Origin of the sequence: Escherichia sp. E10V10, from assembly GCF_004211985.1 — a bacterium.
In the GTDB taxonomy this organism is placed as follows: Bacteria; Pseudomonadota; Gammaproteobacteria; order Enterobacterales; family Enterobacteriaceae; genus Escherichia.
Genome location: NZ_RHJO01000001.1, coordinates 172,541 through 280,972, shown reverse-complemented (window position 1 = coordinate 280,972; position 108,432 = coordinate 172,541). Strand labels below are relative to the sequence as shown.

The following is a 108,432-nucleotide window of genomic DNA, read 5'->3' as shown; positions in this document are numbered from 1 at the left end:
GCAGCGTAAACGCCTTATCCGACCTACAAATTCCATTATTTCAATGGATTACGATAATGTAGGCCAGATAAGACGCATCAGCGTCGCATCTGGCATTTGCACCGATTGCCGGATGCGACGTAAACGCCTTATCCGGTCTACGATTCCCGCGCTTTCCTGACCCTCTCGGCATACATCGTCAGCGTCTGTTTGATGACATCCAACGTCACTGGCTTAGACAGACAGCTATCCATACCGGACTCCAGACACCGCTGTTTCTCTTCAGCCAACGCATTGGCCGTTACCCCTATTACCGGCAACGTCAGTCCCAACTGGCGGATACGTTGCGTTAACCGGTAACCATCCATATTCGGCATGTTGACATCACTTAGCACTATATCAATGTGATTCTTACTAAGGACATTAAGTGCATCAACACCATCATTCGCCGTCTTACACTGATAGCCCAACGATCCAAGCTGATCGGCCAACAGACGACGGTTAATTGGATGATCGTCTACGACCAGAATCATCATATCGTCGTTATTGCTGACCACTTTGTCGGTCGACGGCAGAGAGTTAGCAGGATCGTCGCTCTCCATTTCTATCAGATAGATGCGCGCCAGCAATGCCGGTAGCTCGTGCGGGGCTGCCACACTGTGTACCCATTCACCAGGCGCTTTCTCCAGAGGGATACCGATATGGCGACGACAGAAAGTCACAACCGCCCTGCCCTGCCATTTTTTACTCATCACATCATCGGTGATCAACACATCTTCGGGAGTCGGTTCCTGCCCTTCGTATGTTGCAACGACTATGCCGCTACGCTGCAAACTGGTTTCAAGGAACTGGCAGAGCGACGCATTGCGGACCGCCAACCAGCAGCGTTTACCCGTTAATCCTTCGACACCTTTTTTCTGCGGATACTGCGCGCCATACAGTGGAATACGCACCGCAAACTGGCTGCCCATTCCCGGTTCAGAATCCACTGAGATGTCACCGTCCATCATGCTGATCAATTTTTCACAAATCGCCAGCCCCAGACCAGTCCCCTGGAAGTTACGCTGTACGCCCGTCCCTACCTGGAAGAATGGATCAAATAACCGCACAACTTCTTTAGCTGGAATGCCCACCCCGGTATCGCGTACGCGAATAGAAAGATAATCACCATCAACGCGAACATGCAGAACAATGCAGCCGGTATCGGTAAATTTAATAGCATTACTCAACAGGTTGGAGATCACCTGCTGTAAGCGCATTGGGTCGCCATTGAGCGCCATCGGTACATCTGGCTCAATAAAACAGTACAAACCAAGTTGCTTGCGTACCACCAGCGGCAAATAGTTGGCGGTGATGTGGTTCATGACTTCGCGCGGTGAAAACTCGCGTGGTTCGATTTTCAACTGTTCCGATTCAATCTTCGAGAAATCGAGAATGTCGCTAATAATCTTCAATAACAGGCTGGAAGAGTTATTCATTGCCGTCACCAGACGGTCAACACCTTTTGGTAACTCTTTGGTTTGTAATAGATCCAGGTTGCCGATAATGCCATACAGCGGCGTTCGCAGTTCGTGGCTGACGGTTGCAAGGAACATCGATTTTGACTGGCTCGCCTGTTCTGCTGCCTGTGCCATTTCTTGCAGCGACTCTTCCATCTTCACACGTGAAGACACATCGACCAGTACGCAAATTGCCACGTTTTCATTACGATAGCGCGAATGAACAAAGCTGATTTGCAGGTTGGTATTGTTACTGGTAAGGACATCGACAAAATTGACCTGCTGGCCACAAATAATTTGCGTCAGCCGTTGACGATCCTCATGCGTAAGCATGTTGAGATAGGTATGCGCCAGTTCGTTACTCAAAATATTAACGCCATCGACAGTTCGCAAAATGCAGATCCCCACAGGCGCAGAGGCGACTATCTTGCGGTTAAACTGCTCATGCTCTTCCAGTCGCTGGGCGTCACTTTCTGCCGGAATAAAAATACGTCGCTCATACATCCGTGCGAGGGTAAACAATGCAGCACCCGCAATCACGTTCAGCAAAATCGCGTTAAGTATCAACATGCGAATACGTTCCAGCACCTGATCAACAGGCACGGAATAGACAATACTTAACGAAGACGGCGGTAGATTTTTTTTCAGCACCAGCTCACGGAAACCTGGCGTATAGCCAAACCAGGATCGCTCCTGCATCCAACGCGGTTCGGCTTTAATCTTACTTTCCGGTCCGGTCAGCGAAATCAGGGTATGGCCATTTTCATCAAGAATGGTGACGCCCATCGGCAACGTCCCCGGCAGGAAGAAGTTCTCCATCCGAATTGTCTGTTCTACGCCTAAAAGCGCTTGCAAACGGTTTGCCAGATAAACCGGCGTCAGCGCGTAGAAATATCCCACCCCAGGACGCGGCCCTTCACTGATCCAGAAAAGGTTACTGCCACTGTCATCCTGTGGCGCGTTACGATATTTGTTAATGCGTTCATGCAAGGCTTTCAGAGCGGTGTCACGTTCGACGGGCATATCACGCAGGCCAAAGTTAGCCATACAGAGGTTATCGCTGCCGATTAAAAACACACGGTTGAGATCGTAAGCCGCAGAGAAGTTATCGCGCCAGTAGCGCATAAACCACGCCAGTGACTCCAGGGAGCCTCGCCAGGTGTTGCTCATTGCGGAACAATCGGAATCAGCAAACAACGGTTCGAAAACCGGCACATCCGCTTGCGTTTCACGCCCACGCGGAGAAAGCACGCCGTTTTCCACGGATAAGCGATTTTCAGCAATGTACTTCAGCTCTTTCATGACATCAGAGGTGCGCTGAATAAACCGCTGGGCCTGATCGGAGCTCAGATTAAATTCCTGACGAATCTCAGATTCTCGTTGATGTAAAGCGTTGACGATGTAAAACACTGATGAAAAAGCAATCAATAGCCAGATCAATAACGCCAGCGCTCTGAACATGTAGCGCGAGACTTTCAGGGTTGTGCGAAAAGAAGCAAGGTATTTCAAAGGGGCGAAGCTCCGCCTCAGGTGACCGATGGAGTGTGGTTAAGGTAGCGGTAAAAGCGTGTCACCGCAATGTTCTCTCTTCTCTGGAATATGATACACCGCCGAGAAATCATTACCTTAACCCCTGATAATCGTCGTTTGCCTGAAAAACAACCTGGATACCCAGCATGCACTCTCTGAAGTGGTTGTACCCACGTCGTCTGCGCAACCAGCTCATTATGATGGCAATCCTGATGGTCATCATTCCGACGCTATCTATTGGTTATATCGTAGAAACTGAGGGTCGGTCAGCGGTCTTATCTGAAAAAGAGAAAAAATTAGCGGCGGTTGTGCAGTTGCTGAACGCCGCACTGGAAGAACGCTTTGCGCTTTACCAACATCTGCCTCGTGAGGCACGCATCCGGGCGCTGAATCATGAGTTGGCTCCTATTACCGAACGTATTACCCAAGCTTTTCCCGGTGTCGGGGCTGGCTATTACCACAAAGAACTGGACGCAATTATCACTTATGCCCCATCGGCACTCTATCAAAGCAATGTAGGTATTAGTATCACCTCGGATCATCCCGGCAATATCGTCATGCAAACCAACACGCCACAACTCTTTTCCGGCAGGCAAGTCCGCGGCGATATTATGAATTCCATGATCCCAATAGAACGCCAGGGCATCGTGCTTGGTTATATCTGGGCGAATGAATTAACGGAGGATATTCGTCGTCAGGCATGGAAAATGGACGTGCGGATAATCATTGTCCTTTCTGCCGGTCTGCTGATTAGCCTGCTGTTGATCGTGCTTTTTTCTCGCCGTTTAAGCGCCAACATCGATATCATCACTGCGGGTCTGTCGACGCTGGCGCAGAATAATCCGACGCAATTGCCACCGCTACCTGGCGAACTAGGGCAAATCAGCCGTTGTGTGAATAACCTTGCCGACGCGCTTCGTGAATCGAAAACACTCAATGACCTGATTATTGAAAATGCCGCCGATGCAGTGATTGCCATTGACCGACAAGGCGATGTGATCACCATGAATCCTGCAGCGGAAGCCATCACCGGATACAAACGTCAGGAACTGGTAGGCCAGCCTTACGCCACCCTCTTTGCCAACACCCATTTTTATAGTCCGGTTCTTGATACGCTGGCGCATGGTATCGAACATATGGCGCTGGAAATCAGCTATCCCGGACGCGACCGAACCATTGAAATCAGCGCCACCACCAGCCGAATCCATGACGGACATGGAGACATGATTGGCGCTTTAGTGATTTTCTCCGATCTGACGGCACGTAAAGAAAGCCAACGGCGACTGGCGCAGACAGAAAGACTCGCCACCCTTGGGGAACTGATGGCAGGCGTTGCGCATGAAGTACGCAATCCTCTCACCGCCATCAGGGGTTACGTGCAAATCATTCGCCAGCAGACACCTCAGCCAGAACATCAGGAATATCTGTCAATTGTGCTGAATGAGATTGATTCCATTAATAAAGTTATTCAGCAGCTTTTGGATTTTTCCCGCCCACGTAAAAGCCAGTGGCAACAAGTGTATCTCAATGCCCTGATCGAAGAGACGCTGATTCTTGCCCAAACCTCCGGCGTACAGGCACGGATCGACTTTATTACAGAGCTTGATCCTTCACTCACTGCGATCGTGGCAGATCGAGAACTACTCAAGCAGGTAATCCTGAATATGTTGATCAATGCCGTGCAAGCTATCACCGCACGGGGTGAAATCCGCATTCGCACATGGATGTATACGGCCAACCAGCAGGCGATCACGATTGAAGACAACGGCTGCGGCATCGAGCTGTCTCTACAGAGAAAAATCTTTGATCCCTTCTTTACCACTAAAGCGTCCGGCACAGGACTTGGCCTTGCCTTAAGCCAACGAATTATTAATGCGCACCAAGGCGATATTCGCGTCGCCAGCCTGCCCGGCTGCGGTGCCACATTCACCCTTATCTTACCGATTGATCCGCAGGAAAATTTGCCCTTATGAATGCTGTTTACCGAATCCTGATTGTTGACGACGAAGAGAATGTGCGTCGCATGCTATCCACCGCTTTTTCTTTGCAGGGGTATGACACTCATTGCGCCTGTAACGGCAATGAAGCATTGCCACTGTTCACCCGTGTGCAACCGGACGTGGTGCTGATGGATATCCGTATGCCGGAAATGGATGGTATCAGTGCGTTAAAAGCGATGCGTGGTCATAATCCACGCACGCCCATTGTCCTGATGACCGCATATGCCGAAGTCGAAACGGCAGTAGAAGCCTTACGCAGTGGTGCATTTGATTACGTCATCAAACCGTTTGATCTGGATGAGCTGAACCTGGTCGTGCAGCGCGCATTGCAGTTGCAGTCAATGAAAAAAGAGATTCGCCAGCTACATCAAGCGCTAAGTGCCAGTTGGCAGTGGGGCCATATATTAACCAGTAGCCCGGTCATGAAGGCGATCTGCAAAGACACGGCAAAAATTGCCCTCTCGCAGGCCAGCGTGTTAGTCAGTGGCGAAAGCGGTACTGGTAAGGAGCTGATTGCCCGGGCGATCCATTACAACTCCCGCCGCGCCAATGGGCCATTTATTAAAATTAACTGTGCCGCGCTACCAGAATCCCTGCTGGAAAGCGAACTTTTTGGTCATGAAAAAGGCGCATTTACCGGTGCACTGACCCTGCGCCAGGGACTGTTTGAGCGTGCCGACAGCGGCACATTATTCCTTGATGAAATTGGTGAAATGCCGTTGGTATTGCAGGCTAAATTGTTGCGCATTTTGCAGGAGAGGGAATTTGAACGCATAGGCGGCCATCAAACCATCAAAGTCGATATTCGCATCATTGCCGCTACCAATCGCAACCTGGACGCGATGGTAAAAGAAGGAACTTTCCGTGAAGATCTCTTTTATCGACTCAACGTGATTCATTTAATGTTGCCGCCACTTCGCGAGAGACGAGAAGACATTTCCCTCTTAGCCAATCATTTTTTGCAAAAATTCAGTAGCGAAAACCAACGCGATATTATCGAAATCGACCCCAGCGCAATGTCATTGCTTACCGCCTGGTCGTGGCCTGGCAATATCCGTGAGCTTTCTAACGTCATTGAACGCGCCGTGGTAATGAACTCGGGGCCGGTGATTTTTGCAGAAGATCTACCACCACAATTTCGCCAGCCTGTCTGTATGAATCACGATGTGAAAAGCACGCCACCGGGCGAGCGCAATCTCAAAGAAGAAATTAAGCGCGAAGAGAAACGGATTATTATTGAAGTGCTGGAGCAACAAGAAGGAAACCGTACTCGCACCGCGCTGATGCTCGGTATCAGTCGCCGTGCCTTAATGTACAAACTGCAAGAATACGGCATTGATCCAGCCGGTGCGTAAGACAAAAACTGCTATGCAGAAATTTGCACAGTGCGCAAAATCCTGCATAGCAGTGCAATATCCCCTCACCACCACCCTCCTTTTTATTTCAATATTTTCAATCTATTAGAAATTATTTCGCATAATTTCATTCTGGCACTCCCCTTGCTATGCCTTCTGTGTACCCACAACGGTGTATTCAAGAGGGATAAAAAATGAAAACAAAATTGATGAGCATAGAGGACGCCGCCAGCTTCTTTCGTGATGGCATGACCATTATGGTTGGCGGTTTTATGGGAATTGGCACGCCTCCCCGCCTCGTTGAGGCATTACTGGAATCCGGTGTCAGGGATCTGACCTTAATCGCCAATGACACGGCATTTATTGATACTGGTACTGGCCCGCTGATTGTCAACGGTCGGGTCAGCAAAGTCATCGCTTCACATATTGGCACTAACCCGGAAACCGGACGGCGCATGATTTCTGGCGAAATGGAGGTCGTTCTCGTACCGCAAGGTACATTGATTGAGCAAATTCGCTGTGGCGGTGCCGGACTTGGTGGTTTTCTCACCCCAACCGGTGTCGGCACCGTCGTCGAAGAAGGCAAACAAACGCTCACCCTCGATGGCAAAACCTGGTTGCTTGAACGTCCATTGCGGGCAGACCTGGCGTTGATCCGCGCCCACCGTTGCGACGCACTCGGAAACCTCACCTACCAACTCAGCGCCCGCAACTTTAACCCCCTGATTGCTCTCGCAGCAGACATCACGCTGGTGGAACCCGACGAACTGGTCGACACCGGCGAATTGCAACCTGACCACATTATCACCCCCGGCGCTGTTATCGACCACATCATCATTCCACAGGAGAGCAAATAATGGACGCGAAACAACGTATTGCGCGCCGCGTGGCGCAGGAACTTTGTGATGGTGACATCGTTAACTTAGGGATCGGTTTACCCACAATGGTCGCCAATTATTTACCGGAGGGTATTCATATCACTCTGCAATCGGAAAACGGCTTCCTCGGTTTAGGCCCGGTCACGACAGCACATCCCGATCTGGTGAACGCAGGCGGACAGCCGTGTGGCGTTTTACCCGGCGCGGCGATGTTCGACAGCGCGATGTCATTTGCGCTGATTCGTGGTGGTCATATTGATGCCTGTGTACTCGGTGGCTTACAGGTCGATGAACAAGGCAATCTCGCCAACTGGGTCGTGCCAGGAAAAATGGTGCCTGGTATGGGTGGTGCGATGGATCTGGTGACCGGGTCGCGCAAAGTGATCATTGCCATGGAACATTGCGCCAAAGATGGTTCAGCAAAAATTTTACGTCAATGCACCATGCCGCTAACCGCGCTTCACGCAGTTCATATGCTGGTGACAGAACTGGCGGTGTTCCGCTTTATCGATGGCAAGATGTGGCTCACTGAAATTGCCGAAGGTTGTGATTTAGAAACTGTGCGTGCCAAAACTGAAGCGCAGTTCGCCGTCGCTGATGATCTTTTGCTCCCACAGGGGGCGCTATGATCGGTCGCATCTCGCGTTTTATGACGCGCTTTGTCAGTCGCTGGCTTCCCGATCCCCTGATCTTCGCCATGCTACTGACATTAATCACCTTTGCCGTAGCTCTCTGGTTAACGCCACAAACCCCTCTCAGCATGGTGAAACTATGGGGTGACGGCTTCTGGAATCTGCTGGCATTCGGGATGCAGATGGCGCTCATCATCGTGACCGGACATGCACTCGCCAGTTCTGGTCCGGTGAAAAGTTTGTTACGTACTGCGGCGTCAGCAGCCAAAACGCCTACCCAAGGGGTCATGTTAGTCACCTTTTTTGGTTCCGTCGCCTGCGTAATCAACTGGGGATTCGGTCTGGTGGTTGGCGCAATGTTTGCTCGCGAAGTTGCACGTCGGGTACCAGGCTCCGACTATCCGTTGTTGATCGCTTGCGCGTATATCGGCTTTCTCACCTGGGGCGGTGGTTTTTCCGGCTCAATGCCGCTACTGGCAGCAACACCGGGGAATCCCGTTGAGCACGTCGCAGGGTTAATTCCGGTCAGCGATACCCTGTTTACTGGCTACAACATCTTTATCACCCTGGCCCTGATTGTGGTGATGCCGTTTATCACCCGCATGATGACGCCTAAGCCTTCCGACGTGGTGAGTATCGATCCGAAGCTGTTGTTGGAAGAAGCGGATTTCCAGAAGAAGCTCCCTGCAGACGCCCCACCTTCAGAGAAACTGGAAGAAAGTCGCATCCTGGCGTTGATTATTGGTGCTCTGGGCATTGCTTATCTGGTGCTGTACTTCTCCGAGAAGGGATTCAACATCACCATCAACACCGTCAACCTGATGTTTATGATTGCCGGTCTGTTGTTGCATAAAACGCCAATGGCCTATATGCGGGCGGTAAGTGCGGCTGCGCGCAGTACCGCCGGGATTCTGGTGCAATTCCCCTTCTATGCCGGGATCCAGTTAATGATGGAACACTCCGGCCTCGGTGGCCTGATCACCGAATTTTTCATCAATGTCGCCAACAAAGATACCTTCCCGCTGATGACCTTTTTTAGCTCTGCGCTAATTAACTTCGCCGTGCCTTCTGGCGGTGGACACTGGGTTATTCAGGGGCCATTCGTCCTTCCTGCCGCGCAGGCGCTAGGGGCCGATCTGGGTAAATCAGTAATGGCGATAGCTTACGGTGAACAGTGGATGAACATGGCACAACCGTTCTGGGCGCTACCTGCACTGGCAATAGCCGGACTCGGTGTCCGCGACATCATGGGCTATTGCATCACTGCCCTGCTCTTCTCCGGCGTCATTTTCGTTATTGGTTTAACGCTGTTCTGACGGCAACTTTATAAAAGGAAGAAAAATGAAAAATTGTGTCATCGTCAGTGCGGTACGTACTGCCATCGGTAGCTTTAACGGTTCACTCGCCTCCACCAGCGCCATCGACCTGGGGGCAACGGTGATCCAGGCCGCTATAGAACGCGCAAAAATCGATTCACAACACGTTGATGAAGTGATTATGGGTAACGTGTTGCAAGCCGGGCTGGGGCAAAATCCGGCACGTCAGGCGCTGCTAAAAAGCGGACTAGCTGAAACGGTGTGCGGATTCACGGTCAACAAAGTGTGCGGTTCAGGTCTGAAAAGCGTGGCGCTTGCTGCACAGGCGATTCAGGCAGGTCAGGCACAGAGCATTGTGGCGGGGGGTATGGAAAATATGAGTTTAGCGCCCTACTTACTCGATGCAAAAGCACGCTCTGGTTATCGTCTGGGAAACGGGCAGGTTTATGACGTAATCCTGCGCGATGGCCTGATGTGCGCCACCCATGGTTATCATATGGGGATTACCGCCGAAAACGTGGCTAAAGAGTACGGAATTACCCGTGAAATGCAGGATGAACTGGCGCTACATTCACAGCGTAAAGCTGCAGCCGCAATTGAGTCCGGTGCTTTTACAGCCGAAATCGTCCCGGTTAATGTTGTCACCCGGAAGAAAACCCTCGTCTTCAGTCAAGACGAATTCCCGAAAGTGGATTCTACGGCTGAAGCGTTAGGCGCATTGCGCCCGGCCTTCGATAAAGCAGGAACAGTCACCGCCGGGAACGCGTCTGGTATTAACGACGGTGCTGCCGCTCTGGTGATTATGGAAGAATCTGCGGCGCTGGCAGCAGGCCTTACCCCCCTGGCTCGCATTAAAAGTTATGCCAGCGGTGGCGTGCCCCCCGCATTGATGGGTATGGGGCCAGTACCTGCCACGCAAAAAGCGTTACAACTGGCGGGGCTACAACTGGCAGACATTGATCTCATCGAAGCTAATGAAGCATTTGCCGCGCAGTTCCTTGCCGTTGGGAAAACCCTGGGCTTTGATCCTGAGAAAGTGAATGTCAACGGCGGGGCCATCGCGCTGGGGCATCCTATCGGTGCCAGTGGTGCTCGTATTCTGGTCACACTATTACATGCAATGCAGGCACGCGATAAAACGCTGGGGCTGGCAACACTGTGCATTGGTGGCGGCCAGGGAATTGCCATGGTGATTGAACGGTTGAATTAACGAACAAAAACGCCCGATAGCGAAAGTTATCGGGCGTTTTCTTGAACATCGACAGCGAAGGTAACCCCATTACTCACCAGTCAAAACTTTTCACCAGCGTTAGTTCACCTGCATTACGCATCGGTACAATAAATGTTTCCTGTTTCTCATTGACCGATCCTTCATCGGTAATCAGTGTCAGTTGGGCGGTCGTCAATTCCGTTTCACTGCGTCCGCCAAAGTAGTTGATATACACCTGATAGCACCCGTGAACTGGCGCTGGCATGGCGAAAATCTCGGGTCCGTACCCCGTCGTGACATCCATATCCAGTGCACCACTGTTTTTCAGCACCGTGTTACCGTACCAGGCATGTTCACCATCAGGCGTAACGACATGAAGATCGAGGTCAGTATTGTCCGTATCCCACGAGAGAACCAGCCGTAAACGCGCGCGAATTGCTCCAGCGCCCGGCGTTGAGTAAAACTGCATTTTTTGTCGGCTTTGCCCATCGGGGCTGATGACCTGCACGCTGTTACTGCCTTCCGTGAAAATATAAGGGCGTGCAAATGAACCATCGGATTCAATTCTCTGCGGCATACTGGCACCGTTGACCACCAGTCGCCCCTGCTGGACTTTACCCGCCGCAGCATAATTTTTTATTTTGCCGCGGATTTGCGCAGAGATATTTTGATCATCAGCCATGTTGACAGATGACGCGGGGTAATTGATCGACTGTGAAAAACTGGCATCTTCGCCATCTGCCGGATGCCAGCCAGAGAGCGGTGCATCAATCTCGACTTCCTGCACACCTTCACTGTGAGCGACAGGCGAAAGCGCCACCAGTAACAACGGAAGAAAAATCTTTCGCATAGCATTAGTCCATTAATAATTGTCGGGTCAGCGTTTCGATATAGTTCTCATCAAGCCCGGTGGGATAACCATCAAAGGCCAGGTGAAGATACTCATGGGTTAAATCAAGACGATCCTGAAGCGTAAAGAAGTTACGAATAAACAGCCGTTTCTGCTGCCGATCGGTAAAGGGGAATCCCGAGGCTAAACGGCAAACCGCAAACACATCTGGTTCGTTGTAGCCCGTCTCGCCTTGTAACACGCGTCGCCACTGGGGCATTTTTTTCGCCAGCCAGGCTTTCGCTTTTGGCAAAATCTGGCAAGTGGAGCGTGGAGCTCCCCAGCGACTAAGGCTGTTATCGGGATAAGCAAACGCCAGTATCTGGTCGTAACGCTCTCCCTGCCCTGCCTGGGCCGTGGCTTTACGCCAGGACAACGTGCCTTCGGCAGCACGGCTGCCGTGATAATGAACCGGATCGCCCGCATAGATGAGATCCTGCGTCCAGGCGGTCATCGTTCGCGCCCCCGTGGTAGCTGGCGAAGCAGAAACACGCTGCGTGGCGCTGCTGTCCGGGATGGTCAGGCAATCGCCTTCCCGATCGGCATTTTGCTGTAAAAACGTGCGAATCGCCACGGTCATGGCTTTCGCTGCTTCAGGAGGCGTGCTTTTCGCTTCGCGATCCAGAACTCTGGCAACATACTCTTCACGATCGAGATGCGACTGTAATTTCAGTTTGCCCTTCTCCGTAAGTAACGTCGTCTCACCACGGCTAACAAACGTAATGTGGTTACCATTGGCGAACGTCACACGATAACGCCCATTGAGCACACCAGGTTTTACTGCCGTCGTGCTCTTTTCCTCAGTGACTTTTTTCAACGGATAGCGAGCAAACAGATCCACCAGTACACATTGCCCGCTGGCAACTTGCGTCGGCACAGGCAAAACCTGATTAAGTACCGTCGCATAACGGGTTAGTACCGTTTTGCTGGTGCCGCCACCTGCAACCCACAGCGGCGTGCCATCAGTTAACCATCCGGCAAAACCACCCTGGCGGATTTCCTGTTTATCATCGGCAAACCAGCTCCAGGTTTTCACCCGTACCCGGCTACCGAGCATGGATGCGACTCCGATTTTCGCCTCGTCCAGCACCACATCCAGTAAGACTTCCTGAGCTTTGTTTTGCGCGGGTAACGTCGCTAATGAATCAAGCAGCGATGTAACGGTTACCGACGTTTCTGGTTTCAGCGTAGAAAGAGATGCTAACCACGCCGGAGCCTGACGCGGTTGCCAGTATTGCCCCCATACATCTGCACTAATGTGCAACCGCTGCGGTGCAAAATAGAGTCCACAGGAGCGTACCAGCGCGGTATCGCGCGTTATGCTCTCCCCCGCCTGGCAACAATAAACCTCTTCCGGGGAGTTTCCGCGACACTGGTAGGGCTGCTCCGGTTGATGGGTATCCTCCAGCCAGGCGTAAACATACAGTTTCCACAAACTCCCTAACGGCGTGGTGAGCGTGTCAGGTAACGTCGAGACATTTGTCACGCCTGCCGACGATAACTGATACAGTTGGTCATGCTGCGCGCCCCGCAGCGCCAGTTGTAACGGCGTCTCCTGTGCAAACGTCGGCAGGGTAACCAGCGTTAATAGCCAAACGATTCTGCGCCAGTTCACTTATTTCACCTGCATCCCGGTCCATTCTCTCCCTGCCGCAACACTTTGCTGCGCAGGTGCATAGGAACGCACATAGCGAGCAGGCGGCAGAACGAATTGCCCTTTTTGTGAGAAGCGCAGCAGATGGCGGAAAGTGACCGTTCCCGTCAGCTCTTTCACCGGCACCATATAGGCCAGTTCGCCCATTTCATTACGCGCTTTTTCCAGCGATTGCCCCTGCTGTTTCGCGGCGTTGGGTTTATTGACCAAAATGCCCCACGTTGTCCGTTCAACATCGGCTCCCGGCGGCAGTGGGACTTCTACCTGACCGTAGCGCAGAGATGCATTCTGCTCGTTAGTAAGGGTGATTTCATCGAGATACAGCGCATCGCTGTTAATCTCATTGCTGGTCACCGGCTGCAACGTAAAACTCATGTCTTCATCACCGGGGATAAGCCGATACAACTGGCGTTCAACGGTCACCGGAATATTACTTTGTTGAGCCGTTTTTGCCGGTTCACGCCAGCGGACCTGCACGTTTTGCGGCGGTAATTCGTCACCCAAAGAGAGAATTTCCGGCACGCCCTGCCCCACCCAACGCCAGTATTCGCCCCCTCCGGTTAACTTATGTTTGGCCCATGCGCCCGCAGGCGCAGGCAACACAACTGGAGGCATCGTCGCCATATATTTCGCCAGCCAGTTCATGGCCAGCGCGCGCTCAATAGTGGATTGCTCAGCGGTCAAACCACTTAAAATAGCGGCTGCCTGGGTGGTGTCGCCACCGCTATTGAGCAGCACAACCGTGTGCGCCAGCGGCTGATTGCTGTTTGCCGCTTTATCCCACGCATATTGCTGAACCTGTGGCATCACAGTGGACTTCAACTGCGCTTTTTTCAGCAACGTCATGGTTAAGACGTTTGCCACCGCATCTGCCAGCGGAGATTCCGGTGTATCGAGGATCAAACTGTCATTGATATCGCTGGTGTCTTCCTCAGAGAAATCTTCTGTTTTAGTTCCGCGCCGGGCGATAACTTCATCCAACCCTTTCAACAACGTTTTGCACGGCAGATTCATCTCCTGCGCCCACGCCAGCACCAGCGCCCGATGCAATAACGGCATGTTATCCGCCTGCTCCGCGTAGCTGTCGAGCATATGTTGCCAGTATTCCGGTTGTTGCGTTACGCCGAGCGCCTGGCTGGCCTGCCAGTCGGCGTACCATGCCCATGCCGTGAGGAATGCATCGCCATTGCCATCTTCACCCCACCAGGTAAAGCGCGCTCCTGGCCCCGCCAGTTGCATCAGCCGCAGACGGTTATCCTGAATCATCTGACGAATGTCTTTAGCGGCGGCACTTTGATGATCGGCAAGCGAACGCCAGGCAAGACTGAGCGGGATCAGACGGCTACCGGTGTTGATCACGCCCCCCCAGGGTTCCTCTATTAACGCATCAAGATTGTTGCGGAAAATCTCCTGCGGCGTTTCGCTACTTTGCAGCCGGATATTGCTCGCCTGCTCGGGCAACATCAGCGCGTTATCGCCACCGCCGAGCATGACGTTTTTCTGCTGTTCAACGGGCCAGCTGTTATCAACAAAAGACAGTTTTGTGCTAATGCTGTCCTGCACTTGCCCATTTTGTTGCAGTTCTGCGCTTAACAAGCCAGATTGCTGAATGTTCTGCGCCAGCGAAATATAGTTCGCCCCCTTATGCAGTGTCAGCGTCTGGCGCATCTCGTCGCCCGCAAATTTACTCACCAGCTCTACCGGTTCGTTATCCTGCTGACTGAAGATAAACAGCCCTGCCGCTGGTTTGTCGCCAAGGCGATAGACCGTTGGCATACTCCACTTCATGTAGAGATTTTTTTCCGAACGCAGATAAGCACGCCCCTGCCCGACCAGTCCGTCGCCGTTCATCCCTCGAGCGGTAATGCGCCAGCGCGTTAACGAATCCGGCATCAGGAATGTAAAGTACGCTTTGCCTTGTTTATCCGTGGTTAGCGACGGTATCCATGCCGCGGTATCCACCTCTTCACGCCGTGGACGTTCAAGCATTTTTACTCGCCGCTCGCTGCGGTTAGTCGCGCCAGGCGCAACCGGCTCGCTGGAGAGCGCCTGGTCGTAGCTGATAAATGACAGACTGGAACTGGTGCGTACATTGTTACGCCCCAGCGGATAGAAAAATTTGCCGATATTCGGCGCGATTTCCGGTTGCAGCGCGTAGATCATTTCATCGACCACACCAACCGTTAGCTGCGCAGAAACAGGTTTACCTTTCAGCGACGAGGTTAATTCGACATTGACCAGTTCACCTGGCTGGTAATGGGTTTTGTCCGTTTTCACCCGGATATCCAGCTGAGGAACGGCAACTTTGATCCCGGCGTTCTGAAAACTGTACTGACCATTACGGGTATACAGCACCGAAAAAGTGATGTTAGGCGCAAAGGTATTGCTCACCGGAACGCGGGCTTCATACTGGGTATCGTTTAAGCGTTGTAGCGTCAGCCAGTTTGCCGGATGCGATAGCAGCGACTGCTGTTCCACGCGATCGCGTTCCAGCGTCAATAACGCTTCATCAATTGGCTCCGGGAAGGTAATCAGCATCTTCGCGGTTTCGCCTGGCTGGTACAGCGTTTTATCCGCCACGATATCTACCGTACCAGTATGCGCCGTGCTGCCCTTACCGCTGACGGCATGGCTTAACCCGGCGAGAATTAAGCCGTCTTTATCGCGCAATGTCAGATTGTAGTTGCCAGGTTTTTCGAAATTAACGGTGAAGGATTTACCGCCTGACGGTAGCTCTCCGCTATGGCTCGTGCGGTCTTCGAGACGCAACCATTCATACGTAACAGGAACCTGTTTTGAAGATTCCAGCGCGGTATAACGGAACACAACCGACTCGCCGCTATTACTGTATTGTGCGGCGGTGCTTAGAGAGTAATGCGCCAGGCCGCGTTCAATGAGGATCTCTTTGGTTGTGGTAACACGATATGCCGCGCCGTCGCTGGCAGAGACAGTCAGTAAATAGCGGCTCGGTTTATCTGCTGCGGGAAGATTTAACGCCACATGACCGCTGGCGTCTGAAACTGTTTCACTGCCTTCAAGCGACACAGGGAAGCGCCCGGCATAACGCAAATCGTTACCGACCATCGAAAGTTGTTGAGCGCGCAAACTTAACTGCACGCGGGCATTTTTTACCGGCTCGCCATCCGGGTAGAGCAGTTGCAGTTTGCCGCTGACCGCTTCGCCAGTTTTGAACTCTTTTCTGTCGAGAGCTAAACCAATTTCGAAATGTGGTTTGATGTAGTTTGCCACGCGAAAACTGCTGCTATAGACCTGCTTGCGGTAAGCCAGGCGTAACTCATAACCTCCGGCAACGGCATTTTCTGGCAAGCGGAAACTCCCCTGCCCGCCATTGCGCGCATCAAGCGTGACATCGACGGTTTGCAACAGGCTACCGTTGGCGTCCAGCACTGAAAGCTTCGCCGGTGCGCTGACGATAGGGGATGAATGCAGCGGGTCGTGGAACTCGCGGCCCATCACTTTGACATCAACACGGTCGCCTGCGCGGTATAGAGGGCGATCGGTAAAGATATACAAGCGGGTATTGTAGATTTCGCTTTCGTAGAAGAAGTTCTCGGAGACAAAAACGCCGCCTTCAGCATCTTTACCCAGAATGTATGAACGTTCAGGCGATATATGTTGTAACTGCAAGGTGCCGCTGTCATTGGTGACGCCTCGGGTCATCACGCCAAGACCGTCAGTCCACAGGATTTCTGATCCAGGCTTCGCTTCCCCCTGCTTTTTGCCAGCGGTCCACACCAGAAGCTCGTTACCCGACACTTTACTCAACGCCACGGTATTGGAGACAAACACCACCGTTGTTGCCCGATAACCACCCACCATCGCTTCGACGAGATACAGCCCCGGCTCTTGTTTGCCGAGAGGAATATAAATGTTGCCAGGCTGCGGCGAGATGAAGTTACTGGATGCGCCTTCCAGTTTTACCCCTTGCTGCGGCTCAACCGGTTTTGCCTGCCATAGTGGATAACGGAACTGTTCCACCAGTGGATATTTCTTCAGCGGTGAAAACTGGCTGTTTTGTACATAACGGGAAGGTTTGATGATGGCATTGCCGAGCTGCAATTCCGGTAATGCCTGGGTCACATTCTGCCGTGACTGATAAGAGAAAGAACGCTGCATGACACGGCGAGATTTGCCGTACCAGTTATCCCACAGCCAGGTTAGCGTATTGTTCAGACCGTCACCCAGATACTGCGGTTGTACTACAATGCGGTGCAGGTTTTTCTGCTGACGCAGAAATGCCATCGGATCAGGAATACGATACAGGCGAACATCCACGCCGCCGTACTCTTCCATCTGATAACGTTGATAATCGCGCCCCGGCGCTTCCAGCCGCACTTTCGCCTCTTCGCTGCTGCTAAAACTGCTGTCAGCGAGCAAAAAGAACGTTCCCCCGGCTGGCGGCGCATAGTTGCTGGAAGGAAGCGAATCGTCAGCATTAACAAGCCCCGCCCCCACAAGAGACAGGCACAGGCAGGCCGCTATTGCGCCAGAAAATTTAAACGATAAATGCCAATGAAATTGGGATTGGAATCGTTGGGTATCCATCGGGTGTCCTTCCATGTCATAAGTTGTTGCAGACTGACTGCGCGCATTCCGTTGTCAGTTTTCGTGGCGCTTCCGGTGTGGTAGATGACGTAACGCCCCATCCAGACCATTAAGTGCTGGGCATCGCCCTGATCGAAAAAAATCATATCGCCAGGCAGTGCCTGGTTTATGTCCTGGCCAATAAACTGGCTGTTGTACTGAATCAAATTAATCGCGGTCACATAGGGTCCGGTTTTCCCGTTCCCCTGGTTCCAGTTTTGTGCCAGTTGTCGTTGCTCAGGTGTTAGCGTCATTTCTGGCGGTAGATACTGGTTTGACAGACCGTTACTTTTTAGCCATTTGCTATCGTGAACTTTCAGCGACTCGTTCGCTGCAAAGCGCACCAGGCCTGCGCAATCCTGCTGATACCAACGTGGACTTGGCCCCTGGCGTAGCTGTTCCTGCGCAATGCGCACAAACCAGGCACGAAATAGTCCCGATTGTTCGACATTCAGCATTTCGCTATGAGCAACAAAACAACACAGCCAGCAAATCAGTGCCAGCAGTCCACGCCTCATAATGGCTGCCAGTTGATTGGTAACCATTGCCAGGCGGCGCCCGGTTTCATCTGGTCCAGCTTCATGACATAACGAGGCTGTTGCGATAAAGCGTCCAGTTTCGGCATTAATAAAGTTTGTGCGGCGTTATAAAAAACCGGTTCGAGATTCTTCGGCAGACTAGTCAGCGTTTCGTTACGCAGCAGTTTCGCCATTCCTTGTGGATTGATATAGAGCGGAACGACACCATCAGTGGGTATCACATCCACCATTGCCGGGCGGGTTTTATTCAGTGTTTGCAGCGCGTTATTAACCAGCGTGTCATCGAGGGAGAAAAGCAGCGTTTTGTTTTGCATCGCCAGCGACACGCGGAAAAAATAATCCGACATTAATTGATCTGGTTGCGCCGCCTGCGCTTTCGGATACTGACCGTATCGGGAACTCACTTCGCGACGCCAGATTTGCGCTTCGCCCTGCTGAGTTTGAGTTACCGGTAATACGCCTTCTGGCGCTTTGCTTTCACGAGCACCAATATTTTGGGTAAACAGTTTCCCTGGCAATGGCGCCTGTTCGTCAGTGCCATCAAACTGACCAACAAACAGCGGGGTTTGCAGTTTTGAATCCTCATACCAGCACAGCCCGGCGGCACCATCTAATGCCCCATTCAACTTGTCGTTTTCCTGAGCGATTTGTGAGAGCATCTCTTCAGCAATACCGTGCGAGTAAGGCACTGCCACGCAGAAGCTTGCCCCGGCAGGCATACTGCTCCATACCGGCGTAAAATCGAAACTGGCATCCACGCTAGCGGATTCATCATTTAACGCCAGAAAGCTATGCCAGCCGTCGTTGCTCATTTCGAAGCGTACGCCAGCAAAAGAAGGCATTAATCGCTGGTAGCCAAAACCCAGCAAATTTGCACTGACCACGATGCGCTGGCGTACTGGCGTTTTTTCGGCAGCACGCTCTTCCAGACCGAAGCTGGCTTGCCAACGTTTTTTACCGCTCAACAAATCACTTGCGATCGCCGTGGCTTCGGTATCCTGCTGGTCATCTTTAAACAACATATCCGTGCTGGAAAACACCAGCATGTTGTCCTGATATGTCGCGAACATCAGGGCGTTATTGCCGTTATAGCGCAACTGATAAACAGGGATGGTTTCACTATTTAGCTTAATACTACTGATATCCGTCTTGCTTAATTGGCTGTCGCTGGTAGCAGCAAACAGCAATGGCTCCAGCAACTTGCTCAAGCCACTACGCTGGATAAGCACCATATAATGTGAAAGATGGCCTTGTTTATCGTGCCACAGTGCCGCCTGCGCGGGCTGGTCTAAGAGCGACGAAAAGAGCTTATCTTTCAGCGTGAGATCGTGTTCATAGACAATGCGGCGAATACTGCCTTCAATGCCCAGACGATCGGCATGATTCTGATAATAGAAAACGAAATCTTCACTCAGGACATCGTGGAGAAAAGGAATAGTAAGGAGATCTTTGGGAAGCTGGCTTAGAGAGTCGCTATCGAGAAAGAGGTCAGGCTCATTGAGATCGATTTGCAAATTATTGTGCACTACCAGCGGCGACAACGTTTTTTCTGGACCGCTGCCAGTGTATTGCAATGCCCAGACGCCCGCGGAAAGGAGCGCAACAACACTGACACCTACAAGACCATAAAACTGCCAGCCTTTCGCCTTTTTTTCACCGCTCATTGCCACATTCCTTGTGTATAACCGTCATTTTTGACGAACGGACTCGCCCTTTAGCGCGCCCTAATACGACAAAAGCCCAGACTTTGCAGCCTGGACTTTTCATTTCGAAGAAGGGATGTTTACTCCCTTCTGTCATGAAGCGATGAAATTATTCTTCTTCCGGTTCGTCGTCAACGTCCACTTCCGGAGCGATTTCATCGTCCCCTTCCGCGGCACTGCCGTCGATGGTATCCAGATCTTCTTCGTCAACCGGTTCAGCAACACGCTGCAGACCCACTACGTTTTCATCTTCCGCTGTACGGATGAGGATCACGCCCTGGGTGTTACGGCCCACGATGCTGATTTCCGAAACGCGAGTACGTACCAGCGTACCAGCATCGGTGATCATCATGATCTGGTCGCAGTCATCTACCTGCACCGCGCCAACCACTAAACCGTTACGTTCGGTAACCTTGATGGAGATAACCCCTTTCGTCGCACGCGACTTAGTTGGGTATTCCGCCACCGCGGTACGTTTACCGTAACCGTTCTGCGTTGCGGTGAGGATTGCGCCATCGCCACGCGGCACGATTAGAGAGACGACTTTATCGCCTTCGCCTAAACGAATACCGCGAACACCGGTAGTGTTGCAGCCCATCGCACGGACAGAAGACTCTTTAAAGCGCACCACTTTACCTTCGGCGGAGAACAGCATTACTTCATCTTCGCCACTGGTCAGGTCAACGCCGATCAGCTCATCGCCTTCAACCAGTTTGATCGCCACTTTACCGGCGGTACGCAGACGGTTGAACTCGGTGAGGACGGTTTTCTTCACAGTACCGTTAGCGGTCGCCATGAAGACTTTCACGCCTTCTTCAAACTCGGTCACCGGCAGGATCGCGGTGATACGTTCGTCCTGCTCCAGCGGCAGCAGGTTGACGATCGGACGACCGCGCGCGCCACGAGAGGCTTCCGGCAACTGGTAAACTTTCATCGAATAGACGCGACCGCGGCTGGAGAAGCACAGGATATGGTCGTGGGTGTTCGCCACCAGCAGTCGGTCGATAAAGTCTTCTTCTTTAATACGTGCGGCAGATTTACCTTTCCCGCCACGACGCTGCGCTTCGTATTCAGAAAGCGGCTGATACTTCACGTAGCCCTGGTGAGAGAGCGTGACGACGACATCTTCCTGGGTGATCAGATCTTCCAGGTTGATGTCTGCGCTGTTGGCGGTGATTTCAGTACGACGTTTGTCACCGAACTGTTCACGAACCAGCTCCAGCTCTTCGCGGATCACTTCCATCAGACGATCGGCGCTGCCAAGAATACGCAGCAGTTCCGCGATCTGATCCAGCAGCTCTTTGTATTCGTCGAGCAGTTTTTCGTGCTCAAGGCCAGTCAGTTTCTGCAAACGCAGATCCAGAATCGCCTGGGCTTGCTGTTCGGTCAGATAGTACAGACCATCGCGCACGCCGAACTCTGGCTCCAGCCATTCCGGACGCGCAGCATCGTCGCCAGCACGTTCCAGCATCGCGGCAACGTTGCCCAGCTGCCACGGATTAGCAACCAGCGCGGTTTTCGCTTCTGCAGGGGTAGGCGCATGACGGATCAGTTCGATGATCGGGTCGATGTTTGCCAGCGCCACGGCCAATGCTTCAAGGATATGCGCACGGTCGCGAGCTTTACGCAGTTCGAAAATGGTACGACGGGTCACCACTTCGCGGCGGTGACGAACAAACGCCGCGATGATGTCTTTCAGGTTCATGATCTTCGGCTGACCATGGTGCAATGCCACCATGTTGATACCGAAAGAAACCTGCAACTGGGTCTGGGAGTAGAGGTTGTTGAGCACCACTTCACCGACCGCATCGCGTTTCACTTCAATCACGATGCGCATGCCGTCTTTGTCAGACTCGTCACGCAGCGCGCTGATGCCTTCCACGCGTTTTTCTTTTACCAGTTCCGCAATCTTCTCGATCAGGCGCGCTTTGTTCACCTGATACGGAATTTCGTGGACGATAATGGTTTCACGCCCGGTTTTGGCGTCAACTTCCACTTCTGCGCGAGCGCGGATATACACCTTGCCGCGACCGGTACGGTAAGCTTCTTCAATACCGCGGCGACCGTTAATGATTGCCGCCGTCGGGAAGTCCGGACCCGGGATGTGTTCCATCAGCCCTTCAATGCTGATGTCTTCATCATCGATATACGCCAGACAACCATTGATGACTTCCGTCAGGTTGTGCGGCGGGATGTTGGTTGCCATACCTACGGCGATACCGGAAGAACCGTTCACCAGCAGGTTAGGAATTTTGGTCGGCATGACGTCAGGAATTTTTTCCGTGCCGTCATAGTTATCAACGAAATCGACCGTCTCTTTTTCGAGATCGGCCATCAGTTCATGGGCAATTTTCGCCAGACGGATTTCCGTATAACGCATTGCCGCCGCAGAGTCGCCGTCGATAGAACCGAAGTTACCCTGACCGTCTACCAGCATATAACGCAGCGAGAATGGCTGCGCCATGCGGACGATCGTGTCATAGACCGCCGAGTCACCATGGGGATGGTATTTACCGATTACGTCACCAACGACACGGGCAGATTTTTTATAGGCTTTGTTCCAGTCATTGCCTAGTACGTTCATGGCGTAAAGTACGCGACGGTGTACCGGCTTCAGGCCATCTCGGACATCTGGCAGCGCACGGCCAACAATGACCGACATCGCATAATCCAGATAGGAGCTCTTCAGCTCTTCCTCAATGTTGACCGGTGTAATTTCTCTCGCAAGGTCGCTCATCTAACCGCTATCCCTCTACTGTATCCCGGATTCAAAGGTCGCAAATTATAACACAGCCGCGCAGATTGAGGTAAACCAATACGCTTTATTCACATCCAATGCCTGATATACTCGATTGCCTTGCCAATTACGGAGTAGAAGTGCCAATGAATGCCGAAAAATCGCCGGTAAACCATAACGTAGACCACGAAGAGATCGCTAAATTTGAAGCCGTCGCCTCCCGCTGGTGGGATCTGGAAGGCGAGTTCAAACCACTGCACCGCATTAACCCGCTGCGTCTGGGCTATATTGCCGAGCGTGCTGGCGGTTTATTTGGCAAAAAGGTGCTCGATGTCGGTTGTGGCGGAGGTATTCTGGCCGAGAGTATGGCGCGAGAAGGTGCGACGGTGACTGGTCTGGATATGGGCTTTGAGCCATTGCAGGTGGCAAAGCTGCACGCGCTGGAAAGCGGTATTCAGGTAGAGTACGTACAGGAAACCGTTGAAGAACACGCGGCAAAACATGCCGGGCAGTATGATGTGGTGACCTGCATGGAGATGCTGGAACACGTTCCCGATCCGCAGTCAGTGGTCAGAGCCTGTGCACAACTGGTAAAACCGGGTGGCGATGTCTTTTTCTCCACGCTTAATCGTAATGGCAAGTCGTGGCTAATGGCGGTGGTCGGCGCTGAATATATTTTGCGCATGGTGCCTAAAGGCACGCACGACGTGAAGAAGTTTATTAAACCGGCAGAATTGCTGGGCTGGGTGGATCAAACCAGTCTAAAAGAGCGCCATATGATCGGGCTGCATTATAACCCGATCACTAATACTTTTAAGCTCGGCCCCGGCGTGGATGTGAACTATATGCTGCACACGCAGAATAAGTAAGGTTGTTGTTTGGATTCATCCGGCAACCGCGCCAATGCCTGATGCGACGCTTGCCGCGTCTTATCAGGCCTACAAATACCCCCCATCGGCCGGATAAGGCGTTGACGCCGCATCCGGCAACCGCGCCAATGCCTGATGCGACGCTTGCCGCGTCTTATCAGGCCTACAAATGCTCCCCGTCGGCCGGATAAGGCGTTTACGCCGCATCCGGCAACCGCGCCAATGCCTGATGCGACGCTTGTCGCGTCTTCTCAGGCCTACAAATGCTCCCGTCGGCCGGATAAGGCGTTTACGCCGCATCCGGCAACCGCGCCAATGCCTGATGCGACGCTTGTCGCGTCTTATCAGGCCTACAAATGCTCCCCGTCGGCCGGATAAGGCGTTGACGCCGCATCCGGCAACGATGTCGGGCGGACAGCGATTACCATTTCACCGTCATCGACAAAAACCCTGCCGTCTGGGCAAAATCATCGCTTCCTTTCTGCCACGCCACGCTGCCACGCAGGGAAACTCGCTGACTGATATTGCCCGTTACTCCCACTTTTATTTCACCCCGTTGCTTCACCGCATCGTCACTGATTTGGCTACCATCTTCTTCAATTTCCGTCGAATGGGGATCGTGATAATAATTCAGATCTAATGTTGGCGTGATATGAAGCGCAGTATGCCATTCGCTGTGTAATCCCAGCCGCGTCTGAATATCATCACCCTGCGATTGTGACACCCGCGCATGGTTAGCGGCGGTAAAATCATCCTGCTGCACGCCCTGATAAATCACCTGCGCCTGCGGTTCAATCACCACACCACGCCCCGGTAACCACTGATACCCCGCTTCCAGCGAAGCAACGATCCCTGATGAGTGGTAATGGTCCGCGCCGTCGTTTTGTTCGCTAACATCATTCGTAAACCACGCGTATTGCAGCCAGCTATCCAGCCAGGCCCCCTGCTTCTGATTACCGTGCTGAAACCAGCTTGAGGTCAGCCCAACAGCATAACCGTGGTTCTGGTTATCGGCGCGAGTTCCGGTCATATTCGAGCGGCTGTCCCCCTGGTTATCGCTGTAGCCACCGACAATCCCAAGCATCCACTCGCCATCATCGCCCCTGCGCCCCCTAATCAGGTCACCGCTAAGCTGCACCGTAGAAGTGTCTTCATGCTGAGCCAGTTGCCCTGCCGCCGTGTAATGATAACGTCCGCCGGTAACACGTAAATTCAGCGTTTGACCATCGCCACCAGCGTGATCGTGTCGCTCCATCACAAATGCCTGATTTGCCGCCCGCAAGTTATTAAAATATCCACCAACTTTGGCATTCAACACCGGCTGGTAAGCAGGCGTAGGTTCCGGGTCGGGTGTTGGGTCGGGCTCAGGCGAGGGATCGGGAGTCGGATCCGGATCGGGTGGTGGCGTCGGAGTGACTTTTTGCGAACGCAGATACCAGTCATTATCATCTTCCACCAACGTATAGTCGTAAGCACCCATATTGACGTAGCCGCTGCCCGCCAGATTAAACTGCGCATTGTTCTGGAATTGCGTAGGATCAGCAGCGAAATCAACCACTTCGATCCCCGTAGATGTCGGCTGGCCAATGCCAGTAATCGGGTTAATCACTACCGTGGTATTGCCGGATGTATTGCCATTAAGCACCAGCAGATCGCTTATGGAGTCATCGCCATCTAATTCACTGTCGAGAAGTAGCGTTCCACCACCGCTGTAATTGCCATTCACCGTCAGTGTGTCACCAGCAATGCCATTTTGCAGACTGACCGCACCGGAAGTATTCGTTAGATCACCATTGACCGTCACGTCTGAAAGATAAGTCAGGCTGTCGGTTTCCAGGTTGGTATTAAGCTCACCTGTCAACATCACGCCATCGGTGGCATTCACCAACGTCCCATCGCCATTAAACAGCGAGGCATCCAGTGCGGCGGAAGTATCCTGCCCGGTCAGGCGCAAAACCGTACCATCGCTGATGTTGATAGTGCCGCTGGAAGTAGCATCAATAGACTGAATATCCTGATCCGCGCCAGTCTCGAACGTAGCCCCGTCACCGACCCACAGTGACGAAGCATAAGGAAAGATATCCGCAACATCGCCTTTCAGGGTGCCGTCTTCTACTCTCACCGCCGACTGCGTCGTACCGCTGGTAGTCAGCTCCAGCGTGCCAGCCCCCGTTTTAGTCAATGTGCTACCCACATCCTGATGCTGCCCGCTGCTGTCAGCCATCAGTGCGCCCCACTGCGTGTCTACACCCGCATCCACCATCACTTCACCATCGGCGCGCATTTCGATATCACGTCCGTGGCCTGCCGCATCTGAACGCGTGTCAACGTCGGAGGTAATCTCCATCGTGCTATCTTGTTGATTATCAGTAAAGATAACCTGACGGTTATAGTGGGTATCACCAAGCTGAGAGTTGTCGCTCACCACCAGCGTACCGGAAGCGATTTGTGTTGTGCCGAGGTATTGATTGTCATTTGCCAGGCTGACCTGCCCGTCACCTGCATCCACCACCACATAAACACCATTATTCCCGTCATCGCCAATATGCAGATCATCGCCACCGTAAAGATCGACAACATCCTGCTGACCAATCACCGTACCGCCGCTGCCACTGATTTCCAGACCATCGTTCTCTGACGTACCGCTTTGCCAGGTAGTGAAATCGGAGAGATCCAATACGCCGCCGTTTAACACGATGGACTGCGGATCGTCCTGCATATCCGCAAGGTCCGTGGCGTTACCCGAAAGCGAGAGGATTGCGCCATCTTCCACCACAATATCGCCGGTCAGTGCCATCGACTGCGCACCCGCCAGCACATAGTTGCCGTTTTCAGCAATCGTGAGTTGCCCGGCACCTTCAATGGTTCCGCTAAAACCGCCTGCATTAACGGTAACATTACCGCCAGCATCAATATTTAAGGTGCCATTCTGAAACCCCGTCAGGGAGTGAACAAAAGTCTGCTGTGTAGCGCCAACGTTCAATTCCGCCTGGTCATCCCGATGGCTGATACTGCCGACCATCAGGCCATAGCAATTTTGCGAATTACTCTGGCAACGGTCATCGCCGACATTCATCAGCGAATTGCTACGCCCCAGCGTCACTTCACCGTTTTCGATCCGCATCTCGCCGGTAAAATTATTATTATCCGCATTGAGCACCAGTTCGCCCGCGCCGGTTTTACTGATACTCCCGGTTCCGGCAATGGAATCGATCGCACCATCGTTACTTACGTTACCGATAACCAGAGTTTTATTGGCAGCGATATCAAACCTTACCTGGCTTGAATCGACGAACATAAAGCCGCCCGCCGCTGGAGAAGGAGCATTGCTATAACCTGCTGCGCTGTTGTTCTCATCCACTAACACGCCGCCGTTCTGGCTGTAGCTGTCATCAACAGAAATATCAATAAGATAGGGAGCCGTCGCGCTATTGGTATAAATCGCCCCGCCATAACCTTCGGCAGTATTATTTGTAAAGGCAGTGTTATTTATTATCGTATAACCTGAAGGGTGTGTAATATCGCTATTATTATCGGTGACATCGATTGCACCACCATCACCATCACTGTAACTTGTTGATGTGTATGCCTGGTTATTATCAAAAATATCATCACTTAAATAGACGTCATTATTGATAGTATAAATTGCACCACCTTTGCCGTCATTGGCAATGTTTTTGCTGAACACGGTATTAGCAACACTTATATCTACTGCACCAGGGTCATTGGTCCCAGAAGAGTAGATAGCGCCACCATATCCTCCGGCCACGTTACCCACAAAAATAACATTATCAAGATTCAGCGTTGAGTTTTCTTTGGCAAATATTGCCCCACCATTATTATATTCGCCATTTACGGTATTATTCGCAAACAAGGTCATACCGCTTTCATTTTCTGGCGATAGTAAAAGTCCTGCCCCCTGTTGTAAAAATACTGCCCCTCCGCTGGCGTTATTTGTCATATCCGAAAAAACCAGCCATTGTCCATCAGCGACGATCCAGTCTTGTGTAATGCCTGAAAGGCTTTGTCTGCTGGCCTGGCAACTGCTGGTTACGTAGCTTCCCTGACATGATTCAAAAGCCTGCGACGAGGCATTTGCGGCTGTTAATGACCCCGCCATTATGGCAGGGATCCCCCATATCATCCCTTTAGCAGAAAAAAGAATCCATTTTTTACTTTGCATGACCTGGTTACCACTTAAATAACATCGGTCTATTAAAAAACAGGTTCTGCCTTTAAATAAAAATTAATTGTAAATCGAAAATAAATTAACCTTATGATATGGCAGTTAATGATAATAAATAGATCTGAAAATTTTCTTAAACTCACATTAATTCTTTATTTAACAATACTTAAATGACATTAATTTTATTAAATAATTTATCAACCATAAGAAAAATCAACATTGAGAGTAATTATTTAACATTAACTGAATAAAAAAACACCGTTACCAACCTTACAGCAGGTTACAAATGCTCATATTGTGAACAATGAAAATAAATGATTGCTCCAGATGCTGTTGTGGCAAAATCAATTTTTGTTGAATTGAATTAAGCGCAACAAATAACCTGGATCAATAATTATCTTAAATTGAACGTTCAAGAAATCACCGAACGGTTATTTTTAACAAATTTTTCTCTTCCCATTGACTTTCCCGGACACCTTGTCTGACCTAAGGTACGCGGAAGTCGCTTTTTCCTTCCTGAGTTATCCACAAAGTTATGCACTTGCAAGAGGGCCGTTTTCACACTATCTTGCAGTGAATCCCAAACATACCCCCTATATATAGTGTTCGTTGCAGCTTTCCTTACTACAGGTAGTTGCCGTGAAACTATTGCGGAAAGAATTCCAAAAACAGGTACGACATACATGAATCAGAATCTGCTGGTGACAAAGCGCGACGGTAGCACAGAGCGCATCAATCTCGACAAAATCCATCGCGTTCTGGACTGGGCGGCAGAAGGACTGCATAACGTTTCGATCTCCCAGGTCGAGCTGCGCTCCCATATTCAGTTTTATGACGGAATCAAGACCTCCGACATCCACGAAACTATTATCAAGGCTGCCGCTGACCTGATCTCCCGTGATGCACCGGACTATCAGTATCTCGCCGCGCGCCTGGCAATTTTCCACCTGCGTAAAAAAGCCTACGGCCAGTTTGAGCCGCCTGCGCTGTACGACCACGTGGTGAAAATGGTCGAGATGGGCAAATACGATAATCATCTGCTGGAAGACTACACGGAAGAAGAGTTCAAGCAGATGGACACGTTTATCGTTCACGACCGTGATATGACCTTCTCTTATGCTGCCGTTAAGCAGCTGGAAGGCAAATATCTGGTACAGAACCGCGTGACCGGCGAAATCTACGAGAGCGCACAGTTCCTCTATATTCTGGTTGCTGCGTGCCTGTTCTCGAACTACCCGCGCGAAACGCGTCTGGAATACGTGAAGCGTTTTTACGACGCGGTTTCCACATTTAAAATTTCGCTGCCAACGCCAATCATGTCAGGCGTGCGTACTCCGACTCGCCAGTTCAGCTCCTGCGTGCTGATCGAGTGCGGCGACAGCCTGGATTCCATTAACGCGACCTCCAGCGCGATTGTGAAATACGTTTCCCAGCGTGCGGGGATCGGCATCAACGCCGGGCGTATTCGTGCACTGGGTAGCCCGATTCGTGGCGGTGAAGCGTTCCATACCGGCTGCATCCCGTTCTACAAACATTTCCAGACGGCGGTAAAATCCTGCTCCCAGGGCGGCGTGCGCGGCGGTGCGGCAACGCTGTTCTACCCGATGTGGCATCTGGAAGTGGAAAGTCTGCTGGTGCTGAAAAACAACCGTGGTGTAGAAGGCAACCGCGTGCGTCATATGGACTACGGGGTACAAATCAACAAACTGATGTATACCCGCCTGCTGAAAGGTGAAGATATCACCCTGTTCAGCCCGTCCGACGTACCGGGGCTGTACGACGCGTTCTTCGCCGATCAGGAAGAGTTTGAACGCCTGTACACCAAATATGAGAAAGACGACAGCATCCGCAAGCAGCGTGTGAAAGCCGTTGAGCTGTTCTCACTGATGATGCAGGAACGTGCGTCTACTGGTCGTATCTATATTCAGAACGTTGACCACTGCAACACCCACAGCCCGTTTGATCCGGCTATTGCGCCAGTGCGCCAGTCTAACCTGTGCCTGGAAATCGCTCTGCCGACCAAACCGCTGAATGACGTTAACGACGAAAACGGTGAAATCGCGCTGTGTACGCTTTCTGCTTTCAACCTGGGGGCAATTAACAGCCTGGATGAACTGGAAGAGTTGGCCGTTCTGGCGGTACGCGCACTTGACGCGCTGCTGGATTATCAGGATTACCCGATCCCGGCAGCCAAACGCGGGGCGATGGGTCGTCGTACGCTGGGTATTGGTGTGATCAACTTCGCTTACTATCTGGCGAAGCACGGTAAACGCTACTCCGACGGCAGCGCCAACAACCTGACGCATAAAACCTTCGAAGCGATTCAGTATTATCTGCTGAAAGCCTCTAACGAGCTGGCGAAAGAGCAAGGCGCGTGCCCGTGGTTTAACGAAACCACTTACGCGAAAGGGATCCTGCCGATCGATACCTATAAGAAAGATCTGGATGCCATCGCTAATGAGCCGCTGCATTACGACTGGGAAGCACTGCGTGAGTCAATCAAAACGCACGGTCTGCGCAACTCCACACTTTCTGCCCTGATGCCGTCCGAGACGTCTTCACAGATCTCTAACGCCACTAACGGTATTGAACCGCCCCGCGGTTACGTTAGCATCAAAGCATCGAAAGACGGTATTTTGCGCCAGGTCGTTCCAGACTACGAACACCTGCACGATGCCTATGAACTGCTGTGGGAAATGCCGGGTAACGATGGTTATCTGCAACTGGTTGGTATCATGCAGAAATTTATCGATCAGTCGATCTCTGCGAATACTAACTACGATCCGTCACGCTTCCCGTCAGGAAAAGTGCCGATGCAGCAGTTGTTGAAAGACCTGCTCACCGCCTACAAATTCGGGGTCAAAACGCTGTATTATCAGAACACCCGTGACGGCGCAGAAGACGCGCAGGACGATCTGGTGCCGTCAATCCAGGACGATGGCTGCGAAAGCGGCGCATGTAAGATCTGATATTGAGATGCCGGATGTGGCGTAAAATGTCTTATCCGGCCTACGTCTCGAATTTTGTAGGCCTGATAAAACGCGCCAGCGTCGCATCAGGCTCTGGATGCCGGATGCGGCGTAAAATGCCTTATCCGGCATTAAACTCCCAACAGGACATATTCATGGCATATACCACATTTTCACAGACGAAGAATGATCAGCTCAAAGAACCGATGTTCTTTGGTCAGCCGGTCAACGTGGCCCGCTACGATCAGCAAAAATATGAAATCTTCGAAAAGCTGATCGAAAAGCAGCTCTCTTTCTTCTGGCGTCCGGAAGAAGTTGACGTTTCTCGCGACCGTATTGATTACCAGGCACTACCTGAACACGAAAAACACATCTTTATCAGCAACCTGAAATACCAGACGTTGCTGGATTCCATTCAGGGTCGTAGTCCGAACGTGGCTCTGCTGCCGCTGATCTCGATCCCGGAACTGGAGACCTGGGTAGAAACGTGGGCATTTTCAGAAACGATTCACTCTCGTTCTTATACCCATATCATTCGTAATATCGTTAACGATCCGTCTGTTGTATTCGACGATATCGTCACCAACGAGCAGATCCAGAAACGCGCGGAAGGCATTTCCCGCTATTACGATGAACTGATCGAGATGACCAGCTACTGGCATTTGCTGGGCGAAGGCACCCACACCGTCAACGGTAAAACCGTGACCGTTAGCCTGCGCGAGCTGAAGAAAAAACTTTATCTCTGCCTGATGAGCGTTAACGCGCTGGAAGCCATTCGTTTCTACGTCAGCTTTGCTTGTTCCTTTGCCTTTGCAGAACGCGAACTGATGGAAGGTAACGCCAAGATTATTCGCCTGATTGCCCGTGACGAAGCCCTGCACCTGACTGGCACTCAACATATGCTGAATCTACTGCGCAGCGGCGCGGATGATCCGGAAATGGCGGAAATAGCCGAAGAGTGTAAGCAAGAGTGCTATGAGCTGTTTGTTCAGGCGGCACAGCAGGAGAAAGACTGGGCGGATTATCTGTTCCGTGACGGTTCGATGATTGGTCTGAATAAAGACATTCTCTGCCAGTACGTCGAGTACATCACCAACATCCGCATGCAAGCTGTCGGTTTGGATCTGCCATTCCAGACGCGCTCCAACCCGATCCCGTGGATCAACACCTGGCTAGTGTCGGATAACGTGCAGGTTGCCCCACAGGAAGTTGAGGTGAGTTCTTATCTGGTCGGTCAAATTGACTCGGAAGTGGACACCGACGATTTGAGTAACTTCCAGCTCTGATGACCCGCGTTACCTTGCGCATCACTGGCACACAACTGCTGTGCCAGGATGAACACCCTTCCCTTCTGGCGGCGCTGGAATCCCATAATGTGGCAGTTGAGTACCAGTGCCGCGAAGGCTATTGCGGCTCCTGTCGCACACGCCTGGTTGCAGGTCAGGTTGACTGGATTGCCGAACCGTTAGCCTTTATTCAGCCAGGGGAGATTTTGCCCTGTTGTTGCCGGGCAAAAGGCGATATCGAAATCGAGTTGTGATCTGGCACTAGTGCCAGATGCGACGCTGATGCGTCTTATCTGGCCTACAACGATTACATAGTGTAGTAATACGCTTTCACCTGTTCCCAGTCGGCTTTGGGGATCGGCTCCAGATATTTTTCCAACTGGCGGAAGTCATGATTAATCGCTTTATCGCGACGCAAGCGACGGCGGCTTTTCTCCAGATCAAGAAATCCAGCTTCTGCTTTACCTTCCGTTTTCACATAGATATGGCGAACATAACAGCAACCATGCTGCCGATTAACGCTATGCATTTTCTTAAACGCCAGCGCTACCGCTTTTAGCATCCCTTCGCGAACATCATCAGCAAAAGGCGTAATTGCATGTTGCGCATACCAGTCAGCAATGCTGACAAACCCCGCCATATCTTCTGTCACCAGCAACGCACGCCATTCGCCATCAATTTTCACCGCTTCTCCAAAAACGATTTTCGGCACAGTCACGCCAGCGCGTTCCAGATCTTTTATCACCTCAATCTCCCGCACAATCGTCGGGCGCCCAAAGGGATAGCGCAGCGAATGAAAGAGATGCTGAGTCATTCGCTTCACATAAAGCTTTTTACCATCGCGCTCTACACACTGCACACCACTCATACCATTGCGTCGATAATTTGGTTCTTCGACCCAGTCTCCTGTGGTTGCCCACCAACGTTCAAATTGTTCGTCTTCCGTTCCTGAGATCATTACTTACCATCCGTCACTATGTGCACATTAATTATCAGGATGGAAATATAAAGTGTTGCCTTAAGAAATCCTTAAGATTTTTGTGTACAAAAATGGACTTGTTACAGAAGCAAAGCGGCATTCCGGGCAGACCGGAATGCCGAAGGTGGGATTATTTCTGTTGTTGCAGGAAGGTAACCGCTTTATCCGGGAAGTCAGTGAACAAACCATTCACTCCGGCTTTGTTATACAAAATGTCATAAAGCTGATTCACATTCGTTGTGTAGGCCGGTAGCTTGTCGGCCCGCACGGTATAAGGATGCACCACCAGCTTATTCTGCTGTGCATCTTTTACCATTCCGGTAAGCTTGATATTACCCGGCTGCGATGTCTCATCAATCACCATATGGTAATCCGGGCCAATACCATCAGCGTATTCCGCCACCTGTTTCATGGCACCTGGCTTAAACATCCAGTCGTAACTGTAATTAACCCAGGTTCCGTCCGGTTGTTTCTGCTGAGTTTCGTTCCAGTCGGTATAGGCAATCAGCTGTACCAGGTTGAGGTCCATACCCATTTTAGGTTCCAGCTCATTCTTAATACGCTTCAGTTCATCAGCATCAAAGCATTGCAGATAAACTTTATCATCCTTACCGGTGTAGCCATATTTCTTCAGCACTTCCAGGGTTTTTGCCGCAATATCCTTCCCTTCCTGATGATGGAACCACGGCGCTTTAATCTCTGGATAGATACCAATATTTTTCCCGGTCGAATGGTTTAGCCCCTGAACAAATTCAATTTCCTCTTCGAAAGTGTGCACCCGGAAGTCAGATTTACCCATCGGGAAACGTCCGGGGAAAGTCTGCACTTTTTTACCATTTTCAATATCGAAGCCTTCAGTGAATTTTAAAGACTTAATTTCATCCAGTGTAAAATCTATCGCGTAGTAACGGCCATCTTTACGCGCCCTGTCCGGGAAACGATCGGCGACATCGGTTACCCGGTCAAGATAGTGGTCATGCAGAACGACCAGATGGTCGTCCTTCGTCATCACCAAATCCTGTTCAAGATAATCGGCCCCCTGCGCATACGCCATCGCCTTTGCAGGCAGCGTATGCTCCGGCAAATAACCACTGGCACCGCGATGGGCAATCACTATTTTCTCACTGTTATCCGCCGCCATTGCACTGCTTCCCATGATCATTCCACTCATCATGATAGCCATGCTAAGGTTTTTCAGCGTCAATTTCATGCCATTAGCCTCCGTTGCGTTTTTGCTGTAATTCCTGATGGCGACGTTTTTCGCCAATCATCACGACAATTAACAAGATAACCGCCAGGATGCTGCCGCCAATCATCACCATGAAGCCGCCATCCCAGCCAAAGTAGTCAACGGTGTAGCCGACAATCGCGCTTGCCGCTACGGAGCCACCAAGGTAACCAAACAGTCCGGTAAAGCCCGCCGCCGTACCTGCCGCTTTCTTCGGCGCCAGTTCCAGCGCGTGCAGACCAATCAGCATGACTGGGCCGTAGATCAGGAAGCCGATAACAATCATACAAATCATATCGACGGTTGGGTTGCCTGCCGGGTTCATCCAGTAAACGATGGTGGCGATGGTCACCAGTGTCATAAAGAAGACGCCGGTTGCCCCACGGTTACCGCGGAAGACTTTGTCCGACATCCAGCCGCACAGCAGGGTGCCCGGAATACCCGCATACTCATAGAAGAAGTAGGCCCAGGAGGATTTATCCAGCGCGAAGTGTTTCACCTCTTTCAGGTAAGTCGGTGACCAGTCGAGGATACCGTAGCGCAGCAGATAGACGAACACGTTGGCGATGGCGATGTACCACAGCAGTTTGTTCGGCAGCACGTACTGCATGAAGATCTGTTTCGCGGTCAGTTCCTGTTCCGCTTTTTCGTTATAGTCGTCCGGGTAATCATTTTTGTACTCTTCGATCGGCGGCAGGCCACATGATTGCGGGGTATCGCGCATCATCGCAAAGGCGAACAGAGCCACCAGAATGGCACAGAAAGCCGGCATATAAAGCGCCGCGTGCCAGTCATTGAACCAGGCCATCCCCAGCAGGAACAACAGCGGCGGAATACCACCACCGACGTTATGCGCACAGTTCCACACCGACACAATGCCGCCACGTTCTTTCTGCGACCACCAGTGCACCATAGTACGACCGCACGGCGGCCATCCCATCCCCTGGAACCAACCGCAGAGGAACAGCAGCACAAACATCACCGCAATGCTCGATGTCGCCCACGGAACAAAGCCCATAAAAAGCATAACTGCCGCAGCAAGAATCAGACCTGCTGGCAGGAAAACGCGCGGATTCGAGCGGTCCGACACCGACCCCATGATGAATTTCGAAAATCCGTAGGCAATTGAGATCCCTGAAAGGGCAAAACCTAAATCACCACGTGAGAACCCCTGCTCCACCAGGTAGGGCATCGCGAGAGCAAAGTTCTTACGAACCAAATAGTAAGCGGCATAACCAAAGAATATCCCCAGGAAAATTTGCCAGCGCAATCGACGGTAAGTCGGGTCGATCTCCGCAGCAGGTAAGCGCGCCTTGTGTGGCGCTGGTTTAAAAATACTCAACATTTATAGCCTCCGTGGCCGTGGTCTTATTTATGATTAACAGCCTGATTCAATGGAAGAACCTGCCGTTTCTTGAGTTGCCGCGATGTTAATTAATCATTCATTCCATGAATGTGAATTACCGCACACATTATTAAATAAGATTTACAAAATGTTCAAAATGACGCATGAAATCACGTTTCACTTTCGAATTATGAGCGATTATGCGCGAAATCAAACAATGCATGTTTTTTCTGTGGCTAAATGAGACAAAACGAACTTTTGAGGGATAACAATGAAAACTCGCGATTCGCAAACAAGTGACGTGATTATCATTGGCGGCGGCGCAACGGGAGCCGGGATTGCCCGCGACTGTGCCCTGCGCGGGCTGAAAGTGATTTTGGTTGAACGCCACGACATCGCAACGGGAGCCACCGGGCGTAACCACGGTCTGCTGCACAGCGGCGCACGCTACGCGGTTACCGATGCGGAATCGGCCCGCGAATGTATTAGTGAAAACCAGATTTTAAAACGCATTGCGCGTCACTGTGTCGAACCAACCAACGGCCTGTTTATCACCCTGCCGGAAGATGATCTCTCCTTCCAGGCGACTTTTATTCGTGCTTGCGAAGAGGCTGGAATCAGTGCTGAAGCCATTGATCCGCAGCAAGCACGCATTATCGAACCTGCCGTTAACCCGGCACTGATTGGCGCGGTGAAAGTTCCGGATGGCACCGTTGACCCATTCCGGCTGACCGCAGCGAACATGCTCGATGCAAAAGAACATGGTGCCGTTATCCTTACCGCTCATGAAGTCACGGGACTAATTCGTGAAGGCGCGACAGTGTGCGGTGTTCGTGTACGTAATCATCTCACCGGCGAAACTCAGGCACTTCATGCGCCTGTCGTAGTTAATGCCGCCGGGATCTGGGGGCAACATATTGCCGAATATGCCGATCTGCGCATTCGCATGTTCCCAGCGAAAGGATCGCTGCTGATCATGGACCACCGCATTAATCAGCATGTGATCAACCGCTGCCGTAAACCTTCCGACGCCGATATTCTGGTGCCTGGCGATACCATTTCGCTGATTGGCACCACCTCTTTACGCATTAATTACGATGAGATAGACGACAACCGAGTGACGGCAGAAGAAGTGGATATTCTGCTGCGTGAAGGGGAAAAACTGGCCCCCGTTATGGCGAAAACGCGCATTTTGCGGGCCTACTCTGGCGTGCGCCCGTTGGTTGCCAGCGATGACGACCCAAGCGGCCGTAACGTCAGTCGTGGCATCGTGCTGCTCGACCATGCCGAACGCGATGGCCTGGACGGATTTATCACCATCACCGGCGGCAAACTGATGACCTATCGTCTGATGGCGGAATGGGCTACGGATGCCGTCTGCCGCAAGCTGGGCAACACGCGCCCCTGTACGACCGCCGATCTGGCACTTCCTGGTTCACAGGAGCCCGCTGAAGTCACCTTGCGTAAAGTCATCTCCCTGCCTGCCCCGCTGCGCGGTTCTGCGGTTTATCGTCATGGCGATCGCACACCCGCCTGGTTAAGTGAAGGCCGTTTGCACCGCAGCCTGGTTTGTGAGTGTGAAGCCGTTACCGCTGGCGAAGTTCAGTACGCAGTAGAAAATTTAAACGTCAACAGCCTGCTGGATTTACGTCGCCGCACCCGTGTGGGGATGGGGACTTGCCAGGGCGAGCTCTGCGCCTGCCGGGCAGCTGGATTGTTGCAACGCTTTAACGTCACCACCTCCGCGCAATCTATCGAACAACTTTCCACCTTCCTTAACGAACGCTGGAAAGGCGTGCAGCCCATTGCATGGGGAGACGCATTGCGCGAAAGCGAATTTACCCGCTGGGTTTATCAGGGACTGTGTGGTCTGGAGAAGGAGCAGAAAGATGCGATTTGATACTGTCATTATGGGCGGCGGTCTTGCCGGATTACTCTGCGGCCTGCAATTGCAAAAACACGGTCTGCGCTGTGCCATTGTCACCCGTGGACAGAGCGCTCTGCATTTCTCATCCGGTTCGCTGGACTTACTGAGCCACCTGCCAGACGGTCAGCCGGTGGCAGACATTCATGCAAGGCTGGAGTCTTTGTGCCATCAGGCACCTGCCCACCCTTACAGTCTTCTCGGCCCACAACGCGTACTGGATCTCGCTTGTCAGGCGCAGGCATTAATTGCGGAAAGTGGCGCGCAATTGCAGGGCAGCGTGGAACTGGCCCATCAGCGCGTTACCCCGCTCGGCACTTTGCGTTCGACCTGGTTAAGTTCGCCAGAAGTTCCCGTCTGGCCGCTACCCGCGAAGAAGATATGTGTAGTGGGGATAAGCGGGCTGATGGATTTCCAGGCGCATCTTGCGGCGGCTTCGTTGCGCGAACTGGATCTTTCGGTTGAAACTGCTGAAATTGAACTGCCGGAACTGGATGTGCTACGCAATAACGCCACCGAGTTTCGCGCGGTGAATATCGCCCGTTTCCTTGATAACGAAGAAAACTGGCCGCTGTTAATTGATGCGCTAATCCCTGTCGCCAATACCTGTGAAATGATCCTGATGCCCGCCTGCTTCGGCCTGGCCGATGACAAACTGTGGCGTTGGCTGAATGAAAAACTACCTTGTTCACTTATGCTTTTGCCAACGCTGCCGCCTTCCGTGCTGGGTATTCGTCTGCAAAACCAGTTACAGCGCCAGTTTGTGCGCCAGGGCGGCGTGTGGATGCCGGGCGATGAAGTGAAAAAAGTGACCTGCAAAAATGGCGTGGTGAGCGAAATCTGGACCCGCAATCACGCCGATATCCCGCTGCGTCCGCGTTTTGCTGTTCTTGCGAGCGGCAGTTTCTTTAGCGGCGGGCTGGTGGCAGAACGCGACGGCATTCGTGAGCCGATTCTCGGCCTTGATGTACTGCAAACCGCCACGCGGGGTGAGTGGTATAGAAGTGACTTTTTTGCTGCGCAACCGTGGCAACAGTTCGGCGTGACCACTGACGAGGCGCTACGCCCGTCACAGGCTGGTCAAACAGTAGAGAACCTGTTTGCCATCGGTTCGGTGCTGGGCGGATTTGATCCCATCGCCCAGGGATGCGGCGGCGGCGTTTGTGCCGTCAGTGCTTTACATGCCGCTCAACAGATTGCCCAACGCGCAGGAGGCCAATAATGAACGATACCAGCTTCGAAAATTGCATTAAGTGCACCGTCTGCACCACCGCCTGCCCGGTGAGCCGGGTGAATCCGGGCTATCCAGGGCCAAAACAAGCCGGGCCGGATGGCGAGCGTCTGCGTCTGAAAGATGGCGCACTGTATGACGAGGCGCTGAAATATTGCATCAACTGCAAACGTTGTGAAGTCGCCTGCCCGTCCGATGTGAAGATTGGCGATATTATCCAGCGCGCGCGGGCGAAATATGACACCACGCGCCCGTCGCTGCGTAATTTTGTGTTGAGTCATACCGACCTGATGGGTAGCGTTTCCACGCCGTTCGCACCAATCGTCAACACCGCTACCTCGCTGAAACCAGTGCGGCAGCTGCTTGATGCGGCGTTAAAAATCGATCATCGCCGCACGCTGCCAAAATACTCCTTCGGCACGTTCCGTCGCTGGTATCGCAGCGTGGCGGCTCAGCAAGCGCAGTATAAAGACCAGGTCGCTTTCTTTCACGGCTGCTTCGTTAACTACAACCATCCGCAGTTAGGTAAAGATTTAATTAAAGTGCTCAACGCAATGGGTACCGGTGTACAACTGCTCAGCAAAGAAAAATGCTGCGGCGTACCGCTGATCGCCAACGGTTTTACCGATAAAGCACGCAAACAGGCAATTACGAATGTAGAGTCGATCCGCGAAGCTGTGGGAGTAAAAGGCATTCCGGTGATTGCCACCTCCTCAACCTGTACATTTGCCCTGCGCGACGAATACCCGGAAGTGCTGAATGTCGACAACAAAGGCTTGCGCGATCATATCGAACTGGCGACCCGCTGGCTGTGGCGCAAGCTGGACGAAGGAAAAGCGTTACCGCTGAAAACGCTGCCGCTAAAAGTGGTTTATCACACGCCGTGCCATATGGAAAAAATGGGCTGGACGCTCTACACCCTGGAACTGTTGCGTAAGATCCCAGGGCTTGAGCTGACAGTGCTGGATTCCCAGTGCTGCGGTATTGCGGGTACTTACGGTTTCAAAAAAGAGAACTACCCCACCTCACAAGCCATCGGCGCACCACTGTTCCGCCAGATAGAAGAGAGCGGCGCGGATCTGGTCGTTACCGACTGCGAAACCTGCAAATGGCAGATAGAGATGTCCACAAGTCTTCGCTGCGAACATCCGATTACGCTGCTGGCCCAGGCGCTGGCTTAAACTCCTTTCTGATGCCCGGTAAGCATGTGGTTACCGGGCATTTTTGCGTACACGATTCCGTGCCCAATGTATGCGTTGCAACGCAGTGAAAATTCCTCTGAAAACGTCTCGCAAAGGCTGAAACTGGCAGATGTCAAAGGCCTGGGATAACCGTAATGTCGCGTCATCATAAATATCAGGTGACGGACAACCATGACCGAATCAACAACCTCCTCCCCGCATGATGCGGTATTTAAAACCTTTATGTTCACACCCGAAACCGCACGGGATTTTCTCGAAATACATTTACCAGAACCACTGCGCAAGCTTTGCAACCTGCAAACCTTACGCCTGGAACCCACTAGTTTTATTGAAAAAAGTTTACGCGCTTACTACTCGGATGTTTTGTGGTCCGTGGAAACCAGCGACGGTGACGGCTATATCTACTGCGTGATTGAACATCAAAGCTCTGCAGAAAAGAATATGGCTTTTCGGCTAATGCGCTATGCCACTGCCGCCATGCAGCGTCACCTGGACAAAGGCTATGACAGAGTCCCGCTGGTGGTGCCGTTGCTGTTTTATCATGGCGAAACCTCGCCCTACCCGTACTCACTCAACTGGCTGGATGAGTTTGACGATCCGCAACTTGCCCGGCAGTTGTACACCGAAGCTTTTCCGTTGGTGGATATCACCATCGTGCCTGACGATGAGATCATGCAACATCGGCGTATAGCTCTGCTGGAACTGATTCAAAAGCATATTCGCGACCGCGATTTAATCGGTATGGTCGACAGGATCACCACGCTTTTGGTTAGGGGCTTCACTAATGACAGCCAGGTGCAAACGCTGTTTAATTATCTACTGCAATGCGGCGATACCTCCCGTTTCACCCGCTTTATTGAGGAAATTGCCGAACGTTCACCACTACAAAAGGAGAGATTAATGACTATTGCTGAACGGCTGCGGCAGGAAGGACACCAGATTGGCTGGCAGGAGGGTAAATTAGAAGGTTTGCAGGAAGGCATGCATGAACAAGCCATTAAAATTGCCTTGCGAATGCTGGAACAGGGCATCGATCGTGACCTGGTACTCGCAACTACCCAGCTAAACGAAGCCGATCTGACAGCGAAAAACCACTAACTAACATACCGGCCCACAGGTAATCCCTATGGGCCTTTGATATCAATAACTACCTTTTATGCGTGGCCCATTTTTGCCTGATTTAAATATCGCCAGTCGTTGATCCAGGGCATCGCTATAGAGCATCGTGTCAACGCCAACAGCGACAAAGTTCGCTCCCCACGCCAGGCATTGCTGCGCCATATCAGGAGCCACAGCCAGAAAACCAGCCGCTTTACCCGCAGCGCGGATCCGGCGAATGCTTGCTTCAATAATACGCTGTACTTCCGGGTGGCCGGCGTTATCCGGATACCCCAACGACGCTGAGAGATCCGCAGGCCCAATAAATACGCCATCAATTCCCTCGACTTCGAGGATTTCGTCCAGGTTATCCAGTGCCGTTTTACTTTCCACCTGCACCAACAGACAAAGCGAGTCGTTGACTTGCGCCATGTAGTTCTCAATGCGTCCCCAGCGCGCAGCACGAGCCACGCTGGCCCCGACACCACGCTCACCGTAGGGTGGATATCGGGTAGCAGACACCACCTGACGTGCCTGTTCGGCAGTATCGACCATCGGGATCAGTAGGGTTTGAGCGCCAATATCCAGTACTTGTTTAATCAGCGACTTACTCCCCTCCACCGGGCGGATCACGGGTTGGCTGGCATAGGGCGCTATCGCCTGTAACTGGTGATAAAGATCCTGAATGGTATTTGGCGCGTGCTCTCCGTCAATCAGCAACCAGTCATAACCGGAAGTAGCGGCGATTTCTGCCATATAGGCAGTCGTTGAGCTTAACCATAGACCAATTTGCACTTCACCTTTGCGTAAGCGTTCTTTGAAGGGATTGGTTAATAATGCGTTCATCATATTCCTTAACCTATTAGTGATGTGCCACGTTAGTCTGCACAACTGAGCGACTTACACGTAGAGTGAAAATAATCAGCGAGCCGACGACCGCCACCGCAGCCAGCGTCAGCAATCCTGCCGCATCGCTGGCAAACAAGGTTTCTGCTCTTACGCGCAGGATCGGGGCGATAAATCCGCCCACTGCGCCAAACAGGTTAACAAAACCAATCCCCGCCGCCAGCGCCGTACCAGAAAGCAGTTGTGTCGGCATAGTCCAGAACACCGGCTGCACGGCAATAAACCCTATTGCTGCAACACATAGCGCAACGATTGCCAGTACTGGCGAAAGTAGCCCGGAAAGGCCAATACCAATGCCCGCGGCCAGCAATGTCAGCGCCGCGACATTGCGCCGTTCGCCGGTTTTATCGGAATAGCGCGGAATAAGCCAGGTCCCAAACAATGCCGCAACCCACGGAATAGCGGTGACCACAGAGGCCGTAAAGCCCACTTTTGTCCCCAGCAATGCAGCAACCTGGGTCGGCAGGAAGAAAATTAATCCGTAAACCGCCACCTGAATGGTCAGGTAGATAATCGCCAGTTGCCAGACTCGCCCATTACGCAGTGCATCGCTCAGTCGAGAAGTCACTTTCTGTTGCTCTTCACTAGCCAGTTGATTGATAAGCAACGTTTTTTCTTCTTTACTCAGAAATCGTGCCTGCTCCGGTGTGTCATCAAGCCAAAAGAATGTGAATACCCCAGCGCCGACTGCCAACAATCCTTCAATCACAAACATCCAGAACCAGCCGGGATGCCCCATAAATCCATGCATCTCCAGCAGCGCGCCGGAAAGCGGTGATCCCAGCGTTAATGCCAGCGGTGCGCCCATATAGAACAGCCCCATAATGCTGGCGCGATTACGCTGCGGAAACCATTGCGAGGTGAGATAAATCATACCGGGGAAGAATCCGGCTTCCGCTGCGCCAAGCAGAGTGCGAACGATCAGAAATTTCGCTTCAGTATCGGCCCATGCCATTGCCGCCGAAAGAAATCCCCATAGTAGTGTCGTCGTACCAATCCAAGTTCTGGCCCCCAGTTTGCGCATCAACAGATTCGCCGGTACACCTAGAAACGCGTAAACCACAAAGAAAATACCCGCCCCCAGCGCATAAGCTTCATTACTCAGCCCGGTATCAATCTGGTAGGTCTGTTTGGCAAAACCAATATTCGAACGATCGAGAAACGCCAGCACATACAGTGCCAACATAAACGGGGTCAAACGCGCGCGGTTTTTCTTCACCACGGCGTCAAGCAAAGCGGTGCTCATAAGAAGCTCCTTAGAACATGTGAGCGTTGCCGTTATCACGGCAACGCCCTGAGTGATTAGTGGCTGTAAGGGCGTTTCAGATTGCAGTCACGATTGAGTTCGACGCCGAAACCAGGTTTATCAAGTACTGATTTGTGAATACGACCATTCACCGGAACCGGCTCATTGAGCAGAATGGGGTCAAACTGCGGACGCATCGTTGAACAATCCGGACTGGTCATCAGGAATTCGCTAAATGGGGTATTAGTGAAGGTGATTACCGCATGGTGGGAGTAAACAGACGAACCGTGCGGCACCACTAGCTGTCCGCGTGATTTGGCAATTGCGGCAATTTCCACCAGCGTGGTTAAGCCACCACACCAGCCCACATCCGGCTGCATGATGTCGATACCGGTTTCTGAAAGCGTACGAAAAGATTGCAGTGTGCCGTGGTGCTCACCACTGGTGACCATCATTCCCGCTGGCGCGTTGCGTTTTAGTTCGCGATAACCTTCATACTGTTGTGGCGGCAGGCACTCTTCGATCCATTTCAGGTTATAGGGAGCACAAGCGTGGGCTAGTTTGGTGGCATAGTTCACGTCCTGGCTCATCCAGCAGTCGAGCATTAACCAGAAATCTTCACCACATTTCTTACGCATATCCGCGACCATAGCGGCATCTTTGCGGATCCCCGCATCGCCATCATGTGGCCCCCAGTGCGTCGGCATTTTGCCACCGATAAATCCCATCTCTTTTGCCAGATCCGGACGTGCGCCAGTGGCGTAGAACTGGATTTCATCACGGACTGCGCCACCTAACAGTTTGTAAACCGGAAGCCCAACCACTTTGCCGAACAGGTCCCACAGTGCCAGATCGACACAGGAAATCGTGTTCATCACCAGGCCACCAGAACCGGAGTAATACAGAGTGGCATTGAGCATTTGATCGTGAATCAGTTTGATATCACTGACACATTTGCCCTCGATAAAACGGTTAAGGTGTTTTTCGACAATAAAACACCCCATTTCACCGGCAGTTGAAACGGCGAAACCGATCTGGCCGTTTTCTGCTTCAACTTCGACAATCAACGTGCCAAGAACGTTAATGCCAAATGACTGGCGCGACTGTTCATAATCGCGGTATTTACTCATCGGGGTAGCAATATGATCGTCTATCCAGTGATTCGCCCCCTGGTCGTGATAATCACCTCCGCCAGCGCCTTTTTCTGCTGTCGCACCGCCAGTAAACCAGGCGCGAACCTGTTTGATTTTTGGTAGGGTCATGATGTTCTCCATTGTTATGAGGCCTGTAAGTCAAAGGGACTTTTCCATCCCAACAGACGTGAAATATCCCTGGCGCAGGCAATGGCTTTGCCCGCCAGATAGTCACGGTATTCTTCGTTGATTTGTAAGCGAGTACCGACCACCGAGATCGCGGCGGTAAGTTCGTTATTGGCGTTAAACACCGGAGCGGCGACGCAACGAACATCGGCGTAATCTTCGCAGTTGTCATAGCTCCAGCCCTGACGGCGAATACGCGCCAGTTCCTCGTGGAGCAGTTGTGGATGAGTCATTGTGGTAGGTGTCGCCTTTTCCCAGACCAGTCCTTCGATAATGCTTTGCTGGACAGCGGCTGGTTGCCAGGCAAGAAGGCATTTCCCGATGCCGGAACGATAAAGCGAAAGGCTTTTCCCTTCATGGGAACGCACACTGATGGTGGCTGAAGACTCCACTTTCAGAATGTAATAAGCACTACCGTTATCGATGATCCCAAGGTGGCATAACAGCCCAGTGGTATCCATCAGTTGCGTCAGGCGTGGTCGCGCCAGCTCCCTGAGATCCATCTTGCTTAACGCATGAGCGGAAAGCTCCACCAGCTTGGTCCACAAACAAAAATTTTCCTGGTGATCAAGGCTAAGAAAACGCTGGCGTTTAAGTTCGTTAAGCAACAGATAGGCCGTACTTTTCGGGATCCCCAATGTGTCAATGATCGTTGCAGCACTACAAGGTCCAATGCGGGCAATCAGATTGAGAATATCAATAGCCCGTGTCAGGGCGGGTACTTTGCTTGATTCCAACATACTGGACTCCAGTCTTAGATACTGGAATCAGTCTCGTCGCTCAGGGTGAGTAAAATTGTGAAGCGCATCAAATCCCGTTTCTCGTCCAGCGGACTGGAGAAATTACGCACAAATTTGTGAATCAGCGCACGGATTTTTTCTTATTGAGTACAACAGGTTGGACAAATTTGCGGGAGGGGAATGTGCCGGTGCAGTAAACCGGCACAGAATGACTGATCAGACGGATAAGGTCATGGACTCAACAACCTCAATCCAGCCGTGCTCGCTGGCAATGTCCTGACTGTTCAGCCAACGGCGCAGCATATTCAACGCCATCATTGCACACACTTCCTGACAAATAGCCAGACTGTAGCGCGTAGTGCTGAAATGTACGCGCAGAGCATAAGTGCCGTCCGGCGTGGCTAGCGCAAAGTTGAGATATTCGTTCTCGAACCCCGAAACAGCCAGTGCCAGCCCGGCAAAATGGTTGGCCCGCCGCTCTGTGATCCAGTGCGCGGTTTGTGCCAGAGTCTCTTCCTGTGAAGGAACCACTTCACACGCCAGCAATGGCGCACCTGCGCGAGAAAGTTGCAAAGCCAATAAACCACCGGTGAATTGCTCGCTCAACGTCAGGCTGAACTGGCGGTTTTGCAATTCGCGACTGATCTGCGCGGGCAGTCCTTCGGTGCCTTCGAAAATCACGCTCTGTCCGGCAACACGTTTAACGTCCAGCCACAGTTTTTCCATCGCCTGTTGCTCGCTTGCCGGTCCGGTCAGCTTCAGTTCAATTATCGGCATCGAGGAGCGATAGCCCATTGTTACGCCCGGCGGCAGTTGTAGAGTGTCCAGGCTTTGTGCCAGATCGCTTTCCGAACGACCAAAGGTAGTCAAACGCAGACAAACCGGCGGCTGCGGTAAAGAAAAACGCTCGCGCAGGCGCGGCAGGATTTCGTGCTCGACCATCACCTTAAATTCTGACGGTACGCCGGGAGTAAAGAACATCAGGCAACGATTAAGCTGCACGGCAAAACCACAGGCGGTGCCTACCGGGTTATTGATAAATTCAGCACTGGCAGGCAGCTCCGCTTGTTTACGGTTGCTCGGTGCCATTACTCGTCCACGTTCGTGGAAATAGCGTTCCATCTCTTTGAGCCAGGCCTCATGCAGCACCAGGCCTTCACCTTTTGCTGTTGCAGCGGCGAGTGCGCTTAAATCATCACTGGTCGGTCCCAGCCCGCCGTTAACGATCAGCACATCGGCGTGCTGACTGCGCTCACGAAGAATGGTGACTAAATCTTCAAGGTTATCGCCTACCGTATTACGGCGAGATAGCGGCAAGCCCTGATGAAAGAAAAAGTCGGCCAGCCAGGCTGCATTCGTGTCAACGATTTGCCCGTGTAACACCTCATCCCCGGTGGATAGCATTTCCACTTTTAACATGGTTATCTCCTGCTTTTGTTATCGAATCACTATAACGCAAAGGGAGATAAGGCGTAGTAAGAAACTGAATGGCGCGACAGAACGCCGCGCCGGAAGGTATCAGAAGCTGGCGTTAACCCCGACATAAGGGCCGTCGGCCACGGCATTATCGCGATTGCCGTCTTTCCCCGACAGGTTCAGATAACGGTAGCCTGCCTCAATACTGACTGGACGCATAATGGTATAACGCGCGCCAGCATTCGCTTCTTCATAACTTTGAATACCGCTGGAGAGCGAATCCGGAGAGTAATAATACTCGCCAAACAGACGGAAGCTGTCGCCAATTTGCCACTGCAAACCACCACCGACTGCTGCCGCGTAACCTTCATCGCCGTAATTCGGGTTGGTATAAACACCTTTCCCACCTACAGTTGCCATTAACGGCCCCAGAGGAAGATTCAGGCCCAACCCCACGCCCGCGACATCACCGTCGTCGTCGTTATGTGTCCAGTTACCGCTTAACGCCAGTCCCGTAGACTCGGTCCCGAAACCGACGCCAATATTGGTGTATTCCTTACCTGCCTGGCCGCTGATGCTTATCGCATTTGCCGATGCAGAAACCAACAGCATTCCAGCCAGAACTGGTAGCGCAAATTTTTTCATTTTTACCTTTTTCCGCAAGAAGATAATCAACATTCCCCAAAGCTGCGGGATTGTACTGCCTGACGCAGAGGATTCAATGCGTGAAAAAAGCGATCTGCTAACTTATTGTAACTAAATACGTCTTTAATAATTTAACGCCGAAAAAATAAACATGATTTACGTTATAAACCAAAATAATAATCAGCGCAGTTATCATCGCAAAAGAGACTAATGTCACTTTCGCATATTTCTGAGTTGCCGTATTCTCTTGGTTTATTTTCGATTATAAGGAACATCCCTGTGCGACAACGGACTATTGTTTGCCCTTTGATTCAAAATGATGGTGCTTATCTGCTATGCAAAATGGCTGACGATCGCGGCGTTTTCCCGGGTCAATGGGCGCTTTCGGGTGGTGGCGTGGAACCTGGCGAACGTATTGAAGAAGCATTACGCCGTGAAATCAGAGAAGAGTTAGGCGAGCAACTGATTCTTACTGACATCACGCCGTGGACTTTCAGCGATGACATTCGCACTAAGACGTATGCAGATGGTCGTAAGGAAGAGATTTATATGATTTACCTGATCTTTGACTGCGTTTCTGCCAACCGTGAAGTGAAAATAAACGAAGAGTTTCAGGAATACGCGTGGGTAAAACCAGAAGATCTGGCGCAATACGATTTAAATGTCGCTACCCAGAAAACATTACGTTTGAAGGGTCTTCTGTGATAGTGATGACAGCCATTACTGGCTGTCAGATTCAAAGATCAGTGATTGACAAATTCCCCATCCAGTAAAACTTTACCGTTTTCCACATGCATCACCAGTCCATCCAGATAATCTGGTTTAAATGTCACGTTACGTTTATCTTTCGCGATATACGTCAGACAGTGGTTGTGGGTGAAGATAACAATATTTTTATCAGGCGCTTTACTTTGTAAGTCTTTAATTGCGCTATAAATCTCATTACCACATTGTAACAGTCGTTTATCTACCGTCAGTTTTTTGCCCGCAGAAAACCAGGTTGCCGACTGAATAGTCCGAACGGTATTACTGGAATAAAGATCGAAATCAGGGATATCTGCGCTGAAGGCTTTGCCCAGTTCACGCGCATCCTGAGAGCCATTTACCGTAATACCTGTTTTGTCTGACAAGCATTGATTGGAAGAACGATCGCAGCGCTCTCCATGGCGAAACAGAACCACCACCGGGTGTTGTTGCGACAATCTGGCCAACGTTTTGTTGTCGATTCGTGGTAACCCATTGCTACTCCAGGCAGCATGACTACCCAACCCGGCAATTACAGCAAGCACCAGTAAAATGAAGATATATTTTTTAGACTTCATCGAAGTCCGACAAAAAGCTAACACCTAAGCTCCACCTATAGACACGCGTAGCCAGCTAAATGACCGTGAAAACAAATAATATTTTCACCGGCAAATAGGGGCTGGGGATAGTATTAAAACATTACGATGCACGCAAAATGCCTTAAATCTTGTCAAATGAAAAGCCCGAATAAGCTAAAAAAACGAAAAAAAATAATATGTAAGTACTATATTAGTTCCTTAAGGTTAAATTAATATTCTACCCTTAGAATTTCACTCCAAATGGCAAAATACATATAACGCTCCCTATAACAAATATTAGTGAATAGATGGGAAAAGTATTCAATGGCCGAAGGAATAATAATGTCAGATTTTTTGCCCTTTTCACGTCCGGCAATGGGTGTGGAAGAACTCACTGCGGTTAAAGATGTTCTCGAATCTGGATGGATCACCACAGGTCCGAAGAATCAGGCGCTTGAACAAGCCTTTTGCCAGTTGACGGGAAACCAACATGCCATCGCGATCAGTTCAGCCACAGCCGGAATGCATATCACGCTGATGGCGCTGGAGATAGGTGCTGGCGATGAAGTGATCACGCCTTCTCTGACCTGGGTATCAACTCTTAATATGATTTCTTTGTTGGGCGCTACGCCGGTAATGGTAGATGTCGATCGCGATATGCTGATGGTCACGCCTGAAGCGATCGAAGCAGCCATTACGCCGCGTACCAAAGCCATCATTCCAGTGCATTATGCCGGTGCGCCAGCAGATATTGACGCCATTCGCGCCATTGGCGAACGTTACGGTATCGCGGTTATTGAAGATGCCGCCCATGCCGTCGGTACGTATTACAAAGGCCGACATATTGGTGCGAAAGGTACTGCTATTTTTTCGTTTCACGCCATCAAAAATATTACCTGTGCAGAAGGCGGCCTGATTGTTACTGATGATGAAAACCTCGCCCGCCAGCTACGTATGCTGAAATTTCATGGTCTGGGCGTCGATGCATATGACAGACAAACCTGGGGCCGCGCGCCACAGGCAGAAGTATTAACGCCGGGCTACAAGTACAATCTGACCGATATTAACGCCGCGATTGCCCTGACACAGTTAGCCAAATTAGAGCATCTCAACACCCGTCGTCGCGAAATTGCCCTGCAATATCAGCAAGCACTGGCAGCTCTCCCGTTCCAGCCTTTAAGCCTTCCCGCATGGCCGCACATTCACGCCTGGCATCTGTTTATTATTCGTGTCGATGAACAACGTTGTGGTATCAGTCGCGATGCGTTGATGGAAGCGTTAAAAGAAAGAGGCATTGGCACCGGGTTACATTTCCGCGCTGCTCACACGCAAAAATATTATCGCGAGCGTTTTCCCACGCTGTCGTTACCGAATACCGAATGGAACAGCGAACGCATCTGTTCGTTGCCGCTTTTTCCAGATATGACCACCGCCGATGCCGACCGCGTCATCGCTGCCCTTCAGCAACTCGCAGGACAATAAGCCATGTTTGAAATCCACCCTGTTAAGAAAGTCTCGGTGGTTATTCCCGTCTATAACGAGCAGGAAAGCTTACCGGAATTAATCAGGCGCACCACCGCAGCCTGTGAATCGCTGGGGAAAGAGTATGAGATCCTGCTGATTGATGACGGCAGTAGCGATAATTCCGCACAAATGCTCGTCGATGCCTCACAAGCAGAGGGCAGCCACATCGTGTCTATTTTACTTAATCGTAATTACGGACAGCATTCGGCGATCATGGCAGGTTTCAGCCACGTTACCGGCGACTTAATTATTACCCTCGATGCAGATCTCCAGAATCCGCCAGAGGAGATCCCCCGTCTGGTAGAAAAAGCCGATGAAGGTTACGACGTGGTGGGTACTGTACGCCAGAATCGCCAGGATACTTGGTTTCGTAAAACCGCTTCGAAGATGATTAACCGACTTATTCAGCGCACCACCGGCAAAGCGATGGGCGACTATGGCTGTATGTTACGCGCCTATCGCCGTCATATTATCGATGCCATGTTGCACTGCCATGAACGCAGCACCTTTATCCCGATTCTGGCGAATATCTTCGCTCGCCGCGCCATTGAAATTCCGGTGCATCATGCCGAGCGTGAGTATGGCGAATCTAAATACAGCTTTATGCGCCTGATTAATTTGATGTACGACCTGGTGACCTGCCTTACGACCACACCGCTACGTATGCTGAGTCTTCTCGGCAGCGTGATTGCGATTGGGGGTTTCAGCATTGCGGTACTGCTGGTGATTTTACGCCTGACCTTCGGACCACAATGGGCCGCGGAAGGCGTCTTTATGCTATTTGCCGTGCTGTTTACTTTTATTGGCGCTCAGTTTATCGGCATGGGATTGCTCGGTGAATATATTGGCAGGATCTACACCGATGTCCGCGCCCGCCCCCGCTATTTTGTTCAGCAAGTTATCCGTCCATCCAGCAAGGAAAATGAATAATGAAAACCGTCGTTTTTGCCTACCACGATATGGGATGCCTCGGTATTGAAGCCCTGCTGGCTGCCGGTTACGAAATTAGCGCCATTTTTACCCATACTGATAATCCTGGCGAAAAAGCCTTTTATGGTTCGGTGGCCCGCCTGGCGGCGGAAAAAGGCATTCCGGTTTACGCGCCGGATAACATTAATCATCCGCTGTGGGTGGAACGCATTGCCCAACTGTCACCAGAGGTAATTTTCTCTTTTTATTATCGCCATCTCATTAGCGATGAGATTTTACAGCTCGCTCCCGCAGGTGCATTTAATCTGCATGGTTCGCTGTTACCAAAATATCGTGGTCGCGCGCCGCTGAACTGGGTGCTGGTGAACGGTGAAACGGAAACGGGCGTTACATTGCACCGAATGGTTAAACGTGCCGATGCCGGGGCCATTGTTGCCCAACTGCGCGTTGCCATTGCGCCAGATGATATCGCCATTACGCTGCATCATAAATTGTGCCATGCCGCGCGTCAGTTGCTGGAACAGACGTTACCCGCCATTAAACACGGTAAGATTCTGGAAATAGCCCAACGCGAGAACGAAGCCACCTGTTTTGGTCGCAGAACGCCGGATGACAGCTTCCTCGAGTGGCACAAACCGGCAGCCGTATTGCATAACATGGTCCGCGCCGTCGCCGATCCGTGGCCGGGTGCCTTCAGCTATGTTGGTAATCAAAAATTTACCGTCTGGTCGTCACGCGTACATCCTCATACGTCCGCAGCGCAGCCGGGAAGCGTGATTTCTGTTGCGCCGTTGCTGATTGCCTGTGACGATGGCGCGCTGGAAATCGTCACCGGACAAGCGGGCGACGGCATTACTATGCAGGGCTCACAATTAGCCCAGACGCTGGGGCTGGTGCAAGGTTCACGCTTGAATAGCCAGCCTGCCTGCGCCGCCCGACGCCGTACCCGGGTGTTAATCCTCGGGGTAAATGGTTTTATCGGTAACCATTTGACAGAACGCCTGCTGCGCGAAGATCACTATGAAGTTTACGGTCTGGATATTGGCAGCGACGCGATAAGCCGTTTTCTGAATCATCCGCATTTTCATTTTGTTGAAGGCGATATCAGCATTCATTCCGAATGGATTGAGTATCACGTCAAAAAATGTGATGTCGTGTTGCCGCTGGTGGCGATAGCCACGCCGATTGAATATACCCGCAACCCGCTGCGCGTATTTGAACTCGATTTTGAAGAGAATCTGCGCATTATCCGTTATTGCGTGAAGTACCGTAAGCGAATCATCTTCCCGTCGACTTCAGAAGTTTATGGGATGTGTAGCGATAAATACTTCGATGAAGACCATTCTAATTTGATCGTCGGCCCGGTGAATAAACCACGCTGGATTTATTCAGTATCAAAACAATTACTTGATCGGGTGATCTGGGCGTATGGCGAAAAAGAGGGGTTGCAGTTCACCCTCTTCCGCCCGTTTAATTGGATGGGACCACGACTGGATAATCTTAATGCAGCGCGAATTGGTAGCTCACGCGCTATTACGCAACTCATTCTCAATCTGGTGGAAGGTTCACCGATTAAGCTGATTGATGGCGGAAAACAAAAACGCTGCTTTACTGATATTCGCGATGGAATCGAAGCGTTATACCGCATTATCGAAAATGCGGGAAATCGCTGCGACGGCGAAATTATCAACATTGGCAATCCTGATAACGAAGCGAGTATTGAAGAGCTCGGCGAGATGCTGCTGGCGAGCTTCGAAAAACATCCGCTGCGCCATCACTTCCCACCGTTTGCGGGCTTTCGCGTGGTAGAAAGTAGCAGCTACTACGGCAAAGGATATCAGGACGTAGAACATCGTAAACCGAGCATCCGCAATGCCCGCCGTTGCCTCGGCTGGGAACCGAAAATTGATATGCAGGAAACCATCGATGAGACGCTGGATTTCTTCCTGCGCACTGTCGATCTTACGGATAAGTCATCATGACCAAAGTAGGTTTACGTATTGATGTCGATACTTTTCGTGGCACCCGCGAAGGGGTGCCACGTCTGCTGGAAACCTTAAGTAAGTATAATATTCAGGCCAGCATTTTTTTCAGCGTCGGCCCGGACAATATGGGCCGCCATCTCTGGCGACTGGTGAAGCCACAGTTTTTGTGGAAGATGCTGCGCTCAAACGCGGCATCGCTTTATGGCTGGGATATTTTACTGGCAGGTACGGCATGGCCAGGAAAAGAGATTGGTCATGCCAATGCCGATATCATTCGTGAAGCGGCTAAATACCACGAAGTCGGCCTGCACGCCTGGGATCACCACGCCTGGCAAGCCCATAGCGGCAACTGGGATCGGCAAACGATGGTCGACGATATTGCACGCGGCCTTCGCACCCTGGAAGAGATTATCGGCCAACCGATAACCTGCTCCGCTGCCGCTGGCTGGCGTGCCGACCAACAGGTGATCGAAGCAAAAGAAGCGTTCCATTTGCGCTACAACAGCGATTGTCGTGGGGCCATGCCGTTTCGTCCCTTGCTCGAATCAGGAGAACCTGGCACTGCACAAATTCCAGTGACATTACCTACCTGGGATGAAGTGATTGGCCGGGATGTGAAAGCGCAAGATTTTAACGGCTGGCTACTCAACCGCATCCTGCGAGATAAAGGGACGCCGGTTTATACCATCCATGCTGAAGTTGAAGGTTGTGCTTATCATCCTGATTTTGTTGATCTCCTGAAGCGTGCCGCCCGTGAAGGCATTACGTTTTGTCCATTAGGCGAGCTGCTGCCGGAGACGTTGCCGCTCGGACATGTGGTGCGTGGAAGAATCGCTGGACGTGAAGGCTGGCTGGGTTGCCAACAAGTTGCGGGAACTCGTCCATGAAATCCATTCGCTATTACGCAGTATTCTTTGCGTTTATTACCGTCTATTATCTCTTGCCGATTAATTATCGCCTGCTCTGGCAACCTGATGAAACGCGTTATGCGGAAATCAGTCGGGAAATGCTGGCTTCCGGCGACTGGATTGTGCCCCATCTGTTAGGGCTACGTTATTTCGAAAAACCCATTGCCGGATACTGGATTAACAGCATTGGGCAATGGTTATTTGGCGCGAATAACTTTGGTGTTCGGGCAGGCGTTATCTTTGCGACCCTGTTAACCGCCGCGCTGGTGACCTGGTTTACTCTGCGCTTATGGCGCGATAAACGTCTGGCATTACTCGCCGCTGTGATTTATCTCTCGCTGCTTATTGTCTACGCCATCGGCACTTACGCCGTGCTCGATCCGTTTATTGCATTCTGGCTGGTGGCGGGAATGTGTAGCTTCTGGTTGGCAATGGATGCGCAAACGTGGAAAGGCAAAAGCGCGGGATTTTTACTGCTGGGAATCACCTGCGGTATGGGGGTAATGATCAAAGGTTTTCTCGCCCTCGCCGTGCCGGTATTAAGCGTGCTGCCATGGGTGGCGACGCAAAAACGCTGGAAAGATTTCTTTATTTACGGCTGGCTGGCAATCATCAGTTGTGTACTGACGGTTCTCCCCTGGGGGTTAGCAATAGCGCAACGGGAGCCTGACTTCTGGCATTATTTTTTCTGGGTTGAGCATATTCAACGCTTTGCGATGGATGATGCCCAACATAAAGCCCCGTTCTGGTACTACTTGCCTGTCATCATTGCCGGTAGCCTGCCATGGCTGGGATTACTCCCCGGCGCACTGTGTGCTGGCTGGAAAAACCGCAATCATTCCGCAACCGTCTATTTGTTGAGCTGGACGGTGATGCCACTGCTGTTTTTCTCCATCGCCAAAGGTAAATTACCCACCTATATTCTCTCCTGCTTTGCACCTTTAGCGATGTTGATGGAGTATTACGCGTTGCAGGCAGCAAAAAATAATCCTCTGGCGTTGCGAATTAATGGCTGGATTAACATCGCATTTGGCGTTACTGGCATTATTGCCACGTTTGTTGTCTCTCCCTGGGGACCAATGAGTACGCCAGTCTGGCAAACTTTCGAAATCTATAAAGTCTTTTGCGCATGGTCGATTTTTTCGCTATGGGCATTTTTCGGCTGGTACACATTAACGAACATTGAAAAAAACTGGCCTTTTGCGGCACTTTGCCCGTTGGGGCTGGCATTGCTCGTGGGAATTGCGATTCCTGACAGAATTATGGAAGGCAAACATCCGCAATTTTTTGTCGAGATGACGCAAGAATCACTTCAGCCGAGCCGCTATATTCTTACTGATAGCGTCGGCGTTGCCGCAGGTCTGGCATGGAGTCTGCAACGCAATGACATCATCATGTATCGTCAGACGGGTGAGTTGAAATATGGCCTTAACTACCCGGATGCGAAAGGCAGGTTTGTCAGCGGTGATGATTTCGCCAACTGGCTTAATAAGCATCGTCAGGAGGGGATTATTACTCTCGTACTTTCGGTTGACCACGATGAAGACATTAACAGTCTCCCCATTCCACCTGCAGACGCCACCGATCATCAGGGACGTCTGGTGCTCTTTCAGTATCGGCCTAAATGATCTGGCTGATATTAGTCTTTGCTAGCCTGCTTAGCGTAGCCGGGCAGCTCTGCCAGAAACAGGCAACTCGCTTTGTGGCGGTAAGTAAACGGCGCAAACATATTGCACTGTGGCTGGCGCTGGCATTGGTGTGTCTGGGGCTGGCAATGCTGCTCTGGCTGCTGGTATTACAGAACGTGCCGGTAGGCATTGCCTATCCAATGTTGAGCCTGAATTTTGTCTGGGTGACGCTGGCAGCAGTAAAACTGTGGCATGAACCCGTGTCTTTTCGTCACTGGTGTGGGGTGGCATTCATTATTGGTGGCATTGTTATTCTCGGGAGCACGGTGTAATGGGCCTGATGTGGGGATTATTCAGCGTCATTATTGCTTCTGCTGCGCAATTAAGCCTCGGTTTTGCAGCAAGTCATCTACCGCCGATGACGCAGTTGTGGGATTTTATCGCTGCGCTTTTGGCTTTTGGCCTGGATGTCCGGATGCTGGTGATCGGGCTACTGGGTTATCTGCTTTCCGTTTTTTGTTGGTACAAAACACTTCATCAACTCACACTCAGCAAAGCCTATACTTTGCTGAGTGTGAGTTATGTACTGGTATGGATTGCATCAATAGTACTTCCCGGCTGGGAAGGGACTTTTTCTGTGAAGGCACTGCTTGGAGTGGCCTGTATTATGGGTGGATTAACGCTGATTTTCCTGCCAGTTCGAAATAAAAATCACTGACGACTTCTGGCCATTTTGCGTACATTCTCCCACTCTTCGCCACTGTAGCTTCGGGCATCAATAACTTTAATTGTGCGTTGTGTATCCCGGTTAATACAGTACATAGCATCCTGTAGCGGTGAGAGTAAATCACCTGGCTGAACAATGACATCATTGCACACTTCGGCAATCATTTTGAGAGCACCACTGGTATCACTAAGGACCAATACATGACGATTTTTCGCCACGCCGCAACACGTCTTTTTTACTAACCACTCCATTGTACCTCCCTGTCAGATAAGAATTTTCACATTAATTTACAGATTAACAGATAAACTCATTATCAATGGCAATGGAATGGTAAAAATGAGAAGTGAAACGGATGGTTAATTATTGCAGGCGTTGCACCCACTCTTTTAGCGCCTGACGTGAAATCTTAATGCCTCCGTTTTTCAATTCAGGCGGCAGCGTTAGCCAACGCACCGGTTGTTGAAAACGGGCCAGCTTATCTTTCACCCATTCGCCAAGATCAACGCTTTGCTGGTCATACTCCACCACCGCTACCGGACGATGACCAAACTCCTTGTCGGCAACGGGAACGATAAACACCTGCAAAACCGCAGGATGTGCGGCAATCACACGTTCGACTTCTTCTGGCTGAATGCCTTCGCCACCACTGAAGAACAGATTGTCTAAACGTCCGACAATGGTCAGCTTGCCATTATGCATCTCACCGCGATCGCGCGTGGCGTACCAGCCTTCGTCATTCACCAGCGGCACCAGTTGCCCGTTACGCCAGTAGCCTTCTGCCATACTGGCAGCCCGCAGCCACACTTCATCGTTAACGATTTTCACTTCCCGACCGGGCAGCGGCGAGCCGACGTCAGCCAGGCCGTCCGCTTCTTTCGCGCAAACCGTGGAAGCGAACTCCGTCAGACCATAGCCACAAAAGCAACGAATCCCCTGTTCGCGCGCCTGTTCCGTCAACTCGACCGGGATCGCCGCGCCGCCGAGTAACACCGCTTTCAGGGAAACGGAACTGCGGTTAACCAGCAAACGCCAGAGCTGTGTTGGCACCAGTGAAGCGTGAGTACAGCCTGCCAGCATTTGCTCCAATGGCTGTTTATCACGTACCGTCATCCGCGCACCAGCGTATAACCAGCGCCACATAATTCCCTGACCAGAGACGTGAAACAACGGCAAAGAGAGCAGCCAGTCATCATGCTCGCCAAACTGAATCAGCGATAACACCCCTTCGGCACTGGCAAGATGGGCCTGATAAGTATGAACTGCGGCTTTCGGCAAGCCAGTGGAGCCAGAGGTTAACGTCATTGAGCACAGACGCGTCGGCTGCCACGCAGCGGCATGTGCGCCTTCAACCAGCTGAATATGCAGCGACGTTAACGCCGGAAACGTGTTTTCCCCTTCCGGCACCAGCGCAAATTGCAGAGTGAGATTTGGCAGCAATTCTTCAAGCAACGGTTGCGGCAGTTGTGGATTCACGGGCAACACCCGCGCTCCGCATTGCAGTAACGCCAGCCAGGCTAGCAGCGTTTGCGGCGTATTCCACGCCCGCAACATTACGCCGCTGCCCGCAACCACCCCCTGCGCAGCAAAACCGGAGGCTAATTCATCGACGCGAGCACAAAGCTCGCACCAGTTGAGTGGCTCGTCATTAAGACGTAAGGCAATGGCTTCTCCCCGCACCTGCCGCCAGTGACGCCACGGCCAGTCAGAGAAGATCATAACAGCCGCTCCAGTGCATCAACTTCCACTAATGGCAGCGGGCTACCCGGCCAGCGACGAACCTGCTGCGCCTGCATCAGATCCAGCGTATCCAGCCCCGGAATGGTGTCTGGCGTTAACCAGGCAGCAATCCGCGCCAGTTGCGTTAAGCCTAAGCTCGACTCGATGGAAGAACTGATCACTGCCGTCAGCCCCAGCGCGTGCGCCGCCTGCACCTGCTCGCGGACTTTCTCCAGGCTGCCCGTGAGCGTGGGTTTGATCACCACCGCACGCACGCCCTCTTCCGCCACAAAGGCAAAATCCGGCTCGCGCACGCTTTCATCCCAGGCAATGGCAATGCCGGTTTCACGGGCAAACGCACGCGAATCATCGCGGGTTTTGCACGGCTCTTCGAGAAACGCGATGCGGTGGCGATAATCCGGGTTAACGTATTTGGCAAACTGCTGGCCTTTCAGCGGCGTCCAGGCGCGGTTTGCGTCAAGACGCAAATGCAGATCCGGAACTGCCTCCAGCAAAAGATTGACCACCATGCCGTCGCGCACGGCTTCGTACAATCCCACTTTGACCTTCGCCACTTTCTCGCCAGGCATATCGGCAAGTTTGAGGATCAGATCGTCCGGATCGCCATTACACAACGGTGCAGCACGGTAATTTGCTGCCTGCGGGAGCGTATCTGCCAGTTCAGCCAGCGCGCAGCTCACGCCAAAGGCGACGGAAGGCATCTGCGGTAGCTCGCAATCACCTGCCAGCCAGTCATTTACCCAGGCAAGCAGCACACTTTGCGCCTCTTCCCAGGTTTCCTGACTGAAGCCCGGCAGTGGGGAGATCTCCCCCCACCCTTCGCGCTCGCCCTCACGCAGGCAAACGTATAGCCCGTCGCGGGTTTTTAACCGCCTGTCGCGCAGAACCACCCCCGCGTCCATGGGGATCTGCCAGCGGTATACCTGCGCGCTACGCATTACGGATTCCGTTTAAATTTGCTGAAATCAGGCTGACGTTTCTGGTTGAAAGCGTTGCGACCTTCCTGACCTTCTTCCGTCATGTAGAACAGCATGGTGGCGTTACCCGCCAGTTCCTGCAGACCTGCCTGACCGTCACAGTCGGCGTTCAGTGCAGCTTTCAGGCAACGCAGCGCCATCGGGCTGTTTTGCAGCATTTCGCGGCACCAGCGGACGGTCTCTTTTTCCAGATCGGCCAGCGGCACCACGGTGTTCACGAGGCCCATATCCAGCGCCTGTTTTGCATCGTACTGACGGCACAGGAACCAGATTTCACGCGCTTTTTTCTGCCCGACGATGCGAGCCATATAGGAAGCTCCCCAGCCGCCGTCGAAGGAACCGACTTTCGGGCCAGTCTGACCGAAGATGGCATTATCTGCCGCGATAGTCAGGTCGCACATCATGTGCAGAACATGACCGCCGCCGATGGAGTAGCCAGCCACCATCGCGACAACCGGTTTCGGACAGGTACGGATCTGACGCTGGAAGTCCAGCACGTTGAGGTGATGTACGCCGGAATCATCTTTATAGCCGCCGTAGTCGCCACGTACTTTCTGGTCACCGCCGGAGCAGAACGCTTTATCGCCCGCGCCAGTCAGAATGATCACGCCGATGTTGTCGTCATAACGGGCATCCGCCAGCGCCTGGATCATCTCTTTTACCGTCAGAGGACGGAAGGCATTGCGCACCTGCGGACGATTAATGGTGATTTTTGCGATACCGTCGGTGGATTTTTCATAACGAATGTCCTCGAAACCTTCGGAGCAGTCGTGCCATTCAACCGGTGCGTAAAGCATTGCTTCATCAGGATAAATCATATTGTGTCCTTTAGTCAGAAACGCAAGATCTGCGCCAGACTTGCGATTACGCCAGCGGGATTTTCCCGATGCGCGTTATGTCCGGCGCGAGGAATGACATGGCATTCGGCAGCCAGTTCCGCCGCCAGGGCGCGGAATTTGCTGTCACGTTCACCACATAAATAATAAAACGCAAATGTGCGGGCGCTAAGGTTAGCACGTAAATCGGGCTGGACGGCGAGAGAAGTCGCTTCCAGCATGGCGGCAAGGGTTGCGCCATTATTGTTGCTGCGCAGCGCAACCAGTTCCTGGCGTTGTTCGTCATTGAGCGAGGCAAAAACAGGCTGTTGATACCAGTCGGCAAAGACCGCAGTTAACGGTTCTGTGCGCAAACGCTGCGCCCATTGGCGATCGGAAAGCTGACGTTCCGTGCGTTGTTCAGCACTTTGCAGCCCAGGATGCCCACCTTCGACAATCACACCACAAAGCCCCGGCATCCCCTGACAAGCCGCCATCATCGCCACCCGTCCGCCGAGCGAGTACCCCACCAGCCAGAAGTTAAGGATGTTGTAACTAACAAGGGTTTTACGCAGTACGTCGGTGACATCATCAAATCCATCGACGCTAATTGCCGCGGAATCGCCGTGACCGGGGAGATCAACATACAACCGCGAGTAGTCGGTAAACGCCTCGCCCACTTTTTGCCATTCATGGCAATCGCCGGAAAAACCGTGCAAAAACACCAGCCAGGGTAAACCTGGTTTGCCGTGTTTTGCCTGCGCTTGCAGGATCATAAATGGCTTACCTGCGCCAGCAGTTGCTGGAGGGTTTGCGCGCCGTCGGTGTCGTTAACCACCATTTCAATTACCGTGGTGGTCGGAGTGCGCCAGGCGTCGGCAAGCGCCGTTTCAAGTTCCTGCCAGCTTTGCGGACGATGATATTTCAGCTCAAACATCGCGGCAGCGTGCTCAAAATGGACGTTTTGCGGCATCAGATAGAAACGCTCGCGCTCGCTTTTCGGCGTCGGCAGCAGCGAGAAAATTTGTCCGCCGTTGTTGTTCACCACAATTAATACCAGCGGCGCGGAAACCTGACGCAATAGCGCCAGCGCGTTGAGATCGTAAAGAGCAGAGAGATCGCCCACAATCGCCAGCGTCGGTTTACCACTCGCCCGCTGAACGCCTGCGGCGGTAGAGAGCAGCCCATCAATTCCGCTGGCCCCACGGTTGCTATATACCGGATAACCTGCCGGAAGTTGCGAGAGAGCATCGATCAAACGTACCACCAGGCTGTTACCGACAAACAGTTGCCCCTGTTCAGGCAAATAGTCGCTGATGCGATGCGCCAGTTGCGCTTCGCCAAACACATCGCGACGGGCAACAACTGCCTGCATCGCCTGTTCAGCCAGACCCGGGATCTCCACGCACCAGGGCTGACGTTTTTCAGCCGGATGCAACTCCAGCCAGTCGGCAATATTGGCGACCAGGCGACGTCCACGGTGGTGTGCCGGGTCAAGCTGCCCTTCGATGTTATCAACAATCCAGTACTCTTCTGGCTCACAGCTCGCCTGCCATTGCAGTAACCGTTTACCAGTCAGGCTGCTACCCAGTTGCACGACAATCTGCGCCTGCTGTAACTCACTCACCGCTTTGGCATTGCCTAACCAGAGATCGGCACACGGCAGCGGCTGCCCGGTTTGCGACAGCACGTCGCCAATCAGCGGCCAGCCAAGAGTTTGCGCCCACAGTGCAACTTTTTTGCCCTCTTCCGCACTCATGCGCCCGGCAACCACCACGCCGCGCTTTTGCCGCCAGAAGAACCAGTCGCGCTGTTTTTCGCTCTCAAGACGAGGCGCTTCACGCAGCCACGGTTTGTCGCCCTGCCACCAGTCGCCAAGACGTTGTTGCCAGCTAAGTCCGGTATCGTCCATCTCGCCATAAAGCGGTTCGGCAAACGGGCAGTTGATATGGACTCCACCCGCATGCAGCGTGCCTAAAGCGTGGTCGATAGTAGAAACCAGCCAACGGGCGGGAATATCCTGAGTCGGGCGCGGTAGTGAAATGCTATGCGTAGGATGAGAGGCGAACATACCCGGCTGACGAATTGCCTGATTCGCGCCGCAGTCAATTAGCTCCGGCGGGCGATCGGCGGTTAACAGGATCAGTTTTTCTCCGGTTAACCCAGCTTCAATCAGTGCCGGATAGAGATTCGCTACCGCCGTGCCGGAAGTCACTATCACCGCCACTGGCTGTTTGCTGACCTTTGCCAGTCCCAGCGCCAGATGCCCCAGCCCACGCTCATCAAAATGAGTGTGATGAATGAATGCGGAATTTTCCGCCGCCGCCAGAGTTAATGGCGTAGAACGAGAGCCAGGGGCGATGCAGACGTGTCTGACGCCGTGACGTGTTAATGCTTCCAGAATGACCGCCGCCCAGCGTCGGTTAAATGCGCTTACTGACATGAGTTTGTCCGGTATCAATATTGCGGCTAAGTATAAGGAGCTACAAAAAGAGATTATTGATATGAATCGGTAATGATGCGACTCATTACTATTCCAATTGTAATAAAGTGCGCAGTCCTGCCGCTTTGTTGTCGATTTCCTGCCACTCCAGTTCGGGGTCTGAGCCTCGGACAATACCCGCTCCGGCATACAATCGCACGACATTGCCACTGATTTTCGCCGAGCGCAGGGAAACGCAGAATTCGCTTTGTTGTGATGAGAGATAGCCCGCAGAACCCGCATACCATTCACGGGTAAACGGTTCGTGCCGGGCGATGAACTGCCGTGCCAAATCGCGCGGTAAACCTGCCACCGCTGCCGTTGGCTGCAACTGATGCAGACAAACCACATCATCTGCCGTATTAAGCGAGGTCCAGATACAGCGACGCAGATGCTGCACTTTACGCAGACGAAGCACCTGCGGCGGTAAAACATCCAGCGCCTGGGTGTCGCTCTGTAATCGCTGGCAGATATCTTCCACCACCAGCATATTCTCGCGCTGGTTTTTATCATCCGCCATCAGCCACTCGCCCAGTTGCTGCGCCTGTTTATCATCAGGATGATTCGCCACCGTTCCCGCCAGTGCTTCAGTACGCAACGCTTTGTCACGCCGCCGCCAAAGCCGCTCAGGAGATGAACCCAGGAACGCGCTTTCGCCATCAAAAGCCATGTAGAAATGGTAGCAGTTCAGGTTCAACCGACGACTGGCAGCCATCATTGCCGCCGCGTTAACTGAATCGGAGAAATGCAGATCGGTCGCCCGCGCCAACACCACTTTATCCAGTTCACCTTCAGCAATGGTGTCAGTCGCCAGTTTAATTAACCCCGTCCAGGCTGGTTTGTCCGGCCAGTGATTTTCTTGGATGATGGTTAAATGCAGAGCTGGCAACGGTTTAATGTTTGCCAGAGCAGCAATGTATTCCTTTGCCTGATATGCGTCATGCTGAAGGGAGTTTTCGCTGAAAAGGGTCAGTCGAAGGGTCGCTTTGCCTGCACAGCGTCGCCATTCCAACCGCGGGAGGAGTAAATTGCCCTGGGAAGGGTCAAACGCATTCAGCCCCCAGATACGTAAGTCGGTGTGATCCGGGTATTGTCGGAGAAAACGCTGCGCCTGCGCCAGCGACGAAAAGCTGGCTATTGTACCCAGCACGGCAGCCTCTTCATCACTATTGCGTTGTTGCCAGTAAAATTGCGGATACATTTTCTGGCTGGCCAGCCAGCTTAAGGCATCAAAGGCGTCATTTAATGGGAAAGGAACATCAAAAACCCGAATGCCGGGCGTCGCTGGAAACTCTTGCGACAGATGGCGCAATAGATTTTCCAGCGCCGTAGTGAGTGATTGCACGCGGACCTCTCCCTGTTAAAAGCCTCACATTATACGGGGTACTGCAAAAAAAATGCAGTACCCCAGTGTAGGGAGGTTTTAACGGCGTGCCAGCAACAGTCCTAATACCAAACCAACCGCAGCGCCAACGCCAATCCCCTGCCACGGTTTTTCATGAACGTAGTCATCGGCACGATAAACCGCTTGCTTCGCCCGATAGTAATAGCTGTCTGAAGCCTGACTGACTCTTTTTTTCACATCATCCAGCGCCTTCTCTGCTCGCGCCTTCAGCTCAACATATTTCTGATCGGCGGGATCGCCAGAGGAGCGCAGCACTTCTTCCAGTGTTTCACTCAGCAACGTCAGGTCGTCATCGATGCGTGTATCACCAAATTGATTAGACATTCTCGTTCTCCATTTGCTTAAAACCTGCCACTAACTATAGACAACGGTTATCAATTACGCCTGAATGACTTCGCGCGCCATCCCAATGTGGGGAATACCATCTTCCTCGTAAATGTCGGTCACAGGGATAAAGCCAAAACTGCGGTAAAAGTTTTGTAAGTGCGCCTGCGCTCCCAGATAAATCGCCTTGTCCGGCCAGTGGCGCGTACATGATTCCAGCGCCTTACTCATCAGTTGCTGCCCCACTTTTTCGCCGCGCAACGCTTCGCTGACAATCACCCGACCAATCACCACCGGTTCAAGATCATCATCACTTTTCAGAATCCTCGCATACGCGACCAGTTTCCCGTTTTGCCAGCCGAGAATATGACGATTTTCACCTACCAGATCGTCACCATCGACATCCTGATAAGGACAGTTTTGTTCGACAACGAATACCGCACAACGCAGTTGTAATAAGGCATAAAGCTGAGAAACCGATAATTCAGAGTGATGAAGATCCTGCCAGTCGATCATGATGCGCTCCTTTTGGTTGTATGCCTTATACTAGCCGGATTATTTTTAGAAATGTGATGGTCTTATGGAATTAATTTTCTTAGGTACTTCGGCGGGAGTTCCAACCCGGGCGCGTAATGTCACGGCGATATTGCTCAATCTGCAACATCCGACCCAGGCCGGACTTTGGTTATTTGACTGTGGCGAAGGCACTCAACACCAAATGCTGCACACGGTGTTTAATCCCGGCAAACTGGACAGGATTTTTATTAGCCATCTTCATGGCGATCATCTTTTCGGTCTGCCCGGTTTGCTGTGCAGTCGTTCCATGTCAGGTATTGTGCAACCCTTAACCATTTATGGTCCGAAAGGTATCCGTGAATTTGTTGAGACAGCGTTACGCATTAGTGGCTCGTGGACCGATTATCCGCTGGAGATTATTGAAATTAGCGCAGGCGAAATTCTTGATGATGGCTTGCGTAAAGTGACAGCTTATCCGATGGAACATCCGCTGGAATGTTACGGCTATCGCGTAGATGAACATGATAAGCCTGGTGCGCTGAATGCCCAGGCATTAAAGGCCGCAGGCGTACCGCCAGGCCCATTGTTTCAGGATTTGAAAGCCGGAAAAACTGTCACACTGGAAGACGGTCGGCAGATTAACGGCGCTGATTACTTAGCCGCGCCTACACCAGGAAAAGTGATCGCCATTTTCGGCGATACGGGTCCTTGCGATGCCGCGCTGGCGCTGGCTAAAGGTGTCGACGTAATGGTTCACGAAGCGACTCTGGATTTGGCGATGGAGGCCAAAGCCAACAGTCGCGGCCACAGCTCCACACGCCAGGCGGCGGCACTGGCCCGTGAAGCTGGTGTCGGTAAGCTAATTATTACCCATGTTAGTTCGCGCTATGATGATAAAGGCTGTCAGCACTTGTTACACGAGTGCCGGACGATTTTCCCGGCAACTGAACTGGCGAGCGATTTCGCGGTGTTTAGCATTTAAGTCGAAAGCGGTGATTAGTTGGCAGATTAATTTAATGATGCCAACGCACTTATTTTTCATCTGTTTGCCGAATACGCTGGATGTCGATATCCGGCAAACAGATTTATCATTTTTAGTTTTGTGAATTGTCCAGACCTTCCGCCAGCCCAATCAGGCGAATAAATTCCGCTCTGTAGCCTTGTTGATCCGCTCCTTTCGCTTGCCGCGCCCACTGTTCGATCTGCTGCCAGGATGTATTATTCAGGCATTCATAACCGCGCAATTTTTGCCCAAATGCAGCGACTGCTGCGCGAAAACGCATATCTTCTGACGGTGCGTTTGTTGTGGGTGCCAATGGGAATTCAACTAACTGACTTTCTTTTCCCTGCGGGTATTTCCAACGAATCTTTAACCAGGCCAGTTCTTTCGCTTTATCTGATTTCGCTGATTTGCTATCCGGGGCATAGCGTAACTTATCAATTGATGCTTTTTGCCCATTCAGCGTTAGCTGTCGGTGTCGACGTCAAGGCTAAACGTCGCCAACGGGTTTTGCGCTACCTGCTTAACCGGATTATCATCGAACTGCTGATAGCGAGCGGTTCCTGAATTTGCGATACGTGTAGCTTTTGCTTTAGCCGCTCTTTCAAATGTTGGCGCTTCCTGCAATCGCCCCTGCAAAGCCTGTTTGTCTGAGGATTGTTGCGCTTCATGCTGGGCTAGGTTTTTGCTTTAGCGGCGGCGGCTCTTTGCTCCGCCACTTTTGTTGCCGCTTGTTGCGCGGCAAGTACTTGCTGGTCTGTGGGTGTAGTAGATTGTTGTTGCTGACTTTCCTTATCATCAGATTCCGGCCCACATCCTGACAAAATCAAACTACTAATAAGCAACATGATTATATTTTTATTTCGCATATAAAATCCTTTTAAATAAACTCAGCTACCAGACATAAAATAGACTCTTTGTATAATCCGACCAATCTTAATAAAATATAATCTCGAAACCCATAACAAATAATGATTCAACAACGAAACCTATTAAGAATTTGTATATGAAAAAAATAACCTTTTCCTTTTTTATATTATTCCTGCTTTCACTTCCTCTAATTGTTTTTTATCAGCCCTGGGTCAATGCATTACCGCCAACGCCCCAGCACGCAAGTCCCGAGCAATTAGAAAAAACAGTTCGTTATTTTACACAAACTGTGCATCCACGTAGTGCTGACAATATTGATAATCTGAATAGATCCGCAGAGTATATAAAAGAGGTCTTTGTCAGTAGCGGTGCCAGAGTTACCGTGCAGGACGTCCCCATTACTGGTGGCCCCTACAAAAACATTGTTGCTGATTATGGTCCTGCCGATGGACCGCTGATTATTATTGGTGCGCACTATGACTCTGCCAGCAGTTACGAAAACGATCAATTAACCTATACGCCGGGCGCGGATGATAACGCCAGCGGTGTGGCAGGATTACTCGAACTGGCACGTTTGTTACAGCAGCAAGCGCCGAAAATAGGTGTGCAACTGGTCGCCTATGCGTCGGAAGAACCGCCCTTCTTTCGTAGCGATGAAATGGGGAGCGCGGTACACGCCGCTTCGCTTGAGCGTCCGGTGAAATTAATGATAGCGCTGGAGATGATTGGTTATTACGACGCCGCATCCGGGAGTCAGGATTACCCTTACTCTGTCATGTCCTGGCTTTATCCCGACCGTGGTGATTTTATTGCTGTCGTCGGCAGAGTGCAGGATATCAGCGCTGTGCGTCAGGTAAAATCTGCGTTGTTATCAGCAACAGAGTTGCCTGTTTATTCTATTAATGCGCCAGGTTTTATTCCCGGTATCGATTTCTCCGACCACCTTAATTATTGGCAACACGATATTCCCGCCGTAATGATTACCGACACCGCTTTTTATCGTAATAAACAATATCACTTACCTGGCGATACCGCAGACAGACTCAATTATCAGAAAATGGCTCAGGTGGTGAATGGCGTTATAACCTTGTTGCAAAATAGTAAATAATAAAAATTCCTCGAGGAAGATCCAGAAAAAGCAACATGCACATTTTATTTTCCCTCGTCTGTTTTAAGATGCGAAAAATTAAATTCAACGGAGGAAAAATAAATGGGAATGATTGGCTATTTTGCAGAAATTGACTCAGAGAAAATTAACCAACTGCTTGAGTCTACTGAAAAACCTTTGATGGATAATATACATGACACGCTTTCAGGTTTACGCCGACTGGATATTGATAAACGCTGGGATTTTTTACACTTTGGGCTGACAGGCACCTCTGCATTTGACCCCGCGAAGAATGACCCGCTAAGTCGCGCCGTGCTTGGTGAACACAGCCTCGAAGATGGCATAGATGGTTTCCTGGGATTGACCTGGAATCAGGAGTTAGCCGCGACGATCGACCGCCTGGAAGCTCTGGACCGAAATGTGCTGCGTAAACAGTTTTCCATTCAGCGACTCAATGAAATGGAGATTTATCCGGGAGTGACCTTTTCAGAAGAGTTAGAGGGGCAACTCTTTGCCTCGATCATGCTTGATATGGAGAAGCTGATTAGCGCGTATCGACGTATGCTGCGACAAGGGAATCATGCGCTGACGGTTATTGTTGGGTGATGGTATCAGGGCACCAAAAAAAACCGCCGAACATGTCGGCGGCTTTCTGACTTACAAACTGACAGCTTACATCAGCGGCATTGCCAAACGCACAATACTAATCAGCGGTTGTGGCCATACACCCAGCACCAGAACCAGCAGTGCAGAGATGAGCACCACGATACCGCCTGCGCTGTACTGCCAGTTTGACGGTGCATCGCGACCCGGTTGTTCCGGTGCGTGCAGGTACAGGCTCACCGCCACACGCAGATAGTAGTAAAGGCCGATTGCCGAACCGACAACCACGGCACCCACCAGCCACCACAAGTGTGCCTGGACACCGACCGCCAGCACGTAGAACTTACCAATAAAGCCCAGCGTCATCGGGATACCGGCCAGAGACAGCATCATCACCGTCATCACCGCCGCGAGGATCGGACGATGCCAGAACAGTCCGCGGTAAGAGAACAGGGAATCAGCATCCGGGCCACGATACGGGCTGGACATCAGGCTGACCACGCCGAACGCGCCGAGGCTGCTGAACAGATAACCGGCGAGGTAAACCCCTACCGCTTCCATCGACATCTCGCCAGTTTGCAGCGCAATCAGCGCCACCAGCAGATAGCCGAGGTGAGAGATAGATGAGTAACCGAGCAGACGTTTGATATTGGTCTGGCTCAGCGCCATCAGGTTACCGAAGATGATGGAGGCAAAGGCGATAATCGCCAGCACCACGCGAATCGCTTCGCTGTCACCCACTGGTGCGTAAAGGAACAGACGCATCACCACACCGAAGATAGCGATTTTGCTCGCCGTCGCCAGGAAAGTGGAAACCGGCGCAGGCGCGCCCTGGTATACGTCTGGCGTCCACAGGTGGAACGGCACCAGAGAGAGTTTGAAGCCGAGGCCAACAATCATCAGGCCGAAACCTGCCAGCAACAGCGGCTCGTTGAGCATACCGTCGCCGAGGTTTTTACCCAGTGCAACGAACGACAGATCCCCAGACTGCGCATACACCAGCGCCATACCAAACAGCAGGAAAGAAGACGCTGCGGCAGAAAGAATGGTGTATTTGATACTGGCTTCCAGCGAACGTTTCTGGCGGAAAGCGTAACCGACCAGGCCAAACAGCGGCAAAGAGATCAGTTCGATACCGAGGAACAGAGACGCCAGATGGTTGGCATTCGCCAGCAGGATCCCGCCCAGCGCAGCAATTAACACCAACAGGTAGAACTCGTCCTTGTTGTCGTTATAGCCTTCAAGCCACGGGTAGGCGAAAGTACAGGTGGCGAGGCTCGCCAACAATACCAGCCCGGTGTAAAGCATGGCGAAACCATCAACGCGCATCAGCGGCGTAACGTCCATAGCGCCCGCCTGGCCGACAAACCAGAGCGAAACCAGCGCCGCGTTAAGCCCAATAACCGAGAGCGTAGCGTTGAGGAAATGATTGCGTCGCCACGCAATGGAGAGCATCACAACCACCACCGTCAAGCCGACGATCAGCAACGGTAGCAGTGCGATCAGGTTTTGTGGAGTTATTGTCATGGCGATTTACGGCCTTGTAGTAGTAACGGAATTAACAAACCACTGCTGGATATTGCCAATCGCGGAGTGCGAGGTATCCAGAATCGGCTGCGGATAGAAGCCCAGCAGTACCAGCAGCACCACCAGCAACAGGATCATAAACAGCTCACGCAGCGACATCCCTGGCAGTTCTTTGCTGGCAATCTCGCTTTTCGCTTTACCGAAGTAAGCGCGATGTAACATCGCCAGCGAATAAACAGATGCAAAGACCAGCCCAAAGGTAGAGATAACGGTAATCACCGGGACAACCTGGAAGCTGCCGAACAGAATCATAAATTCGCCGACGAAGTTACCGGTGCCGGGCATCCCAAGCGTTGCCACCGCAAAGAACAGCGACAGTGCTGGCAGCCATTTCATCTTGCTCCACAGACCGCCCATCATGCGCATGTCGCGGGTATGGATACGTTCATAAAGCTGACCGCAGAGAATAAACAGACCCGCCGCTGACAAGCCGTGCGCAATCATCTGAATTACCGCGCCCTGGTAGGCCAACTGGCTGCCAGTGTAGATAGCAATCAGCACGAAGCCCATGTGGGAAACCGAGGTGTAGGCGATCAGACGTTTGATGTCGGTCTGAGCGAAGGCCATCCACGCACCGTAGAAGATGCCGATAACACCCAGCCACATAGCGATTGGTGCAAACTCTGCCGACGCGTTCGGGAACAGCGGCAGGGAGAAACGCAGCAGACCGTAAGCGGCGGTTTTCAGCAAGATCCCCGCGAGGTCAACGGAACCGGCGGTCGGAGCCTGGGAGTGCGCATCCGGCAGCCAGCCATGCAGCGGAACCACCGGCATTTTCACCGCGAAGGCGATGAAGAAGCCCAGCATCAACAGGTATTCCACGCCGTTAGACATCGGCGTATTCAGCAGCTCTTCATAGTTGAAGGTCCAGACGCCGGTCGCGTTGTAGTGAACAAAGACCAGCGCCAGGATGGCGATCAACATCACCAGACCACTCGCCTGGGTATAAATGAAGAACTTGGTTGCCGCCGTGATACGCGTTTTACCGTCAGAAGCTTTATGCCCCCACAGTGCGATCAGGAAGTACATCGGCACCAACATCATTTCCCAGAAGAAGAAGAACAGGAACATGTCGATGGCAAGGAACACGCCGATAACGCCGCCCAGGATCCACATCAGGTTTAGGTGGAAGAAGCCCTGATATTTTTCGATCTCGTTCCACGAACAGAGTACCGCCAGCACGCCGAGCAGACCGGTCAGCACGACCATCAGCAGCGACAGACCGTCAATGGCGAGATGGATAGAGATACCAAAACGCGGGATCCACGGCATGTCGAATTCAGACTGCCACTGCGGAATTCCGGCGGATTGCGTCAGTGAATAACCGCCCTGCAACCACAGTTGCAGCGACAGCGCCAGCGTCAATCCCATGGTGATCAGCGCTACCCAGCGCGGCACCTTTACGCCAAAGCGTTCGGTCTGCCAGCACAGGAAGCCGCCGATAAAGGGAATTAATATTAGCCAGGGTAGTAACATGGCGATCTTTATTCCTTGTAAAAGTCCCGTCAGGACCGGATTTTCAACGAATTCTCACGACAGAAAATTCTCTTCGGATTGTGGTTGTAGTGTCGGATGCGCCGCGAAGACGGCTTATCCGACCTACGTTCTTATATGCCCAGGGGCAAGCCCACAATCCTTAACTCAACGCAGTACCATCAACAGTGCCAGCACCACGACCGCACCGATGCTCATGGATGCCACATACCAGCGCAGGTAGCCGTTCTCGCTTAACAGCAGGCCTTTACCTGCAAAGCGGGAAAGGACAGCCGGAATGTTCATCATTGAGTTCAGCGGATCGCGTTTCAGCAACCAGGCAATACCCAGGAACGGCTTGACGAACACTTTGTCGTACAGCCAGTCAAAGCCCCAGGCGTTGTACCACCAGGTACTCAGCAGGCGGCCCGGCGCACTGTTGGCGATGGAGGTCACCAGAGTACGTTTACCCAGCCACAGCCAGGCTGCCAGCAGAATGCCGACCACCGCGACCACGCCAGAGGTAATTTCCAGGGTCAACATGCTGCCGTGCGCCAGCTCCGTCGTTTGCGGAAGCACGCCCTGCAGCGGCGGTACAATCAGTGCGCCAACGAAGGTGGAAAGGATCAGCAGCACAATCAGCGGCAGGCTGTGAGTTACCCCTTTCACGGCGTGAGCGTGAATTTGTTCTTTTCCGTGGAAGACAATGAAAATCATACGGAAGGTGTAGAGCGAGGTCATAAACGCACCGACCAGACCTGCCACCATCAGATTGATATGACCATTCGCCATCGCACCCGCGAGGATCTCATCCTTACTGAAGAAGCCCGCAGTGACCAGCGGCAGTGCCGACAGTGCTGCGCCGCCCACCAGGAAGCAGAGATAAACCAGCGGAATAGATTTACGTAGACCGCCCATCTTGAAGATGTTCTGTTCGTGATGGCAGGCCAGAATGACGGAACCGGATGCCAGGAACAGCAGCGCTTTAAAGAACGCGTGAGTCATCAAGTGGAAAATCGCCGCATCCCATGCCTGCACGCCAAGCGCGAGGAACATGTAGCCAATCTGGCTCATGGTAGAGTAAGCGAGAACACGTTTGATGTCGGTCTGTACCAGCGCGGCAAAACCGGCCAGCAGCAGCGTAACCGCCCCGACAATGCCCACCAGATGCAGAACTTCCGGCGTCATCAGGAACAGGCCGTGGGTACGGGCGATCAGGTAGACACCCGCGGTTACCATCGTTGCAGCGTGGATCAGCGCGGAGACAGGCGTCGGGCCCGCCATCGCGTCGGCAAGCCATGTCTGCAACGGCAACTGCGCAGATTTACCGACCGCACCGCCCAGCAGCATCAGCGTCGCCCACATCAGCATGTTATTGCCGTCAGCAAAGTGCGCTGGTGCCAGTTCCACCATTTCGCGGAAGTTAAGGGTGCCCAGTTCGTTGTAAAGAATGAACAGTGCGAAAGCGAGGAAAACGTCACCCACACGGGTCACGACGAACGCTTTCATTGCCGCTGCGCCATTCTTCGGATCGGTGTAATAGAACCCGATCAGCAGATAGGAGCACAGGCCCACGCCTTCCCAGCCGAGGTACATCAGCAGCAGGTTATCGGCGAGAACCAGAACCACCATGCTGGCGATGAACAGGTTGGTGTAAGCGAAGAAGCGAGAGTAGCCCTCTTCACCACGCATGTACCAGGAGGCGTACATGTGAATAAGGAAACCCACACCAGTGACCACCGAGAGCATGGTCAGCGACAGGCCGTCCAGCACCAGGTTAAAACCGATGTTAAAGTCGCCTACCGACATCCACGTCCACAGCGGCTGGCTGTATGCCTGCTCGCCGTTAGCGAAGAAGTCAACGCCGATAAAGGCAGTTACCAGCGCCGCCAGGCCCACAGAGCCAACGCCGACGATCGCCGAGACGTTTTCAGACCAGCGCCCACGGGAGAACGCCAGCAGGACGAAGCCAATAAATGGCAAAATAATGGTTAAGGCAAGCATGTTCATCCGCGCATCTCACTTACTGAATCGATGTTCAGGTTCTGGCGACGACGGTGAAGTTGCAGCAGCAGCGCAAGGCCGATACTCGCTTCTGCCGCCGCGAGGCTGATGGCGAGAATATACATCACCTGACCGTCGGTCTGGCCCCAGTAGCTTCCGGCGACCACAAAGGCCAGCGCGGAGGCGTTAATCATGATTTCCAGACCAATCAGCATAAACAGCAGATTGCGACGGATAACCAGACCGGTTAAGCCAAGAACGAATAAGATTGCCGCGAGGATCAGTCCATGTTGTAAGGGGATCATGCGTGCTCCTCCGTTTTTCTTTTCGCGCTGTCGTCTTTACGATTGCTCAGCACTTCACCCGCACGCTCTTCACGACCGACGTGGAAGGCCACAACCAGACCCGCGAGCAGCAGCATAGAAGCCAGTTCCACCGCCAGTACGTAAGGCCCGAACAGCGTAATACCCACTGCTTTAGCACTGATTGGCGTACCGTCGATACCCTGATCGTTAACACCGAGGATGGCGTAAACAATCACCACCAGCATGATGGCCGACAAAATTGCCGGACCAATCCACACCTGCGGTTTCAGCCACTGGCGTTCCTGTTCGATTTCCGAACCGCCCAGGTTGAGCATCATCACCACGAACACGAACAGCACCATAATGGCACCCGCGTAGACGATAATTTCCAGCGCACCGGCGAAATAAGCGCCCAGTGAGAAGAACACCCCGGAAATCGCCAGCAGCGAAATAATCAGGTACAGCAGTGCGTGTACCGGATTGGTATGGGTGATCACTCGCAAGGTCGCAAGTATGGCTATCAGGCCACAGATATAAAAAGCGAACTCCATTGCCCCTCTCCTTACGGTAACAGGCTCTTGACGTCGATAGGCTTGGCTTCGTTCTCTGCTTCGCCCTTATCTTTGCCGTCGATTGCCATACCTGCCATCCGGTAGAAGTTATATTCCGGGTATTTGCCCGGACCGGAGATCAGCAGATCCTCTTTCTCGTAAACCAGATCCTGGCGCTTGTATTCCCCCATTTCGAAATCCGGGGTTAACTGAATCGCCGTGGTCGGACAGGCTTCTTCGCACAGACCACAGAAAATGCAGCGTGAGAAGTTGATGCGGAAAAATTCCGGATACCAGCGACCGTCTTTGGTTTCTGCTTTTTGCAGCGAGATACAGCCGACCGGGCAGGCTACCGCGCAGAGGTTACAGGCTACGCAACGCTCTTCGCCGTCCGGGTCGCGGGTCAGAACGATACGACCACGATAACGGGGCGGCAGATAGACCGGCTCTTCCGGGTACATTCGCGTTTCGCGTTTGGCGAACGCGTGCAGGCCGATCATCCAGATACTACGAACCTGGGTGCCGAAACCTACTAACAATTCTTTTAAGGTCATGGTCTTATTGCCCCTTATTGCGCCTGCCAGAGAATGACAGCCGCCGTTACCAGCAAGTTGATCAGCGTCAGCGGCAGGCAGATTTTCCAGCCGAAGGACATTACCTGGTCATAACGCGGACGCGGTAACGACGCACGAATCAAAATGAACATCATCATAAAGAACGCGGTTTTCAGCGCGAACCAGATGAATGGCGGTAACAACGGGCCTTGCCAGCCACCGAAGAACAGCGTCACCATCAGTGCAGAGATGGTCACAATCCCGATGTACTCACCCACGAAGAACAGACCGAACTTCATGCCGGAATATTCAATGTGGTAACCATCCGCCAGTTCCTGCTCGGCTTCCGGCTGGTCAAACGGGTGACGGTGACACACCGCCACGCCCGCGATGGCAAAGGTAATAAAACCAAAGAATTGCGGGATGACGTTCCACACATGCGCCTGGCTGTTGACGATGTCGGTCATGTTGAATGAACCGGCCTGCGCCACCACGCCCATCAGGGAAAGCCCGAGGAACACTTCGTAGCTCAGGGTCTGCGCAGAAGCACGCATCGCACCCAGCAGCGAGTATTTGTTGTTACTTGACCAGCCCGCAAACAGCACTGCGTAAACCGCCAGACCTGCCATCATCAGGAAGAACAAAATCCCGATGTTCAGGTCGGCAACCACCCAACCTGGGCTGACTGGCACAATTGCAAAGGCCAGCAGCAGCGAGGTAAAGGCAATCATCGGTGCCAGGGTAAAGATGACGCGATCCGAGAATTTCGGGATCCAGTCTTCTTTAAAGAACATTTTGATCATGTCCGCGACCAGCTGGAGCGAACCGCCCCAGCCAACACGGTTAGGTCCGTAACGGTTCTGGAACAGACCCAGCAGGCGACGTTCGCCAAAGCTCATGAATGCCCCACAGGTGACAACCACCAGCAGGATCACCACCGCTTTGAGGATGGTCAGCAGGATCTCAATCAGTTCCGGTGATAACCAACTCATTGTTGTGCCTCCTTGAGATCCTCAAGATGCGCGCCAGCCAGCACCGGAGCAATGCCGGACATACCCATCGGCAAGCCCACCTGCCCTGCCGTCAGCCCTTCGGCGATTTCAACCGGCAGCGTGACCGTGTTGCCATCGTAACTAAAGGAGACGCGTGTCCCCGCATTCACGCCCAACTTCGCGGCATCCGCTGGGTTGAGTTTGATGTACGGCTGCGGCATACGGCTCTGGAAGACCGGAGCACGCTGTGACAATTCATCGCTGCCAAACAGGTGGTAGTACGGCGCGATACGCCATTTCCCGTCCTGCGGCTGGAAGCGTGCCGGTACGCTGGTGAAGTAATCCAGACCGTTTTCGCTGGTTTCAAACAGACGCACGCCCGGATCGCCAAAGCGCAGTTTGCCGCCCACTTCGTCCTGGAATTTGTTCCACGCCTGCGGGGAGTTCCAGCCTGGCGCCCAGGCAAACGGCACTTGCGAACGGTGCGCGGTCGGCTGGTTGTTACCTTCCATCGAGAAGGTGAACATGGTGTCAATGTCCTGCGGCTGACGCGGCTCATGAACGCTGATGTTGGCGCGCATGGCAGTACGACCGCTGTAACGGTGCGGCTCACGGGCCAGTTTCTGCCCACGAATACGGAATGTCGCATCCGGCGCAGCATCTTTGATACCCGCCAGTTCCGGGATTTTCGCCACAACGGCGTCAATCACGTGGTCGAGCTGCGTCCAGTCCACTTCTCGGCTCAGCAGGGTGCTGTGCAACGAGTGCAGCCAGCGCCAGCTTTCCAGCATGACAGTTTTGCTGTCGTAATAGGACGGGTCGTAAACCTGGAAGAAACGTTGGGCGCGGCCTTCATTATTAATTACCGTACCGTCGCTTTCAGCAAAGCTGGCGGCGGAAAGCACCAGATGGGCGTTTTCCATGATCGCTGTGCGTTGATGGTCAACCACCATCACCAGCGGCGCTTTAGCCAGCGCAGCATTCACGCGGGTAGCGGAAGCGTGACGATGCAGATCGTTTTCCAGCACAACCACCGCGTCGGCGCGTCCGGTTTCCAGTTCGGTTAACGCTTCTTCAAGCGATCCACCGCCCATAATGCCCAGCCCCATGCTGTTGACAGAACGGGCAATCATGGTGATACCGACGTCAGCGCCGCGACCTTTCAGGGCTTTCGCCACGTTAGCCGCAGCCTGAATCACTTCAGCGCTACCGGCGTTCGTCCCGGAGATAATCAACGGTTTCTTCGCACCAGCCAGTGCCTGCACGATGACGTCGATTTTGCTTTGCAGCTGAGGTTCGATACCGTCAACCGCTGGCGCGGAGTTGTCCAGCGCATGGGCGATGGCAAAACCTAAACGCGCCTGATCTTCAACCGGTGCGCGGTAAGTCCACGCAGCGATATCATCCAGACGGGTGTCATCAACGTTGGTAACAAACAGCGGATGCTTCGCACGTTGGCCGATGTTGAGGATTGCCGCAATCTGCCAGTCAGCCACTTTCTGTGCTGCCGCCATTTCGCGCGCTTTACCTTTCACCGCCTGACGAACTGCCAGCGCGACGCGCGCGCCGGTCTGGGTAACGTCTTCGCCCAGCACCAGTACCGCATCATAAGATTCGATTTCGCGCAGTGCCGGAGTATAAATGCCGCCTTCACGTAGTACTTTCAGCGCCAGTTGCAGACGTTCCTGCTCACCGTGAGCGATACCGGTGTAGAAGTTTTCTTCGCCCACCAGCTCACGCAGCGCAAAGTTGCTTTCCACGCTAGCGCGCGGAGAACCGATGCCGATCACTTTCTTCGACTGACGCAGAATATCTGCCGCGCCCTGCATTGCCTGTTCGGCGTTGAGGGTAATGAAATCATCGCCACGACGCTGTACTGGCTGACGCGGACGATCTTTCAGGTTGACGTAACCGTAACCGAAACGACCACGGTCGCAGAGGAAGTAGTGGTTTACCGTACCGTTGTAACGGTTTTCGATACGACGCAGTTCGCCATAACGCTCGCCGGGGCTGATGTTACAGCCGATGGAACATTGCTGGCAGATGCTCGGCGCAAACTGCATATCCCATTTACGGTTGTAACGCTCGGAGTGCGTTTTGTCGGTAAATACGCCGGTCGGGCAAATTTCGACCAGGTTACCGGAAAATTCGCTTTCCAGCGTGCCGTCTTCCGGGCGACCGAAGTAGACGTTGTCGTGCGCACCGTAAACGCCCAGATCTGTACCGTCAGCGTAATCTTTGTAGTAACGCACGCAGCGGTAGCAGGCGATGCAGCGGTTCATTTCGTGAGAGATGAACGGCCCCAAATCCTGATTACGGTGGGTACGTTTAGTGAAACGGTAGCGACGGAAGGTATGCCCGGTCATCACGGTCATATCCTGAAGATGGCAGTTACCGCCTTCTTCACATACCGGACAGTCGTGCGGGTGGTTGGTCATTAACCACTCGACCACACTTTCACGGAACTGTTTCGCTTCTTCGTCGTCAATGGAAATAAATGTGCCATCGGAAGCCGGTGTCATACAGGACATCACCAGGCGACCACGCGTGTCTTCCGCGTTTTGGTATTGCTTCACCGCACACTGGCGGCAAGCACCGACGCTTCCCAGCGCCGGATGCCAGCAAAAGTAAGGAATATCAAGGCCCAGAGACAGACAAGCTTCCAGCAGGTTGTCCGCTCCGTTGACCTCGTATTCTTTGCCGTCTACATGAATTGTAGCCATTAGCATGCTTCCAGTTTTCTCAGTCAGAGACTGAGCGTTAATCGAAATTCGGTTACCAGCGCTCTTTCAGCAGGTTCGGCTGAATCCCATTAATCAAATGGGTATTGCTGAACGGCTGTTTGATTCCCGCCTCAAATTCTTCGCGGAAATATTTGATGGCGCTCTGTAACGGCTCCACTGCACCAGGTGCGTGGGCACAGAAAGTTTTACCCGGGCCTAAGAATCGACACAGTTGCTCAAGTGTTTCGATATCGCCCGGCTGACCTTCACCACGCTCAAGCGCACGCAGAATTTTCACGCTCCACGGCAGACCGTCGCGGCACGGCGTACACCAGCCGCAGGACTCACGGGCGAAAAACTCTTCCAGGTTACGCACCAGCGACACCATGTTGATCTCATGGTCAACAGCCATAGCCAGCGCCGTACCCAGACGGCTTCCCGCTTTACCGATACTTTCGAATTCCATCGGCAGGTCAAGGTGCGCTTCAGTCAGGAAGTCAGTCCCCGCGCCGCCTGGCTGCCAGGCTTTGAATTTCAGACCATCACGCATACCACCGGCGTAATCTTCGAGGATCTCGCGCGCGGTAGTACCAAACGGCAGTTCCCACAGGCCCGGATTTTTCACCCGACCGGAGAAGCCCATCAGCTTGGTGCCAGCATCTTTACTTTTCGAGATGTTCTGATACCACTCCACGCCGTTAGCGAGGATCGCCGGAACGTTACACAGGGTTTCGACGTTGTTGACACAGGTCGGTTTGCCCCATGCACCGGAGGTTGCCGGGAATGGAGGCTTCGAGCGTGGGTTAGCACGACGTCCTTCCAGGGAGTTGATTAACGCTGTTTCTTCCCCGCAGATGTAGCGCCCTGCCCCGGTATGGACGAACAGTTCGAAATCGAAACCTGTTCCCATAATGTTTTTGCCAAGCAGACCCGCTTCGGTCGCTTCGGCAATGGCGCGGCGCAGATTCACTGCCGCTTCAATATATTCGCCACGCAGGAAGATGTAGCCACGGTAAGCTTTCAGCGCAAACGCGGAGATAAGCATACCTTCCACCAGCAGGTGCGGCAGTTGCTCCATCAGCAGGCGGTCTTTATAGGTGCCTGGCTCCATTTCATCGGCGTTACACAGCAGGTAACGGATGTTCATGGATTCGTCTTTCGGCATCAGGCTCCATTTCAGGCCGGTAGAAAAGCCCGCGCCACCGCGCCCTTTCAGACCAGCGTCTTTTACCTGATTAACGATTTCGTCCGGAGACAGCCCGGTCAGCGCCTTACGCGCGCCTTCGTAACCGTTTTTGCTGCGATATTCGTCCAGCCACACTGGCTGTTTGTCATCGCGCAGACGCCAGGTCAGCGGATGCGTTTCGGGAGTACGGATAATGTTTTTCATTTATACCGCTCCAGCAGTTCAGGGATCGCTTCCGGGGTCAGATGCGCGTGAGTGTCCTCATCGATCATCATGTTTGGCCCTTTATCACAGTTCCCCAGGCAGCAAGTTGGCAGCAGCGTAAAGCGGCCATCAAATGTCGTTTGCCCTGGTTTGATGTTCAGCTTTTTCTCGAGCGCCGCCTGAATACCCTGGTAACCGTTGATATGACAGACCACGCTGTCGCAATAACGGATCACATGGCGACCAACCGGCTGGCGGAAGATCTGGCTGTAGAACGTTGCCACACCTTCAACGTCGCTCGCCGGAATACCCAGCACATCGGCGATCGCGTGGATCGCGCCATCCGGCACCCAGCCACGCTGCTTCTGAACGATTTTCAGCGCTTCAATGGACGCCGCACGCGGGTCTTCGTAGTGGTGCATCTCGTGCTCAATCGCTTCACGCTCTGCCGCACTCAGCTCAAAAGCCTCGGTTTGTGGTTGTTGATTCTCGTGCATAATTAGCGGTCCACATCTGACATAACAAAATCGATACTGCCCAGATAAACAATCAGGTCAGACACCAGGCTGCCGCGGATCGCCGCCGGAATTTGCTGCAAATGCGCATAACTCGGCGTACGGATACGGGTGCGATAACTCATGGTGCTACCGTCGCTGGTCAGGTAGTAACTGTTGATCCCTTTGGTCGCCTCAATCATCTGGAAAGATTCATTGGCAGGCATCACCGGACCCCACGACACTTGCAGGAAGTGGGTGATCAGGGTTTCGATATGTTGCAGCGTGCGCTCTTTCGGCGGCGGCGTGGTCAGCGGGTGATCCGCTTTGAACGGGCCTTCCGGCATGTTGTTGAGGCACTGCTCAAGAATGCGCAGACTCTGGCGCAGCTCTTCCACTTTCAGCATCACACGGGTGTAGCAGTCAGAAACACCACCACCCACCGGGATTTCAAAGTCGAAGTTTTCATAGCCAGAATAAGGACGCGCCTTACGCACGTCGAAGTCGATCCCGGTAGCACGCAGGCCCGCGCCAGTGGTGCCCCACTCCAGTGCCTCTTTCGCGCCATAGGCGGCAACGCCCTGGGAACGACCTTTCAGAATGGTGTTTTGCAGCGCCGCTTTCTCGTAAGACGCCAGACGTTTCGGCATCCAGTCGAGGAACTCCCGCAGCAGGCGATCCCAGCCGCGCGGCAGGTCGTGCGCTACGCCGCCAATACGGAACCACGCCGGGTGCATACGGAAACCCGTGATCGCTTCCACCAGATCGTAAATTTTCTGACGATCGGTAAAGGCAAAGAACACGGGCGTCATTGCGCCGACGTCCTGAATAAAGGTGGAGATATACAGCAGGTGACTGTTGATGCGGAACAGTTCGGAGAGCATTACGCGAATGACGTTAACGCGATCCGGCACGGTGATCCCGGCCAGTTTCTCTACCGCCAGCACGTAAGGCATTTCGTTAACGCAGCCGCCGAGGTATTCGATACGGTCGGTATACGGAATGTAGCTGTGCCAGGACTGGCGCTCGCCCATTTTCTCTGCACCACGGTGGTGGTAGCCGATGTCTGGTACGCAGTCGACAATCTCTTCGCCGTCGAGTTGCAAAACGATACGGAAAGCCCCGTGCGCCGACGGGTGGTTCGGGCCGAGGTTGAGGAACATGAAGTCCTCGTTTTCGGTGCCGCGCTTCATCCCCCACTCTTCCGGTTTGAAGGTCAGGGCTTCCATCTCCAGATCCTGTTTGGCTTTGGTCAGCTCAAACGGCGAGAATTCGGTAGCGCGCGCCGGGTAATCTTTACGCAGCGGGTGACCTTTCCAGGTTTGCGGCATCATGATGCGGCGCAGGTTCGGGTGACCGTCGAAAGTAATGCCAAACAGATCCCAGGTCTCACGCTCATACCAGTTAGCGTTCGGGAACAGTTTGGTGAAGGTCGGTACGTGCAGGTCGTTTTCTGCCAGCGCCACCTTCAGCATGATGTCGCGGTTACGATCGATAGAAATCAGATGGTAGAAAACGGAAAAATCCGCGGCAGGTAACCCTTCGCGGTGTGTGCGCAGACGTTCGTCCATGCCGTGTAAGTCAAACAGCATGACGTAAGGTTTCGGCAGTTTCTTTAAGAAATCGCCAACTTCCAGTAATTGTTCACGCTTGATCCACACAACGGGAACCCCGGTGCGAGTCGCCTGAACAGTAAAGGCATCCGGCCCAAAACGGTTGCGCAGTTCGCCAATCACCGGATCATCAAGATGATCGCGGGTCTGCCAGGCGGGTTCTTGCGCGGTTAAGTCGGTCATATTGTTCACCATTGCAAATGGTCCGTGGTGACTGTCGGCGCAGTAAGCTTCGCGAAATAGATTTAGGAATAAGCGAAGAAAAATCCCTTTGCCGACAGGCGCAAATTAAATCTCGTCAGGTGTACGCAGGTTGGTTACGGCAATGCGTTCACCGCGCTTGCGTTCGCGCTCTGATTGCATATTGGCGCGATAAACGCCCTGATCGCCAACCACCCAGGAGAGCGGACGACGTTCTTTGCCGATAGATTCCTGCAACAGCATCAGTGCCTGCATGTACGCTTCAGGACGCGGCGGGCAGCCCGGGATATACACATCAACCGGGATGAATTTATCGACGCCCTGCACAACGGAATAAATATCGTACATACCGCCGGAGTTGGCACAGGCACCCATTGAGATAACCCATTTTGGTTCCAGCATCTGGTCATACAGGCGCTGAATAACCGGTGCCATTTTGGTAAAGCAGGTTCCTGCAACCACCATCAGGTCAGCCTGACGCGGCGAAGCACGCAATACTTCTGCGCCAAAACGCGCCACGTCATGCACCGCGGTAAACGAAGTCACCATCTCAACGTAACAGCAGGAAAGACCGAAGTTATACGGCCAAATTGAGTTTTTACGACCCCAGTTAACCATGTCATTGAGCTTGCCCATAAACACGTTTTTGTTAACTTCTTGCTCCAGAGGGTCGGTTACGATCTCCTGCTTTTGCAGGGGGTAACGGTCGTTCTCACCGTTGGGATCTATGCGGGTGAGCGTATAATCCATCTTAATGCCTCGCGGTTAGCGTTGACGATTAGCGATACTGTTCGTTTCCGGGTTCATACGCTCGCGGCGTGAACGCGCGGGCGTCCAGTCCAGCGCGCCAATACGCACCAGATAAACCAGACCTGCCAGTAACACAAAAATAAAAATTGCAGCTTCCACAAAGCCTACCCAGCCGCTTTCGCGGATAGAGGTTGACCATGCGAACAGATACAGCGCTTCAACGTCGAAGATAACGAAGAACATGGCCACCAGATAAAACTTGGCGGACAGGCGTAAGCGGGCGGAGCCGACCGAGTCGATACCGGATTCAAACGGCACGTTTTTCGACCTCGCGCGTGCGCGACCGCCTAAAAACCAACCGCCTACCAGCATCAGGCAACACAGGCCAATGGCAACGATAAGAAAGATAGCGAATGCCCAGTGATGAGCGATGACTTCAGTGGATGTTGACATACTCATTGCTTACTCATCAAAAGTAGCGCCAGATTCACTGCTCTTCACGGCAGATGGACGCCACATCGATTCATGGGGAGGAATAAAAAAAACCTTACAACTACTGTAGTAACAATTTTACACAGTGAATTGATGTGGTCTTTTACCCCTTTCTATAACCTTTTGTCAACTTTAACAAAAGTTTCTTCACATTAATTTACATAATACCAACAACTTTTGCATTTAATGCTCTTCATCCCAGATCATTGACGACTCCAGGAAAATTAGATGTTGTTGAATCGTGTCCGTTGTGAAGCAATGGAAAAAATACGGGTCTATTTTGACAGGAATTTGTGTCGATTCCTCCCCCTAAAAGAGAGTATTTTCTTGATCTGTGACACGCTTTTGTTAATCCATAACAAAAATACAGCAACAAATTCACGTATTTTTTAACATCATTGTAGCAGGAGATTTTTATCCGGCGATTTTTTGTTCGCGCGTATAGAGAATGGAGGTCGATTGAAAAATGAACACATTTGTTCAAAATCAGGAAAAGTCGTCATCATTTATTGTAAAAAAAAGCCACTGACGTTCAAAAAAACATCAGTGGCTTGTTTTTACAAATGTGGTTACCTGGTACCAGGCAATTATTCGTAATCGCCTTCAATTAACAGAGAATCATCCCCTTCATGGGCTCCTGTCGCGCTGAACTGCCATGGATTCTGATAACTCTCCATTGCCTGGTATATCACCTGGGCCAGTTCATTACCGCTGGACGGATCATAGCAGAGCAAATATTCGGTATCTGGCAGTGGTGGTAAACCGTCCACAGCACTCAAGACGCGCAGGTCCGGACTCATCATCTCAACCGGCCTTGCCGTTACACCCAATCCCGCTTTCACTGCAGCACGAACCGCCGGCAACGTGGAGGCGACATAAGCCAGACGCCATGGAATATCTGCTTTATTGAGTGTTGCCAGAACCATATCGCGGAACGGACTAGGATCATCCAGCAACACCAGAGGGATCGGCTCGCCTTTTTGCAATACGTATTCCGCAGCGCAATACCAGTGCGTTGGAGAAGTTCTCAGGTTCAACGCCTTAAAGGTACCAGGACGATTTGTGGTAACCATTAAATCCACTTCCTGGGACTTCAGCATATCTGCCATATAGGCATTACGCTTAACGCGGACATCCAGCGCAAGTTTCGGATAAACCGAACTCACGCGATTAAGCAGGAAAGGTAAGATCGTATCAGCAGATTCATCTGAAGCGCCGATTGTTAACACGCCCTGAAGATTACTGAACATCAATGATGAGCAAGCTTCATCATTAAAACGCAGGATCTTCCTGGCATAGCCAAGAAGCTGAATGCCATGTTCAGTTAACAGTTTGTTACGACCATGCCGAGCGAACAGTTCTTTCCCAACGAGTTGTTCAAGACGTTGCATTTGCTGACTAACAGCGGACTGAGTACGACACACGGCGGCAGCTGCAGCAGCAAAAGTGTTCAGATCGGCAACAGCAACAAATGTTCTCAGCAGATCGAGGTCGAGGTTAATTATCGGACGATTTGCACTTATCATATATTATCACTTACTGGCGGCTCATACTGAGCTGGTTAATGCTGTGCACACACAAACAAGCAATTCCATTTGTAATGTGCCTCCCTGGCAGTTTCATCCGGAAGTCTGGATGAAAGTTAAAATGCATATGAGTTGCACTAATAAGAACGACTCACATTGTTCCGTTATAATGCCTGAAGTAGTTCACAGAATATATCTTCAGGAATCGCATATCTATTAAGTTACTCACTCTTTTCTATTTATGACATGCGAGTGTTTGTGTAAATGTAAATGTTGTTCCTTGTTCCACTACTAGCAAAGCGGCGCCAACCCAGCGTGAACACGCATAAGCGGCGATGATTTGTCTGCATCAAAAGTGGGGCTTCCGTCATTTAAGCGAGCATTTTACCCTAAAACCCATTTATTTATAAGGGCCATTGCGAATTATCTGATGCAAAGTTATGTTATGTTAGGCAAAGTAATCTTCTATTATTAATAAGCACAACAAAACCTTTTTGAATATTAAATAATAATTAATTAGCACACCCTGCATTCATTAATTCCGCTTAACAATAGTTTCGCACGTCATCACCTATACGACACTTCGGCGATCACTACTCTGTTAATGTTTCACTTATAATGAAAATATCATGAATATGTTATGTTCGCGATTTCTTAAATCAAAGGAAATTCGCACATTTATCTACCAGACAAAAAACTATGCATTAGATTAATACTTAGAATAAATCACTACAAAACACAAATCATTAAGCATATGCATCTCAATATTTAACGATTATTAAGTTATTAACAGCACATTCCCTTCTTTTACTCTCGCAAAATCTTGTTCTGCAGAACTTCAAAACACCGCCTCGGGGGAGTACATTGTTCTAAGCTGACTTCCACGGCAGGGAGTGGCGATAACAGCAAAAAAGGTCAAGATTCATGTCACCCATTGAAAAATCCAGCAAGTTAGAGAATGTCTGTTATGACATCCGTGGTCCGGTGCTGAAAGAAGCAAAACGCCTGGAAGAAGAAGGTAACAAGGTATTGAAACTGAACATTGGCAACCCAGCCCCGTTCGGTTTTGACGCTCCTGATGAGATCCTGGTTGACGTGATACGCAACCTCCCGACCGCTCAGGGCTATTGTGATTCAAAAGGCCTCTACTCTGCGCGTAAGGCCATCATGCAGCACTATCAGGCGCGAGGCATGCGTGATGTTACCGTGGAAGACATTTACATCGGCAATGGTGTATCGGAGCTTATTGTTCAGGCAATGCAGGCCTTGCTGAACAGCGGGGATGAAATGTTGGTTCCTGCACCTGATTACCCACTATGGACCGCGGCGGTTTCGCTCTCCAGCGGTAAAGCGGTGCACTACCTTTGTGACGAGTCCTCTGACTGGTTCCCGGACCTCGATGATATTCGCGCTAAAATTACGCCTCGTACGCGCGGTATCGTTATTATCAACCCGAACAACCCTACTGGCGCGGTTTATTCCAAAGAGCTTTTAATGGAAATTGTGGAGATTGCGCGTCAGCATAATCTCATTATTTTCGCCGATGAAATTTACGACAAAATTCTCTACGACGACGCCGAGCATCACTCGATTGCGGCGATGGCGCCTGACCTGCTGACCATTACCTTTAACGGTCTGTCGAAAACGTATCGCGTGGCAGGCTTCCGTCAGGGCTGGATGGTGCTGAACGGGCCGAAAAAACACGCCAAAGGCTACATCGAAGGTCTGGAGATGCTGGCATCAATGCGACTTTGCGCCAACGTTCCCGCACAACACGCGATTCAGACCGCATTGGGCGGCTATCAGAGTATCAGTGAATTTATCTTACCAGGCGGGCGTCTTTACGAGCAGCGTAATCGCGCATGGGAGTTGATTAACGACATTCCAGGCGTTTCCTGCGTGAAGCCACGCGGCGCGCTGTACATGTTCCCAAAAATCGACGCCAAACGTTTTAATATTCACGACGACCAGAAGATGGTGCTGGACTTCCTGTTACAGGAAAAAGTTCTGCTGGTTCAGGGGACGGCATTTAACTGGCCGTGGCCGGATCACTTCCGCATAGTTACGCTGCCGCGCGTTGATGATATCGAACTGTCATTAAGTAAATTCGCTCGTTTCCTTTCTGGCTATCATCAGCTGTAATCTTAAATTCACTGCCGGAGATTGCATCCGGCAGTGTTATCCCCCCACAATGATCTCATGAAGTCATCACACGCAAGGTCGTTATGAAGCAGAGCCATTTTTTTGCCCATCTCTCCCGTCTGAAACTCATTAACCGCTGGCCGTTAATGCGCAATGTACGGACAGAAAATGTGTCTGAGCACAGTTTGCAGGTGGCGATGGTCGCCCATGCGCTGGCAGCCATTAAAAACCGTAAGTTTGGCGGAAATGTCAACGCTGAACGCATCGCTCTTCTGGCGATGTACCACGATGCCTCTGAAGTGCTCACAGGCGATCTCCCTACCCCAGTGAAATATTTCAACTCGCAAATCGCTCAGGAATACAAAGCCATTGAAAAAATCGCCCAACAAAAGCTGGTCGATATGGTTCCGGAGGAGTTGCGGGATATTTTCGCGCCATTAATCGATGAAAATGCGTATAGCGATGAAGAAAAGTCACTGGTGAAACAGGCTGATGCACTTTGTGCCTATCTGAAATGTCTGGAAGAGCTCGCAGCCGGAAATAATGAATTTTTGCTGGCAAAAACGCGGCTGGAAGCGACGCTTGAAGCGCGCCGCAGCCAGGAGATGGACTACTTCATTGAAGTCTTTGTTCCCAGCTTCCATCTTTCTCTCGATGAGATTAGCCAGGATTCGCCACTGTAAGCAGACAGATACCAGCGTCGCATCGGGCAATAAGCGCCAGATGCGACATCAGGCTCTCGTTAAAACGGAAACAGCATCGGAATCATCACCACACAAACCGCCATCACGATAATGGTGAACGGTACCCCCAACTTCACAAAGTCACTGAAGCTGTAATTTCCCGGACCTAAAACCAACGTGTTAACCGGTGAGGAAACTGGCGTCATAAAGGCGGCGGATGCTGCCATCGCCACCACCATGGCAAATGGATACGGCGAGACGCCCATTGTTTTAGCCGCGGCCAGCGCAATCGGCGCCATCAACACAGCCGTTGCCGTATTCGAAATAAACAAACCAATCACCGCCGACAAGACAAACAAACAGCCAAGCATCATATGCGGCCCGTAACCGCCGCCGATGTCCATTAACCCTTTCACCGCCAGCGCGACACCGCCTGTTTTCTGTAGCGCTACCGCGAACGGCATCATCCCAACGATCAAAATAATGCTCGGCCAGTGAATAGATTTATAGGCGCTTTCAGCATCGATACAGCGGAATTTCCCCATCAGCAGGCAGGCAATGATAGCCGCGATGGGATTAGGGATTTCATCAGTCAGCATTAACGCCACCATCAACACCAGACAGAAAATGGCATGGGGTGCCTGACTGTGCGCAGGCGATGCTTCACTCACCTCTTCCGGTAAGTTCAGCGCCACGAAGTCGCGGCCCTGTTTTGCCAGCATACCGATAAGCTTCCAGTTACCGACGACCAGAATGATATCGCCCAGCAGCAGAGGCTCATCCGCCAGCGAACCTTCCAGCGCCACGCCGTTGCGTTTCAGGCCCACCACATTTAGTCCGTAGCGCGTACGAAAGCCAATTTCGCGCACCGATTTACCAATCAACTCAGACTCAGGAATTAATGAAATCTCCGCCATGCCAACATCAAGGGCTTGATCGGAAAAATACTCGCCGCGCAGCACCATCGGTTCCAGCAATTGTTCACTACAAAATTGTCGGAGATCGACATCAGCCGCAGACATATCAATAAGCAAAACGTCACGCGCCCGGAATTCAGAAACCCCGTTCACGTTCACAATAACGCGACGAAAACGCCGCCAGCGTTCAACACCGATGACGTTAGCGCCATAACGTTCACGTAATTTGAGATCGTCCAGTCGCTGGCCAATCATCGGCGAACCGGGACGAATGGCCAGGCGACGCGCGCGCCCGGTAAGTCGGTATTCACGGATAAGATCGCGGAAGGTACGACGCGTCCAGCCTTCGCGCTGCGGGGACTGGGTATCCCCTTTCAGCATGAAACGCATCACTAACATATACAAGATGCCCAGCACCAGTACGACCAGGCCGATGGGGGTTACGCTAAAGAAACTAAAACCATGATAGCCTTCACGCAGCAATTCACTGTTAATCACCAGGTTAGGTGGCGTTGCCACCAGCGTCATCATGCCGCTGATCAGCCCGGCAAAACTCAACGGCATCATCAGGCGCGACGGCGACGTTTGCATGCGCATAGCGACGCTTAACACCACAGGGATAAAGATAGCGACGACGCCCGTTGAACTCATAAACGCGCCAAGGCCCGCAACGGTCAGCATCAACAAAACCAACATTTTGATTTCACTGTTGCCTGCCACTTTAACCAGCCATGTCCCCATTACAGTGGCGACGCCCGTGCGGACTAAACCATCGCCAATAATAAACAAGGCGGCGATCAGTACCACGTTAGGATCGGAAAAACCGGAAAATACTTCAGGGACGGTCAGCGTACCGCTTAATGCAAACGCAACAATGACAAACAAAGCGACCGCATCCATACGCACTCTGCCAGTCGCAAACAAGACGATGGCAACCGCCAGTAATGAAAGAACCCAGATCAATTCACCGTTCACAACGTATCCTTGTTAATTGAGGGGGATGGCCTGATTCTGCCACAAAAAAGCCCCGTCGGGACGGGGCTAAATCATGATCTGGCGTTTCACGCAATAATAACGTCACCATTTGGCTGTTTGATCACAGTAATTTGTTCCAGACTATGGAGGACCAAATCTACCTCATTCAGACGCGGGGTATCAGCCGGTGAGTTAACCGCAATAACATGACATCCCGCGGCCAGGCCTGAAAGCACGCCAGCGGGAGCATCCTCCACCACCACACATTCCTGCGGTGCAAGGCCCAACAGTTGTGCACCTAACAGATATGCATCCGGCTCTGGTTTTCCACGTTTAACCCGCTCTGCGGTAACAAACACTTCCGGCGCGGGAAGTCCGGCGACTTTGTGACGTGCTCGCGCAACAGGCATGGAACCAGAAGTGACAATGGCCCACGGAATCCCCGCTTTATTCAAATGATTGAGTAAAGCTATCGCCCCTGGGAGTGCGGTAATACCTTCGGTTTCCGTGGCCTCGATTTGTTCCAGACGGGTAAACTCGGCGGCAATTTCCGTCTCCGATTTACCCATCATGAAATGGCGCAGAGACGTAATCGCCTGTTTACCATGAATAAACGCCAGCACATCTTCCGGTGCTAGCCCATGACGTCTGGCCCAGTTGCTCCACGCCCGCTCTACCGCGGGCAGAGAATCCACCAGCGTTCCATCCAGATCAAACAGAAAACCTTTACACCGCACGCGGGCCTCCTCAGGCGTTGATGATTTGGTTAATTTCGTTAGCGCTCAGGTGATACTGACGCGGGCAGGCATGCCAGACATTCAACATGCGCAGATATTTCTCCCACATTGGCGTCTGGGCATTAAAGCCGTGAGTTCCGGCATCAAAATGGGTGTAACGCCCTTCAACGTTAACCATAAAGCGGACATATCCGAGATAACGCGCTTCGGTGGCGGCGTCAAAGCCGAGGAAGGTGACACGACGTTCATCGATGGATTGCTGGTCCTGTAAATTAGACCAGGAAACATGCAGCGCGTGATACATCTCCATAATGTCGATGATAGTGCGGCAGGTTTCTTCTTTCAGATCGCCAAACTCGCGATCCAGTTCGCGCATTTGTAAACCATAACCACGCTCAATGATTGTTTGCAGGCGACGGTAACGTTCAGCATTTGCCGGATCGAGCATAGTCATCATTTTGTACTGGTTAGACAAAATAAGACGTTGCGCGTTGGTCATTTCCATTGTTGACTCCTGTATCACTCTACTACGGTGAAAAAAAAGAAGGCCGATGTCTGCCTTCTTTTATATGCGTAATCAGGGGTCAATTACAAATCATCAAGGAAAGTTTTATCCAGTTGTTTGAAGGCGCGCTTAAGCGTGTCAGCTAATGCCTGGTAATCAGGCTTGCCTTCAACAGGTGCCAGCACCTGTCCAGACTCCTGCAATTTACCGCGAACTTCATAAAACCAGTTGAGGATTGCAGGTGGTAGTGGCGTTACAGAACGCTTGCCCAGCCACCACAGTCCCTGCATGGGTAAGCTTAGGGCGAACAACGCAGTGGCGACTGCCGGACCAAGCTGACCGCCCAGCGCAATCTGCCAGCAGAGAGTAAACACGGCGATCGGCGGCATAAAGCGGATCGCATAGCGCGTCATCTTAATGACGCGATTCTCAACAAAGACCGGGGCAAGGCGTTTTTCCAGCGGCCACGTCTTTGAGTAATGCTGTCCCCGGCGAAACAAGCTAAAAAAATTAACAGAACGATTATCCGGCGTTGACATGCTTCACCTCAACTTCACATATAAAGATTCAAAAATTTGTGCAAATTCACAACTCAGCGGGACAACGTTCAAAACATTTTGTCTTCCGTACCCACAATCAGGTATCCTTTAGCAGCCTGAAATGGCCGAGTAGTACATATTCATTGAGTCGTCAAATTCATAAACATTATGCCATTGGCTGAAAATTACGCAAAATGGCATAGACTCAAGATATTTCTTCCATCATGCAAAAAAAATTTGCAGTGCATGATGTTAATCATAAATGTCGGTGTCATCATGCGCTACGCTCTATGGCTCCCTGACGTTTTTTTAGCCACGTATCAATTATAGGTACTTCCATGTCGAGTAAGTTAGTACTGGTTCTGAACTGCGGTAGTTCTTCACTGAAATTTGCAATCATCGATGCAGCGAATGGTGAAGAGTACCTTTCTGGTTTAGCCGAATGTTTCCACCTGCCTGAAGCACGTATCAAATGGAAAATGGACGGCAATAAACAAGAAGCGGCTTTAGGTGCAGGCGCCGCTCACAGCGAAGCGCTCAACTTTATCGTTAATACTATTCTGGCACAAAAACCAGAACTATCTGCGCAGCTGACCGCTATCGGTCACCGTATCGTACACGGCGGTGAGAAGTATACCAGCTCCGTAGTGATCGACGAGTCTGTTATTCAGGGTATCAAAGATGCAGCTTCTTTTGCACCGCTGCACAACCCGGCTCACCTGATCGGTATCGAAGAAGCACTGAAATCTTTCCCGCAGTTGAAAGATAAAAACGTTGCTGTATTTGACACGGCGTTCCACCAGACTATGCCGGAAGAGTCTTACCTCTACGCCCTGCCGTACAACCTGTACAAAGAGCACGGCATCCGTCGTTACGGCGCGCACGGTACCAGCCACTTCTATGTAACCCAGGAAGCGGCAAAAATGCTGAACAAACCGGTAGAAGAACTGAACATCATCACCTGCCACCTGGGCAACGGTGGTTCCGTTTCTGCTATCCGTAACGGCAAATGCGTTGATACCTCTATGGGTCTGACTCCGCTGGAAGGCCTGGTAATGGGTACTCGTTCTGGTGACATCGATCCGGCGATCATTTTCCACCTGCACGACACCCTCGGCATGAGCGTTGATGCCATCAACAAACTGCTGACCAAAGAGTCTGGCCTGCTGGGTCTGACCGAAGTGACCAGCGACTGCCGCTATGTTGAAGATAACTACGCGACGAAAGAAGACGCGAAGCGCGCAATGGACGTTTACTGCCACCGCCTGGCGAAATACATCGGTGCATACACCGCGCTGATGGATGGTCGTCTGGACGCTGTTGTATTCACCGGTGGTATCGGTGAAAACGCTGCGATGGTTCGTGAACTGTCTCTGGGCAAACTGGGCGTGCTGGGCTTTGAAGTTGATCGCGAACGCAACCTGGCTGCACGTTTCGGCAAATCTGGTTTCATCAACAAAGAAGGTACCCGTCCTGCGGTGGTTATCCCAACCAACGAAGAACTGGTCATCGCGCAAGACGCGAGCCGCCTGACTGCCTGATTTCACACCGCCAGCCCAGCTGGCGGTGCTGTTTTGTAACCCGCCAACCGGCGGTAACGAAAGAGGATAAACCGTGTCCCGTATTATTATGCTGATCCCTACCGGAACCAGCGTCGGTCTGACCAGCGTCAGCCTCGGCGTGATCCGTGCAATGGAACGCAAAGGCGTTCGTCTGAGCGTTTTCAAACCTATTGCTCAGCCGCGTACCGGTGGCGATGCGCCCGATCAGACAACGACTATCGTGCGTGCGAGCTCTTCCACCACGACAGCCGCCGAACCGCTGAAAATGAGCTACGTTGAAGGTCTGCTTTCCAGCAATAAAAAAGATGTGCTGATGGAAGAGATCGTCGCGAACTACCACGCTAACACCAAAGACGCTGAAGTGGTTCTGGTTGAAGGTCTGGTACCGACACGTAAACACCAGTTTGCCCAGTCTCTGAACTACGAAATCGCCAAAACGCTGAACGCGGAAATCGTCTTCGTTATGTCTCAGGGCACCGACACCCCGGAACAGCTGAAAGAGCGTATCGAACTGACTCGTAACAGCTTCGGTGGTGCCAAAAACACCAACATCACTGGCGTTATCGTTAACAAACTGAACGCACCGGTTGATGAACAGGGTCGTACTCGCCCGGATCTGTCCGAGATTTTCGACGACTCTTCCAAAGCTAAAATCAACAATGTTGATCCGGCGAAGCTGCAAGAATCCAGCCCGCTGCCGGTTCTCGGCGCTGTGCCGTGGAGCTTTGATCTGATCGCGACTCGTGCTATCGATATGGCACGCCACCTGAACGCCACCATCATCAACGAAGGCGACATCAACACTCGCCGCGTGAAATCTGTAACTTTCTGCGCACGCAGCATTCCACACATGCTGGAGCACTTCCGTGCAGGTTCTCTGCTGGTAACTTCCGCAGACCGTCCTGACGTACTGGTTGCCGCTTGCCTTGCTGCCATGAACGGCGTAGAAATCGGCGCCCTGCTGCTGACTGGCGGCTACGAAATGGACGCACGCATTTCTAAACTGTGCGAACGCGCTTTCGCTACCGGCCTGCCGGTATTCATGGTAAATACCAACACCTGGCAGACTTCTCTGAGCCTGCAGAGCTTCAACCTGGAAGTTCCGGTTGACGATCACGAGCGTATCGAGAAAGTTCAGGAATACGTTGCTAACTACATCAACGCTGACTGGATTGACTCTCTGACTGCCACTTCCGAGCGCAGCCGTCGTCTGTCTCCGCCTGCGTTCCGTTATCAGCTGACCGAACTGGCGCGCAAAGCGGGTAAACGTATCGTTCTGCCGGAAGGCGACGAACCGCGTACCGTTAAAGCAGCCGCCATCTGTGCTGAACGTGGTATCGCAACTTGCGTACTGTTGGGTAACCCGGCAGAGATCAACCGAGTTGCAGCGTCTCAGGGCGTAGAACTGGGCGCAGGCATTGAAATCGTTGATCCAGAAGTGGTTCGCGAAAAATATGTTGCTCGTCTGGTCGAACTGCGTAAGAACAAAGGCATGACCGAAACTGTTGCCCGCGAACAGCTGGAAGACAACGTGGTTCTCGGTACCCTGATGCTGGAACAGGATGAAGTTGATGGTCTGGTTTCCGGTGCTGTTCACACCACCGCAAACACCATCCGTCCGCCGCTGCAGCTGATCAAAACTGCACCGGGTAGCTCTCTGGTATCTTCCGTGTTCTTCATGCTGCTACCGGAACAGGTTTACGTTTACGGTGACTGTGCGATCAACCCGGATCCGACCGCAGAACAGCTGGCAGAAATCGCGATTCAGTCCGCAGATTCCGCCGCAGCCTTCGGTATCGAACCGCGCGTGGCTATGCTCTCCTACTCCACCGGTACTTCTGGTGCAGGTAGCGACGTAGAGAAAGTTCGCGAAGCAACTCGTCTGGCACAGGAAAAACGTCCTGACCTGATGATCGACGGCCCGCTGCAGTACGACGCTGCGGTAATGGCTGACGTTGCGAAATCTAAAGCGCCGAACTCTCCGGTTGCAGGTCGCGCTACCGTGTTCATCTTCCCGGATCTGAACACCGGTAACACCACCTACAAAGCGGTACAGCGTTCTGCCGACCTGATCTCCATCGGGCCGATGCTGCAGGGTATGCGCAAGCCGGTTAACGACCTGTCCCGTGGCGCACTGGTTGACGATATCGTCTACACCATCGCGCTGACTGCGATTCAGTCTGCACAGCAGCAGTAATCTCGTCATAATCCGCAGCCTTACTGCTGCGGATATCAGAACCGGAAATAGCCACTATTTCCGGTTTTTTATTCTCTTAATTTGCATTACTCCTTTCTGATTATCTTGCTTAACTGCGCTGCATCAATGAATTGCGTCATCTCACTTTGCATACTTACCACTTTGTCTTGTGCAAGGGAAAATTTGCGCTATGTCAGCAATCACTGAATCCAAACCAACCAGAAGATGGGCAATGCCCGATACTCTGGTGATTATCTTTTTTGTTGCTATTTTAACCAGTCTCGCCACCTGGGTTGTTCCGGTGGGAATGTTTGACAGTCAGGAAGTGCAATATCAGGTTGATGGTCAGACAAAAACACGCAAGGTTGTAGACCCTCACTCATTTCGCATTCTGACCAACGAGGCGGGCGAACCAGAGTACCACCGCGTGCAACTGTTCTCGACGGGCGATGAACGTCCCGGCCTGATGAACTTCCCGTTTGAAGGGCTAACTTCTGGCTCGAAATATGGGACCGCCGTTGGCATCATCATGTTTATGCTGGTGATTGGCGGCGCGTTTGGCATCGTGATGCGTACAGGAACTATTGATAACGGCATCCTGGCGCTTATCCGCCACACACGAGGGAATGAAATTCTTTTCATTCCGGCGTTATTTATTCTCTTTTCACTCGGCGGTGCGGTATTTGGCATGGGGGAAGAGGCAGTCGCCTTTGCCATCATCATCGCGCCACTCATGGTACGGCTGGGTTATGACAGTATCACCACCGTCCTGGTAACCTATATCGCTACGCAAATCGGTTTTGCCAGCTCGTGGATGAACCCGTTCTGCGTGGTCGTCGCCCAGGGGATCGCTGGTGTTCCGGTGCTTTCTGGCTCCGGTTTGCGCATCGTGGTATGGGTAATCTCTACTCTGATTGGCCTGGTCTTCACCATGGTGTACGCCTCACGGGTGAAAAAGAATCCTCTGTTGTCACGCGTTCATGAGTCCGATCGTTTCTTCCGCGAAAAACAGGCGGATGTCGAACAGCGCCCATTTACCTTTGGTGACTGGCTGGTATTAATTGTTTTAACCGCCGTCATGATCTGGGTGATTTGGGGCGTTATTGTCAATGCCTGGTTTATTCCTGAAATTGCCAGCCAGTTCTTCGCTATGGGTCTGGTAATTGGCATCATCGGCGTTGTCTTCCGTCTGAATGGTATGACGGTAAACACCATGGCTTCATCATTTACCGAAGGCGCGCGAATGATGATAGCCCCCGCCCTGCTGGTTGGTTTCGCCAAAGGGATTTTGCTGCTGGTAGGTAACGGCGAAGCCGGTGATGCCAGCGTACTGAATACCATCCTCAACAGCATTGCCAATGCCATTAGCGGCCTTGATAACGCGGTCGCGGCGTGGTTTATGCTGCTCTTCCAGGCGGTATTTAATTTCTTCGTGACATCCGGTTCTGGCCAGGCCGCGTTAACCATGCCGTTACTGGCACCGCTTGGCGATCTGGTCGGCGTTAACCGTCAGGTTACCGTGCTGGCCTTCCAGTTTGGCGATGGCTTCAGTCATATCATTTACCCGACCTCGGCTTCATTAATGGCCACGCTCGGTGTTTGCCGGGTGGACTTCCGTAACTGGATCAAAGTGGGGGCAACACTGCTTGGACTGCTGTTTATTATGTCCAGCGTGGTGGTGATAGGCGCCCAGTTAATGGGCTACCATTAAAAACGTTAAGAGCCGCGATTGCGGCTCTTAGATTGATGACAACGGAAAAATTGCCTGATGCGCTACGCTTATCATGCCTACATGGCCCATGCAATATATTGAATTTGCAATATTTTGTAGGCCGGATAAGGCATTTACGCCGCATCCGGCATAAACAAAGCGCACTTTGTCTACAACCTGAGAGCCGCAACTGCGGCTCTTTTTTCATTCTGCCGTTTCAGTCTCTACGGCTTCATTGTTGGCATTGCGCTTCATCCACAACGCCAAAGCTTTTAGCGAGTCTGGTGTGAACTCATCGCAACGAGCGGTGATTTCTTCTGGCGTCAGCCAGCAGACCTCGCTGACTTCATCTTCCTGAAGGGCGAAGGGACCGTGAGAAACACAGCTGAACAACGCGCCCCAGACACGGCAATTTTTGTCTTCAAAATAGAACTGTCCGTGCTCGGCAAAGGGGACACCGGCAATGCCCAACTCTTCTTCCGCTTCGCGACGTGCGGATTCCAGCAGTTGTTCATCAGCCTGGACCACACCACCAGCAGTAGCATCTAACATGCCGGGTAAAAAGTCTTTTGTCTCGGTACGACGCTGGACCAGAATTTTGCCCATACCATCATGCACGACGATGTAAGTTGCACGATGACGCAGACACTGTGCCCGCATTTGTTCCCGGCTGGCTTGTGCAATGACTTCGTTATCTTCATTGACAATATCCACCCATTCAGTACTTGCCAAACGACGCTGTTCCATTATCAGGAAACCTTCTTTTTCTGGCGCTCTTACGGCGCATTTTGAGTTGTTGGGTAAATTACGGATTAATCGCGACCTGCGCAATGATACTTTGATCATTGAGTGCGATTACGCTTAGTACGTCATCTTCGAGCATGCCGTAGCTCGCCAGATTGCCGCCTTTCGGAATGCTAACCGAACCGGGGTTGAAGTGGAAAATCTCCCCCCGCTGCTCCGCCACCGGCAGATGGGTATGACCATACACCAGCACGTCGTTCTGGTTTAACGCCGGCAGATTATCCGGGCCAAACAGATGCCCATGTGTCAGAAACAGGCGCTGTTTTTCCAGCAACACCTGTTGCCATGGCGCGGTCATTGGGAAATGCAGCAGCATTTGGTCCACTTCACTGTCGCAGTTGCCACGTACAGCGATGACTTTATGCGCCACTTCATTCAAGCGTTCCGCCACCTTTGCCGGCGCATAGCCCTCCGGTAAAGCATTGCGTGGGCCGTGATTCAGCACGTCGCCAAGAATCACCAGCCACTGCGCGCCGCTTTGGGCAAACAACTCCAGTACACGTTCCGTCGCCGGTAACGACCCATGAATGTCCGATGCAAACATCAGTTTCATCACTCACTCCTCGTCGAAAAAACGTAAGCTATGATACTGGATTCTGTCGCTGCTATCAGCCAGATTGCTTTGCTGAAAGTGCAATAAAACGCTGAACTGAAGCCCGCTGCCACTGGAATGCCGCATAATCCACCAGACGCTCCGGCACCTCATCGCCGTGCAGCACCAGACGATTAATCATTAGCGCTAAATCAGTGTCGGCAATGCACCACTCGCCAAACAAATTAGGCTGGTTATGCGTCAGTAAATGTTCTGCCATTGCGAACAGTTTCTGCGCGCTGGCTTTTCCCTCCGCCGTTAGCGGTGCTTTTTTTACGCCAGCAAAAACGACATCCGTCGAACGCTCTTCACGCAGAGGCATCAGGTCGCTCCGCAGCCATGCCTGAATTTGCCGTGCACGCGCCCGGTTTTGCAGATCTAATGGATAAATGCGTTCCCAGGTCGGCGGCGCAAAACGGTCTTCCAGATATTCCGCTATGGCAGAGGATTCACTCAACTCAAAATCATCAATCTGTAACAAAGGCACGCGGCGTGTCTGCCCGTAACCTTGCCACGTCGGCTGTAAATGTTCACCGCTGTCAAGGTCGATAGTCTTTATATGAAAAGGTAGTCCTTTCTCCTGCAACGCCACCCAGGCGGATAACACGTAGGGTGAGAAAAAATGGGCATCTGACCAAAGCGTGATAGCGGGTTTACTCATTATATCCTCGGCGATAAAGGGGCTTGCTCTCAAACTATAGAGCCTTTTTGTCACTGTTACTTGATGAAAACTCACGCGAGTCTCCGGGGTTTCTATACTTGAGATGTTCAGATTATTAGACAACCGGAGCTGCAATGATCGATCTCTATTACGCCCCTACCCCAAATGGCCACAAAATTACGCTGTTTCTCGAAGAGGCTGGTCTGGAATATCGTTTAATCAAGGTTGACCTGGGGAAAGGCAGTCAGTTTCGCCCGGAGTTTTTGCGCATATCGCCGAACAATAAGATTCCGGCAATTGTTGATCATTCACCGACTGATGGCGGCGAACCGTTAAACCTCTTTGAGTCAGGTGCAATTTTGTTGTATCTGGCAGAGAAAACGGGACTATTTTTAAGTCACGACCCGCGTGAGCGCGCCACCACCTTACAATGGTTATTCTGGCAGGTTGGCGGCCTGGGGCCAATGCTCGGACAGAATCATCATTTTAATCATGCTGCGCCACAGACTATTCCTTACGCTATTGAACGTTATCAGGTTGAAACCCAGCGTCTGTATCACGTACTCAATAAGCGCCTGGAAAACGCCCCCTGGCTTGGCGGCGAAGATTACAGCATTGCGGATATTGCCTGTTGGCCGTGGGTAAATGCATATGCTCGTCAGCGGATTGACCTTGCTATGTACCCGGCAGCGAAGAACTGGCATGAGCGGATCCGTTCGCGCCCTGCCACCGGGCAATCACTATTAAAGGCTCAATTGAATGATGAGATCTCAGATAGTTAACTGAGAAAGGTTCTCGTGTATTATTCCTGTCTAAGTAAAACAACAGGGAACCTGCAATGTCACAACCTGCCGCTATTATTCGTATAAAGAACCTTCGTTTACGTACATTTATCGGAATTAAGGACGAAGAGATTAACAACCGTCAGGATATCGTTATCAATGTCACGATCCACTACCCCGCCGATAAAGCGCGTACCAGTGAAGATATTAATGACGCGCTGAACTATCGCACCGTCACCAAAAACATCATTCAACACGTGGAGAATAACCGTTTCTCTTTGCTGGAAAAATTAACTCAGGATGTGCTCGATATCGCACGTGAACATCACTGGGTAACCTATGCTGAAGTGGAGATCGATAAACTGCACGCGTTGCGCTACGCCGATTCGGTATCAATGACCTTGAGCTGGCAGCGTTAACCGCCATATCGGGAGGCTGCATGAATATAGTGATCACCGGAGGGACGGGATTAATTGGTCGCCATTTAATCCCGCGTTTGCTGGAATTGGGCCATCAGGTCACAGTGGTGACGCGTAACCCGCAGAAAGCCAGTTCAATCCTCGGCCCTCAGGTGACACTATGGCAAGGGCTTGCCAATCAAAGCAACCTCAACGGCGTTGACGCGGTAATCAACCTGGCTGGCGAACCGATTGCCGACAAACGCTGGACTCACGAGCAAAAAGACCTACTGTGCCAAAGTCGCTGGAATATTACGCAAAAACTGGTGGATTTAATTAACGCCAGCGACACACCGCCGTCGGTCCTTATTTCTGGTTCGGCGACGGGATATTACGGTGATTTAGGTGAAGTTGTAGTTACCGAAGAAGAAGCTCCGCATAACGAATTTACCCATAAACTCTGCGCTCGTTGGGAAGAAATTGCCTGTCGGGCGCAAAGCGACAAAACGCGAGTGTGCCTGCTGCGTACCGGTGTGGTACTGGCACCAGATGGCGGTATTCTCGGCAAAATGCTGCCGCCGTTTCGCCTCGGTTTAGGTGGCCCTATTGGCTCTGGTCGGCAGTATCTGGCCTGGATTCATATCGATGATATGGTCAACGGGATTCTCTGGCTGCTGGATAACGATCTACGCGGACCGTTTAATATGGTTGCCCCCTACCCGGTACGCAATGAACAATTTTCCCATGCGCTCGGCCATGTACTGCATCGCCCGGCAATTATGCGCGTCCCCGCGACCGCCATTCGGCTGTTAATGGGCGAATCTTCAGTTCTGGTGTTAGGTGGACAACGCGCGTTACCTAAAAGGCTGGAAGAAGCGGGGTTTGCGTTTCGCTGGTACGATTTAGACGAGGCGCTGGCAGATGTCGTTCGCTGATGTGGTTTACCGCGAACATCCGCCAGTTAGTCCCTGGTAATTCAGAATTAGTGGCTTTTCGCCAAAAGGTCGTCTGGCGAAAGTCGGGTCAACATCAGGATGACTTCGCGGTCAAATCCTTTTTCCAGCATCTCCTGAGCAATTCGCAGGGCTTCTTCGTGTTTGCCCTGCATTGCGCCTTCTTCACGTAATCTGTCAGCAATGGTCATCAGTTTCTCCTTTTCTTGTGGTGCACGTTCCGCTATCTCACCAATAAATGAGCGGAAGCGCTGGGCATCCCCCGTTTGTAATACGTAATTAAACAGGGCTTTTAGCTGCCTGTCATTAGTGTTGCCTGTAATAAGCAGAGAAACTATTTGATCGACTAATCCCAACAGATCGCGCTGGCGAATATGTTTCTGCATTAACTCCAGCAACGCCATTTTGCGGTGTTGCATAATCTCGTCATCCGGCACTACGGTAATATCCATCAGCGGAAAAGCCGATGAATAAATTTGGCGGGCAATAGCAGGTTCTGCAAATTCATCAAGCCAACATAGAGAATAAGGATAAGGACTTCTGCAACCATGATAAAACAGCATCGGGATCACCAAAGGCAGTTCTTTATAGCCTGCATCAAGATGGTTTTGCATTGCCGCGATAGAATAGCGCATCATGCGAAAAGCCATTAATTCTTCCGCCTTACTTTGGTGTTCAATGACGACATAAATATATCCCATCCCCTCATCAGTTTTCACTGACCACAAGATGTCGGAGTAATATTGCCGCAGGTTTTCATCAATAAAACTGTTGGGTTCCAGTTTTAACGTCGATAAATCACAAAGTTTACGTAGCGGCGCAGGAAGGTGAATATCAATAAAATCCCGTGCGGTGTCCGGGTGACGTAAAAAGGATTTAAATACCACATCATGCGGTGTGGAAGTTGTCGATATGGTCATGGCGTTCCGTCACCCCTCAAATTTAAGATGACGAGACAATAACCACCCTTTATAAGCAATGCAGCAGGCAGTTTTTATATCTGGACAGCGAATTCAGAACTATTTTAAGTGGACTGCAATATATACATGTCAATGGAAGCCAACTCGCAAATTAGCCTTGAAAATACTCCGGCAGCATTAGCCACCGGAGAGGAAATTATTTCAGCGATCCCTTAAGGAACTGTTGCAAACGAGGACTTTGCGGGTTGCCAAATAATTGTTCTGGCGCACCCTCTTCTTCGATTTTCCCCTGATGGAGGAAAATAACATGTGTGGAGACATGGCGAGCAAATTCCATTTCGTGGGTTACCACCACCATCGTTTTCCCCTCTTCCGCCAGCTGCTGCATAATGCGCAGCACTTCGCCCACCAGCTCTGGGTCAAGGGCCGATGTAGGTTCATCAAACAGCAGAACTTCTGGTTCCATTGCCAGCGCCCTTGCGATGGAAACACGCTGTTGCTGACCGCCAGAAAGGTGCACCGGATATTTCCCCTGCGCACGTTCGTCTATGCCGACCTTCGCCAGATATTTCACCGCTCGCTCGCGCGCTTCCTGCTTGCTCAGGCCCAGCACCTGAATGGGCGCTTCCATGACGTTTTCCAGCACCGTCATGTGGCTCCAGAGATTGAAGTGCTGGAATACCATCGTCAGGCGTGTGCGCAGCAAGCGCAGCTGATTTTTATCGGCGACTTTGAGTTGGCCGTCTTTATCCCGCACCAGATTGATAGTCTGGCCGTTAACCACGATCGAGCCTTCACTCGGTTTTTCGAGGAAGTTAATGCAGCGCAGAAAGGTACTTTTCCCCGATCCCGACGATCCGATGATGCTGATCACATCCCCGGCGTTCGCTTGCAGTGACACCCCTTTCAGCACTTCATGTTCGCCGTAGCGTTTGTGCAAATCGATAACGTTTAATTTATTCTCGGACATCGTATTCTCAGTGCGTTGAAGAAGGTTTCACATGCTGCAACCAGCGTTTTTCCGCTCTGCGAAAGAGGCTGATCAGGACATAAGAGATGATTAAATAGAGTACCGCAGCAATGCCAAAGGCGGTAAAAGGTTGATACGTCGCGGCGTTGATATCACGGGCAATTTTCAGCAGATCCGGCACCGTGGCAGTAAACGCCAGCGCAGTCGAGTGCAACATCAGGATCACTTCGTTGCTGTAGGCCGGTAAAGCAATGCGCAGCGCCGACGGTAAAATAATGCAGCGATACATTTTAAAGGTCGAGAAACCATAGGCTCTGGCAGCTTCAATTTCCCCGTGCGGCACCGAGCGAATCGCTCCGGCAAAAATCTCGGTGGTGTAAGCACAAGTGTTAAGCGTCAGCGCCAGCACGGTACAGTTCAGGCCACTGCGGAAGAAAGCGTTAAGAAACTCGGTACCCTTAACAATCTCCAGCGTGTACATGCCGGAATAGAACACCAGCAACTGAACATACAGCGGCGTACCGCGAAAAATATAGGTAAATAACCAGATTGGAAACTGGATGTATTTATTACTTGAGACGCGACCAATCGCCAGAAACAGCGCCAGAATTCCGCCTATCACTACTGACAAAATCAGCAACCAAAGGGTAATCGCCACGCCGGTAAAGCGATAACCGTCGGTCCACAACAGCGGTTTCCAGTATTCATGTAAGATTTCGATCACAGGTCAGCCCTCTTCACACCCACGGAGTAGCGGCGCTCAAGGAACAGCAGCACACCATTGGAAACGGTGGTGAAAACCAGATAAATCACGCCACAGACGATGGCGAAATAGAACGGTTCCCATGTACTTTTGCCTGCCAATTGGGTGGCTTTCACCACATCTTCCAGGCCGAGTAACGAAACCAGAGCGGTAGATTTGAGGATCACCTGCCAGTTGTTGCCAATGCCCGGCAGAGCGTAACGCATCATCGCCGGAAACATAATCCGCCGAAATACTTGCCCGCGAGTAAAACCGAACGCCGTAGCCGCCTCTATTTGTCCTTTCGGCACCGCCATAAACGCGCCACGGAACGTTTCGGTGAAGTAAGCACCGTAAATAAAACCCAGGGTGATAATACCGGCAACCATCGGGTCGATATCAATCTGTCCGACGCCCATCGCCTCCGTCACCGTATTTAACGCAATCTGCAAACCGTAAAATATCAGCAGCATCAACACTAAATCCGGCACACCGCGAATCAGCGTGGTATATCCTTCGAAAATCAGCCCCGAGAGTCGATTTTGCGAAAGCTTACCGCCAGCGCCAATTAAACCGATGATTACAGCGAGCACTACAGAGCTGATGGCCAGCTCCAGCGTGACGAGCGCACCCTGTAAAATAACACCTGAAAACCCATACAACATGCTGCCTGTCCTGTCGTGTGTGGTGAATTACCGCCTCTTGTCTCCCTCCGGTTACCCGAAGGGAGCGGGCTTTCTTTCACCGATGGCGATTAACCACCATAAACATCAAAATCGAAGTACTTTTTCGCTAATTTCTCGTAAGTACCGTCAGCGCGCATGTCGGCAAAGGCTTTGTTCAGTGCCTCGCGCAGTTCGTTATCGTCTTTACGCAGGCCCATGCCGGTGCCTACGCCAAACAGTTTTTCATCTTTAACAGACGGGCCACCGAATTTGTAATCTTTACCGACGGGCTGTTTGAGGAAACCTTCGCTGGCGGCAACTTCGTCCTGGAACGCGGCATCAATACGCCCGGCGGTCAGGTCAGAATAAATATTGTCCTGCCCCTGATAAGAGACGATTTCAATGCCCTTTGGCGCCCAGTGCTCGTTACCAAATGTCTCCTGGGTCGTGCCCTGCAATACGCCCACCCGCTTGCCTTTCAGCGATTCTACTGTCGGCTGAATGTCGGAATTTTTCGCCACAACCAGGCGAGAATCGGCGGCGTACAATTTGTCGGTGAAGGCTATTTCCTGCTGACGTTTTTCGGTGATGGAAAGCGATGACATGATGGCGTCAATCTTCTTCGCTTTTAATGACGGAATTAACGCATCCAGCGGGTTTTCGACAAATGTACATTGCGTATTGATGCGTTTGCACAGTTCCTTCGCCAGGTCGATATCAAAGCCAACCAATTCACCTTGTGAATTTTTTGATTCAAACGGTGCATAAGTTGGGTCAGTACCGATGCGAATATTTTGCGGAATAGCAGCAAAAGCAGCAGTCGCGCTGGAGAAGGCCAGAACCAGAGAGAGCGATAGCACCAGTTTTTTCATAATGTCCTCAACTGACAGTCTTTTAATAGGGAATATTTACAGGTTTGTTACACTTATCGTGCCATAAAATTGACCAACAAGGCAAAATATCCTGGCCCGTTAATCGTATTATTTTTCATTAAAATTGCTTAAGTATGCATTTCAATGCACCACGATAGTGCAACAAACCTATAATGCACCATGATAATGACGCTATCAGGTGCAGCTTCCCTGCGACGTATCAGTCACCATAGACATTAAAATCGAAGTACTTTTTCGCCATCTTGTCGTAAGTACCATCCTGGCGCAGCTCGCCAAGCGCTTTGTCAAAGGCGGCTGTCAGTTCGGCATCATCTTTACGCAGCCCGACACCGGTACCGTCACCGAAGTATTTTTTGTCTTTCACTGATGGGCCTGCAAAGGCGAACTCTTTACCGGCAGGTTGCTTAAGGAATCCTTCACTGGCGGCGACTTCATCTTGTAACGCAGCATCCAGACGCCCCGCAGCAAGATCGGAATAGACTAAATCCTGGTTGGCATAGGCCACAACATCAATACCTTTACTGCGCCAGGTATCGTTAGCGTAGGCTTCCTGAGTGGAGCCTTGCAGCACTCCGACATGTTTACCTTTCAGTGAATCCAGCGTTGGCTGAATCGGCGAACCTTTAGCGGCAATCAGACGGGAATCCGCGGCGTACAGCTTGTCGGAGAAAGCAATCTCCTGCTGACGTTTATCGGTAATGGAGAGCGACGAAATAATAGCGTCGATTTTTTTCGCTTTCAGTGAGGGGATCAGCGCGTCAAAGTCACTGGCAACCCAGGTACATTTCACCTGCATCCGTTTGCACATCTCGTTACCGAGATCGATATCAAAGCCAACAAAGTCACCTTTGGCATCTTTCGATGAGAACGGTGCATAGGTGGTATCCGTTCCGATACGTACCGTCTCCGGCAGCGCCGCGTAGCTGGAAGCTGCTGCGGAGATACCGACTAACAAAGACAGAGCGAGAATCGACTTCTTCATACATAACCCTCAAGTGAAATGGCTTTTTTATATTGTGTATTGTGTTGTGTGTTTGCAGGCTCGTTCATGCAGGTCTTATGCCATCTTGCCGACAGCAGCAACATTCAACGTAAAATATGTTAATAAGACGTTGCATTATTGTCCTGAAATTGAAGATAGCAGGTATGGCGGTTGAATCGCAGCGTTTCGATTCAATGGAAGGAACAAAATGTCGAGGATTTGATCGCGGTTGCAAAATTGCCCTGAAACAGGGCAACAGCGGAGTTAAGCGCCCTGCCAGCGGGCAAAGAGATCTTCGGGAAGGGTTATCGAAAACTGGTCAAGAACACGGTTAACCGTCTGATTTATCACATCATCAAGGGATTGCGGGCGATGATAAAACGCCGGAACGGGAGGCATAATCACCGCACCGATTTCAGCCGCCTGAGTCATTAAACGCAGGTGGCCCAAGTGCAACGGTGTTTCACGCACGCAGAGCACCAACGGGCGACGCTCTTTCAGCACCACATCTGCCGCGCGGGTCAACAGGCCATCGGTATAGCTATGGACAATGCCGGAAAGGGTCTTGATTGAACAGGGTAAAATCACCATGCCCAGCGTCTGGAAAGAACCAGAAGAGATGCTGGCAGCAATATCGCGCGCATCATGAGTTACATCGGCTAACGCCTGCACTTCGCGCAGGGAAAAATCCGTTTCGAGGGATAAGGTCTGGCGCGCCGCCTGGCTCATAACCAGATGCGTTTCGATGTCTGTGACATCGCGCAGAACCTGTAATAAGCGCACGCCATAAATCGCGCCGCTGGCACCACTGATGCCTACAATGAGTCGTTTCATAGAGAGTTGCCCTGTCAGACTTGCTGGCAGACTTTGCAGGATTTCGGCGGGAGTTGCAAGTCAGGGTGCCAGACTGGCACCCTGAGTGAAGGCATCATCCTTCGTTATGCATTTCCAGGTTTTCCACTTCGTTCTGACGTTGCAATGCTTTGGCGTCGTCATTACGTAAAGTATCGAGAAAATCGAGGTAGCCCTGATCAACATCTTTGGTGACGTAGACGCCGTTGAACACCGAGCATTCAAACTGCTGGATATCCGGATTTTCAGCGCGAACGGCTTCGATCAGATCGTTGAGATCCTGGAAAATCAAACCGTCGGCACCGATGATCTGGCGAATTTCATCCACTTCACGGCCGTGAGCGATCAGTTCCGTGGCACTCGGCATATCAATACCATAAACGTTCGGGAAGCGAATTTCCGGTGCCGCAGAGGCGAGGTACACTTTCTTCGCTCCGGCTTCGCGTGCCATCTCGATAATTTGTTCAGAGGTGGTGCCGCGCACGATGGAGTCGTCGACCAGCAGGACGTTTTTATCGCGGAACTCAGCGCGGTTGGCGTTCAATTTACGGCGCACAGATTTACGACGCAGTTGCTGACCTGGCATGATAAAGGTACGACCAACATAGCGGTTTTTAACAAAGCCCTGGCGGTACGGTTTGCCCAGAATTCGGGCAATTTCCAACGCGATATCGCAGGAAGTTTCCGGAATCGGGATCACCACGTCGATATCAAGATCTTCCCATTCACGGGCAATTTTCTCGCCCAGTTTCGTGCCCATATTCACACGCGCGCTGTAAACGGAAATTTTGTCGATGAACGAGTCAGGACGGGCAAAGTAAACATACTCAAACAGGCACGGATTGCTGACCGGATTGTCAGCACACTGACGGGTAAACAACTGCCCTTCTTCAGTGATGTAAATCGCTTCGCCTGGGGCGACGTCACGCAGGAACTCAAAGCCCAGCGTATCGAGCGCAACGCTTTCGGAAGCGACCATATATTCTGTGCGATTCTCGTCGATATCGCGTTTCCCCAGTACCAGCGGACGAATACCGTTAGGATCGCGGAAGGCGACCATACCGTGACCGATAATCATCGCCACACAGGCATATGCGCCGCGAATTTGGCGGTTAGTCGCGGCAATGGCGGAGAAAATGTTATCGGCTTCCAGCGGGTAGTGGCGGAAGTTATCCAGCTCGCTGGCGAAGATATTAAGCAGAATTTCCGAGTCGGAAGTGGTGTTGATGTGGCGGCGTTTTTCTTCAAACAGTTTTTTACGCAACTCGTGAGCGTTGGTCAGATTGCCGTTGTGGGCAAGCGTAATACCATACGGAGAGTTAACGTAAAACGGCTGCGCTTCAGAGGCACTGGAGCTGCCAGCCGTAGGGTAACGCACATGACCAATGCCCATATTGCCCTGCAAACGCTGCATATGGCGAGCTTCAAATACATCGCTCACCAGCCCGTTCGCTTTACGCAAACGGAAGCAGTTATTGGCATCTATGGTGATGATGCCGGCGGCATCCTGACCGCGATGCTGAAGCACCGTTAAGGCATCATAAATCGACTGGTTAACCGGCATAACACCGGCGATACCGACAATACCGCACATACGTCTTTTTCCTCGTTAAGCCACA

The 108,432-nt window shown here is 51.9% G+C and carries 89 protein-coding genes and 1 pseudogene; 33 read left to right on the top strand and 57 right to left on the bottom strand.

Annotated features, from left to right (window positions below):
* Nucleotides 1-137: 137 nt before the first annotated feature.
* Nucleotides 138-2,987 carry a two-component system sensor histidine kinase RcsC gene (gene rcsC / locus D9736_RS01225; RefSeq protein ID WP_130257498.1) on the bottom strand — a complete coding sequence of 950 codons (2,850 nt, stop codon included), beginning with the start codon at nt 2,985-2,987 and terminating at the stop codon, nt 138-140.
* 167 nt (nt 2,988-3,154) lie between these two features.
* On the opposite strand from rcsC, the gene atoS reads away from it, so the two are divergent.
* The 6 genes from atoS (at nt 3,155) to atoB (ending at nt 10,399) form a co-directional block, all read left to right on the top strand.
* Complete coding sequence (gene atoS, locus D9736_RS01220) at nt 3,155-4,981, top strand: two-component system sensor histidine kinase AtoS (RefSeq protein WP_130257497.1); 1,827 nt, start codon at nt 3,155-3,157, stop codon at nt 4,979-4,981.
* Nucleotides 4,978-6,363, top strand: coding sequence for an acetoacetate metabolism transcriptional regulator AtoC (gene atoC, locus D9736_RS01215; RefSeq protein WP_130236885.1), 1,386 nt, complete (start codon nt 4,978-4,980; stop codon nt 6,361-6,363). Before atoS ends, atoC begins: the two co-directional genes overlap by 4 nt.
* A 194-nt stretch (nt 6,364-6,557) precedes the next feature.
* Nucleotides 6,558-7,220 (top strand): acetate CoA-transferase subunit alpha, encoded by a 663-nt coding sequence (gene atoD / locus D9736_RS01210; RefSeq protein ID WP_130257496.1) that lies wholly within the window; start codon nt 6,558-6,560, stop codon nt 7,218-7,220.
* The gene (locus D9736_RS01205) at nt 7,220-7,870 is read left to right on the top strand and encodes a 3-oxoacid CoA-transferase subunit B (protein ID WP_130217054.1); all 651 of its coding nucleotides are present in this window, start codon (nt 7,220-7,222) and stop codon (nt 7,868-7,870) included. The genes atoD and D9736_RS01205 overlap by 1 nt, the downstream gene beginning before the upstream one ends.
* Nucleotides 7,867-9,189: a TIGR00366 family protein gene (locus tag D9736_RS01200; RefSeq protein ID WP_130217052.1), complete on the top strand. Its 1,323-nt coding sequence runs from the start codon at nt 7,867-7,869 to the stop codon at nt 9,187-9,189. Before D9736_RS01205 ends, D9736_RS01200 begins: the two co-directional genes overlap by 4 nt.
* 25 nt (nt 9,190-9,214) lie before the next feature.
* Complete coding sequence (gene atoB, locus D9736_RS01195) at nt 9,215-10,399, top strand: acetyl-CoA acetyltransferase (RefSeq protein ID WP_130257495.1); 1,185 nt, start codon at nt 9,215-9,217, stop codon at nt 10,397-10,399.
* A gap of 73 nt (nt 10,400-10,472) precedes the next feature.
* Here the strand turns inward: atoB and D9736_RS01190 are convergent, their stop codons facing one another.
* The 6 genes from D9736_RS01190 to gyrA all read right to left on the bottom strand — a co-directional run bounded on the left by D9736_RS01190 (nt 10,473) and on the right by gyrA (nt 22,526).
* Nucleotides 10,473-11,249 carry a YfaP family protein gene (locus tag D9736_RS01190; protein ID WP_130257494.1) on the bottom strand — a complete coding sequence of 259 codons (777 nt, stop codon included), beginning with the start codon at nt 11,247-11,249 and terminating at the stop codon, nt 10,473-10,475.
* 4 nt (nt 11,250-11,253) lie between these two features.
* The gene (locus D9736_RS01185) at nt 11,254-12,903 is read right to left on the bottom strand and encodes a YfaQ family protein (RefSeq protein ID WP_130257493.1); all 1,650 of its coding nucleotides are present in this window, start codon (nt 12,901-12,903) and stop codon (nt 11,254-11,256) included.
* Nucleotides 12,904-17,418, bottom strand: a complete 4,515-nt coding sequence (locus tag D9736_RS01180) for an alpha-2-macroglobulin (RefSeq protein ID WP_205712920.1) — start codon at nt 17,416-17,418, stop codon at nt 12,904-12,906.
* A 23-nt stretch (nt 17,419-17,441) separates the two neighbouring features.
* The gene (locus D9736_RS01175; RefSeq protein ID WP_130207155.1) at nt 17,442-18,065 is read right to left on the bottom strand and encodes a DUF1175 domain-containing protein; all 624 of its coding nucleotides are present in this window, start codon (nt 18,063-18,065) and stop codon (nt 17,442-17,444) included.
* Nucleotides 18,062-19,750: a DUF2138 domain-containing protein gene (locus D9736_RS01170; protein WP_130257492.1), complete on the bottom strand. Its 1,689-nt coding sequence runs from the start codon at nt 19,748-19,750 to the stop codon at nt 18,062-18,064. Before D9736_RS01170 ends, D9736_RS01175 begins: the two co-directional genes overlap by 4 nt.
* Before the next feature lie 148 nt (nt 19,751-19,898).
* Nucleotides 19,899-22,526, bottom strand: a complete 2,628-nt coding sequence (gyrA, locus tag D9736_RS01165; RefSeq protein ID WP_001281237.1) for a DNA topoisomerase (ATP-hydrolyzing) subunit A — start codon at nt 22,524-22,526, stop codon at nt 19,899-19,901.
* Between the two features lie 146 nt (nt 22,527-22,672).
* On the opposite strand from gyrA, the gene ubiG reads away from it, so the two are divergent.
* The gene (ubiG, locus tag D9736_RS01160; RefSeq protein WP_130207157.1) at nt 22,673-23,395 is read left to right on the top strand and encodes a bifunctional 2-polyprenyl-6-hydroxyphenol methylase/3-demethylubiquinol 3-O-methyltransferase UbiG; all 723 of its coding nucleotides are present in this window, start codon (nt 22,673-22,675) and stop codon (nt 23,393-23,395) included.
* Between the two features lie 421 nt (nt 23,396-23,816).
* Here ubiG and yfaL read toward each other — a convergent pair whose 3' ends face one another.
* Nucleotides 23,817-27,578, bottom strand: a complete 3,762-nt coding sequence (yfaL, locus tag D9736_RS01155) for an AIDA-I family autotransporter adhesin YfaL/EhaC (RefSeq protein WP_130257491.1) — start codon at nt 27,576-27,578, stop codon at nt 23,817-23,819.
* Nucleotides 27,579-28,264: 686 nt separating this feature from the next.
* On the opposite strand from yfaL, the gene nrdA reads away from it, so the two are divergent.
* The 3 genes from nrdA (at nt 28,265) to yfaE (ending at nt 32,090) form a co-directional block, all read left to right on the top strand.
* Nucleotides 28,265-30,550 (top strand): class 1a ribonucleoside-diphosphate reductase subunit alpha, encoded by a 2,286-nt coding sequence (gene nrdA, locus D9736_RS01150; RefSeq protein ID WP_130257490.1) that lies wholly within the window; start codon nt 28,265-28,267, stop codon nt 30,548-30,550.
* Nucleotides 30,551-30,705: 155 nt separating this feature from the next.
* Nucleotides 30,706-31,836 (top strand): class Ia ribonucleoside-diphosphate reductase subunit beta, encoded by a 1,131-nt coding sequence (nrdB, locus tag D9736_RS01145; RefSeq protein ID WP_130207160.1) that lies wholly within the window; start codon nt 30,706-30,708, stop codon nt 31,834-31,836.
* Nucleotides 31,836-32,090 carry a ferredoxin-like diferric-tyrosyl radical cofactor maintenance protein YfaE gene (yfaE, locus tag D9736_RS01140; RefSeq protein ID WP_130207161.1) on the top strand — a complete coding sequence of 85 codons (255 nt, stop codon included), beginning with the start codon at nt 31,836-31,838 and terminating at the stop codon, nt 32,088-32,090. Before nrdB ends, yfaE begins: the two co-directional genes overlap by 1 nt.
* Nucleotides 32,091-32,143: 53 nt before the next feature.
* Here the strand turns inward: yfaE and inaA are convergent, their stop codons facing one another.
* From inaA to glpT, 3 genes are all read right to left on the bottom strand, one after another.
* Nucleotides 32,144-32,794: a lipopolysaccharide kinase InaA gene (gene inaA, locus D9736_RS01135; protein ID WP_130257489.1), complete on the bottom strand. Its 651-nt coding sequence runs from the start codon at nt 32,792-32,794 to the stop codon at nt 32,144-32,146.
* Nucleotides 32,795-32,945: 151 nt separating this feature from the next.
* Nucleotides 32,946-34,025 carry a glycerophosphodiester phosphodiesterase gene (glpQ, locus tag D9736_RS01130; RefSeq protein ID WP_130257488.1) on the bottom strand — a complete coding sequence of 360 codons (1,080 nt, stop codon included), beginning with the start codon at nt 34,023-34,025 and terminating at the stop codon, nt 32,946-32,948.
* Nucleotides 34,026-34,029: 4 nt separating this feature from the next.
* Complete coding sequence (gene glpT, locus D9736_RS01125; protein ID WP_064526704.1) at nt 34,030-35,388, bottom strand: glycerol-3-phosphate transporter; 1,359 nt, start codon at nt 35,386-35,388, stop codon at nt 34,030-34,032.
* Nucleotides 35,389-35,659: 271 nt separating this feature from the next.
* Between glpT and glpA the strand changes: the two genes are divergently transcribed.
* The 4 genes from glpA (at nt 35,660) to D9736_RS01105 (ending at nt 40,843) form a co-directional block, all read left to right on the top strand.
* On the top strand, nt 35,660-37,288 hold the full coding sequence (gene glpA / locus D9736_RS01120; RefSeq protein ID WP_130257487.1) for an anaerobic glycerol-3-phosphate dehydrogenase subunit A: 1,629 nt from the start codon (nt 35,660-35,662) through the stop codon (nt 37,286-37,288).
* Complete coding sequence (gene glpB, locus D9736_RS01115) at nt 37,278-38,534, top strand: glycerol-3-phosphate dehydrogenase subunit GlpB (RefSeq protein WP_130257486.1); 1,257 nt, start codon at nt 37,278-37,280, stop codon at nt 38,532-38,534. Before glpA ends, glpB begins: the two co-directional genes overlap by 11 nt.
* On the top strand, nt 38,534-39,724 hold the full coding sequence (gene glpC / locus D9736_RS01110) for an anaerobic glycerol-3-phosphate dehydrogenase subunit GlpC (RefSeq protein ID WP_130257485.1): 1,191 nt from the start codon (nt 38,534-38,536) through the stop codon (nt 39,722-39,724). The genes glpB and glpC overlap by 1 nt, the downstream gene beginning before the upstream one ends.
* 192 nt (nt 39,725-39,916) lie before the next feature.
* On the top strand, nt 39,917-40,843 hold the full coding sequence (locus tag D9736_RS01105) for an ISNCY family transposase (protein WP_130257484.1): 927 nt from the start codon (nt 39,917-39,919) through the stop codon (nt 40,841-40,843).
* Between the two features lie 42 nt (nt 40,844-40,885).
* On the opposite strand, the gene yfaU is transcribed toward D9736_RS01105, so the two are convergent.
* The 6 genes from yfaU to D9736_RS01075 all read right to left on the bottom strand — a co-directional run bounded on the left by yfaU (nt 40,886) and on the right by D9736_RS01075 (nt 47,115).
* Complete coding sequence (yfaU, locus tag D9736_RS01100) at nt 40,886-41,689, bottom strand: 2-keto-3-deoxy-L-rhamnonate aldolase (protein ID WP_130257805.1); 804 nt, start codon at nt 41,687-41,689, stop codon at nt 40,886-40,888.
* 16 nt (nt 41,690-41,705) lie between these two features.
* Nucleotides 41,706-42,995 (bottom strand): MFS transporter, encoded by a 1,290-nt coding sequence (locus D9736_RS01095; RefSeq protein ID WP_130257483.1) that lies wholly within the window; start codon nt 42,993-42,995, stop codon nt 41,706-41,708.
* Nucleotides 42,996-43,051: 56 nt separating this feature from the next.
* Nucleotides 43,052-44,257 carry an L-rhamnonate dehydratase gene (gene rhmD, locus D9736_RS01090; RefSeq protein WP_130257482.1) on the bottom strand — a complete coding sequence of 402 codons (1,206 nt, stop codon included), beginning with the start codon at nt 44,255-44,257 and terminating at the stop codon, nt 43,052-43,054.
* 14 nt (nt 44,258-44,271) lie between these two features.
* Nucleotides 44,272-45,054, bottom strand: a complete 783-nt coding sequence (locus D9736_RS01085; protein WP_130257481.1) for an IclR family transcriptional regulator — start codon at nt 45,052-45,054, stop codon at nt 44,272-44,274.
* A gap of 216 nt (nt 45,055-45,270) precedes the next feature.
* Nucleotides 45,271-46,473 (bottom strand): nicotinamide mononucleotide deamidase-related protein YfaY, encoded by a 1,203-nt coding sequence (locus D9736_RS01080; protein WP_130257480.1) that lies wholly within the window; start codon nt 46,471-46,473, stop codon nt 45,271-45,273.
* Between the two features lie 99 nt (nt 46,474-46,572).
* Nucleotides 46,573-47,115, bottom strand: coding sequence for a YfaZ family outer membrane protein (locus D9736_RS01075; protein ID WP_130207171.1), 543 nt, complete (start codon nt 47,113-47,115; stop codon nt 46,573-46,575).
* Nucleotides 47,116-47,394: 279 nt separating this feature from the next.
* On the opposite strand from D9736_RS01075, the gene nudI reads away from it, so the two are divergent.
* Nucleotides 47,395-47,820, top strand: a complete 426-nt coding sequence (gene nudI / locus D9736_RS01070; RefSeq protein WP_130221921.1) for a nucleoside triphosphatase NudI — start codon at nt 47,395-47,397, stop codon at nt 47,818-47,820.
* A 38-nt stretch (nt 47,821-47,858) separates the two neighbouring features.
* Here the strand turns inward: nudI and ais are convergent, their stop codons facing one another.
* Nucleotides 47,859-48,461: a lipopolysaccharide core heptose(II)-phosphate phosphatase Ais gene (gene ais / locus D9736_RS01065; protein ID WP_130257479.1), complete on the bottom strand. Its 603-nt coding sequence runs from the start codon at nt 48,459-48,461 to the stop codon at nt 47,859-47,861.
* Between the two features lie 318 nt (nt 48,462-48,779).
* On the opposite strand from ais, the gene arnB reads away from it, so the two are divergent.
* The 7 genes from arnB to arnF are packed head-to-tail and all read left to right on the top strand — an operon-like array spanning nt 48,780 to nt 56,130.
* Nucleotides 48,780-49,919 (top strand): UDP-4-amino-4-deoxy-L-arabinose aminotransferase, encoded by a 1,140-nt coding sequence (gene arnB, locus D9736_RS01060; RefSeq protein WP_130257478.1) that lies wholly within the window; start codon nt 48,780-48,782, stop codon nt 49,917-49,919.
* Between the two features lie 3 nt (nt 49,920-49,922).
* The gene (gene arnC / locus D9736_RS01055) at nt 49,923-50,891 is read left to right on the top strand and encodes an undecaprenyl-phosphate 4-deoxy-4-formamido-L-arabinose transferase (protein ID WP_130257477.1); all 969 of its coding nucleotides are present in this window, start codon (nt 49,923-49,925) and stop codon (nt 50,889-50,891) included.
* The gene (gene arnA / locus D9736_RS01050; RefSeq protein WP_130257476.1) at nt 50,891-52,873 is read left to right on the top strand and encodes a bifunctional UDP-4-amino-4-deoxy-L-arabinose formyltransferase/UDP-glucuronic acid oxidase ArnA; all 1,983 of its coding nucleotides are present in this window, start codon (nt 50,891-50,893) and stop codon (nt 52,871-52,873) included. Before arnC ends, arnA begins: the two co-directional genes overlap by 1 nt.
* Complete coding sequence (gene arnD / locus D9736_RS01045) at nt 52,870-53,763, top strand: 4-deoxy-4-formamido-L-arabinose-phosphoundecaprenol deformylase (protein ID WP_130257475.1); 894 nt, start codon at nt 52,870-52,872, stop codon at nt 53,761-53,763. The genes arnA and arnD overlap by 4 nt, the downstream gene beginning before the upstream one ends.
* Nucleotides 53,760-55,412, top strand: a complete 1,653-nt coding sequence (arnT, locus tag D9736_RS01040) for a lipid IV(A) 4-amino-4-deoxy-L-arabinosyltransferase (RefSeq protein WP_130257474.1) — start codon at nt 53,760-53,762, stop codon at nt 55,410-55,412. The genes arnD and arnT overlap by 4 nt, the downstream gene beginning before the upstream one ends.
* The gene (gene arnE, locus D9736_RS01035) at nt 55,409-55,744 is read left to right on the top strand and encodes a 4-amino-4-deoxy-L-arabinose-phosphoundecaprenol flippase subunit ArnE (RefSeq protein WP_130257473.1); all 336 of its coding nucleotides are present in this window, start codon (nt 55,409-55,411) and stop codon (nt 55,742-55,744) included. Before arnT ends, arnE begins: the two co-directional genes overlap by 4 nt.
* The gene (gene arnF / locus D9736_RS01030) at nt 55,744-56,130 is read left to right on the top strand and encodes a 4-amino-4-deoxy-L-arabinose-phosphoundecaprenol flippase subunit ArnF (protein ID WP_130221927.1); all 387 of its coding nucleotides are present in this window, start codon (nt 55,744-55,746) and stop codon (nt 56,128-56,130) included. The genes arnE and arnF overlap by 1 nt, the downstream gene beginning before the upstream one ends.
* Here arnF and pmrD read toward each other — a convergent pair.
* From pmrD to D9736_RS00985, 9 genes are all read right to left on the bottom strand, one after another.
* Complete coding sequence (gene pmrD, locus D9736_RS01025) at nt 56,124-56,390, bottom strand: signal transduction protein PmrD (RefSeq protein WP_130221928.1); 267 nt, start codon at nt 56,388-56,390, stop codon at nt 56,124-56,126. The two genes, arnF and pmrD, sit on opposite strands and share 7 nt — an antisense overlap.
* 109 nt (nt 56,391-56,499) lie before the next feature.
* Nucleotides 56,500-57,855 carry an o-succinylbenzoate--CoA ligase gene (gene menE / locus D9736_RS01020; RefSeq protein WP_130257472.1) on the bottom strand — a complete coding sequence of 452 codons (1,356 nt, stop codon included), beginning with the start codon at nt 57,853-57,855 and terminating at the stop codon, nt 56,500-56,502.
* Nucleotides 57,852-58,814 (bottom strand): o-succinylbenzoate synthase, encoded by a 963-nt coding sequence (gene menC / locus D9736_RS01015; protein WP_130257471.1) that lies wholly within the window; start codon nt 58,812-58,814, stop codon nt 57,852-57,854. The genes menE and menC overlap by 4 nt, the downstream gene beginning before the upstream one ends.
* Nucleotides 58,814-59,671: a 1,4-dihydroxy-2-naphthoyl-CoA synthase gene (gene menB, locus D9736_RS01010; RefSeq protein WP_000639996.1), complete on the bottom strand. Its 858-nt coding sequence runs from the start codon at nt 59,669-59,671 to the stop codon at nt 58,814-58,816. The genes menC and menB overlap by 1 nt, the downstream gene beginning before the upstream one ends.
* A 14-nt stretch (nt 59,672-59,685) precedes the next feature.
* Nucleotides 59,686-60,444 (bottom strand): 2-succinyl-6-hydroxy-2,4-cyclohexadiene-1-carboxylate synthase, encoded by a 759-nt coding sequence (gene menH, locus D9736_RS01005; protein ID WP_130257470.1) that lies wholly within the window; start codon nt 60,442-60,444, stop codon nt 59,686-59,688.
* Nucleotides 60,441-62,111 (bottom strand): 2-succinyl-5-enolpyruvyl-6-hydroxy-3-cyclohexene-1-carboxylic-acid synthase, encoded by a 1,671-nt coding sequence (gene menD, locus D9736_RS01000; protein ID WP_130216990.1) that lies wholly within the window; start codon nt 62,109-62,111, stop codon nt 60,441-60,443. The genes menH and menD overlap by 4 nt, the downstream gene beginning before the upstream one ends.
* Before the next feature lie 88 nt (nt 62,112-62,199).
* Nucleotides 62,200-63,495, bottom strand: coding sequence for an isochorismate synthase MenF (gene menF, locus D9736_RS00995; RefSeq protein ID WP_130257469.1), 1,296 nt, complete (start codon nt 63,493-63,495; stop codon nt 62,200-62,202).
* 78 nt (nt 63,496-63,573) lie between these two features.
* A complete protein-coding gene (elaB, locus tag D9736_RS00990) occupies nt 63,574-63,879 on the bottom strand; it encodes a stress response protein ElaB (RefSeq protein ID WP_000070621.1) in 306 nt (101 codons plus the stop codon).
* 54 nt (nt 63,880-63,933) lie between these two features.
* On the bottom strand, nt 63,934-64,395 hold the full coding sequence (locus tag D9736_RS00985; protein ID WP_130257468.1) for a GNAT family N-acetyltransferase: 462 nt from the start codon (nt 64,393-64,395) through the stop codon (nt 63,934-63,936).
* Nucleotides 64,396-64,459: 64 nt separating this feature from the next.
* Between D9736_RS00985 and rbn the strand changes: the two genes are divergently transcribed.
* Complete coding sequence (gene rbn, locus D9736_RS00980; protein ID WP_130257467.1) at nt 64,460-65,377, top strand: ribonuclease BN; 918 nt, start codon at nt 64,460-64,462, stop codon at nt 65,375-65,377.
* A gap of 112 nt (nt 65,378-65,489) precedes the next feature.
* On the opposite strand, the pseudogene D9736_RS00975 reads toward rbn, so the two are convergent.
* A pseudogene (locus D9736_RS00975) lies at nt 65,490-66,264 on the bottom strand (von Willebrand factor type A domain-containing protein).
* 137 nt (nt 66,265-66,401) lie between these two features.
* Between D9736_RS00975 and D9736_RS00970 the strand changes: the two are divergent.
* On the top strand, nt 66,402-67,373 hold the full coding sequence (locus D9736_RS00970; RefSeq protein WP_130257466.1) for a M28 family metallopeptidase: 972 nt from the start codon (nt 66,402-66,404) through the stop codon (nt 67,371-67,373).
* 102 nt (nt 67,374-67,475) lie between these two features.
* Nucleotides 67,476-67,979: a YfbM family protein gene (locus D9736_RS00965; RefSeq protein ID WP_130257465.1), complete on the top strand. Its 504-nt coding sequence runs from the start codon at nt 67,476-67,478 to the stop codon at nt 67,977-67,979.
* Between the two features lie 66 nt (nt 67,980-68,045).
* On the opposite strand, the gene nuoN is transcribed toward D9736_RS00965, so the two are convergent.
* The 14 genes from nuoN to lrhA form a co-directional block, all read right to left on the bottom strand.
* Complete coding sequence (nuoN, locus tag D9736_RS00960) at nt 68,046-69,503, bottom strand: NADH-quinone oxidoreductase subunit NuoN (RefSeq protein ID WP_000156701.1); 1,458 nt, start codon at nt 69,501-69,503, stop codon at nt 68,046-68,048.
* A 6-nt stretch (nt 69,504-69,509) separates the two neighbouring features.
* Nucleotides 69,510-71,039: an NADH-quinone oxidoreductase subunit M gene (gene nuoM, locus D9736_RS00955; protein WP_130257464.1), complete on the bottom strand. Its 1,530-nt coding sequence runs from the start codon at nt 71,037-71,039 to the stop codon at nt 69,510-69,512.
* A 165-nt stretch (nt 71,040-71,204) separates the two neighbouring features.
* Complete coding sequence (gene nuoL / locus D9736_RS00950) at nt 71,205-73,046, bottom strand: NADH-quinone oxidoreductase subunit L (protein ID WP_130257463.1); 1,842 nt, start codon at nt 73,044-73,046, stop codon at nt 71,205-71,207.
* Entirely contained in the window at nt 73,043-73,345 is a 303-nt protein-coding gene (gene nuoK / locus D9736_RS00945) for an NADH-quinone oxidoreductase subunit NuoK (protein WP_000612644.1), read from the bottom strand. The genes nuoL and nuoK overlap by 4 nt, the downstream gene beginning before the upstream one ends.
* Nucleotides 73,342-73,896 (bottom strand): NADH-quinone oxidoreductase subunit J, encoded by a 555-nt coding sequence (nuoJ, locus tag D9736_RS00940; protein WP_000393511.1) that lies wholly within the window; start codon nt 73,894-73,896, stop codon nt 73,342-73,344. The genes nuoK and nuoJ overlap by 4 nt, the downstream gene beginning before the upstream one ends.
* 11 nt (nt 73,897-73,907) lie before the next feature.
* On the bottom strand, nt 73,908-74,450 hold the full coding sequence (gene nuoI, locus D9736_RS00935) for an NADH-quinone oxidoreductase subunit NuoI (protein WP_000172749.1): 543 nt from the start codon (nt 74,448-74,450) through the stop codon (nt 73,908-73,910).
* A 14-nt stretch (nt 74,451-74,464) separates the two neighbouring features.
* On the bottom strand, nt 74,465-75,442 hold the full coding sequence (gene nuoH, locus D9736_RS00930; RefSeq protein WP_000118685.1) for an NADH-quinone oxidoreductase subunit NuoH: 978 nt from the start codon (nt 75,440-75,442) through the stop codon (nt 74,465-74,467).
* The gene (gene nuoG, locus D9736_RS00925) at nt 75,439-78,165 is read right to left on the bottom strand and encodes an NADH-quinone oxidoreductase subunit NuoG (protein WP_130257462.1); all 2,727 of its coding nucleotides are present in this window, start codon (nt 78,163-78,165) and stop codon (nt 75,439-75,441) included. Before nuoG ends, nuoH begins: the two co-directional genes overlap by 4 nt.
* Nucleotides 78,166-78,217: 52 nt before the next feature.
* Nucleotides 78,218-79,555, bottom strand: a complete 1,338-nt coding sequence (gene nuoF / locus D9736_RS00920) for an NADH-quinone oxidoreductase subunit NuoF (RefSeq protein WP_000789500.1) — start codon at nt 79,553-79,555, stop codon at nt 78,218-78,220.
* Nucleotides 79,552-80,052, bottom strand: coding sequence for an NADH-quinone oxidoreductase subunit NuoE (gene nuoE, locus D9736_RS00915; protein WP_000545042.1), 501 nt, complete (start codon nt 80,050-80,052; stop codon nt 79,552-79,554). The genes nuoF and nuoE overlap by 4 nt, the downstream gene beginning before the upstream one ends.
* Before the next feature lie 2 nt (nt 80,053-80,054).
* Nucleotides 80,055-81,857, bottom strand: coding sequence for an NADH-quinone oxidoreductase subunit C/D (gene nuoC, locus D9736_RS00910; RefSeq protein WP_000247878.1), 1,803 nt, complete (start codon nt 81,855-81,857; stop codon nt 80,055-80,057).
* Nucleotides 81,858-81,950: 93 nt separating this feature from the next.
* Nucleotides 81,951-82,613: an NADH-quinone oxidoreductase subunit NuoB gene (nuoB, locus tag D9736_RS00905; protein ID WP_000386733.1), complete on the bottom strand. Its 663-nt coding sequence runs from the start codon at nt 82,611-82,613 to the stop codon at nt 81,951-81,953.
* 15 nt (nt 82,614-82,628) lie between these two features.
* Nucleotides 82,629-83,072: an NADH-quinone oxidoreductase subunit NuoA gene (gene nuoA / locus D9736_RS00900; RefSeq protein ID WP_000062997.1), complete on the bottom strand. Its 444-nt coding sequence runs from the start codon at nt 83,070-83,072 to the stop codon at nt 82,629-82,631.
* Nucleotides 83,073-83,692: 620 nt separating this feature from the next.
* Nucleotides 83,693-84,631: a transcriptional regulator LrhA gene (gene lrhA, locus D9736_RS00895; protein WP_130257461.1), complete on the bottom strand. Its 939-nt coding sequence runs from the start codon at nt 84,629-84,631 to the stop codon at nt 83,693-83,695.
* A 924-nt stretch (nt 84,632-85,555) separates the two neighbouring features.
* On the opposite strand from lrhA, the gene alaA reads away from it, so the two are divergent.
* Nucleotides 85,556-86,773, top strand: a complete 1,218-nt coding sequence (gene alaA / locus D9736_RS00890) for an alanine transaminase AlaA (protein WP_064526608.1) — start codon at nt 85,556-85,558, stop codon at nt 86,771-86,773.
* An 83-nt stretch (nt 86,774-86,856) separates the two neighbouring features.
* Entirely contained in the window at nt 86,857-87,456 is a 600-nt protein-coding gene (gene yfbR, locus D9736_RS00885) for a 5'-deoxynucleotidase (protein ID WP_130221942.1), read from the top strand.
* A 59-nt stretch (nt 87,457-87,515) separates the two neighbouring features.
* Here the strand turns inward: yfbR and D9736_RS00880 are convergent, their stop codons facing one another.
* The 4 genes from D9736_RS00880 to yfbV form a co-directional block, all read right to left on the bottom strand.
* Complete coding sequence (locus D9736_RS00880; protein ID WP_130257460.1) at nt 87,516-89,348, bottom strand: SLC13 family permease; 1,833 nt, start codon at nt 89,346-89,348, stop codon at nt 87,516-87,518.
* An 86-nt stretch (nt 89,349-89,434) separates the two neighbouring features.
* Entirely contained in the window at nt 89,435-90,085 is a 651-nt protein-coding gene (hxpA, locus tag D9736_RS00875) for a hexitol phosphatase HxpA (protein ID WP_130216964.1), read from the bottom strand.
* A 10-nt stretch (nt 90,086-90,095) separates the two neighbouring features.
* Complete coding sequence (locus D9736_RS00870; RefSeq protein WP_130216962.1) at nt 90,096-90,590, bottom strand: YfbU family protein; 495 nt, start codon at nt 90,588-90,590, stop codon at nt 90,096-90,098.
* 83 nt (nt 90,591-90,673) lie between these two features.
* Complete coding sequence (yfbV, locus tag D9736_RS00865) at nt 90,674-91,129, bottom strand: terminus macrodomain insulation protein YfbV (RefSeq protein ID WP_000106627.1); 456 nt, start codon at nt 91,127-91,129, stop codon at nt 90,674-90,676.
* 338 nt (nt 91,130-91,467) lie between these two features.
* On the opposite strand from yfbV, the gene ackA reads away from it, so the two are divergent.
* From ackA to yfcC, 3 genes are all read left to right on the top strand, one after another.
* The gene (gene ackA / locus D9736_RS00855; protein WP_130207228.1) at nt 91,468-92,670 is read left to right on the top strand and encodes an acetate kinase; all 1,203 of its coding nucleotides are present in this window, start codon (nt 91,468-91,470) and stop codon (nt 92,668-92,670) included.
* Between the two features lie 73 nt (nt 92,671-92,743).
* Nucleotides 92,744-94,888 (top strand): phosphate acetyltransferase, encoded by a 2,145-nt coding sequence (pta, locus tag D9736_RS00850; RefSeq protein ID WP_130207230.1) that lies wholly within the window; start codon nt 92,744-92,746, stop codon nt 94,886-94,888.
* A 190-nt stretch (nt 94,889-95,078) separates the two neighbouring features.
* Nucleotides 95,079-96,599 carry a putative basic amino acid antiporter YfcC gene (yfcC, locus tag D9736_RS00845; protein WP_130207232.1) on the top strand — a complete coding sequence of 507 codons (1,521 nt, stop codon included), beginning with the start codon at nt 95,079-95,081 and terminating at the stop codon, nt 96,597-96,599.
* Nucleotides 96,600-96,803: 204 nt separating this feature from the next.
* Here yfcC and yfcD read toward each other — a convergent pair whose 3' ends face one another.
* The 3 genes from yfcD to yfcF are packed head-to-tail and all read right to left on the bottom strand — an operon-like array spanning nt 96,804 to nt 98,656.
* Nucleotides 96,804-97,346 (bottom strand): NUDIX hydrolase YfcD, encoded by a 543-nt coding sequence (gene yfcD, locus D9736_RS00840; RefSeq protein ID WP_130207234.1) that lies wholly within the window; start codon nt 97,344-97,346, stop codon nt 96,804-96,806.
* 58 nt (nt 97,347-97,404) lie between these two features.
* On the bottom strand, nt 97,405-97,956 hold the full coding sequence (gene yfcE, locus D9736_RS00835) for a phosphodiesterase (protein ID WP_064526570.1): 552 nt from the start codon (nt 97,954-97,956) through the stop codon (nt 97,405-97,407).
* Nucleotides 97,957-98,011: 55 nt separating this feature from the next.
* Nucleotides 98,012-98,656 (bottom strand): glutathione transferase, encoded by a 645-nt coding sequence (gene yfcF, locus D9736_RS00830; RefSeq protein ID WP_130216958.1) that lies wholly within the window; start codon nt 98,654-98,656, stop codon nt 98,012-98,014.
* Nucleotides 98,657-98,790: 134 nt separating this feature from the next.
* On the opposite strand from yfcF, the gene yfcG reads away from it, so the two are divergent.
* The 3 genes from yfcG to D9736_RS00815 are packed head-to-tail and all read left to right on the top strand — an operon-like array spanning nt 98,791 to nt 100,771.
* Nucleotides 98,791-99,438 (top strand): GSH-dependent disulfide bond oxidoreductase, encoded by a 648-nt coding sequence (yfcG, locus tag D9736_RS00825; protein WP_130216956.1) that lies wholly within the window; start codon nt 98,791-98,793, stop codon nt 99,436-99,438.
* Nucleotides 99,439-99,494: 56 nt separating this feature from the next.
* Nucleotides 99,495-99,857: a dihydroneopterin triphosphate 2'-epimerase gene (folX, locus tag D9736_RS00820; protein ID WP_130207240.1), complete on the top strand. Its 363-nt coding sequence runs from the start codon at nt 99,495-99,497 to the stop codon at nt 99,855-99,857.
* 20 nt (nt 99,858-99,877) lie between these two features.
* Nucleotides 99,878-100,771, top strand: a complete 894-nt coding sequence (locus tag D9736_RS00815) for a TIGR01777 family oxidoreductase (RefSeq protein WP_130216954.1) — start codon at nt 99,878-99,880, stop codon at nt 100,769-100,771.
* Between the two features lie 47 nt (nt 100,772-100,818).
* Here D9736_RS00815 and D9736_RS00810 read toward each other — a convergent pair whose 3' ends face one another.
* The 8 genes from D9736_RS00810 to purF all read right to left on the bottom strand — a co-directional run bounded on the left by D9736_RS00810 (nt 100,819) and on the right by purF (nt 108,407).
* Nucleotides 100,819-101,709 (bottom strand): Rpn family recombination-promoting nuclease/putative transposase, encoded by an 891-nt coding sequence (locus D9736_RS00810; protein ID WP_130257459.1) that lies wholly within the window; start codon nt 101,707-101,709, stop codon nt 100,819-100,821.
* Nucleotides 101,710-101,905: 196 nt separating this feature from the next.
* A complete protein-coding gene (gene hisP / locus D9736_RS00805) occupies nt 101,906-102,679 on the bottom strand; it encodes a histidine ABC transporter ATP-binding protein HisP (protein WP_130216950.1) in 774 nt (257 codons plus the stop codon).
* 7 nt (nt 102,680-102,686) lie between these two features.
* Complete coding sequence (locus D9736_RS00800; protein WP_000569948.1) at nt 102,687-103,403, bottom strand: ABC transporter permease; 717 nt, start codon at nt 103,401-103,403, stop codon at nt 102,687-102,689.
* Complete coding sequence (gene hisQ / locus D9736_RS00795; protein ID WP_064526547.1) at nt 103,400-104,086, bottom strand: histidine ABC transporter permease HisQ; 687 nt, start codon at nt 104,084-104,086, stop codon at nt 103,400-103,402. The genes D9736_RS00800 and hisQ overlap by 4 nt, the downstream gene beginning before the upstream one ends.
* An 89-nt stretch (nt 104,087-104,175) precedes the next feature.
* Entirely contained in the window at nt 104,176-104,958 is a 783-nt protein-coding gene (gene hisJ / locus D9736_RS00790; protein WP_130216948.1) for a histidine ABC transporter substrate-binding protein HisJ, read from the bottom strand.
* A gap of 220 nt (nt 104,959-105,178) precedes the next feature.
* Nucleotides 105,179-105,961, bottom strand: coding sequence for a lysine/arginine/ornithine ABC transporter substrate-binding protein ArgT (gene argT / locus D9736_RS00785; RefSeq protein ID WP_064526540.1), 783 nt, complete (start codon nt 105,959-105,961; stop codon nt 105,179-105,181).
* Nucleotides 105,962-106,225: 264 nt separating this feature from the next.
* On the bottom strand, nt 106,226-106,795 hold the full coding sequence (gene ubiX, locus D9736_RS00780) for a flavin prenyltransferase UbiX (RefSeq protein ID WP_130257458.1): 570 nt from the start codon (nt 106,793-106,795) through the stop codon (nt 106,226-106,228).
* Nucleotides 106,796-106,889: 94 nt separating this feature from the next.
* A complete protein-coding gene (gene purF / locus D9736_RS00775) occupies nt 106,890-108,407 on the bottom strand; it encodes an amidophosphoribosyltransferase (RefSeq protein WP_130207254.1) in 1,518 nt (505 codons plus the stop codon).
* Nucleotides 108,408-108,432 lie beyond the last annotated feature (25 nt).

What these genes read in the sequence shown, in the direction of transcription:
- arnF (WP_130221927.1), top strand. Translation starts at nt 55,744, where the DNA reads ATGGGCCTGATGTGGGGATTATTCAGCGTCATTATTGCTTCTGCTGCG.
- D9736_RS01190 (WP_130257494.1), bottom strand. Translation starts at nt 11,249, where the DNA reads ATGCGAAAGATTTTTCTTCCGTTGTTACTGGTGGCGCTTTCGCCTGTC.
- arnB (WP_130257478.1), top strand. Translation starts at nt 48,780, where the DNA reads ATGTCAGATTTTTTGCCCTTTTCACGTCCGGCAATGGGTGTGGAAGAA.
- nuoJ (WP_000393511.1), bottom strand. Translation starts at nt 73,896, where the DNA reads ATGGAGTTCGCTTTTTATATCTGTGGCCTGATAGCCATACTTGCGACC.
- rbn (WP_130257467.1), top strand. Translation starts at nt 64,460, where the DNA reads ATGGAATTAATTTTCTTAGGTACTTCGGCGGGAGTTCCAACCCGGGCG.
- menD (WP_130216990.1), bottom strand. Translation starts at nt 62,111, where the DNA reads ATGTCAGTAAGCGCATTTAACCGACGCTGGGCGGCGGTCATTCTGGAA.
- lrhA (WP_130257461.1), bottom strand. Translation starts at nt 84,631, where the DNA reads ATGATAAGTGCAAATCGTCCGATAATTAACCTCGACCTCGATCTGCTG.
- ackA (WP_130207228.1), top strand. Translation starts at nt 91,468, where the DNA reads ATGTCGAGTAAGTTAGTACTGGTTCTGAACTGCGGTAGTTCTTCACTG.
- D9736_RS00810 (WP_130257459.1), bottom strand. Translation starts at nt 101,709, where the DNA reads ATGACCATATCGACAACTTCCACACCGCATGATGTGGTATTTAAATCC.
- yfcD (WP_130207234.1), bottom strand. Translation starts at nt 97,346, where the DNA reads ATGGAACAGCGTCGTTTGGCAAGTACTGAATGGGTGGATATTGTCAAT.
- yfcC (WP_130207232.1), top strand. Translation starts at nt 95,079, where the DNA reads ATGTCAGCAATCACTGAATCCAAACCAACCAGAAGATGGGCAATGCCC.
- atoB (WP_130257495.1), top strand. Translation starts at nt 9,215, where the DNA reads ATGAAAAATTGTGTCATCGTCAGTGCGGTACGTACTGCCATCGGTAGC.
- nuoA (WP_000062997.1), bottom strand. Translation starts at nt 83,072, where the DNA reads ATGAGTATGTCAACATCCACTGAAGTCATCGCTCATCACTGGGCATTC.
- atoD (WP_130257496.1), top strand. Translation starts at nt 6,558, where the DNA reads ATGAAAACAAAATTGATGAGCATAGAGGACGCCGCCAGCTTCTTTCGT.
- D9736_RS01175 (WP_130207155.1), bottom strand. Translation starts at nt 18,065, where the DNA reads ATGAGGCGTGGACTGCTGGCACTGATTTGCTGGCTGTGTTGTTTTGTT.
- nrdA (WP_130257490.1), top strand. Translation starts at nt 28,265, where the DNA reads ATGAATCAGAATCTGCTGGTGACAAAGCGCGACGGTAGCACAGAGCGC.
- yfaU (WP_130257805.1), bottom strand. Translation starts at nt 41,689, where the DNA reads ATGAACGCATTATTAACCAATCCCTTCAAAGAACGCTTACGCAAAGGT.
- glpB (WP_130257486.1), top strand. Translation starts at nt 37,278, where the DNA reads ATGCGATTTGATACTGTCATTATGGGCGGCGGTCTTGCCGGATTACTC.
- menE (WP_130257472.1), bottom strand. Translation starts at nt 57,855, where the DNA reads ATGATCTTCTCTGACTGGCCGTGGCGTCACTGGCGGCAGGTGCGGGGA.
- D9736_RS01205 (WP_130217054.1), top strand. Translation starts at nt 7,220, where the DNA reads ATGGACGCGAAACAACGTATTGCGCGCCGCGTGGCGCAGGAACTTTGT.
- D9736_RS01170 (WP_130257492.1), bottom strand. Translation starts at nt 19,750, where the DNA reads ATGAGCGGTGAAAAAAAGGCGAAAGGCTGGCAGTTTTATGGTCTTGTA.
- yfbV (WP_000106627.1), bottom strand. Translation starts at nt 91,129, where the DNA reads ATGTCAACGCCGGATAATCGTTCTGTTAATTTTTTTAGCTTGTTTCGC.
- yfaL (WP_130257491.1), bottom strand. Translation starts at nt 27,578, where the DNA reads ATGCAAAGTAAAAAATGGATTCTTTTTTCTGCTAAAGGGATGATATGG.
- yfbR (WP_130221942.1), top strand. Translation starts at nt 86,857, where the DNA reads ATGAAGCAGAGCCATTTTTTTGCCCATCTCTCCCGTCTGAAACTCATT.
- arnD (WP_130257475.1), top strand. Translation starts at nt 52,870, where the DNA reads ATGACCAAAGTAGGTTTACGTATTGATGTCGATACTTTTCGTGGCACC.
- menB (WP_000639996.1), bottom strand. Translation starts at nt 59,671, where the DNA reads ATGATTTATCCTGATGAAGCAATGCTTTACGCACCGGTTGAATGGCAC.
- D9736_RS00970 (WP_130257466.1), top strand. Translation starts at nt 66,402, where the DNA reads ATGAAAAAAATAACCTTTTCCTTTTTTATATTATTCCTGCTTTCACTT.
- yfcG (WP_130216956.1), top strand. Translation starts at nt 98,791, where the DNA reads ATGATCGATCTCTATTACGCCCCTACCCCAAATGGCCACAAAATTACG.
- atoC (WP_130236885.1), top strand. Translation starts at nt 4,978, where the DNA reads ATGAATGCTGTTTACCGAATCCTGATTGTTGACGACGAAGAGAATGTG.
- alaA (WP_064526608.1), top strand. Translation starts at nt 85,556, where the DNA reads ATGTCACCCATTGAAAAATCCAGCAAGTTAGAGAATGTCTGTTATGAC.
- nuoM (WP_130257464.1), bottom strand. Translation starts at nt 71,039, where the DNA reads ATGTTACTACCCTGGCTAATATTAATTCCCTTTATCGGCGGCTTCCTG.
- nuoI (WP_000172749.1), bottom strand. Translation starts at nt 74,450, where the DNA reads ATGACCTTAAAAGAATTGTTAGTAGGTTTCGGCACCCAGGTTCGTAGT.
- D9736_RS01085 (WP_130257481.1), bottom strand. Translation starts at nt 45,054, where the DNA reads ATGTTGGAATCAAGCAAAGTACCCGCCCTGACACGGGCTATTGATATT.
- yfaE (WP_130207161.1), top strand. Translation starts at nt 31,836, where the DNA reads ATGACCCGCGTTACCTTGCGCATCACTGGCACACAACTGCTGTGCCAG.
- nuoG (WP_130257462.1), bottom strand. Translation starts at nt 78,165, where the DNA reads ATGGCTACAATTCATGTAGACGGCAAAGAATACGAGGTCAACGGAGCG.
- glpT (WP_064526704.1), bottom strand. Translation starts at nt 35,388, where the DNA reads ATGTTGAGTATTTTTAAACCAGCGCCACACAAGGCGCGCTTACCTGCT.
- pmrD (WP_130221928.1), bottom strand. Translation starts at nt 56,390, where the DNA reads ATGGAGTGGTTAGTAAAAAAGACGTGTTGCGGCGTGGCGAAAAATCGT.
- arnA (WP_130257476.1), top strand. Translation starts at nt 50,891, where the DNA reads ATGAAAACCGTCGTTTTTGCCTACCACGATATGGGATGCCTCGGTATT.
- nuoE (WP_000545042.1), bottom strand. Translation starts at nt 80,052, where the DNA reads ATGCACGAGAATCAACAACCACAAACCGAGGCTTTTGAGCTGAGTGCG.
- elaB (WP_000070621.1), bottom strand. Translation starts at nt 63,879, where the DNA reads ATGTCTAATCAATTTGGTGATACACGCATCGATGACGACCTGACGTTG.
- D9736_RS01095 (WP_130257483.1), bottom strand. Translation starts at nt 42,995, where the DNA reads ATGAGCACCGCTTTGCTTGACGCCGTGGTGAAGAAAAACCGCGCGCGT.
- D9736_RS00870 (WP_130216962.1), bottom strand. Translation starts at nt 90,590, where the DNA reads ATGGAAATGACCAACGCGCAACGTCTTATTTTGTCTAACCAGTACAAA.
- nuoF (WP_000789500.1), bottom strand. Translation starts at nt 79,555, where the DNA reads ATGAAAAACATTATCCGTACTCCCGAAACGCATCCGCTGACCTGGCGT.
- gyrA (WP_001281237.1), bottom strand. Translation starts at nt 22,526, where the DNA reads ATGAGCGACCTTGCGAGAGAAATTACACCGGTCAACATTGAGGAAGAG.
- D9736_RS00965 (WP_130257465.1), top strand. Translation starts at nt 67,476, where the DNA reads ATGGGAATGATTGGCTATTTTGCAGAAATTGACTCAGAGAAAATTAAC.
- D9736_RS00815 (WP_130216954.1), top strand. Translation starts at nt 99,878, where the DNA reads ATGAATATAGTGATCACCGGAGGGACGGGATTAATTGGTCGCCATTTA.
- glpA (WP_130257487.1), top strand. Translation starts at nt 35,660, where the DNA reads ATGAAAACTCGCGATTCGCAAACAAGTGACGTGATTATCATTGGCGGC.
- folX (WP_130207240.1), top strand. Translation starts at nt 99,495, where the DNA reads ATGTCACAACCTGCCGCTATTATTCGTATAAAGAACCTTCGTTTACGT.
- nuoN (WP_000156701.1), bottom strand. Translation starts at nt 69,503, where the DNA reads ATGACAATAACTCCACAAAACCTGATCGCACTGCTACCGTTGCTGATC.
- D9736_RS01200 (WP_130217052.1), top strand. Translation starts at nt 7,867, where the DNA reads ATGATCGGTCGCATCTCGCGTTTTATGACGCGCTTTGTCAGTCGCTGG.
- D9736_RS01105 (WP_130257484.1), top strand. Translation starts at nt 39,917, where the DNA reads ATGACCGAATCAACAACCTCCTCCCCGCATGATGCGGTATTTAAAACC.
- nrdB (WP_130207160.1), top strand. Translation starts at nt 30,706, where the DNA reads ATGGCATATACCACATTTTCACAGACGAAGAATGATCAGCTCAAAGAA.
- ubiX (WP_130257458.1), bottom strand. Translation starts at nt 106,795, where the DNA reads ATGAAACGACTCATTGTAGGCATCAGTGGTGCCAGCGGCGCGATTTAT.
- arnC (WP_130257477.1), top strand. Translation starts at nt 49,923, where the DNA reads ATGTTTGAAATCCACCCTGTTAAGAAAGTCTCGGTGGTTATTCCCGTC.
- purF (WP_130207254.1), bottom strand. Translation starts at nt 108,407, where the DNA reads ATGTGCGGTATTGTCGGTATCGCCGGTGTTATGCCGGTTAACCAGTCG.
- nuoC (WP_000247878.1), bottom strand. Translation starts at nt 81,857, where the DNA reads ATGGTGAACAATATGACCGACTTAACCGCGCAAGAACCCGCCTGGCAG.
- D9736_RS01080 (WP_130257480.1), bottom strand. Translation starts at nt 46,473, where the DNA reads ATGTTAAAAGTGGAAATGCTATCCACCGGGGATGAGGTGTTACACGGG.
- rhmD (WP_130257482.1), bottom strand. Translation starts at nt 44,257, where the DNA reads ATGACCCTACCAAAAATCAAACAGGTTCGCGCCTGGTTTACTGGCGGT.
- hisP (WP_130216950.1), bottom strand. Translation starts at nt 102,679, where the DNA reads ATGTCCGAGAATAAATTAAACGTTATCGATTTGCACAAACGCTACGGC.
- hisQ (WP_064526547.1), bottom strand. Translation starts at nt 104,086, where the DNA reads ATGTTGTATGGGTTTTCAGGTGTTATTTTACAGGGTGCGCTCGTCACG.
- glpC (WP_130257485.1), top strand. Translation starts at nt 38,534, where the DNA reads ATGAACGATACCAGCTTCGAAAATTGCATTAAGTGCACCGTCTGCACC.
- ubiG (WP_130207157.1), top strand. Translation starts at nt 22,673, where the DNA reads ATGAATGCCGAAAAATCGCCGGTAAACCATAACGTAGACCACGAAGAG.
- arnE (WP_130257473.1), top strand. Translation starts at nt 55,409, where the DNA reads ATGATCTGGCTGATATTAGTCTTTGCTAGCCTGCTTAGCGTAGCCGGG.
- glpQ (WP_130257488.1), bottom strand. Translation starts at nt 34,025, where the DNA reads ATGAAATTGACGCTGAAAAACCTTAGCATGGCTATCATGATGAGTGGA.
- nuoH (WP_000118685.1), bottom strand. Translation starts at nt 75,442, where the DNA reads ATGAGTTGGTTATCACCGGAACTGATTGAGATCCTGCTGACCATCCTC.
- nuoK (WP_000612644.1), bottom strand. Translation starts at nt 73,345, where the DNA reads ATGATCCCCTTACAACATGGACTGATCCTCGCGGCAATCTTATTCGTT.
- yfcE (WP_064526570.1), bottom strand. Translation starts at nt 97,956, where the DNA reads ATGAAACTGATGTTTGCATCGGACATTCATGGGTCGTTACCGGCGACG.
- menH (WP_130257470.1), bottom strand. Translation starts at nt 60,444, where the DNA reads ATGATCCTGCAAGCGCAGGCAAAACACGGCAAACCAGGTTTACCCTGG.
- argT (WP_064526540.1), bottom strand. Translation starts at nt 105,961, where the DNA reads ATGAAGAAGTCGATTCTCGCTCTGTCTTTGTTAGTCGGTATCTCCGCA.
- yfcF (WP_130216958.1), bottom strand. Translation starts at nt 98,656, where the DNA reads ATGAGTAAACCCGCTATCACGCTTTGGTCAGATGCCCATTTTTTCTCA.
- nuoB (WP_000386733.1), bottom strand. Translation starts at nt 82,613, where the DNA reads ATGGATTATACGCTCACCCGCATAGATCCCAACGGTGAGAACGACCGT.
- inaA (WP_130257489.1), bottom strand. Translation starts at nt 32,794, where the DNA reads ATGATCTCAGGAACGGAAGACGAACAATTTGAACGTTGGTGGGCAACC.
- hisJ (WP_130216948.1), bottom strand. Translation starts at nt 104,958, where the DNA reads ATGAAAAAACTGGTGCTATCGCTCTCTCTGGTTCTGGCCTTCTCCAGC.
- nuoL (WP_130257463.1), bottom strand. Translation starts at nt 73,046, where the DNA reads ATGAACATGCTTGCCTTAACCATTATTTTGCCATTTATTGGCTTCGTC.
- arnT (WP_130257474.1), top strand. Translation starts at nt 53,760, where the DNA reads ATGAAATCCATTCGCTATTACGCAGTATTCTTTGCGTTTATTACCGTC.
- atoS (WP_130257497.1), top strand. Translation starts at nt 3,155, where the DNA reads ATGCACTCTCTGAAGTGGTTGTACCCACGTCGTCTGCGCAACCAGCTC.
- menC (WP_130257471.1), bottom strand. Translation starts at nt 58,814, where the DNA reads ATGCGTAGCGCGCAGGTATACCGCTGGCAGATCCCCATGGACGCGGGG.
- D9736_RS01075 (WP_130207171.1), bottom strand. Translation starts at nt 47,115, where the DNA reads ATGAAAAAATTTGCGCTACCAGTTCTGGCTGGAATGCTGTTGGTTTCT.
- D9736_RS00985 (WP_130257468.1), bottom strand. Translation starts at nt 64,395, where the DNA reads ATGATCGACTGGCAGGATCTTCATCACTCTGAATTATCGGTTTCTCAG.